At 64.3% G+C, this 92,659-nt stretch carries 91 protein-coding genes and 1 tRNA gene; 46 read left to right on the top strand and 46 right to left on the bottom strand.

What is annotated here, in order from left to right; genetic code table 11:
- Positions 1-168: 168 nt before the first annotated feature.
- From M729_RS0123635 to tsaD, 6 genes are read right to left on the bottom strand one after another with little or no spacing between them, the layout of a single operon-like run.
- Positions 169-585: a DUF1761 domain-containing protein gene (locus M729_RS0123635; RefSeq protein ID WP_024503046.1), complete on the bottom strand. Its 417-nt coding sequence runs from the start codon at positions 583-585 to the stop codon at positions 169-171.
- A gap of 51 nt (positions 586-636) precedes the next feature.
- Positions 637-1,335 carry a methyltransferase gene (locus M729_RS0123630; RefSeq protein WP_174299057.1) on the bottom strand — a complete coding sequence of 233 codons (699 nt, stop codon included), beginning with the start codon at positions 1,333-1,335 and terminating at the stop codon, positions 637-639.
- Positions 1,290-1,715 carry an EVE domain-containing protein gene (locus M729_RS0123625; protein WP_027163062.1) on the bottom strand — a complete coding sequence of 142 codons (426 nt, stop codon included), beginning with the start codon at positions 1,713-1,715 and terminating at the stop codon, positions 1,290-1,292. The genes M729_RS0123630 and M729_RS0123625 overlap by 46 nt, the downstream gene beginning before the upstream one ends.
- A gap of 38 nt (positions 1,716-1,753) precedes the next feature.
- The gene (locus M729_RS0123620) at positions 1,754-2,050 is read right to left on the bottom strand and encodes a YciI-like protein (protein ID WP_013528905.1); all 297 of its coding nucleotides are present in this window, start codon (positions 2,048-2,050) and stop codon (positions 1,754-1,756) included.
- Between the two features lie 31 nt (positions 2,051-2,081).
- Positions 2,082-3,104 (bottom strand): NAD(P)H-dependent glycerol-3-phosphate dehydrogenase, encoded by a 1,023-nt coding sequence (locus M729_RS0123615; protein WP_050596319.1) that lies wholly within the window; start codon positions 3,102-3,104, stop codon positions 2,082-2,084.
- Positions 3,101-4,186, bottom strand: a complete 1,086-nt coding sequence (tsaD, locus tag M729_RS0123610) for a tRNA (adenosine(37)-N6)-threonylcarbamoyltransferase complex transferase subunit TsaD (RefSeq protein ID WP_198032127.1) — start codon at positions 4,184-4,186, stop codon at positions 3,101-3,103. The genes M729_RS0123615 and tsaD overlap by 4 nt, the downstream gene beginning before the upstream one ends.
- A 101-nt stretch (positions 4,187-4,287) precedes the next feature.
- Between tsaD and hemC the strand changes: the two genes are divergently transcribed.
- The 6 genes from hemC to M729_RS0123580 all read left to right on the top strand — a co-directional run bounded on the left by hemC (position 4,288) and on the right by M729_RS0123580 (position 10,374).
- Positions 4,288-5,214, top strand: a complete 927-nt coding sequence (hemC, locus tag M729_RS0123605; protein ID WP_027163059.1) for a hydroxymethylbilane synthase — start codon at positions 4,288-4,290, stop codon at positions 5,212-5,214.
- 1 nt (position 5,215) lies between these two features.
- Positions 5,216-5,932 carry a uroporphyrinogen-III synthase gene (locus M729_RS0123600; protein WP_027163058.1) on the top strand — a complete coding sequence of 239 codons (717 nt, stop codon included), beginning with the start codon at positions 5,216-5,218 and terminating at the stop codon, positions 5,930-5,932.
- Between the two features lie 109 nt (positions 5,933-6,041).
- On the top strand, positions 6,042-7,514 hold the full coding sequence (locus M729_RS0123595; protein ID WP_027163057.1) for a COG4223 family protein: 1,473 nt from the start codon (positions 6,042-6,044) through the stop codon (positions 7,512-7,514).
- Between the two features lie 10 nt (positions 7,515-7,524).
- Positions 7,525-9,129: a heme biosynthesis protein HemY gene (locus M729_RS0123590; RefSeq protein ID WP_027163056.1), complete on the top strand. Its 1,605-nt coding sequence runs from the start codon at positions 7,525-7,527 to the stop codon at positions 9,127-9,129.
- A 36-nt stretch (positions 9,130-9,165) separates the two neighbouring features.
- Positions 9,166-9,645: a TerB family tellurite resistance protein gene (locus M729_RS0123585; protein WP_027163055.1), complete on the top strand. Its 480-nt coding sequence runs from the start codon at positions 9,166-9,168 to the stop codon at positions 9,643-9,645.
- Between the two features lie 15 nt (positions 9,646-9,660).
- Positions 9,661-10,374: a glutamine amidotransferase gene (locus tag M729_RS0123580; RefSeq protein ID WP_027163054.1), complete on the top strand. Its 714-nt coding sequence runs from the start codon at positions 9,661-9,663 to the stop codon at positions 10,372-10,374.
- 100 nt (positions 10,375-10,474) lie between these two features.
- Here M729_RS0123580 and M729_RS0123575 read toward each other — a convergent pair whose 3' ends face one another.
- The 8 genes from M729_RS0123575 to M729_RS0123540 all read right to left on the bottom strand — a co-directional run bounded on the left by M729_RS0123575 (position 10,475) and on the right by M729_RS0123540 (position 19,851).
- Complete coding sequence (locus tag M729_RS0123575) at positions 10,475-10,783, bottom strand: NIPSNAP family protein (RefSeq protein WP_024503037.1); 309 nt, start codon at positions 10,781-10,783, stop codon at positions 10,475-10,477.
- A gap of 51 nt (positions 10,784-10,834) precedes the next feature.
- On the bottom strand, positions 10,835-12,073 hold the full coding sequence (locus M729_RS0123570) for an MFS transporter (protein ID WP_013528915.1): 1,239 nt from the start codon (positions 12,071-12,073) through the stop codon (positions 10,835-10,837).
- A 162-nt stretch (positions 12,074-12,235) separates the two neighbouring features.
- On the bottom strand, positions 12,236-13,336 hold the full coding sequence (locus M729_RS0123565; protein ID WP_024503035.1) for a pyridoxal phosphate-dependent aminotransferase: 1,101 nt from the start codon (positions 13,334-13,336) through the stop codon (positions 12,236-12,238).
- 224 nt (positions 13,337-13,560) lie between these two features.
- Positions 13,561-14,022: a MucR family transcriptional regulator gene (locus M729_RS0123560; protein WP_013528917.1), complete on the bottom strand. Its 462-nt coding sequence runs from the start codon at positions 14,020-14,022 to the stop codon at positions 13,561-13,563.
- Positions 14,023-14,238: 216 nt separating this feature from the next.
- Positions 14,239-14,958, bottom strand: a complete 720-nt coding sequence (locus M729_RS0123555) for an ROK family protein (RefSeq protein ID WP_027163053.1) — start codon at positions 14,956-14,958, stop codon at positions 14,239-14,241.
- 13 nt (positions 14,959-14,971) lie between these two features.
- Positions 14,972-16,348, bottom strand: coding sequence for a glucose-6-phosphate dehydrogenase (zwf, locus tag M729_RS0123550; protein ID WP_027163052.1), 1,377 nt, complete (start codon positions 16,346-16,348; stop codon positions 14,972-14,974).
- Positions 16,349-16,370: 22 nt separating this feature from the next.
- On the bottom strand, positions 16,371-17,384 hold the full coding sequence (gnd, locus tag M729_RS0123545; RefSeq protein WP_013528920.1) for a phosphogluconate dehydrogenase (NAD(+)-dependent, decarboxylating): 1,014 nt from the start codon (positions 17,382-17,384) through the stop codon (positions 16,371-16,373).
- Between the two features lie 34 nt (positions 17,385-17,418).
- Complete coding sequence (locus M729_RS0123540; protein WP_027163051.1) at positions 17,419-19,851, bottom strand: glucan 1,4-alpha-glucosidase; 2,433 nt, start codon at positions 19,849-19,851, stop codon at positions 17,419-17,421.
- Positions 19,852-20,176: 325 nt separating this feature from the next.
- Between M729_RS0123540 and M729_RS0123535 the strand changes: the two genes are divergently transcribed.
- From M729_RS0123535 to M729_RS0123495, 9 genes are all read left to right on the top strand, one after another.
- Positions 20,177-21,457, top strand: coding sequence for a histidine kinase (locus M729_RS0123535; RefSeq protein WP_027163050.1), 1,281 nt, complete (start codon positions 20,177-20,179; stop codon positions 21,455-21,457).
- Positions 21,457-22,179, top strand: a complete 723-nt coding sequence (locus M729_RS0123530) for a response regulator transcription factor (protein WP_027163049.1) — start codon at positions 21,457-21,459, stop codon at positions 22,177-22,179. Before M729_RS0123535 ends, M729_RS0123530 begins: the two co-directional genes overlap by 1 nt.
- Positions 22,180-22,293: 114 nt before the next feature.
- Positions 22,294-23,262: a YihY/virulence factor BrkB family protein gene (locus M729_RS0123525; RefSeq protein ID WP_245267617.1), complete on the top strand. Its 969-nt coding sequence runs from the start codon at positions 22,294-22,296 to the stop codon at positions 23,260-23,262.
- A gap of 195 nt (positions 23,263-23,457) precedes the next feature.
- Positions 23,458-24,348, top strand: coding sequence for an SMP-30/gluconolactonase/LRE family protein (locus tag M729_RS0123520; RefSeq protein ID WP_027163047.1), 891 nt, complete (start codon positions 23,458-23,460; stop codon positions 24,346-24,348).
- Between the two features lie 96 nt (positions 24,349-24,444).
- Positions 24,445-25,458, top strand: a complete 1,014-nt coding sequence (locus M729_RS0123515) for an ABC transporter substrate-binding protein (RefSeq protein WP_013528926.1) — start codon at positions 24,445-24,447, stop codon at positions 25,456-25,458.
- A 49-nt stretch (positions 25,459-25,507) separates the two neighbouring features.
- Positions 25,508-26,977, top strand: a complete 1,470-nt coding sequence (locus tag M729_RS0123510; RefSeq protein ID WP_027163046.1) for a sugar ABC transporter ATP-binding protein — start codon at positions 25,508-25,510, stop codon at positions 26,975-26,977.
- A 1-nt stretch (position 26,978) separates the two neighbouring features.
- The gene (locus M729_RS0123505; protein WP_027163045.1) at positions 26,979-27,959 is read left to right on the top strand and encodes an ABC transporter permease; all 981 of its coding nucleotides are present in this window, start codon (positions 26,979-26,981) and stop codon (positions 27,957-27,959) included.
- 3 nt (positions 27,960-27,962) lie between these two features.
- The gene (locus M729_RS0123500; protein ID WP_027163044.1) at positions 27,963-28,910 is read left to right on the top strand and encodes an ABC transporter permease; all 948 of its coding nucleotides are present in this window, start codon (positions 27,963-27,965) and stop codon (positions 28,908-28,910) included.
- A 137-nt stretch (positions 28,911-29,047) separates the two neighbouring features.
- The gene (locus M729_RS0123495) at positions 29,048-31,114 is read left to right on the top strand and encodes a 3-hydroxyacyl-CoA dehydrogenase NAD-binding domain-containing protein (protein ID WP_027163043.1); all 2,067 of its coding nucleotides are present in this window, start codon (positions 29,048-29,050) and stop codon (positions 31,112-31,114) included.
- Positions 31,115-31,119: 5 nt separating this feature from the next.
- Here M729_RS0123495 and M729_RS01000000135610 read toward each other — a convergent pair whose 3' ends face one another.
- Entirely contained in the window at positions 31,120-31,926 is an 807-nt protein-coding gene (locus tag M729_RS01000000135610) for a LuxR C-terminal-related transcriptional regulator (protein ID WP_024504754.1), read from the bottom strand.
- 114 nt (positions 31,927-32,040) lie between these two features.
- On the opposite strand from M729_RS01000000135610, the gene M729_RS0123485 reads away from it, so the two are divergent.
- The 6 genes from M729_RS0123485 to M729_RS0123460 all read left to right on the top strand — a co-directional run bounded on the left by M729_RS0123485 (position 32,041) and on the right by M729_RS0123460 (position 37,930).
- On the top strand, positions 32,041-33,177 hold the full coding sequence (locus M729_RS0123485) for an ABC transporter ATP-binding protein (RefSeq protein ID WP_013528932.1): 1,137 nt from the start codon (positions 32,041-32,043) through the stop codon (positions 33,175-33,177).
- A complete protein-coding gene (locus M729_RS0123480) occupies positions 33,158-34,321 on the top strand; it encodes a spermidine/putrescine ABC transporter substrate-binding protein (protein ID WP_024504752.1) in 1,164 nt (387 codons plus the stop codon). Before M729_RS0123485 ends, M729_RS0123480 begins: the two co-directional genes overlap by 20 nt.
- A 75-nt stretch (positions 34,322-34,396) precedes the next feature.
- Complete coding sequence (locus M729_RS0123475) at positions 34,397-35,260, top strand: ABC transporter permease (RefSeq protein ID WP_013528934.1); 864 nt, start codon at positions 34,397-34,399, stop codon at positions 35,258-35,260.
- Positions 35,260-36,072, top strand: a complete 813-nt coding sequence (locus M729_RS0123470) for an ABC transporter permease (RefSeq protein ID WP_027163041.1) — start codon at positions 35,260-35,262, stop codon at positions 36,070-36,072. Before M729_RS0123475 ends, M729_RS0123470 begins: the two co-directional genes overlap by 1 nt.
- Positions 36,073-36,082: 10 nt before the next feature.
- Positions 36,083-36,844, top strand: a complete 762-nt coding sequence (locus tag M729_RS0123465) for a glucose 1-dehydrogenase (protein WP_027163040.1) — start codon at positions 36,083-36,085, stop codon at positions 36,842-36,844.
- A gap of 300 nt (positions 36,845-37,144) precedes the next feature.
- Entirely contained in the window at positions 37,145-37,930 is a 786-nt protein-coding gene (locus M729_RS0123460) for a hypothetical protein (RefSeq protein WP_027163039.1), read from the top strand.
- 147 nt (positions 37,931-38,077) lie between these two features.
- On the opposite strand, the gene M729_RS0123455 is transcribed toward M729_RS0123460, so the two are convergent.
- The 9 genes from M729_RS0123455 to M729_RS0123415 form a co-directional block, all read right to left on the bottom strand.
- Positions 38,078-39,586, bottom strand: a complete 1,509-nt coding sequence (locus M729_RS0123455) for an aldehyde dehydrogenase family protein (RefSeq protein WP_027163038.1) — start codon at positions 39,584-39,586, stop codon at positions 38,078-38,080.
- A 160-nt stretch (positions 39,587-39,746) separates the two neighbouring features.
- Positions 39,747-40,091: a cupin domain-containing protein gene (locus tag M729_RS0123450; protein WP_013528939.1), complete on the bottom strand. Its 345-nt coding sequence runs from the start codon at positions 40,089-40,091 to the stop codon at positions 39,747-39,749.
- 23 nt (positions 40,092-40,114) lie between these two features.
- Positions 40,115-40,456 carry a cupin domain-containing protein gene (locus tag M729_RS0123445; RefSeq protein ID WP_027163037.1) on the bottom strand — a complete coding sequence of 114 codons (342 nt, stop codon included), beginning with the start codon at positions 40,454-40,456 and terminating at the stop codon, positions 40,115-40,117.
- Between the two features lie 17 nt (positions 40,457-40,473).
- Positions 40,474-40,824, bottom strand: coding sequence for a cupin domain-containing protein (locus M729_RS0123440; RefSeq protein ID WP_024504745.1), 351 nt, complete (start codon positions 40,822-40,824; stop codon positions 40,474-40,476).
- Positions 40,821-42,095 (bottom strand): glycosyltransferase, encoded by a 1,275-nt coding sequence (locus M729_RS0123435; protein ID WP_027163036.1) that lies wholly within the window; start codon positions 42,093-42,095, stop codon positions 40,821-40,823. Before M729_RS0123435 ends, M729_RS0123440 begins: the two co-directional genes overlap by 4 nt.
- Before the next feature lie 13 nt (positions 42,096-42,108).
- Positions 42,109-43,182 carry an ABC transporter ATP-binding protein gene (locus M729_RS0123430; protein ID WP_027163035.1) on the bottom strand — a complete coding sequence of 358 codons (1,074 nt, stop codon included), beginning with the start codon at positions 43,180-43,182 and terminating at the stop codon, positions 42,109-42,111.
- Positions 43,179-43,973, bottom strand: a complete 795-nt coding sequence (locus M729_RS0123425; protein WP_027163034.1) for an ABC transporter permease — start codon at positions 43,971-43,973, stop codon at positions 43,179-43,181. Before M729_RS0123425 ends, M729_RS0123430 begins: the two co-directional genes overlap by 4 nt.
- Positions 43,966-44,808 (bottom strand): ABC transporter permease, encoded by an 843-nt coding sequence (locus tag M729_RS0123420; protein ID WP_027163033.1) that lies wholly within the window; start codon positions 44,806-44,808, stop codon positions 43,966-43,968. The genes M729_RS0123425 and M729_RS0123420 overlap by 8 nt, the downstream gene beginning before the upstream one ends.
- Before the next feature lie 103 nt (positions 44,809-44,911).
- Complete coding sequence (locus M729_RS0123415) at positions 44,912-45,976, bottom strand: spermidine/putrescine ABC transporter substrate-binding protein (protein WP_027163032.1); 1,065 nt, start codon at positions 45,974-45,976, stop codon at positions 44,912-44,914.
- Between the two features lie 238 nt (positions 45,977-46,214).
- On the opposite strand from M729_RS0123415, the gene M729_RS0123410 reads away from it, so the two are divergent.
- The 4 genes from M729_RS0123410 to M729_RS0123395 are packed head-to-tail and all read left to right on the top strand — an operon-like array spanning position 46,215 to position 51,137.
- Positions 46,215-47,153: a GntR family transcriptional regulator gene (locus M729_RS0123410; RefSeq protein WP_027163031.1), complete on the top strand. Its 939-nt coding sequence runs from the start codon at positions 46,215-46,217 to the stop codon at positions 47,151-47,153.
- Between the two features lie 10 nt (positions 47,154-47,163).
- Positions 47,164-48,447 (top strand): glycosyltransferase, encoded by a 1,284-nt coding sequence (locus M729_RS0123405; protein ID WP_027163030.1) that lies wholly within the window; start codon positions 47,164-47,166, stop codon positions 48,445-48,447.
- A gap of 6 nt (positions 48,448-48,453) precedes the next feature.
- Positions 48,454-49,833 (top strand): glutamine synthetase family protein, encoded by a 1,380-nt coding sequence (locus M729_RS0123400; protein ID WP_027163029.1) that lies wholly within the window; start codon positions 48,454-48,456, stop codon positions 49,831-49,833.
- A 2-nt stretch (positions 49,834-49,835) separates the two neighbouring features.
- Entirely contained in the window at positions 49,836-51,137 is a 1,302-nt protein-coding gene (locus tag M729_RS0123395) for an FAD-binding oxidoreductase (RefSeq protein ID WP_027163028.1), read from the top strand.
- Positions 51,138-51,379: 242 nt separating this feature from the next.
- Here the strand turns inward: M729_RS0123395 and M729_RS0123390 are convergent, their stop codons facing one another.
- Entirely contained in the window at positions 51,380-52,150 is a 771-nt protein-coding gene (locus M729_RS0123390; RefSeq protein ID WP_027163027.1) for an IclR family transcriptional regulator C-terminal domain-containing protein, read from the bottom strand.
- 121 nt (positions 52,151-52,271) lie between these two features.
- On the opposite strand from M729_RS0123390, the gene M729_RS0123385 reads away from it, so the two are divergent.
- The 7 genes from M729_RS0123385 (at position 52,272) to M729_RS0123355 (ending at position 60,051) form a co-directional block, all read left to right on the top strand.
- Positions 52,272-53,129 (top strand): CoA transferase subunit A, encoded by an 858-nt coding sequence (locus M729_RS0123385; RefSeq protein ID WP_013528952.1) that lies wholly within the window; start codon positions 52,272-52,274, stop codon positions 53,127-53,129.
- Positions 53,126-53,926, top strand: a complete 801-nt coding sequence (locus M729_RS0123380; RefSeq protein WP_027163026.1) for a CoA-transferase subunit beta — start codon at positions 53,126-53,128, stop codon at positions 53,924-53,926. The genes M729_RS0123385 and M729_RS0123380 overlap by 4 nt, the downstream gene beginning before the upstream one ends.
- 1 nt (position 53,927) lies before the next feature.
- Positions 53,928-55,133 (top strand): 3-oxoadipyl-CoA thiolase, encoded by a 1,206-nt coding sequence (gene pcaF / locus M729_RS0123375; RefSeq protein WP_027163025.1) that lies wholly within the window; start codon positions 53,928-53,930, stop codon positions 55,131-55,133.
- 143 nt (positions 55,134-55,276) lie between these two features.
- Positions 55,277-56,308: a BMP family protein gene (locus tag M729_RS0123370; protein ID WP_013528955.1), complete on the top strand. Its 1,032-nt coding sequence runs from the start codon at positions 55,277-55,279 to the stop codon at positions 56,306-56,308.
- 235 nt (positions 56,309-56,543) lie between these two features.
- Positions 56,544-58,055, top strand: coding sequence for an ABC transporter ATP-binding protein (locus tag M729_RS0123365; protein WP_027163024.1), 1,512 nt, complete (start codon positions 56,544-56,546; stop codon positions 58,053-58,055).
- Positions 58,055-59,110 carry an ABC transporter permease gene (locus M729_RS0123360; protein ID WP_027163023.1) on the top strand — a complete coding sequence of 352 codons (1,056 nt, stop codon included), beginning with the start codon at positions 58,055-58,057 and terminating at the stop codon, positions 59,108-59,110. Before M729_RS0123365 ends, M729_RS0123360 begins: the two co-directional genes overlap by 1 nt.
- Entirely contained in the window at positions 59,107-60,051 is a 945-nt protein-coding gene (locus M729_RS0123355) for an ABC transporter permease (protein WP_027163022.1), read from the top strand. The genes M729_RS0123360 and M729_RS0123355 overlap by 4 nt, the downstream gene beginning before the upstream one ends.
- Before the next feature lie 68 nt (positions 60,052-60,119).
- On the opposite strand, the gene M729_RS0123350 is transcribed toward M729_RS0123355, so the two are convergent.
- Positions 60,120-60,887 (bottom strand): SDR family oxidoreductase, encoded by a 768-nt coding sequence (locus M729_RS0123350; RefSeq protein WP_027163021.1) that lies wholly within the window; start codon positions 60,885-60,887, stop codon positions 60,120-60,122.
- A 289-nt stretch (positions 60,888-61,176) separates the two neighbouring features.
- Between M729_RS0123350 and M729_RS1000000137555 the strand changes: the two genes are divergently transcribed.
- On the top strand, positions 61,177-61,332 hold the full coding sequence (locus M729_RS1000000137555) for a hypothetical protein (protein ID WP_013528960.1): 156 nt from the start codon (positions 61,177-61,179) through the stop codon (positions 61,330-61,332).
- Between the two features lie 110 nt (positions 61,333-61,442).
- Entirely contained in the window at positions 61,443-62,384 is a 942-nt protein-coding gene (locus M729_RS0123340; protein WP_013528961.1) for an LLM class flavin-dependent oxidoreductase, read from the top strand.
- A 6-nt stretch (positions 62,385-62,390) separates the two neighbouring features.
- On the opposite strand, the gene M729_RS0123335 is transcribed toward M729_RS0123340, so the two are convergent.
- From M729_RS0123335 to M729_RS0123315, 5 genes are all read right to left on the bottom strand, one after another.
- The gene (locus M729_RS0123335) at positions 62,391-63,077 is read right to left on the bottom strand and encodes an isochorismatase family cysteine hydrolase (RefSeq protein WP_027163020.1); all 687 of its coding nucleotides are present in this window, start codon (positions 63,075-63,077) and stop codon (positions 62,391-62,393) included.
- Positions 63,078-63,113: 36 nt separating this feature from the next.
- Positions 63,114-64,838, bottom strand: coding sequence for an ABC transporter ATP-binding protein (locus tag M729_RS0123330; RefSeq protein ID WP_027163019.1), 1,725 nt, complete (start codon positions 64,836-64,838; stop codon positions 63,114-63,116).
- Between the two features lie 109 nt (positions 64,839-64,947).
- Positions 64,948-66,951 (bottom strand): Fe(3+)-hydroxamate ABC transporter permease FhuB, encoded by a 2,004-nt coding sequence (fhuB, locus tag M729_RS0123325; RefSeq protein ID WP_027163018.1) that lies wholly within the window; start codon positions 66,949-66,951, stop codon positions 64,948-64,950.
- Complete coding sequence (locus M729_RS0123320) at positions 66,948-67,808, bottom strand: ABC transporter substrate-binding protein (RefSeq protein WP_027163017.1); 861 nt, start codon at positions 67,806-67,808, stop codon at positions 66,948-66,950. The genes fhuB and M729_RS0123320 overlap by 4 nt, the downstream gene beginning before the upstream one ends.
- Positions 67,809-67,833: 25 nt before the next feature.
- Positions 67,834-70,017: a TonB-dependent siderophore receptor gene (locus M729_RS0123315; RefSeq protein WP_245267616.1), complete on the bottom strand. Its 2,184-nt coding sequence runs from the start codon at positions 70,015-70,017 to the stop codon at positions 67,834-67,836.
- A gap of 212 nt (positions 70,018-70,229) precedes the next feature.
- Between M729_RS0123315 and M729_RS0123310 the strand changes: the two genes are divergently transcribed.
- The 4 genes from M729_RS0123310 (at position 70,230) to M729_RS0123295 (ending at position 73,471) form a co-directional block, all read left to right on the top strand.
- Complete coding sequence (locus M729_RS0123310; protein WP_027163015.1) at positions 70,230-71,021, top strand: ATP-binding cassette domain-containing protein; 792 nt, start codon at positions 70,230-70,232, stop codon at positions 71,019-71,021.
- Between the two features lie 65 nt (positions 71,022-71,086).
- Positions 71,087-72,058: a tonB-system energizer ExbB gene (gene exbB / locus M729_RS0123305; RefSeq protein ID WP_027163014.1), complete on the top strand. Its 972-nt coding sequence runs from the start codon at positions 71,087-71,089 to the stop codon at positions 72,056-72,058.
- A 4-nt stretch (positions 72,059-72,062) separates the two neighbouring features.
- On the top strand, positions 72,063-72,530 hold the full coding sequence (exbD, locus tag M729_RS0123300) for a TonB system transport protein ExbD (RefSeq protein WP_013528969.1): 468 nt from the start codon (positions 72,063-72,065) through the stop codon (positions 72,528-72,530).
- Positions 72,527-73,471 carry an energy transducer TonB gene (locus M729_RS0123295; protein ID WP_027163013.1) on the top strand — a complete coding sequence of 315 codons (945 nt, stop codon included), beginning with the start codon at positions 72,527-72,529 and terminating at the stop codon, positions 73,469-73,471. The genes exbD and M729_RS0123295 overlap by 4 nt, the downstream gene beginning before the upstream one ends.
- A 25-nt stretch (positions 73,472-73,496) precedes the next feature.
- On the opposite strand, the gene M729_RS0123290 is transcribed toward M729_RS0123295, so the two are convergent.
- The 6 genes from M729_RS0123290 to M729_RS0123255 form a co-directional block, all read right to left on the bottom strand.
- Complete coding sequence (locus tag M729_RS0123290; protein WP_027163012.1) at positions 73,497-73,817, bottom strand: hypothetical protein; 321 nt, start codon at positions 73,815-73,817, stop codon at positions 73,497-73,499.
- 121 nt (positions 73,818-73,938) lie between these two features.
- Complete coding sequence (locus tag M729_RS0123285) at positions 73,939-74,199, bottom strand: hypothetical protein (RefSeq protein WP_027163011.1); 261 nt, start codon at positions 74,197-74,199, stop codon at positions 73,939-73,941.
- 4 nt (positions 74,200-74,203) lie between these two features.
- The gene (locus M729_RS0123280; RefSeq protein WP_224700463.1) at positions 74,204-74,380 is read right to left on the bottom strand and encodes a hypothetical protein; all 177 of its coding nucleotides are present in this window, start codon (positions 74,378-74,380) and stop codon (positions 74,204-74,206) included.
- 144 nt (positions 74,381-74,524) lie between these two features.
- On the bottom strand, positions 74,525-75,487 hold the full coding sequence (locus tag M729_RS0123275; protein ID WP_245267615.1) for a SagB/ThcOx family dehydrogenase: 963 nt from the start codon (positions 75,485-75,487) through the stop codon (positions 74,525-74,527).
- 530 nt (positions 75,488-76,017) lie between these two features.
- Positions 76,018-76,767 (bottom strand): helix-turn-helix transcriptional regulator, encoded by a 750-nt coding sequence (locus M729_RS0123260; RefSeq protein WP_013528976.1) that lies wholly within the window; start codon positions 76,765-76,767, stop codon positions 76,018-76,020.
- A gap of 331 nt (positions 76,768-77,098) precedes the next feature.
- A tRNA-Ala gene (locus tag M729_RS0123255) sits at positions 77,099-77,174 on the bottom strand.
- Positions 77,175-77,334: 160 nt separating this feature from the next.
- Here M729_RS0123255 and M729_RS0123250 point away from each other — a divergent pair.
- A complete protein-coding gene (locus M729_RS0123250; RefSeq protein ID WP_013528977.1) occupies positions 77,335-77,625 on the top strand; it encodes a YggT family protein in 291 nt (96 codons plus the stop codon).
- A gap of 13 nt (positions 77,626-77,638) precedes the next feature.
- Positions 77,639-77,956 (top strand): DUF167 family protein, encoded by a 318-nt coding sequence (locus M729_RS0123245; protein WP_027163009.1) that lies wholly within the window; start codon positions 77,639-77,641, stop codon positions 77,954-77,956.
- A gap of 16 nt (positions 77,957-77,972) precedes the next feature.
- Here the strand turns inward: M729_RS0123245 and M729_RS0123240 are convergent, their stop codons facing one another.
- The 3 genes from M729_RS0123240 to M729_RS0123230 are packed head-to-tail and all read right to left on the bottom strand — an operon-like array spanning position 77,973 to position 80,723.
- Positions 77,973-78,854 (bottom strand): MurR/RpiR family transcriptional regulator, encoded by an 882-nt coding sequence (locus M729_RS0123240; protein WP_027163008.1) that lies wholly within the window; start codon positions 78,852-78,854, stop codon positions 77,973-77,975.
- A 10-nt stretch (positions 78,855-78,864) separates the two neighbouring features.
- Positions 78,865-79,932 carry a sn-glycerol-3-phosphate ABC transporter ATP-binding protein UgpC gene (gene ugpC, locus M729_RS0123235; protein WP_013528980.1) on the bottom strand — a complete coding sequence of 356 codons (1,068 nt, stop codon included), beginning with the start codon at positions 79,930-79,932 and terminating at the stop codon, positions 78,865-78,867.
- Between the two features lie 2 nt (positions 79,933-79,934).
- Entirely contained in the window at positions 79,935-80,723 is a 789-nt protein-coding gene (locus M729_RS0123230; protein ID WP_027163007.1) for an SDR family oxidoreductase, read from the bottom strand.
- A 183-nt stretch (positions 80,724-80,906) separates the two neighbouring features.
- Between M729_RS0123230 and M729_RS0123225 the strand changes: the two genes are divergently transcribed.
- From M729_RS0123225 to M729_RS0123205, 4 genes are all read left to right on the top strand, one after another.
- Positions 80,907-82,139 carry a sugar ABC transporter substrate-binding protein gene (locus M729_RS0123225; RefSeq protein WP_013528982.1) on the top strand — a complete coding sequence of 411 codons (1,233 nt, stop codon included), beginning with the start codon at positions 80,907-80,909 and terminating at the stop codon, positions 82,137-82,139.
- A 485-nt stretch (positions 82,140-82,624) separates the two neighbouring features.
- Complete coding sequence (locus M729_RS0123215; RefSeq protein ID WP_027163005.1) at positions 82,625-83,494, top strand: sugar ABC transporter permease; 870 nt, start codon at positions 82,625-82,627, stop codon at positions 83,492-83,494.
- Positions 83,491-84,315, top strand: a complete 825-nt coding sequence (locus M729_RS0123210; protein ID WP_013528984.1) for a carbohydrate ABC transporter permease — start codon at positions 83,491-83,493, stop codon at positions 84,313-84,315. Before M729_RS0123215 ends, M729_RS0123210 begins: the two co-directional genes overlap by 4 nt.
- A 24-nt stretch (positions 84,316-84,339) precedes the next feature.
- The gene (locus M729_RS0123205) at positions 84,340-85,815 is read left to right on the top strand and encodes a M81 family metallopeptidase (RefSeq protein WP_027163004.1); all 1,476 of its coding nucleotides are present in this window, start codon (positions 84,340-84,342) and stop codon (positions 85,813-85,815) included.
- A 160-nt stretch (positions 85,816-85,975) separates the two neighbouring features.
- Here the strand turns inward: M729_RS0123205 and M729_RS0123200 are convergent, their stop codons facing one another.
- The 6 genes from M729_RS0123200 to M729_RS0123175 all read right to left on the bottom strand — a co-directional run bounded on the left by M729_RS0123200 (position 85,976) and on the right by M729_RS0123175 (position 91,267).
- Complete coding sequence (locus M729_RS0123200; RefSeq protein ID WP_027163003.1) at positions 85,976-88,030, bottom strand: M3 family metallopeptidase; 2,055 nt, start codon at positions 88,028-88,030, stop codon at positions 85,976-85,978.
- A gap of 96 nt (positions 88,031-88,126) precedes the next feature.
- Positions 88,127-88,561 (bottom strand): hypothetical protein, encoded by a 435-nt coding sequence (locus tag M729_RS0123195; protein WP_027163002.1) that lies wholly within the window; start codon positions 88,559-88,561, stop codon positions 88,127-88,129.
- Positions 88,558-89,202: a carbonic anhydrase gene (locus tag M729_RS0123190; protein ID WP_027037320.1), complete on the bottom strand. Its 645-nt coding sequence runs from the start codon at positions 89,200-89,202 to the stop codon at positions 88,558-88,560. Before M729_RS0123190 ends, M729_RS0123195 begins: the two co-directional genes overlap by 4 nt.
- A gap of 148 nt (positions 89,203-89,350) precedes the next feature.
- On the bottom strand, positions 89,351-90,121 hold the full coding sequence (locus M729_RS0123185; protein WP_027163001.1) for a DUF429 domain-containing protein: 771 nt from the start codon (positions 90,119-90,121) through the stop codon (positions 89,351-89,353).
- Positions 90,118-91,002 (bottom strand): pyridoxal kinase PdxY, encoded by an 885-nt coding sequence (gene pdxY / locus M729_RS0123180; RefSeq protein WP_027163000.1) that lies wholly within the window; start codon positions 91,000-91,002, stop codon positions 90,118-90,120. The genes M729_RS0123185 and pdxY overlap by 4 nt, the downstream gene beginning before the upstream one ends.
- Positions 91,003-91,015: 13 nt before the next feature.
- Positions 91,016-91,267: a hypothetical protein gene (locus M729_RS0123175; RefSeq protein ID WP_027162999.1), complete on the bottom strand. Its 252-nt coding sequence runs from the start codon at positions 91,265-91,267 to the stop codon at positions 91,016-91,018.
- A 163-nt stretch (positions 91,268-91,430) separates the two neighbouring features.
- Here M729_RS0123175 and M729_RS0123170 point away from each other — a divergent pair, with 163 nt between their 5' ends.
- The gene (locus M729_RS0123170; RefSeq protein WP_024504707.1) at positions 91,431-92,069 is read left to right on the top strand and encodes a LemA family protein; all 639 of its coding nucleotides are present in this window, start codon (positions 91,431-91,433) and stop codon (positions 92,067-92,069) included.
- A 177-nt stretch (positions 92,070-92,246) separates the two neighbouring features.
- On the top strand, positions 92,247-92,659 hold a 413-nt coding region (locus tag M729_RS01000000135605), incomplete at its 3' end, for a TPM domain-containing protein (RefSeq protein WP_032809185.1).

Below are 92,659 nucleotides of genomic sequence, written 5' to 3'. Positions count from 1 at the left end.
AGTAGGGCAGTAGGGCAGTAGGGCAGTAGGGCAGTAGGGCAGTAGGGCAGTAGGGCAGTAGGGCAGTAGGGCAGTAGGGCAGTAGGGCAGTAGGGATAGGCGTCGGTGCCGTCTGCCCCCCTATTCCCCTACTGCCTTACTGCCCTACTGCCCTACTCCCTTCTTGACTCAGCTTGCCACCGCGCCGAACCAGCCGATCACGGCGCCGATGATCAGCAGCACGCCGAGCCAGTGGCCGCCGTCGATGAGGGTCAGGTCCCAGCCGAAATTCTCGTAGCGATGGTTGACCGAGAGCGTCGTGGCGACGAAACCCAGCCAGAGCACGAAGCCGAAGACAAGTCCGGCGAGCCATGTCGGCTCGCCGCCGGTCATCGCGCCGACGACCAGCGCCATTATCGTGGCCATGACCAGTTCGGCGATGAAGCTGACGACGAAGGGCAGCGGCGACTTCTTCATCGTGGCCGGATCGAGCTTGGCGGCCTTCAGCCACGCCTTGCTCAGGCTCATGTACCAGGCGGCGCCGAACAGCCACGCCACGATTGCGGCAGCGACCACCGCCAGCCAGTTCACTGCTGAAAAATCCATGAGCTCCCCCCTCTGATTTGGATATGATGGAACGCCTGTTCGGCGATCGCGTCAAGCGAACCGCCAGACGGTCGTGCGCTTGACCAGCGCATCCTCCAGCGCCCGCGTGACGGCCACTTCATAGACCGCAAGCGGCTCCAGCCCTGTCTTCGGCAGATACGACCGGCCGGGATCGCCGACAAGGATTTCGGCGCCGCGCGCCTTCAGCGTTGCGAACCATGGCACCAGCCGGTCAGCGAAAGATTTGTCATAGAAAACATCACCGGCCAGGACCACGTCCCAACCTGCATCGGTGCCGATGCAATCCGTGCCGAGGAATTCGGTCCCGATACCGTTGATCTCGCTGTTGAGCCGGATCGCGGTGGCGCAGAACGGGTCGATGTCGGAGGCGATCACCTTGGCGGCACCGGCTTTGGCGGCGGCGATGGCGACAAGGCCGGAGCCGGAAGCAAAGTCGAGCACGTGCTTGCCACGCACCGTGCCGGAATTGTCCAGGACATAGCGGGCAAGGCCCTGGCCGCCGGCCCAGGCAAAGGCCCAGAAGGGCGGCGGCAGGCCGATTTCGACCAGCTCTTCCTCGGTCCGCTGCCACAGATCATGCGCTTCGTCGGCAAGATGAAGCAGGATCTCCGGCACGTGCGGCGGCGCCATCAGCGCCGTGTTGTCGAGAATGAACTGTTTGGCGCTGTTGGGCGTGAGCGCCGTCACGGAGCCGGCGTCAAGCCGCCCATGCGGCAGACTTCCTTCCATTCGGCCGGCGTCACCGGCTGCACGGAAAGCCGTCCGAGCCGCACCAGCGCCATGTCGGCAAGCCTGGGATTGGCCTTCACCTGTTCCAGCGTCGGCGGGTTCGGTACATCCCTTACGGCGCGGATGTCGACGCATTCCCAGCGCGGATCGTCCGACGTGGTGTCGGGATGGGCAAGCGCGCAGACTTCAGCGATGCCGACGACGTTCAGCCCCTCGTTGGAGTGGTAGAAGAAGCCGAGATCGCCGATCTGCATCGCCTTCATGTTGTTGCGCGCCGCGTAGTTGCGCACGCCGTCCCATTGCGTGCCGGCCTTGCCCTTGGCCTTCAGCATCTCGAAGGAGAACTTGAATGGCTCGGATTTGAACAGCCAGTAGTTCATGTCTTTCTCCTCCTTGGAGTCGCGCTGGCGACCGGGATTTAACTAGCCGCCGGCTTGTTGAACGTCCAGTTCCACGGGCGGATTTCGACGCTTTCGAACAGCCCGGCCTTGGCGTAGGGGTCGGCGGCCGACAGAGCCTGGGCGCCAGCCAGGTCGGGCGCTTCGACGACCACGAGGCTGCCATTGGACTTGCCTTCAGTGTCAAGGAACGGACCGGCGAATGCCAGCTTCTTGTCGCCGTTCAACCCCTCGAGAAAGGCAACATGCTCGGGCCGCGTGTCGAGGCGCACCTGCAGGCTTCCGGGCTTGTCCTTGCAAATCACAGCAAACAGCATTTTTTCTCCTGATCGTTCAAAGTCGTGGGGATCAATCGTTGGTTTCGGTCTTCAGCGGCCGGGTCATCAACGCCGTCACGGCCTGCCGGACGGTGATGGTGCCATCCAGTATGGCGGCGACGGCGGCAATGATCGGCGCGTCGATGTTGCGCTCGGTCGCAATGCGGGCTGCGATCGCCGCCGTCGGCACGCCTTCTGCCAGCGGCAATCCGGCAAGTGGCTTGCCTTGCCCGAGCGCCAACCCATAGGCGAAATTGCGCGACTGGGTGGACGAGCAGGTCAGCAGCAGGTCGCCAAGGCCGGAAAGCCCCATCAGCGTTTCGGGCCTGGCGCCGAAGGCAGCGCCGATGCGGCGCAATTCGACAAAGCCGCGCGTCACCATGGCGGCCTGGGCGCTGGCGCCGAGACCCGCCCCAGTGACGGCACCTGCGGCAATGGCAAAGACGTTCTTCAAGGCGCCGCCGATCTCGACGCCGATCAGGTCGTCGTTCGAATAGCAGCGCAGATTTTCGGCGGAAAAGCGGGCTGCGAGATCGGCGGCCAATGCCTCGTCGCGGGCGGCGACCACAACGGCCGTCGGCAGGCCGCGGGCGACGTCGTTGGCGAAGCTCGGGCCCGACAAAACGGCAACCGGATTGAGCGGCAGGATTTCTTCGACAATCGCCGATAGCAACGCGCCAGTCTCGCTTTCGATGCCCTTGGCACACAGAACCAGCGGGATACCGGCCGGCATATGGTCCTTCGCGGCCGCCAGCGTCGCCCGCAGCGATTGCGCCGGCGTCACCGCCAGCACGCAATCGGCACCGTCGAGCGTGGCCTGGATGTTGCTCGTCGCCACGATGCCGGGCTGGAGCGTAATGCCCGGCAGGTAGCGTGGATTTTCGCCGCGGTCGATCGCGGCGACGGTCTCCGGATCGCGGGCGTAAAGGCGGACGAAATGGCCGGCGCGCAGCATGGCCAAGGCCAAGGCAGTGCCCCAGGCGCCGCCGCCGAGCACGGCAACGCGCCAGCCGCTTGGCGCGGTGACGTTGCCGCTCATTGCCACCTCGTTCATGCCTTGGCTCCGCGCCGGCCGGAGCCGACCATCGGCGCCGAGATGCTGTCCAGCGGCCAGCGCGAGCGCGGCACGAAATCGAAGCCGTTCTCCTGCGCCATGCCCTCGCGCAGCCGCTCGATGCCGGCCCAGGCGATCATCGCCGCATTGTCGGTGCAAAGTTTCAGTGGCGGCGCAATGAAGGTGAAGCCGGTCTCGGCGCAGAGCCGCTCCAGCATGGTCTTGATCGTGCGGTTGGCGGCGACACCGCCGGCAACGACGAGGGCTGGGTTCCTAGTGCCGGGAAATGTCTCGCGAAAGCGCGTCAGCGCGCGAGAAACGCGGTCGGCCAGAGCATCGGCTACGGCTGCCTGGAACGAGGCGCAGATGTCGGCGACGTCCTGGTCGCTCAGCGGCGCAATGGCGCTCGCCGCCTGGCGCACGGCGGTCTTGAGGCCGGAGAAGGAGAAGTCGGGCTGGGCCGAGCCCTTCATCGGACGCGGAAAGGCAAAGCGCGAGGCGTTGCCGGCCTGTGCCGCCTTTTCGACATTCGGTCCGCCGGGATAGGGCAGGCCAAGCATCTTGGCCGTCTTGTCGAAGGCTTCGCCGAGCGCGTCGTCGATGGTCGTTGCCCAGCGCTGGTAGTCGCCGACACCCCGCACGGCGACGATTTGCGTATGGCCGCCGGAGACCAGCAGCAAGAGATAGGGAAAGTCGAGCCCGTCGGTCAGCCTTGCGGTCAGCGCATGGCCTTCGAGGTGATTGATGGCGATCAGCGGCTTGTTCGCCGCCGCGGCGATTGCCTTGGCGGTCATCAGCCCGACGATCAGCCCGCCGACCAGGCCGGGGCCGGCGGTGGCGGCAATCGCGTCGATATCGGCTAGTGCCGTGCCCGAATCGGCAAGCGCCGCCTCGATGATGCCGTCCAGCGCCTCAACATGGGCGCGCGCGGCGATTTCCGGCACGACACCGCCGAAAGCGGCATGTTCCTCGATCTGGCTGAGCACGATGTTGGACAGGATTTTTGGCGCGGCGTCGCCGTCGATGGCCACCACGCTGGCGGCGGTCTCGTCACAACTCGTCTCTATGCCCAGCACGCGGATCAATTCGTCGCTGTCCCTAAAGATTGTATCATGGGGCTTTCCCCGTTAGGAGAACCCCGGAAAAGCCTCGCTTGCCGGGGGGTTATCACGGACTGCGCGCCATGCAAACAATCTTGAGAATCGGAACACGCGGCAGCCCGCTGGCGCTGGCGCAGGCGCATGAAACGCAGGCGCGGCTGATGGCCGCGCATGGCATGCCGGCGGAGGCGTTCGAGGTGGTCGTCATCTCGACCAGCGGCGACCGCATTCAGGACCGGCCGCTGTCGGAAGCCGGCGGCAAGGGCCTGTTCACCAAGGAGATCGAGGAGGCGCTGCTGGCCGGCCGGATCGACATCGCCGTGCATTCGTCGAAGGACATGCCGACGCAACTGCCCGACGGCCTCGAACTGTCGGCCTTCCTGCCGCGCGAGGACGCACGCGACGCCTTTGTCGGCAAAGCGGCGAAGACGATCGCCGAACTGCCGCGCGGGGCGAAAGTCGGCTCGTCGTCGCTGCGGCGGCAAGCGCTGATCCGCCGGATGCGGCCGGATCTCGACGTGGTGATGTTCCGCGGCAATGTGCAGACGCGGCTGCGCAAGCTCGAGGAAGGCGTCGCCGCCGGCACGATCCTGGCCTATGCCGGGCTGAAGCGGCTTGGGCTCGAGCATGTCGTCACCGACCTGATACCGCTCGATGTCTTCCCGCCGGCGCCGGGGCAAGGCGCGATCGGCATCGAAACCCGTATCGGCGACCGCGATGTCGAAAAGATGCTGGCAGCCGTTCATGATGTGCCGACCGGCCAGGCGCTGGCCTGCGAGCGTGCCTTCCTGGCGGCGCTCGATGGCTCCTGCCGCACGCCGATCGCCGGCTATGCCGCGATCGAGGCCGGAAAACTGTCTTTTGCCGGGCTGATCATCTCACCCGACGGCACACAGTCACACACGGTCGAACTGCAGGGATCGGCGCAAGACGCCGCCCGCATCGGCGGCGAAGCGGCCCGGAGCGTGCGCGCCAGGGCCGGCGAAAAGTTCTTCGACGGCTGGCTCTGAAATGCTTCGCGTCCTGGTGACCAGGCCGGAACCGGGTGCTTCGCGCACAGCGCATCGGCTGGAGGAGGCAGGTTTCCAGCCGGTTCTTTTGCCCCTGACCGAAACAAAGGCGTTGCCCGCCGCTGCCGGACTGATCCCGGACGATGCCGTCGCGGTGGCCGTCACAAGCGCCAATGCCATGCGCCATGCGCCGGAAGAAATCATCGCGACGCTCGCCGCCTTGCCTTGTCATGCCGTCGGTAGGCGGACTGCGGAAGCTGCCCGCAAAGCGGGGTTTTTGTCGGTCAGTGAAGGCCCGGGCGATGCCGAGGCGCTGGCCGACGTTCTCGCTGCCGGTTTTTCTGGAAAGACGATTGTCTACCTGTGTGGGCGCGTGCGGTTTCCGGCGTTCGAACAGAGGCTCGGGACGGTGGGCGTTCGGGTCCACGCCGTCGAGACCTATGACACGCTGACAGTGGGTTATCCGGACGAAGTCATCCTCGAACGCCTGTCGGGGCAACCTGCCGACGCGGTATTGCTCTATTCAGCCAAGGCGGCGGCGGCGATGCAAATCCTGGCAAGACGGCCCGCTCTGCGCGGTCTCTTCGAAAAAACATGGGTTTTTGCGCTTTCCACGCGGATCGCCGCAGCCTTCGACGATGCCGCCAGCGAAAGGATCCGCATTGCCGCGCAACCTGACGAGGAGGCATTGCTGGCGCTTTTGCAGGCGCCGCGCTGAGCCGCGTCATCACACCGCCCCTTTTCACCGCTTGGTGATGTGCTAGACCCTTTCTGAACCATCATGCGCCGCCAGGCGTTGAGACGAAGCGAATGTGCGGAGCCCAGGCATGGTCAAGACGCCGAAGATGCGACACTCGAAAAGCCGCCGCGAGCCGGTGACCATCGATCTCGAGCCGGGCGCCGTCTCACGCATCGCCGACGAGGACGCCGCCACGCAGGAGGCGCAGACAGACGAGGCGAAGGCCGAGGAAGCAGCGAACGCTTCGCAGCCCGAGGTTCCCGAAGAGCCGGTTCATGCCGACCAGACCGATCTCGAGCCGTGGGAACATGCCGATGGCGCCGCAGGTGCGGAAGGGCAAGCGCCGGCGGATGGCGGAGCCAAAGCCGCCGAGCCAGAGCTGCCTTATCCCGGTTCGGATGCGCCGCCCAACCGCGCCAAAACCTTCGACTACAGTTTCGACGACGCGTCGGCAGCGCAGACCGACGGCAACAAGGCAAAAGCCGAGACACGGGACGAGAAAATGGCGCCAGCCCCTGAAAAGCGTGGCGGCCTCAACGGCATCGCCGCCGGCATCATCGGCGGCGTCATCGCGCTGGTCGGCGCCGGCGGGCTGCAATTTGCCGGCCTGCTCGGCGCGCCGGGCTCCGGCGCCAGCGTCTCGCTCGATGGCGTCAATGGCGACATCGCCTCGCTGAAGACCGAAATCGCCGGCTTGAAGGACGCCGGCGGCAACGGCGATGCAGCGGCGAAGATGGTCGGGCTGTCCTCGGGCCTGGAGCAGGTCAAGGCTGATGTCGCGGCGCTGAAATCGGCTGTCGAGAAAGGTGGAGCAGGCGACGCGGCCGGCGTCACCGCACTGGGCGACAAGGTCGCGCAGATCGAGACGGCGGTCGCCGCCCTCGGCAAGGCGGGCAGCTCGGCGCCGGTCGATCTTGGTCCGCTCACCAAAAAACTGGCAGGCCTCGACGCGCAGGTGAAGTCGGCCGGCGAGGCGGCGACCGCGCAGGATGGCCGGCTGAAAGCGCTGGAGCAGTCTGTGTCGCAGCTGTCCGGCAAGGTCGAGGCGGCGGCGGGACAGCCGAAGATCGCGCTTGCCATCGCGGCGTCGGCCTTGAAGGCGGCGCTTGAGCGTGGCGGGCCGTTTTCGGCCGAACTCGAAACCCTCGCCGCGATTTCGCCTGATGCGCCGCAGCTTGCGGCACTGCGCCCCTATGCCGAAAAGGGCGTTCCAACCCGCGCGGAGATCGCATCGCAGGCTGATGCCGCCGCCAATGCCATGGTCACGGCGGCGACGCCTGTCGATGAGAATGCCGGCTTCGTTCAGAGCCTTCTGTCGAGCGCGCAATCGCTGGTCAAGGTCAGGCCGATCGGCGCCGTCGAAGGCGCCGGCGCACCGGAAACCGTCGCGCGCATGGAGGCGGCGGTCAACCAGGGCGACTACGCCAAGGCACTCAGCGAGTATGAAACGCTGCCCGAGGCCGCCAAGGCCGCGGGCGCCGACTTTGCCGGTAAGCTGAAGGCGCGCATCGAGGTCGAAACCCAGGTCGATGCGCTGATCTCGGGCGCGATGAAGGCATGAGGGCAACACAATGATCCGCCTGCTCGCCTTCCTCATCGTCGTTTTCGCGCTCGGGCTGGGCTTTGCCTGGCTGGCCGACCGGCCGGGCGACATGGTCGTCACTTTCAACGGCTATCAATACCAGGTCAGCCTGATGGTGGCGGCGGTGGCTGTCGTTGCCGTGGTCGCTGCGGTGATGATCCTGTGGTGGCTGCTCAAGTCGCTGTGGAACAGCCCCTACACCATCTCGCGCTATTTCCGTGTCCGCCGCCGCGATCGTGGCTATCAGGCGCTGTCGACCGGCATGATTGCCGCCGGCGCCGGTGATGGCGCGCTGGCCCGCAAGAAGACCAAGGAAGCCGCCAAGCTGATCCGTTCCGACCAGGAGCCGCTGATCCACCTGCTCGAAGCGCAGGCGTCGCTGCTCGAAGGCGATCATGAAGGCGCGCGGCAGAAATTCGAGAGCATGCTCGACGATCCCGAAATGCGGCTGCTGGGTTTGCGCGGGCTTTATCTGGAAGCCGAACGGCTCGGCGACCGCAACGCCGCCAGGCATTATGCCGGCCGCGCCGCCGCTGTGGCGCCGCAGCTGGCCTGGGCGGCGGAATCGACGCTGGAAGAGCTGACCGCGCGCGGCGACTGGGACGGCGCCCTGAAACTCGTCGACGCGCAGAAAGCGACACGGCAGATCGAACGCGATGCCGCCAACCGCCGCCGCGCCGTGCTGCTGACCGCCAAGGCGCAGGCGCTTGCCGACAGCGATCCCGCCGCCGCCAGAACGGCCGCGATCGAGGCGAACAAGCTCAGGCCCGATTTCGCGCCTGCCGCCGTGGCCGCCGCGGCCGCACTGTTCAAGCAGAACGATGTGCGCAAGGGCTCGAAGATACTCGAGGCGGCGTGGAAGGCCGAGCCGCATCCGGAGATCGCCGAGCTCTATACCCATGCAAGGCCGGGCGACGCGGTGCTCGACCGCCTCAACCGGGCGAAGAAGCTGCAGGAGATGAAGAAGAACCACGCCGAATCGTCGATGACGGTGGCGCGCGCCGCGCTCGACGCGCAGGATTTCGCGACCGCCCGCCGCGAGGCCGAGGCGGCGATCCGGATGGACCGTCGCGAGGGCGCCTATCTGCTGCTCGCCGACATCGAGGAGGCCGAGACCGGCGATCAGGGCAAGGTTCGGCAGCTGCTGTCCAGGGCGGTGCGGGCGCCGCGCGATCCGGCCTGGGTCGCAGACGGCGTGGTATCGGAACGCTGGGCTCCGGTATCGCCGATCACCGGCCGGCTCGACGCCTTCGAGTGGCGCGCGCCGATGGAGCGTCTTGGCCAGTTGATCGACAGCCATGATGACGCGCCAGCGGGTGCGGCACCGGTTATTGAAGCATTGGCAAAGCCGACGAGCGAAAAAAGGCCGATCGAAGTGATCGACGACGCCGGTGGCGAGACGTCGGCGGGCAAGCAAGCTGAAAGTCGCGAAGAAGATCATGTCAGGCCAATCACGGCAGCGGCCTTCGCCGCGGTGCCGAGCGATGCCGAAGGCGTCGAGCCGGCCGAGGAGCTTGCGCGGCTGCCGGACGATCCCGGCGTCGATCCGGACGAGGAAGCGGAGAAATCGCCGCGCCGGTTTCGGTTGTTTTGAGTTGGGCAGGCCGTCAGGCCGTTGGGGTATGGATCTATGTTTGAACGCGTTCTGTCGTTTCTCGGGGATTTGCCGGCCGGTGCCGGCACGCATGCCAGCACGGACGATCCGCGTGTCGCCGCCTCGGCGCTGCTCTACCATGTGATGAACGCCGATGGCGTGCGCCAGGATGTCGAGTGGGAGCGGTTCAAGGCGGTGCTGGCCGAGAGCTATTCGATCAGTGGCGCGGAACTCGAAGCGTTGGCCGCTGCCGGCGAGCGGGCCGACAATGAGGCGATCGATCTCTACGCCTTCACCAGCGTCTTGAAGCGCCATCTCGATGCCGATGCGCGCAAGGCTTTCATCGGCCTGATGTGGGAAATCGTCTATGCCGACGGCGAGTTGCACGAGCTCGAGGACAACACCGTCTGGCGCGTCGCCGAGCTGATCGGCGTCGAACGCCACGACCGCGTCGAGGCGCGCCGCAAGGCGGCGGCGCACGCGCCCGGCGCCACCGGAACATCGAGCGACGAATAGGATCTTCGCCTTCCCATGCCACGCCAGACGAGTTCGAAGCCAAAGATCCTGATCGTGCTGCATCAGGAGAGTTCGAGCCCGGGACGTGTCGGCCACATGTTGCTGGAAGAAGGTTTCGATCTCGACATCCGCCGGCCGCCGCTTGGCGACGCCTTGCCCGAAACACTGGACGACCACGCCGGCACGGTGGTGTTCGGCGGCCCGATGAGCGCCAATGACGACGACGAGTTCGTTCGTCGCGAGACCAACTGGCTGGAAATACCGCTGAGGGAGAACCGGCCATGTCTCGGCATCTGTCTCGGCGCGCAGATGCTGGTCAACTGTCTCGGCGGCAAGGTCGAGGGTCATGGTGAAGGGCTGGTCGAGGTTGGCTGGTATCCCCTGAAGGCGACCGAAGCCGGCAAGCAACTCATGCACTGGCCGGAGATGGTCTACCAGTTCCACCGCGAGGGTTTTTCGCTGCCCAGGGACGCGACGCTGCTGGCGACGGCCGAAACCTATCCCAACCAGGCCTTCCGCTACGGCGACAATGCCTGGGGCATCCAGTTCCATGGCGAACTGACCAGGGTGATGATGCAGCGCTGGGTGGTGCGCGGCGCGCATCGCTTCGAATTGCCCGGTGCCCAGCCCGGCCGCGATCATCTCGGCGGCCGGCTGATCTGGGACATGCATCTCAAGCGCTGGCTGGACGAGTTTTTGCGGATGGTCTTCGGCAAGCCGAGCAGATAGCTAAACCGTCGTCTGAACGGATTTCAGGCGACCCGCTTTAGGTCTTTGTCTTCATGCATGTCGTTCTCCCAAAACCGGGGCCACTTTTGGGCGACATGCATTAAGGTTCGAGCACCGGCCGCAGGAAGCTGCGCTCGTAGCTGAGAATGCTGCGATTGCGTTTTTCCATTTCGAACACTTCCTGGCATTCCGGGTCGGCAGCCATCCGTTTGCGATAGTCCTCGTAGTCGGCAAGGCTCGGGAAGCTGAACATGGCATAGGCGATGTTGCTCGCCCCTTCGCTTGGAAGGAAATAGCCGTGATGGTTTCCGCCGAGGCGGTTGACCAGAGCTATCCAGCGGCGACCATAATCTTCGAACTCGGCAAGCTTGTAGGGGTCGATGACGTATTTCAGGTAGCAAGTGATCATGAGAGCTCCTGTGGCATGGGCTAGGCATGTCGGCTGTCAACCGTGGGAAGATCAGTTGCGCCCGTTGAGGTGGCGCACCTTGCGCAGTTGCGGGAACAGCACCACCCACAGGCCCGCGACGGCGATGGCGCCGATGCCGCCGATCACCACGGCCGGCACCGTGCCGATCAGCGCGGCCATCGTGCCGGCCCGGAATTCGCCGACCTCGTTGGAGGCGCCGACAAAGACCTGGTTGACGGCGTTCACGCGGCCGCGCACCTCGTCGGGCGTCCACAGCTGGATCAGCGTCTCCCTGATGTAGACGCTGAACATATCGGTGGCGCCAAGGAAGACCAATGCCACGATCGACAGCCAGGTGATGGTCGACAGGCCGAAAACCACGGTGAAGGCGCCGAACGAGGCTGCGGCGGCCAGCATGATCATGCCCGCGTGGTTGCGAAGTGGATGCCCGGCCAGCCAGATGGCGACGCAAATGGCGCCGATGCTTGGCGCCGAGCGCAGCAGGCCGAGGCCCCACGGGCCGAGCTGGAGGATGTCGCGCGCATAGACCGGCAGCAGCGCCGAGGCGCCGGACAGGAGCACGGCGAACAGATCGAGCGAGATGGCGCCGAGCACGATCTTCTCGCTCCAGATATAGCTGAACCCGCCGAGCAGGTGCTGCATCGTCGGCTTGTCCGACTCGGTGCGCTGCGACGGCTTCGGGATGGTGAAGATCAGCAGCCCGGACACAAGCATCAGGACAGCGGCGGTTCCGTAGGCCGCTTCCGGCGACACGCCGTAGAGCAGGCCGCCGGCGACGGGTCCGACGATGGTCGCCGTCTGCCAGGCCGATGAATTCCAGGCGATGGCGTTGGCGAAATCCTGAGGCGGCACCAGATTGGCGAACAATGACGCGGAGGCCGGACCGAAGAAGGCGCGGGCGACGCCGAACATGGCAAGCACGCAGAAGATCGGCAGCGGCCCGCTGATGCCGCGCAGCGCCAGGAACAGCAGCGCCAGCGCGCACATCGCCTCCACCACGACCGCCAGCGCCATGATCAGGCGGCGGCCGAAGCGGTCGGCGACGACACCGGTGACCAGCACCAGAAGCAGCGACGGCAGGAACTGGACGATGCCGACCAGGCCGAGATCGAGCGGGTCGCGGGTCAAATCGTACATCTGCCAGCCGACCGCGACGGACACGATCATGGTGGCGAATGTGGTGAGGAAACGCGCCGCCCAATAACTCAGGAAGGAGCGGTGGCGGAACGCGGCATAGCGCTGGTCCGGTGATATCTGTTCGGCGGTCATGATTTAAGAGGCCCCATTGCAGTGGCGTCAGCTGGCGGGGCACTTCCACGATGGGCGCTGGTCCGGCTGGCGGAACTTTTAGCTCAGTTCGCCGCGGATATGCGTCAAAATCAGTGCTGGATCAAGGAATTTTCAGCCCGTTCCATCGCCGGCACGCGGAAGTTACTGCCGCAGCGCGACGGAGATGGCGTCGAGGCCGCCGCGCAATTCGGCTTCCGTCGGCCAGCCAAAGCCGACGCGGAAGAAGCGTTTTTCCATCTCGAACCAGTGGCCGGGTCCGACATAGGTTCCATGGTTCTCCAGCAGGTTCGCATAGAACCGGTCGAGGTCGAAGCCGGGTTCGACATCGAGGCGCGGGAAGCCGACGACACCGCCTTCGGGCCTGATCCAGTCGATCAGCGGTTCGCGGTCGATCCAGGCCTGGACGATGTCGCGGCGCTTGGCCATTTCGGGCAGCAGTGTCGCCAGGAAGGCGTCCCGGCGCTCGAGCATGCCGCGGGCAATGCCTTCGTCGATGACGCTGCCGCAGATGCCGATCTGCTCCTTTGCGGCGAGGAATTTTTCCTGAAGCACCGCATCCTTGGTGATCAGCCAGCCGATGCGGATGCCGGGAATGCCGAAGGCCTTGGACAATGACGAGACGCTGATCGCCTTCGGGCTGAGCGAGGCAGCCGTCGGCAGCCGCCTGCCGTAGGAGAGGTCGCGATAGGTCTCGTCGACCAGCAGATGGCAGCCGCGAGCCTCGGCAAGCGCCACCAGCGCATCGAGCTCGGCTCGGCTCATCATCGTGCCGGTCGGGTTGTGCGGGCAGGTGACGCTGATCAGCTTCGTGTCCGGCCGAATCGCGGCCTTGACGCGTTCGACATCGATGGCGAAGCCTTCCTCGAATGCCAGGTCGACAAAGCTGATGGCGCAGCCGATCGCCCTTGGGGTTTCGATGTTGGTGGCGTAGTTGGGCCTGATGACGACGAGATGGTCGTTGGCCGACAAAAGCGAGGTCGAGATGATGAACAGTGCGCCGGCGGCACCGGCGGTGACCAGCACATCATCCGGCGAAATGCCCGCATTCTGCGCCGATATCAGTGCACGCAATTGCTTGTCGCCGCGATGCTCGCCATAGAAAAGCGTGAGATCGGGCAGCGACAGGCCGATGTCGGAGAGCTTCTGGTCGGCGATCGAGCTTTCGGAAAGATTGAAGCGGATACGGTCGTAGCCGTATTCTTCCGGCGCCTCTTTCTCGATCACCATCCTGGTGTAGTTCATGGCTCACTCCCCAAGAGCAGTTCACCGTTTCACGGAAACGGCGACCCGCTCTAACTCCTTGTTTTTACGCAATTCCGGACGGAAAACCGTTTCACACTTTTCCTGGAATTGCTCTAGGAACCCGTCCGGTCCATCCAAGCCATAAGAACATGAAGCCTGCCAAGGCGGATTCGCCGGCAGGCTTCTGTTCCAGTCGTCCTAACTGTTGGCTCAGGACTGAATGTTCAGGCCGAGGCCTTGGCCTTCCTGCCCTTGGCGGGCGCCTTGACGGGGGCGGCCTTGCGGCCGAGGCCGATCGACTTCGCCAGCAGCGAACGCGAGGCCGCGTAGTTGGGAGCGACCATCGGATAGTCCGACGGCAAGCCCCATTTGGCGCGATAGGCGTCCGGCGTCAGGCCGAAATGCACACCGATGTGACGCTTCAGCGATTTGAACTTCTTGCCGTCTTCGAGGCAGATGATGAAATCGGGCGTCACCGACTTCTTGGGATTGACCGCCGGGACCAGCGGGGCAGCCACCGGGACCGCAGGCTTGCCGAGCCCGCTTATCGACGCGCTGACGCTGGCGATGAGGTCGGCCAGGCCGGAGGCAGGCAAGCGGTTCTTCTCGACGTAAGCGGACACGATGTGGGCGGTCAGCTCGAGCAGATCGATGTCTTTACGGGCACTGTTGCTATCGTCGGTCACTCTATTTCTCCGTCTACAGCGAATGACCTGAAAATCGGATTCGACTTCCGGAAAGGATCATGCGCGAAATCAAAATGCTATGGCGTCCTTCGTGCGTCCACGGGACGAATTGGCGTTGTTGTAGCGCGGAATTCCTAGTCGGCAAATCTGCGTATTGCAACGACTTGATGGCAGGTCACACGTTATTTTGAACAACTATATTAAACAATAACAGTATCAGACTATCAGCGCCTTGTCGCGCCACAAACGAAAGCCGCCTTCGAAGGCGCGTGTGTTGTCGCCGCGCCTGGAGTCGGCGGGCAATTCATCGAGCTTGTCGACGTTGCCGCCGCCAATGACGACATAGTCAGGCTGCATGGCGGCACGGAGCCGGTCGACGACGTCGAAGACGTATTTGCGCCATTTCTTCTTGCCGCGCTTTTCCAGGCCGCGTTCGCCGACATAATCCTCGAAGCTCTTGCCCTTCTTGTAGGGCAGATGCGCGAGTTCCATCGGTTGGGCGACGTTGTCGGCAATCATCGCCGCACCGAGCCCGGTGCCGAGCCCGAGGAACAGCATGCGCCCGCCCTCGTAGCTGCCGATGGCCTGCATCAGCGCGTCATTGACCACTTTCACCGGTTTGCCGAACGCGCCCGCAAAGTCGAATCCAGCCCAGCCCCTGCCGAGATTGGCGGGGTCGGCGAGCGGCCTGTTGTGGTTGACCGGACCGGGATAGCCCATCGAGACGACGTCGTAGGACAGGCCTTCGGCGAGCTTCTTCACGGTATCGATCATCTGTTGCGGCGTCAGCCCCGGCCCCGAATCGGCGCGGCGCTCCGCGCCGCCGGCGCTGGTGAGGATCTTGACGTGCGAGCCGCCGATGTCGATCGTGAGCACGATCTTTTCAGCATCCGGCGTCTCGGTGCCCGATGCTGGTTGCTTCACTGCCTTGGCCATCGCGTGGTTCCTCTCACTTCACCGGATCGATCCAGCCATTGGGTGGCCCGAACCCGGCCATGACGTCCGCCGGTCCCCATGTCAGCGGCTCGTAGAGGTGCGGCGGCGTGGTGTCGCCAAGCACCGGGCCGACGATGCGCCAGGCCAGTTCGCTGGCGTCCTGGCGGGTGAACAGCTGGCCGTTGCCGTTCATGGCGTCGCCTATCAAGCGCTCATAGGGCGGCATGTCGCCCTTCGAGTCGTCGAGCGCCGTCAGTTCGACCTGCTCGCCGATCATGTCGTCGCCCGGCGCCTTGCGCTGTGCTCCGATGGCGATCACCACCTGTGGGTCGATGCGGAAGCGGACGTAGTTCTGGTCGGCGGGCTTGATCGGATCGAAGACATCGAGCGGCGGCCGCTTCAGCCGCACCACCACTTCGGTGACATGCACCGGCATGTTCTTGCCGGCGCGGATGAAAAACGGCACGTCCTGCCAGCGCCAGGTGTCGACGAAGAAACGCACCGCCGCGAAGGTCTCGACGGGCGAGTTCGGCGCCACGCCGGGTTCAGTGAGATAGCCGGTGAACTGGCCGCGCACGACATCGTCTTTGGTCAGCGTCCTGATCGCGCGCAGCACCTGCACCTTCTCGTCGATCAGATCGTCGGCGGAGCGGCCGACAGGCGGCTCCATGGCAAGCAGCAACAGGATGTTGAGCAGATGGTTCTCGATGACGTCCCTGATGCAGCCGACATCGTCATAGAAGCGGCCACGTCCCTCGACGCCGAAATCCTCGGCCATGGTGATCTGCACGCTCTCGACGTAGTTGCGGTTCCAGATCGGCTCGAGGAAGGAATTGGCGAAGCGGAAATAGAGCAGGTTCTGGATCGCTTCCTTGCCCAGGTAGTGGTCGATGCGGAAGATCGACTGCTCGTCGAACACCAGATGCAGGACCCGGTTCAGCCAGCGCGCCGATTGCAGATCGTGACCGAAGGGCTTTTCCACCATCAGCCGCGCGCCATGCGCCGTGCCCGACTGCTCCAGCCCCTGGACGACGGTCTCGAACATGGTCGGCGGCACCGCCATGTAGTGCAGGGGCCGCTGTGCGGCGCCGAGCGCGCTCTTCAGTTTCTCGAACGTCGCTCCGTCACGGTAGTCGCCGCTGACGTAGCGCAGCAGCGAGGCGAATTTGGCGAACGCTTTTTCGTCGATCTTGCCGAGCGCATTGACGATGCCGTCACGCGCGCGCGCCTGCAATTGCTTGAGGTCCCAGGCATCGAAGGCGACGCCGATCACCGGTTCGGTAAGCGTGCCCTTGGCGACCATCTGGTAAAGGGCTGGAAATATCTTCTTGTGGGCGAGGTCGCCGGTTGCCCCGAAGAGCACCAGCGTATCGGACCGTTCCTGGCTCATGCGCGTGTCTCCCCCGCTGTCCTCATTTGCCGGCCTTCGGCTTCTCGACATGGCCGCCAAAGGCATAGCGCATGGCGGAGAGCAGCTTGTCGGCGAATTCGGATTCGCCCTGCGAGGAGAAGCGGTCGAACAGCGCCGAGGACAGCACCGGAGCCGGTACGCCGGTGTCGATCGCCGCCTTCAGCGTCCAGCGTCCTTCGCCGGAATCCGAAACGCGGCCGCCGAAATTCACCAGGCCCGGATCGCTCTTCAAGGCGCCGGCCGTCAGGTCGAGCAGCCAGGAGCCGATAACGCTGCCATGCCGCCAGACCTCGGCCACCTGGGGGAGGTCGATGTCGAACTGGTAGTATTGCGGGTTTTCCAGCGGGCTGGTCTCGGCGTCCGCCGTCCGTTGCCGCTTGCCGGCATTGGCCGATTTCAGGATGTTCATGCCTTCGGCATAGGCGGCCATGACGCCATATTCGATGCCGTTGTGCACCATCTTGACGAAGTGGCCGGCGCCGCTCGGTCCGCAATGCAGATAGCCGAAGGGCGCGGTCCCGGCATCCCTGGACGGATTGGAGCCGGCATCGGCGCCCGGTGCCAGCGTGGCGAAGATCGAATCGAGGTGCTGCACCGCCACGTCGGGACCGCCGATCATCAGGCAGTAGCCACGCTCCAGGCCCCAGACGCCGCCGCTGGTGCCGACATCGACAAGATGGATGCCCTTGCCGGCCAGTTTCGCGGCCTGGTCGACGGCGTCGTGATAATAGGAATTGCCGCCGTCGATGACGATGTCGCCGGGCTCCATCAGGGCCGCCACCTGGTCGATGATCCTGCCGGTGATCGCCGCCGGCAGCATCAGCCACACACAGCGCGGCTTGGCCAGCTTGCCGATGAATTCTTCCATCGAGGCCGCCCCTGCCGCGCCGTCGGTCACCAGAGCCGCGACGCTGGCCGGGTTGATGTCGTAGACGACGCATTCGTGGCCGTCGCGCATCAGGCGCCGGACCATGTTGGCGCCCATCCGGCCCAGTCCCATCATTCCGATCTGCATGGTTTCGTCCCTGTTTTCTAGGAGATTTGCGGGGTTATCGAGGGAAGGTCTGCTGGCTGTCCTGGTCGCCTGAGATGACGGAGAAGTCGACATTCTCCCAATCGCCGGCCCCGGGCCAGAAAAAAGTGAAGGTCAGCGTGCTTCCCTTGGGAAGGCTTGCCACGGGCAGATCGGCAAGATGGATGCCGAAATCGTTCTCCACCGTCTGGCTGTCGTGGGCGGTCGCCCAGTTGTCGGTGCTCCAATGGACTGTAGCCGGGGCCAACAGTTCGACGCGCAACGTCTTGCCGGCCGGGACCGTGCGGATCTTGTTGTTGAACCGCCATGTTCTGAACGGCGATACGGTCTTGTCCTCGATATAGCGCTTGACGCCTTGCGGCGGCATGTCGAAGACCGCGCCGTCGCGCAGCGAGCGCAACAGCTTGATATGCTCCGAATGCGCCCAGACCAGCGGCATGGCGCTGCCCGAGGGGCGGCCGTGCAGCAGTTCGCGCTCCGGCATATCGGCGCCGTCCCAGACCTGCTCCGGCAACAGGCCGCCCGGTCCGGCCGAGCCTTCCAGCGCTGTCAGCAGGCTGGCTGCCTTTTCCCTACGCCCGGCCGCCAGCTCATAGTGGGCGCGTTCGCCGGCCAGCAGCGGCCAGGGGCGACCCTGGCCGGTGCCGTCGAAAGGTGCGCCATCTTCATGCTCGCCATAGCCGTCGCCGTTGTAGCGGTACCAGAGCGGCCCTTGCGGCAGATCGCAGCGCAATTGCGCGTCGATGACCTTGACCGTGTCTGTCATGCGCGGGTCGTCGGCCGCCCGCAGGCCGAAGCGGACAAGTGCAAGCGCATCCGGACTGACGATTTGCTCGGCCGGCCGGTCGGTGTCGCCGGGCGGCCGGTTCTTGATCGGAACATAGCCGTCCTTCGGCGAACCGGCCTCGGCGCCGTCGGGTGGTGCTATGCGGACATAGTAGCCGTCGACGCCGACTTGACCGCAGATCGCCGTGCCGGTGACGTAGGTCCAGCGCTCAACCTGGTCGTTCCAGACGTCTGATGTCTCGCGCAGATAGGTCGCCGCGTCCGGCTTGCCACAGGCGTCGAGCAGGTCGGCTGCGGCAAGCAGTGCGGCGATTTCGACGGCGAGCGTGAACGGGCTGTAGCCGGCATCCTCTTCCCAGCGGTCCTCGCCGGTGACCGGCCCGTTGCGCACGACGAACCCGGCGGCGCGCTCGATCATCGGCAGAAGGACTGCGAGCCTGGCGTGCGGCAAATGGCCGGCGCGGTGCAAAGCTTCGGCCAGCAGCAGCGGAAAGGCGCATTCGTCCATCTGGATGCCGGGCCAATAGGCCGATCCGTCGAGCCAGGCGTTCTGCGGCCAGTGGCCATCCGGCTGCTGGATGGAGCCGAGATAGTCGAGGATTTGCAACGCCGAGGCGGCGTCGCCGGCAGCAAGAAAGCCGCCGGCCGTCTCGACCAGATCGCGCGGCCAGACCAGATGGTAGCCGCCGAGGTCGTCGTCGCCCTTGTCGAAGCCCCACGGGATCGACAGGCTGGCGACCGCGGCGCCCGGTGTGGCGATCGACCGGTGCGTCGCCAGTACCGCCGTCGAGACGCGATAGAAGTTGGTCCCGGGCACCGCGTGCCGGTCGAGCGGCAGCAGGCCCTTTTGCCAGTTGCGCCAGTTCTGGAGGTAGGAGTTCGCCGCGGGTTCAAAACCCTGCTTCAGGCTGGCGAAAGCATGTTCCGCAGCCTCCTCGGGCGTCGCGCCAAATCCCAGCGCCAGCAAAGCCTTGGTCCTGGCCGCGGAAAAGCCGATCTCGCCGGTCAGCGCGACATTGCCGTCCTCGGCCCGCTGGTACGCAGCATCGAGCTCACCTGTGTTGTGCAGTTGCTGCCAACCGTCGGAAAAACCGACATAGCCGGCCGAACCGGTCCGCCAGGGCAGCGACGAGGCCAGCGCCAGGCAGGAGCCGCGCCCCGAGGCGAACAGCACGGGCTTTCCCTCGTGTTCGCCGACCCAGGCGGTGTTGTCCATGCCGGCATTGACCAGATGCGGCGCCAGAAGCGCGTAGACGCGATAATCGTCAGCGACGCCCCTCAGCGCCGTGAAGGTGATTTCCTGCAGCAGCGCCGGGCGCGCCGGATCGGCGAGGATGCGCTTTTCGATCCGCCAGGCGCCGTCGTTCGCCGTGTTGACCAGCCGGTAGGCGGGTACGCCGTCCTCGAACGGTTCGATGCTGTGCGTGGCAGCGCGCTTCTCTTCCGAGAAATAGCCGGCGGCGGCGGTGACGATCAGGCCGAGGTCGCGGGTGCAGGCACTGTCGACGCGCGAATAGTAGATTTCGTTGAGGATGCCGTGGCTGATCGTGAACCAGATCCGGCCGGCCGGCGAAAGCGACGTTCCGACGCCGCTCTTGGCGCTTGACGTCCAGCGCGCCGGAATTCCCGGGGCGCCCGGAGCAACGTTTTGCGTCACTGGCATTCTGTTTCAGTCTCCTGGCCTCCTCCCTAGACCATGACGCGAACCCTTTACAATCATTGCACCGCAAGTTGATCGGCGGGCCGACGGCAGGGCAACGAACTAGGGCTAACGGGTTTCTTCGGAGCTTTCGCCTGCGCTGACGGAGCAGCAAATGAAAAACCCGCCAGTGCGGCGGGTCACCGGCGCAAATCAGCACCATAGACGAAAATGTACCATAGCTGAGGTCACCGAGTCAAGAAAAAATTCCTATGACCAAAGGCACCGTCGTTGACAGCGGCGGCGGCATGCGTCCACTATTTCCCGGCACGGGAGGATCGTGAAAGCAATGGCGGAAGTGTCCCTGGTCCTGATCGACCGGCTGCTGGCGATATCGCGGGCGCTTGCCGGCCATATCGATCCCGGCACGGCGTTCCGCGCGACAGCCATCGAGATCGGCTCGCTCATCCCGCACGACCACATGGATCTGGCGGTGCTGTCGCATGATGGGCGCCGGCACGCCTGTTACGAAGCCGGCTTCCACACCAGCTGGAGCGAGCTTGCCCAGCATCCGCTGCCGACCGAAGTCAGCCCGATCCGCTCGGTGCTGTGGGGCGAAGTCCCCTATCTGCTCGCCGACGACGCGCTGAGCGACGAGCGTTTCCATTTCGCCACCGCTATCGATGGTCCGATCTTCGCCGCCAGGCTGCGCAGCCGCATCGTCGTGCCGCTCAGGGCGCGCGGCGGCATCATCGGCGCGCTCAACATCAGCCGGCACGAGGTCGACTGCTACACGCTTGCCGACGTCGCGGTCGCCCAACAATGCGCCGACCTGATCGCGCCCTACATCTTCGCGCTGATCCAGACCGAGGAGGCGCGCCGCGCCATGCTGGCCGAGAGCGAGGCGCGAAACCGCGTCGAGCTGCTGCGCGTCGGCGCCTCGCAATTGACCGAAGGCATGGAGCGCGAACGCCGGCGCATGGCCATGGACCTGCACGACCAGACGCTTGCCGATCTCGCCCGCATCGCGCGCCAGCTCTCGGCCCTTCGCGGCCAGGGCGTGGCGCGGGCAGCACAGCTTGCCGATCTCGAAAAGGAGGTCGCCGGCTGCCTGACGGAACTGCGCCACATCGTCGACGACATGCGGCCGAGCGTGCTCGAACTGTTCGGCCTGCGCGATGCGGTCGAGGCGCATCTCAACCGCAGCGTCGCCAGGGCCAAGCCGCCGATCGCCGTGCGCATCGCCGACACCAGCGACGGCGGCGCCGACAGCCTGTCGGAGCCAGTACGGACGGCGCTCTACCGGATCGTGCAGGAAGCGATCAACAATGCCGTTCGCCATGCCGCGCCGCACCGCATCGACGTGCTGCTGGCGTCGACCGCGAGCGTGCTGCGGGTGATCGTGACGGATGACGGCCAGGGCTGCGGCGCCGTTGACCCTGCCGCGTATGGCGGCATCGGCCATATGCACACGCGGGCAGCCCTTATCGGGGCGCGGCTGCGCATCGGCCAGGCCGGCCGCAAGAACGGCGGCACCCGTGTCGTCGTCGAGATCGAGCGCCAGCCATTACGGGAACTGGCGGCGGCTGCAACAATGCCTGGCGAACTCGCCGTATCGGAGGCCATGTGATGCTTGTGATGATCGCCGAGAATGACGGGCTGCACCGTAGCTTCGCGCGGCGAACGGTGGAGCAATTGTGGCCCGGTGACGTCGAGGTGATCGAAGCGAGCGACGGCGAGGACGCCATCAACCTGGCGACTGAGCGCGAGCCACTGCATGTCGTGCTCGATTTGCAGATGCCGAAGGCGACGGGAATCGAAGTTGCCAGGGCGATCTGGAACCGCCGCGCCGGCACGCACATCCTGTTCTGGTCGAATTTCGCCGACGAAGCCTATGTGCGCGGCGTGGCGCGCATCGTCCCGCCCGGCTCTGTCTACGGTTATGTGCTGAAATCGGCAACGGAGGAAGGCATGCGGTCCGCCCTGCGCGGGGTTTTCCGCGAAGGCCACTGCATCATCGACCGCGAGATCCGCGGCATCCAGCATCGCGTTCAGGACAAGTTCGAGGGCATCACCGACGGCGAATATGAAAGCCTGATCGACATCGCGCTCGGCCTGACCGACCGGGCGATCGCGGCACGTCGCGGCCTGTCGATCCGTGGTGCGCAGAGCCGCATCAAGCACTGCTACGACAAGCTCGGCATCGTGCCGGCGGAGGACGGCACCGGCGATGCTTCCGTGTTCAACTCGCGGACGCGGGCGATCTATCTCGCCATGGCGCGTGGCCTGATCAACATCGACGCACTGCGCCGCGAACAGGACCGGCTCGACGCCTGGCTGGCGGAGCACTGAAACAGCGGCGGCCACAAGCCGGAACATCGGAAGGTCCGGCGCATTGCTAGTGAACGCCAACTCAACGCCTGCGGATCCGAAGTGCGACCCTCATTTGCAGATTCATGGCACCTGGTGCGTGAAAGCGTCGTCGGTTTCATCGACGACAATGCGCTCAGCCATGGTGCGGCGATGGCCTTTTATGCCGCCACCTCGCTGGCGCCGATCTTGCTGATCGTGGTTGCGATTGCTGGTCTCGTCTTCGGCCACGATGCCGCACAATTGGCCTTGTCCGCGCAGATATCAGGGCTGATGGGACCGGAAAGCGCCGATCTCCTCAAGACTGCGCTGGAAAGTGCATCCGGCAGGCTGTACGGCACCTGGGCCGCGATCATAGGGCTGGTCACTTTGCTGGTGGCCGCGTCTGGCGTCTTCGGCGAAATGCAGCAGTCGTTGAACACAATCTGGAAGATCGAACCGCAAGGCAATTCCCTGTCGCGTCTGGTGAGGGCACGGGCCGCCAGTCTGGGGTTGGTGGCCGCACTCGGGTTCCTGTTGCTGGTCTCTCTCATCGCAAGCGCTGCGATTTCGGCACTGGGCGCTTTCATCAACGCCCATCTGCCGTTTGGAACGATCATACTCAGCGGGATCAACGGCGTCGTTTCGTTTGCGCTTATCGCCGTGATGTTTGCCGCCATTTACAAGGTTTTGCCCGATCGAACCCTGGAATGGCGCGATGTGGCAATCGGCGCTGTCGGAACCGCGGCCCTGTTCACATTGGGAAAATCGCTTATCGGCTGGTATATCGGCACCAGCGCGATTGCGTCGTCGTATGGCGCCGCCGGCGGACTGCTCGTGATTTTGCTCTGGGTTTACTACTCGTCGGAGATTTTCCTCCTCGGCGCCGAGTTCACGCGCGCCTATTCCGTTCGCCACGGCAGCCGGTCCGATCTGAAAACCTTGGTTCACAGCCCTCTGCCCGCGCAGCACGACTCATTTCGCGCAGGGCAAAAATCCAACTCTGCCGGCGTTGTCGTGCTCGTGGCGGTGGCGTGCGCGAGCGCAACCTTGACCGCGCTTTTGCGAAGTGTTCGCCGGCCCTGATCTGACGTCGCCGGTATTCTACGCTCGATAGGCACGGGCGACTGTGCAAATGCACAGTCGCCCGTGCGCTTTGACCCGTATCGGCTCGTCGGTACCGCGCCTACGCTCTGCCCCAACAAGAAGATTGTATCGGGAAGCGCTCATGCCATTCGTCACCATGCGGAGTAGCACGGCTGTTCGCGCCGGGAGCCGATGATGTCGGTGCCGGCGCGTGCGCGTCATTCCGGTTTCGACGATGTCGTCGGCGATGCGCCGATCGAAACGCTGGCGAGCGGCTTCGGCTTCCTCGAAGGGCCGGTCTGGCATCCCTATGAGAAATGGCTGGTCTTCTCCGACATTCCGGAAAGCCGGATGTATCGCCGCAGTGCCGAGGGCGAGATCGAGCTGTTCCGCGAGCCGAGCCACAAGGCCAATGGCAACACGCTGGACCGCCAGGGGCGGCTGGTCACCTGCGAGCACGCAACAAGCCGCGTGACCCGCGCCGAGCCCAACGGCAGCGTGACCGTGATGGCCACGCATCATCAGGGCAAGCAGCTCAACAGCCCGAACGATATCGTCGTTGCCACCGGCGGATCGATCTACTTCACCGATCCGGGCTATGGCCGGAGGGAGTTCTATGGCGTGCCACGCCCGCAGGAGCTGCCGTTCCAGGGCGTCTACCGCATCGATGGCGACGGCGCCCGGCTGACATTGCTGGTCGACGATTTCGGGCAGCCGAACGGGCTGTGCTTTTCGCTGGACGAGTCGCGGCTGTTCATCAACGACACCGAACGCGGGCACATCAGGGTGTTCGGCGTCGAAGCCAATGGCGACCTCAATGGCGGCGCGGTGTGGGCAGCAACCGAGGGCGAGGGGCCGGGAGCGCCCGACGGCATGAAGATCGACAGCCGCGGCAACCTTTACTGTACCGGACCCGGCGGCATCCACATTTTCGACGCGTCGGGCACCATTCTTGGCGTCATCCGGACGCCTGAAGATTGCGCGAATTTCACCTTCGGCGACGACGATTTGCAAAGCCTCTACATTACCGCGTCGACGTCGCTGTACCGGCTCAGGGTGCGCGTGCCGGGATTGAGACTGTTTTGAGCTCGCGACAATCCGTGCTCAAATCAGAGTTGGGAGTGAGGCCGGGGTCAAAGCCGGTGGGAATGCAGCAGTCAACACATCTGGGAGGATAACGACATGAAGAAACTGTTCGTTCTGGGCGCTCTGGCGGCAATGCTCGCTTCGGGCACGGCGCTGGCCGACACCAGTGGCAAGAAGATTGCTTTTTCCAACAATTATGCCGGCAATTCCTGGCGACAGGCGATGCTCGACAGCTATGGCATCGTCACCAAGAAGGCGGTCGCCGACAAAGTGGTCGGCGCGGCCGACATCTTCACCACCGCCGACAAGGAGGTGCCGACGCAAGCGGCGCAGGTGCAGAACCTGATCCTGCAGGGCTATGACGCGATCGTCATCAACGCTGCCTCGCCGGATGCGCTCAACGGCGCCATCAAGCAGGCCTGCGATGCCGGCATCACCGTCGTCTCCTTCGATGGCACCGTGACCGAGCCTTGCGCCTACCGCGTCGTCGTCGACTTCAAGGACATGGGCAAGCAGGAAGTCGAGCAGATGGCCAAGTTCCAGCCCAAGGGCGGCAATCTGCTTGAAATCCGCGGCCTTGCCGGCACCTCGATCGATGATGCCATCCATGCCGGCATCCTCGAAGGCGTCGCCGCCCATCCCGAGTTCAAGATCGTCGGTTCGGTGACCGGCGACTGGGACCAGACGACGGCGCAAAAGGCGGTGGCGACCATCCTGCCGTCGCTGCCCGACATCGTCGGCGTCGTCGACCAGGGCGGCGACGGTTACGGCGCCGCACAGGCCTTCGCCGCCGCTGGCAAGCCGCGCCCGACCATCATCATGGGCAACCGCCAGGACGAGTTGCAGTGGTGGAAGGAGCAGAAGGACAAGGACGGCTATCAGACCTGGTCGGCGTCGATCGCGCCCGGCGTGTCATCGCTCGCCTTCTGGGTGGCGCAGCAGGTGCTCGACGGCCGCACCGACATCCCGCATGACCTGCTGGTGCCGTATCTGGCCTTCACCCAGGACGATTTCGAGGCCGAGCTGCCAAAGATCCCCAAGGGCGGCGTCGCCAGCCACGAATACACGCAGGAAGACGCGATCGCGGCCATCAAAGCCAACATCAAGTGAATGTCGGCCAAGCGTTGCCGTCCGTATCGCCAAGCGAGTATCGTTGAGCATGCCCAGGGGTAACGCTGACATCATCAGACTGAACGGCGCCGAAAAGCATTTCGGCGCCGTTCGCGCGCTGGGTGGCGTGGATTTTCACGTCGGACCCGGCGAATGCGTCGGGCTCGTCGGCCACAATGGCGCCGGCAAATCGACGCTGATGCACATGGTGGCGGGCACGCTGGTGCCCGACAGCGGGCAGATCGGCGTGCATGGCGACATCGAGGACAACTACTCGGTGTCGCGCGCGCAGCAGCTTGGCATACGCTGCGTCTTCCAGGAGCTGTCGCTGTGCCCCAATCTCAGCGTCGCCGAGAACACACGCATCAACCACGCTTCGCTGCGTGGCTTCGGCTGGCGGCGCAAGGCGGCCGAGCTGATCGCCGCCAAGCTCGACGAGATCTTTCCGGGTCATAGCATCTCGGCGTCGGACATTGTCGGCGACCTGTCGATCGGCCGTCGCCAGATGGTCGAAGTGGCGCGCGCCTTCACCGTCACCCAGGATCGTCTCGACCTCGTCATCCTCGACGAGCCGACATCGTCGCTCGACGCGCATACGGCGGGCCAGTTGCTGGCCTTCGTGCGCCGCTTCGTTGCCGGCGGCAAAAGCTGCATCCTGATCTCGCATGTGCTGGGGGAGGTGCTGCGCAACGCCGACCGCATCGTGGTGATGCGCGACGGCAAGGTGGTTGTCGCCGATGCGGCGGATGCATTCGACCGCGACCGGCTGGTGACGGCGATGGGCGGAGCGGAGGCGCGCCAGAAGATCGCCGCTGAAATCGCTTCCGCCAAGCCCGCCGCCAGTCCGCTGCGGGTCCGGGCGCGGCCCGCCGCGCAGAAGGACGGCACCGACCTCGTCGCCTGCGCCGGTGAGATTATCGGCCTTGCCGGGCTTGCGGGACATGGACAGACCGACCTGCTGCTGGCGATCTTTAGCGGGGCATCGCGCGCCCGGGCCAGCATCGAGGTGACCGCACCGGTGGCGCTGGTCGCCGGCGACCGCCAGTCGGACGGTATCTTTCCGGAATGGTCGATTGCTGAGAACATCGGCATCCGCTCGCTGGCGCGGCTGCGCAGCGGGCTGCTGATCTCGCCGCAGCGTGAGGCCGAGCTTGCTGCATTTTGGCAGAAGAAGATCGGCATCCGTACGCCTGACATGAACAACAACATTTTCTCGCTATCGGGCGGCAACCAGCAGAAGGCGCTGTTTGCGCGTGCGCTCGGCTCGGATGCACAGATCGTGCTGATGGACGACCCGATGCGCGGCGTCGACATCGGCACCAAGCTGGAGGTCTACGACCTCGTGCGCGAGGAGGCTGCCCGAGGCCGTACCTTCCTCTGGTACACCACGGAAACCGAAGAGCTCGACAATTGCGACCACATCTATGTCTTCAAGAACGGCCGCATCGTCGCCAATCTGCGTCGCGACGAGTTGACCGAAGAGAAGATCATCCAGTCCTCCTTCGGCGATGCGGCCTGAGATGACGGCCGCCAGCCTCGACACCGCTGCCAGGACTTCCGCCGAACGTGGCGCGCTGGCCCGTGCGCGCTTGCTGCGCGGGCTGCTGCCGGCGCTGTCGCTGGCGCTGGTGCTGCTCGCCATCGCTTGGCTCAACCCGCGCGCCATCAGCTATTTCGGCTTCAGCCTGATGCTGAACCTGGCGATCCCGATCGCGCTGGCGACGATCGCGCAGATGTTCGTCATTGCCGGAAACGAGCTCGACCTGTCGATCGGCACTTTCGTCGGCTTCGTCGGCTGTGTCACCGCGACCTGGCTGAAGGACGCGCCGCTGCTCGGCGCCGCCATCCTGCTCGGATCGATCGGCGTCTATGCGCTGCTCGGCGCACTGATCCATCTGCGCAACCTGCCGTCCATCGTGGTGACGCTCGGCATGAGCTTCGTCTGGCAGGGGCTCGCGATTCTCGTTCTGCCCAAACCGGGCGGCAAGGCGCCGGACTGGCTGCTCGGGCTGATGGCGTTCAAGCCGCCTTTTGTGCCGTTCCCGATCATTGCGGCGCTGCTGATCGGCCTCATCGTCCATTTCGGCCTGATGCGCACCTCCTACGGCGTGATCTTGCGCGGCTCGGGCGGCAATCCGGCGGCGCTCGGTCGCGCCGGCTGGTCGCTGCTCCGAACCAAGATTGTGCTGTTTGCGCTCGCCGGCCTGTTCGGCGTGCTGTCCGGCATGGCGCTGATCGGCATCACCACCTCGGCTGATGCCAATATCGGCAATGGCTACACGCTGCTGGCGATCGCCGGCGTCATCCTCGGCGGCGGCGAATTCGTCGGCGGCCGGGTGTCGCCGATCGGTGCGGTGATCGGCGCGCTGACGCTGGCGCTCGCCGCCTCGCCGCTGCTCACCTTCATGCACATTCCGCCCGACTGGCAGGTTGCCGCCAACGGCGCCATCCTCATCATAGTGCTGGCGGCGCGGGTGCTGATCAGCCGCCGGGAGAGGTGAGCGATGATTTTCGTGAAATCGCTGGCCGGCAAACCCTGGATCTGGTCGTTCGTCGGCGCGCTTCTGGTGTGGCTGGCAACGATCGCCTTCACCGGCGGCTACGGCGGCGGCGGCATGGTCACGGCGGCGCTGTCGCTCGCCGTGTTCACCGTCATCGTCGGCGTCGGCCAGATGTTCGTCATCACGCTCGGCCCCGGCAATGTCGACCTGTCGCTGCCGGCCAATATCGGCCTTGCCAGCGCCGTCGCGATGAAGGTGATGGACGGCAACGATTCCATGATCGCGGTCGGGCTTTTGGCGGCACTTGCCTGCGGGGCGGCGATCGGCGCCGCCAACTACCTGCTGATCTGGGCGCTGCGCATCCCGCCGATCATCGCCACGCTATCGGCCAGCTTCATCATCCAGTCGATCGACATCAGCTATGGCCGCGGGCTGCAGATCAAGCCGCCGCCGGGCTTCGCCGATTTCGCCAACTGGCAGGTGCTGGGCATTCCGGTGCTGGCGATCCTCACGGTATTGTTCACCGTCGGCGCGGCCATCGCGCTGCAGCGTATGATCTATGGCCGCTCGGTGCTGGCGATCGGCCAGAACATTCGCGCGGCGTGGCTGGCCGGCGTCAATGTCGGCCGCATCCGCTTCCTCACCTACACGCTGTCGGGCGCGCTCGGCGGCATCGACGGCGCGCTGCTCGCCGGCTATTTCCGCGGCGCCAATGTCGACATCGGCAACGAATACCTGCTGGCCTCGATCGCCGTCGTCGTCATCGGCGGCACGTCGGTCGCCGGCGGCAAGGCCAATGTCCCCGGCGTCTGGGGCGCGGCTTTGTTCCTGGTGCTGCTTTTGACCATGCTCAACACGTTTGGGGTGAGCGCCGGGGTGCGGTTGCTGCTGACGGGGCTGATCATTGTCGGGGTGATCACGGCGGCGGGCGGGCAGAAGGCGCTGCGGTAGCCTCCGCCTTCGTCCTCCCAGACACCTTCAAGGCCTGTAATCATTGTGCCAGGCCGACATCCGGTTCCCTTCGACGTTATGGCGCTGTAAATCCCGTTCGCGTGGCCGCGGCCGCTGAATAATGCTGGGAGGTTTGCGTGTCCGATTTTGTGAAGGTCAGCCGCGACGGCGACGTTGCCGTCGTCACCATCGACAATCCGCCGGTCAACGCGCTGAGCTTCCATGTCCGCGAACCGCTGATGCAGGCGCTGGTCGAATTGCGCGACGATGCGTCGGTTGCCGCCATCGTCATGGCATGCGCCGGCCGGACCTTTGTCGCCGGCGCCGACATCACCGAGTTCGGCAAGCCGATGCAGCAGCCCGAACTGCGCGCCATCGTGGCGACGCTGGAAACCATCGCCAAGCCGACGGTCGCAGCCATCCACGGCACCGCGCTCGGCGGCGGGCTGGAGCTGGCGCTGGGCTGCCATTTCCGTGTTGCCGATGCCGGCGCCAAGCTCGGCCTGCCGGAAGTCAAACTCGGCCTGCTGCCGGGTGGCGGTGGCACGGTACGGCTGCCGCGCCTTGTCGGCGCGGTGAAGGCGTTGAAGATGATCGTCTCAGGTGCGCCGATCGGCGCGACCGAGGCGCACGCCGCCGGTCTCGTCGATGCCGTCTTCGAAGGCGATCTGACCACGCATGCCGTGAACTTCGCTGGGGAAATCGCCCGCAAGGGCGGTCCCTTCACGCCGGTGCGCGATCGCAATGATGGTCTCAAGCAGACTGATCTCGCGGCGTTCGACGCCGGGGCTGCGGATCTTGCCAGGAAAGCGCGCGGCCTCGAGGCGCCGATCGCTTGCGCGCAGTCGGTGCGCAATGCCGTCACGCTGCCGTTCGATGCGGCACTGGCGGCAGAGCGTGCGCTGTTCGTCAAGCTGGTCGCCAGCGACCAATCGCGGGCGCAGCGCCATCTGTTCTTCGCCGAACGTGAGGCGGCAAAGCTTCCAGGAAAAGACGTCGTCAAGCGCAGGATCGCCCGCGTCGGCGTCATCGGCGCCGGTACGATGGGCGGCGGCATCGCCATGGCCTTCGCCAATGGCGGCTATTCCGTGATTTTGCTGGAAACCAGCCACGAGGCCCTGCAACGCGGCTTGGCGACCATCGACAGGAACTACTCGGTGTCCGTCACGCGCGGTTCGCTCAGCGAAGACGCCAAGCGGCAACGGCTCGCCCAGTTCAAGGGCTCCACCGACTATGCCGATCTCGCCGATTGCGACCTGATCGTCGAGGCGGTGTTCGAGGATATGGCGGTCAAGAAGGAGGTGTTCGGCAAGCTCGAAGCCGTGGCCAAGCCCGGCGCGATCCTGGCCACCAACACCTCCTATCTCGATATCAACGAAATCGCCGGCTCGACCTCGCGGCCGCAGGATGTGCTCGGCCTGCATTTCTTTTCGCCGGCCAATGTCATGAAGCTCTTGGAGATCGTGCGCGCCGAGAAGACCGCGCCCGATGCGCTGGCGACATCAGTCGACCTGGCGAGGCGGATCGGCAAGGTGGCCGTCGTGGTCGGCGTCTGCCACGGCTTCGTCGGCAACCGCATGCTTGCCGCGCGGGGCTCGGAATCGGAAGCGCTTCTTCTGGAAGGCGCAACGCCCAGCCAGCTCGACCAGGTGTTCACCGATTTCGGCTGGCCGATGGGGCCGTTCCAAATGGGCGATCTCGCCGGTCTCGACATTGGCTGGCGCAACCGCAAGGCACGCGGCCAGAAAGCCGTGATCGCCGACACGCTGTGCGAACAAGGACGCTTCGGCCAGAAGACCGGTCGGGGTTTTTATCTCTATGAGGCTGGCGCGCGCACGCCAGTGCCGGATCCCGAGGTTGAAGCGCTGATCCGCGACAAGGCCGCCGAGAACGGTATCGCACCGCGTGTGATCAGTGCGGAGGAAATCGTAGAGCGCACGCTTTACCCCCTGATCAACGAGGGCGCCAAGATCCTGGAGGAAGGCATAGCGGCCCGTGCGTCCGACATCGATGTCGTCTGGGTCAATGGCTACGGCTTTCCCATCGGCAAGGGCGGACCGATGTTCTGGGTTGGCCTTGAAGGTCCGGCCAGGATCATCGAGCGGCTCGAATACTGGCATCAACGGACGGGCAAGGATGTGTTCAAGCCGGCGCCGTTGCTGAAGCGGATGGCCGAGACCGGGTCGTGGGAAGCCGGCGGTTAGAGAGCCTACCGGATCCGTGCATCGATGATCTCGACGAAGCGCGCGAACAGGCCGGCCTGCGACTTGATCTTGAGTTTGCGGTAGATGTTGCGGCGATGGACCTTCACGGTTCCCGGCACGATGCGCATGGCGCGGGCGATCGACTCCGTCGAATGCCCCTGCAACACCAGGTCGACGACATGCTTTTCGCGCGGCGTCAGCGACAGGCTCTGCCAGATATGGGCGCGGTCGAACTCGTTGACCATAGCGGCCGTCTCGTCCTGCTTCGCTTCCGCCGTTTCGTCGGCCGGAAGAGCAGGCCAGCGCAACCTGATGAAGCTGATCACCGCCGGCGCCATATCGCGCAGCAATCTGGCATCGGCGGTGCCGAACGGGCCTGAAGCGCGCAGCCGCATCAGCGACAGAACCAGCGCATCCTTGCCCGGCAGCGGCACGAAGAAGCCGACCTCCTCGGCCAGCCTGGTCTGGCTGTAATAGGAGCGGAAATACTCGCTGGCATAGAAACGGTCCGGCGCCAGCTCGCGCATGCGCCAGAACCCTTCCTTACGCTCGACCGCAGCGTGATGGAACGGATCGAGCAGATACGGCCCTTCCTGATAGAGCGCGACGAACACATGGCTCTCGGTGGGCGAGAAGGTCTCGAACAGCAGCGGCGGGCGCGAGGCGCCGCGATAGCCGAAGATCACGCAGTGGTCGAATCTAACGTGCTGCCGCAGCCACTCGACCAGCGCCTGGCCAAAGAGGTCGCCGCTGGTCTCCCGCGTCGTCGCGACGAGCGTGGCGAGCCGGCTGTATTCGTCGCTGCGGGACAATGCATACCCCCTTAAACGAGAAAATAGACCAGATATACCACCTGAGAGGTATATACTAGCCGCCATTGGCTCTGGTAGCGTTCCGATATTGCCCTGTTGCTGGAGCCATCAGCCTTGACCGCAGTGCCCGACATCGAGTTTCGCGGCGTCACCAAGCGCTATGGCGCGGTGACCGCGGTCAGCGGCATCGATCTCGCTGTCCCGCCCTCCGCCTTTGTCGCGCTGCTCGGTCCCTCCGGCTGCGGCAAGACCACCTGCCTGCGCATGATCGGCGGCTTCGAACAGCCGAGCGAAGGCCAGGTGTTCATTCGCGGCCAGGACATGGCCGGCACGCCGCCCTACCGGCGGCCGGTCAACATGGTGTTCCAGCAATACGCGCTGTTTCCGCATCTCGATGTCGAGGACAATGTCGCCTACGGGCTGCGCCAGGCGCGGCCAAGGCTGTCTTCGCGCGAGATCGCCTCAAGAGCGGGCGAGGCGCTCGAAATGGTGCGGCTCGCCGGCTATGGCCGCCGCAAGATCCACGAACTGTCGGGCGGCCAGCAGCAGCGTGTGGCGCTTGCCCGCGCCCTGGTCAACAAGCCGGCGGTGCTCTTGCTCGATGAGCCGCTGGCGGCGCTCGACAAGAAGCTGCGCACCGACATGCAGATCGAGCTGCAGAACCTGCAGCGCGAGATCGGCATCACCTTCGTGCTGGTCACGCACGACCAGGAGGAAGCGCTGTCGATGAGCGATTTCGTCTGCGTCATGAATGGCGGCCGCATCGTCCAGCTCGGGCAGCCGAGCGAGATCTATGACGAACCGGCCGACCTGTTTGTTGCCGATTTCGTCGGCAAGACCAATCTCTTGAGCGGTACTGTCGCCGGGCATTCGGGCGATCTGGTGGAGGTGGCGCTTGCCGACGGCACCGTCATTGCGGCGCGCAAACGGACCGCCTTGCAGCAGGGCGAGGTCGTTTCGGTCAGCCTGCGTCCTGAATCGCTCAGTCTCGGCGCCCAGGCAAGCGGCCCATTCAAGGGCATCGTCCGCAACCGGATATTCCTGGGCTCGACGGCGGAATACGCGATCGAGGTCAAGGGCATCGGAACGCTGCTGGCCAAAGCCGATCACCTGATCGGTCACGGCAATCTCTTCAAGCCGGGTGAACCCGTCGCCATCGGCTTTGCCTCCGGAACGCCGCTGGCGTTTGCGGAGACCAAGAACAACGGGGCCAACCAGAGGGTAGATAAACATGTCGAAATCATATCGTGACGGACTGCCGATAAGCCCCGAGAATTTCGTCGACCAGCTGATGCGTTTGAAGCGCGGCTCGATCGGCCGCCGCGACTTTCTCGGTCTCACCGGCCTTGGCATTGCCACTGCGGTGATGGCGCGCGAGATCGGCATCATGCCGACACCGGCCTTTGCCGCGGAAAGCCTTGGCGATCGCATGTCGATCGCCACCTGGCCGAACTATCATGACCCGGCGACCTTCGAGAACTTCAAGAAGGACACCGGCGTCGCCGTCGAGGTCAACGTGTTCGGCTCCAATGAGGAGATGCTGGCCAAGCTGCAGGCCGGGGCCTCGGGCTGGAGCCTGTTCGTGCCGACCAATTACACGATCTCGACCTACAAGAAGCTCGGCATCATCGAGCCGCTGGAGATGGCGAAGCTGCCGAATTTCGACGGCTCGCAAGAGGATCCGCGCTTCACCTCGGAGGGCACGATCGATGGGACGATCTACGCCGTGCCGAAGAACTGGGGCACCACCGGCTTTGCCGTCAACACCAAGAAGCTGACCAAGCCGATGACCAGCTGGAAGGAGTTCTGGGACACCGCCATGGCGGAAGGCGACAGCCGCACCATGGTGCATGACTACCAGCTGACCACGATCGGCAATGCGCTGAAATATTACGGCTACTCGTTCAATTCGCTCAAGCAGGACGAACTGGCCAAGGCGGAGGAGCTGCTGCTGAAGGTCAAGCCGCATCTGTTCGCGGTCTCCTCCGACTACCAGCCGGGGATGCGCGCCGGCGACGCGTGGATGACCATGTGCTGGACGAATGACGGCGCGCAGCTGCATCGCGACATTCCCGAGATCGCCTATGTGCTGGGCAAGGAAGGCGGCGAGATCTGGACCGATTTCTATGCCATTCCGAAAGACGCGCCGAACAAGCCCGCCGGTTACGCGCTGCTCAACTACCTGATGAATCCGCAGGTGGCGGTGAAGGAGCATTTGGCCAATGGTGCGCCGTCGACCGATGCGCGCGTCAACAAGCTGCTGCCCAAGGAGGTGCTCGACAACCCGATCCTCTATCCGGCAGCCGACCTGTTGACGCCGCTGGAATTCGGCGCGGCGGCAACGTTGACCGACCCCGGCCGTGCCGAACTGATGGCGCGCTTCAAGTCGGCCTGAGCCAGGCGGCCTCAAATTCGACTCAGATAATTTGACCGGCGGGTTTATGCCCGCCGGCACCGGGGCAATCTTTCCATGCACGGCAGCCGTCTTCGTAGGAATTTTCTGACCGCCATGCTGCTCGGTCCGGCGACCGCGTGGCTGGTGGTGTTCCTGGTGCTGCCGTTCATCGCCATCGCCGTGTTCAGCGTCGGCGAACGCGCACCGGAAGGCGGCTATCAGGCCGCCTTTACGCTGGCGCAATATGCCAATCTTCCGGCGCGGGCGACCGCCTTCTGGAACACCATGGTGCTGGCGCCGGTGGGAGCGCTCGCCTGCCTGCTCGTCGCTTATCCCGTTGCCTACTATCTCGCCTTGCGCGCGCCGCAGCGCTGGCGGCTGATCCTGCTGGCGCTGGTCGTCATTCCGTTCTGGACCAGCCTGCTGATGCGGACCTATGCCTGGATGTACATTCTGGGCGGGCGCGGCATTCCGGCGCTGCTCGCCTTTGTCGGCATCGAGGATGTCAGGCTGATCAACACGCCGGGCGCGGTGCTGCTCGGCATCGTCTATGGCTACCTGCCGCTGATGATCCTGCCGATCTATGTCAGCCTCGAACGGCTTGACCGCAGGCTGCTGGAAGCCTCCGCCGATCTCGGCGCCACGCCATTATCGACTTTCCTGGGCGTGACCCTGAAACTGTCGTTGCCGGGCGTGATGACCGGCTTCTCGCTGGTCATGATCCTGCTGCTCGGCGAATATCTGATCCCGACGCTGCTTGGCGGCGGCAAGGTGTTCTTCATCGGCAATGCGCTGGTCGACCTGTTCCTGCAATCGCGCAACTGGCCGTTCGGATCGGCCATCGCCATCACACTGGTGCTGGTATCGGTGGTGGTGCTGATTGCCGCAAACCGCATTTCGACCCGGGTTTCGGGCGCGCGCCGGGTGGATCTGATCTGATGCGGGCTTTCGTCATTGCGGTGTTCGCTTTCCTCTATCTGCCGATCGCGCTGGTGGTGCTGTTTTCTTTCAACGCCGGCCACCATGCCAGCGAGTTCACCGGCTTTTCGGTGCAATGGTACGGCAAGGCATTGGCGAACCCGTTCCTGGTCGAAGCGCTGAAGAACAGCCTGTTCATCGCCACCACCAGCGCCTTGCTGGCGGCGCTGTGCGGCACCGCGGCGGCACTCGGCCTGGCGCGCGTCGGCGTGCGGACCCGCGCGGTCTTCGACGCACTTCTGGGCGCCGCGATCGTCGTTCCGGGCGTCGTGATCGGCATTTCGACTCTGGTCGCGCTCGTCCAATTGTTCACTGTCGTCAATCCGTTCCTCGCCTCGATCTGGCCGGACGATCAGCCGCCGCGGCTGGCGCTCGGCTATGGTTCGATCATCGCGGCGCACGGGCTGTTCTCGATGGCGCTGGTGACGATGATCGTCGGCACTCGGCTCGGCAGCCTCGACCGCAATCTGGTCGAGGCGTCGAGCGATCTCTACGCGACGCCGTTGACGACGTTCCGCTCGATCGTGCTGCCGCAGATCATGCCGGCGGTCGTTGCCGGCTTCCTGCTCGCCTTCACCTTTTCCTTCGACGATTTCATCATCGCCTTCTTCGTCGCCGGCGCGCAGACGACGCTGCCGATCTATGTCTTCGCGTCGATCCGGCGCGGCGTGACGCCGGAGATCAACGCCATCGCGACGATCGTGCTCGTCGCTTCCGTGCTGCTCGTGGTGCTTGCCCAATGGCAGTTGCGCCATCGCAAGCCGTCGAACTGAAAGCCGCATCATGATCCTCAAAGACCGCATCGCCGTGGTGACAGGCGCCGGCTCCGGCATCGGGCGCGCCGGCGCCATGATCATGGGCAGGGAAGGCGCGATGGTCGTCATCGCCGACAGGGATCAGGCTGCCGGCGAAGCAACGGCTTCGGACATTCGGGCAGCGGGTGGACGGGCCGAGGCGATCAAGACCGATGTCGCTGATGATGCGGCGGTCGAACAGCTCATTGCCGGCACGCTCGACAGGCATGGGCGCATCGACATCCTGCACAATCACGCCGGCATCCAGGTCGGCGGCACGCTGACCGAAGTGGAGGTCGGCGGCATGGATGCCTCGTGGCGGGTCAATGTGCGGGCGCAGTTCCTGGCGGCCAGGATCGTCATGCCATCGATGATCGCACGAGGCGGCGGCGTCATCCTCAACACCGCCTCCAATTCGGGCGTGTTCTACGACCGCGAGATGATCGCCTACGCAACCTCCAAACATGCGGTGGTGGCGATGACACGGCAGATGTCGCTCGACTATGCCCGTCATAATGTCCGCATCAACGCGCTCTGTCCGGGCTGGGTCGACACGCCGTTCAACGAACCGTTCATCGCCCAGATGGGCGGGCGCGGGGCGATCGAAACCTATGTCCGCACCAAGATCCCGATGGGCCGCTGGGCCAGCGCCGATGAGATCGCCGAAGCGATCCTGTTCCTTGTCTCCGACCGTTCATCCTTCATGACCGGCCAGGCGCTGGTAATCGACGGCGGTGAAAGTATCGGCTGAGCCTTTTGCTTTCGCTATCAACTCCCTGTTTTCAAAGCTTGTCCGATATACCACGCAAAGACTTTCACCCATGCCGCTGCTTGCCGGCAGGACTATAGTCCTGCCGGCATGGGACTTCAGTGCCATGGCCGTCCAAGAGCGTGAATTTGTGTTTGATATCAGTAGGTTAAGTTTCTGGCCGGGTGCCAGATCGCGTATTGAGACAGCATTTGTCTAAAGTTTACTCTGCACTATTAGCAATTCCTCATAGGACGGTCGCTTAGCGGTCGGGCCAGGGCGACGATTCCCGAGGAGATTACCATGACAAACCGGAAAACTCTGCTGGCGGCGCTTGCCGCATTGGCGCTCCTGGCATCTCCGGCGCTCGCCGGCAATGGGCACGGCGGTGGCGGTGGCAATGCCGGAGGCAACGGGCATGGCAACGGCGGTAGCAATGCTGGCGGCAATGGCAATGGGGGCGGCAACGGCCACAACGGCAGCAATGGCAAGAGCGGCGCTTCGCACGGCAAATCTTCGTCGGCCCCGGGCCGGGCCAAGGCCAAAGCGGACGACACCACGGTCGACACAACCACAAAGGTTTCGTCGGTTCCCAAGGAGAAGAACATCCACGCCAAGCTTGGCCGGCTGAACTCACTGCAGCGCAACATCAACGCCTATATGAATTCGAAGAGCAAGAAGTTCGCCGGCATCCAGGCGTTCGTGACGCAGTCGGCCAAAGCCAAGGTCGCTCAGGCAGCCGCTGAAGCGGCCCAGGAGAAGCTGGATGCGCTGAATTCGCAGTTGAGCGCGCTGACATCGCTGACGCCCGAGCAGGTTGCGGCCATGACTCCCGAAGATCAGGCAGCCTTGCCTGGAAAGATAACGGATCTGCAGGCCGAAATCGCTGCTCAGCAGACTGAGGTCACCGCCGCCAATGAGGCGGCTGCCGCGGCAGACGTCGGCACCGATGATGCTTCGCTCGACGCGGCATTGACGGATATGGCCAACAAGCCCGTCGACGCCGCGGTCACGTCCTGGGCTCAGGGCGTCCTTGCCGACAAGATCGACCAGACGGCTGCCGCGATGCAGACGGAAACGACGCCGTAACGAACCGCTGCCGAAACGGTAGTGGTCAGTCAAAGGCAATGCCGCCGGGTTTCACTCGGCGGCATTGCCTTTTCCCGCTCATGGTCGGGCTGGCTATCCAGGGATAGCCACCGAGCTGGCGTCCAGGGATAGCCAGGCTCGAAACACTCAGACGTGCTTGCGGCCGCCGGTCTCGCGGAACCAGCTGTCGGGATAGGGATACCACCATTCCTGGATTGTCGGCTTGTGGTCAATGATCACCATCTTGGAGCGGCGGAAAGCGTCGAGGCCCTGGCGTCCGAGTTCGCGGCCGAGGCCGGAGGCCTTCCAGCCGCCGAACGGCAGGGCATCATTGTCGATCAGCGGGTTGTTGACCCAGACCATGCCGGCTTCGAGCCGTTCAGCCGCCTCGTGGGCTTCGGCCAGATCCGATGTGAACACCGAAGCGCCGAGCCCGAACGGGCTGTCATTGGCAAGCCGGATCGCCTCGTCGAAATCCCTGACCCGGCAGATGGCGGCGACGGGTCCAAAACACTCTTCGCGCACGATCGCCATATCAGGGGTGACGCCGGTCAGGATCGTCGGTTCGTAGAACCAGCCGACATTGTACGCAGGCGGGATACGCCCGCCGGTGACTGCGACGGCGCCATGAGCGATCGCATCGTCGACAAGGCGCATGACTTTGGTCCGCGCGCTTTCGCTGACCAGCGGGCCGATCTCGGTCTTGTCCATGCCGTTGCCGATGCGCAGCGCCCGCGTCCTTTCGGCGAACAGCGCGACGAAGCGGTCATGCACGGAATCGACGACGAAGAAGCGCTCGGCCGAAGTGCAGACCTGGCCGGTGAGGTGGAAGGCGGCGGTGACGCTGCCGGCCGCCGCGATCTCGAGCGGCGCGTGCTCGCTGATGATCAGCGGGTCACTGCCGCCGGCCTCGATCACGCACGGCTTCATGCGTTCGGCGCAGGCCACCGCCACCGCCTTGCCTGCGGCGACCGAGCCGGTGAAGGCAACCGCATGGGTGCGGTCGGAGGCGATCAGCGCCTGCGCTGTGGCCGCTCCGCCGGGCAGGCAGGAGACCAGCCCCTCTGGCAGCGAGCGGAACACGGTCATGTAGTCCAGCGTCGACAGCGTCGTCGCCTCGGCCGGCTTGATGATGCAGGCATTGCCGGCGGCGAGCGATGCGGCGACCGTCCAGCACATCAGCAGGATCGGGAAATTGTAGGGCATGATGTGTACGGAGACGCCGTAAGGTTCGTAGCGCGCATACTGGAACGAACCGGCCTGCGTCGTGCCGGCGATCTTGCCGGCATCGTCGCGCGCCATCTCGGCATAGTAGCGGAAGATCGGCGCGCAATTGGCGATCTCGCCGATCGCTTCGGGGTAGGGTTTGCCCATCTCGCGCACCATCAGCTCGGCGCAACGCGTGAAGTCCGCCGCCTCGATGGCGTTGGCGACGGCATGCAGATGCTTGGCCCGGCTCTTGGCATCGAGCTTTTTCCAGGCGGCCTGCGCCCTGGTTGCCGCCGTGAGCACAGCGTCGATCTCGCCGTCGCTGGCGGCGGCAATGGCGCCGACGGTTTCCAGCGTCGCCGGATCGATCACCGGTTTTGCCGCGCCGGCCATCGACCGGTAGTCCGGGTTGACGAAGAAGGTTGGCCGGTCAGGAGAGAAATCCATTTTGTCCTTCTCCATTTATGGAGCCTTTTTGAGAATTCGTCCTGCCGAGGCAGATGGCGTGGCTTTCGAGAACCGGAGCGCAGCGGACATTTAGTCCGTGAGCACCGGAAGCGCAGAAAGCCGCGTCAGGTGTCCGGCAGGGCAGAATTATCGAGAAGGCTCAGCGGATCATGTAGACCTTCTTGATTGTCTCATGGACGGTGCAGACGCCCTTCCAGTCCTGCGGGAAGAACGCTGCCGTATCCGGCTCGATCTCGATGACCTCGCCGGATTCATGCACATAGGTGCAGCGCCCTTCGAGGAAATGGCAGAACTCGTCGCGGGTGACATGGCAGTGCCATTTGCCCGGAGTGCAGACCCAAAGCCCGCATTCGGAGCGGCCTTCCGGCCCCTTGTACAGCAGCTTGCCCGAGGTATGGGATTGGCCCTCGATCATGGTCGGGATGACGCCCCAGTCGACGAGGTCGGTAATGGTAAGCGGGGATTTCATGATGGGGGTTGTCATATCGATTCCTTGGAAATGGGTGCTCAGCGGCACATGAAGGCCTTGGTCAGCGTTTGCGTGATGATGGAGATGCCGGTCCAGCCGGCGGGGAAGAATACCAGCGTGCCGGCCTCGACCGCGATCTCCTCGCCGTCGTCATGGACATAGCTGCCGCGTCCCGACAGGAAGTGGCAGAATTCGGCGGCGCCAAAGGTGACCTTGCGCGTGCCCGGCGTGCACGCCCACAGGCCGCATTCGCTCGATCCGTCCGGGTTCTGCGCCAGGATCTTGCCCGAAGCGCGCGGCGAACCGGCGAGCGTGTTGCTGCCCGCGCCCCAGTCTTCCAATTCCACGGCCGAAGCCTTCGGCCAGTGCGGTGTCGACATGTCATTAAGCTCCGTGGTCACGCCAGCATGTAGACGTTGCGCATCGTCTCATGCACGGTGCATTCGCCTCTCCAGCCGGCAGGGAACATGACCACGGTGCCGGTGGAGACTTCTATCACCTCACCGACATCCGACCGGTAGGTCGCGCGGCCGGCGACGAAATGGCACAATTCGTCGCGCGGGATCGAGAGCCGCCAGCGGCCTGGCGTGCACACCCAGATGCCGGATTCCGGCTGGTTGTTCGGGCCTTTGTGCACGAGCCTGCCGGTCGAGTGCGAAGTGCCGCCGAGCGCATCCGGCTGGACGCCCCAGTCGACGAGATCGGTGCGGGTGGAGGCCTGGTGGAGGTGTGGGGCGGAGGAGGTCACAGCAACCCCTCCAGCAATCCTGCCGCCTTCTCCGGGCCATTCTGCGCGTGCATCTGCGCCGATGTCTTCGCCAGCTTGGCTTTCATCGCCGGGTCGGTCAGGCAGGTCTCGATCTTGGCAACCAGCTCGGCATCGGTCCAGTCGTAGCGCGGCATGCCGAAGCCGTGGCCGGTTTCCTCGACGCGGGTGGCGTTGTCGTGGCCGTCCCAGACATAGGGCATGATGATGGCCGGTTTGCCGAAATAGAGGCACTCGGTGAACGAGTTGTTGCCGCCATGGTGGATGACGGCATCGACCTGCGGGATGACCGAGGGCTGCGGAAACCAGCTGTCGACAATGACGTTACTGGGCACGTCCGTGTACTGGTCCTTGTAGCCGCCGACATTGACCAGAGCCCTGTAGCGCGTCTTGCCCAATGTCGCGATGATGCGCTTCAGCAGCTCGACATCGCCGGCGCCGAGGCTGCCGAAGGAGACGTAGAGCAGCGGCCCATCATTGTTTTTGGCGAAGGTCGGCACCGCATAGGGCTTTTCCTGCCGCACGCAGCCTTCGAGATACTGGAATTTTGCCGGGTCGAGCGGATGGCGGCGCTTGAATTTTGCCGCTTCCGGGTAGAGCAGCAGGTTCAAATAGGGCGAGGCTTCGAAGAACTGGCCGATCGGATAGGGCGCCTCGTGGTTGGCGGTGAGGAAGGCGTTGAAGTCGTCATGGATCGGCTTGATCACCGCATTGAAGTGGTCGCGGTAGCGCTGGTGGCCGGCATGGTCGTTCTCGCCGCAGCCGGAGAGATGGGGCGGGATGTCCTCGTCCTCGATCTCGTTTTCCGAACACGAGATGACGCGCACCCACGGCTTGCCGTACTGCTTGATGGCCGGGAACAGGATGACGTTGTCGACGCAGATCACATCCGGCTTGATGGCTGAGAGAACGCGCGGCAGATCTTTCTGCGCCCATTTGGCGCTGTCGACGATCGCCGTCCAGCAATCCTTGACGTAGTTGTCGACCTGGTCGTAGGGCGATTTGCGGAAGTTCGGGATATGGCCGTTGATGAAATCCTCCCAGAATTTCGCCATCTGCTCGGGCGGCATCGGCTCCGACAGGTTCACCGGATGCGCCTCGAAGCCGTAGCCCTTGTAGACATCGACGAAGCCTGGGTCGGACAGGAACACCGCCTTGTGGCCGCGCGCTTCGACTGCCTGGGCGATGCCGACGGAATTGAGCGCCGGGCCGTAGGCGGCTTCTGGAAAAAACGCGATCGTCTTCTGCGCCATCAGGCTTCTCCTGTCATTCTGCGAAAATTCTGACATCGGCGGCATCCCAGCCGAGTTCGACCTGGTCGCCCGACGAGACCGGCCGGCGGTCGGCGGCATCTGCGGTGACGCGCACCAGGAACGGCTTTGGCGACAGGGGCGTGCGGACATGCAGCTGCAGGTCAAGCCCCTGATAGGCCAGCGCCTCGACCGTGCCGGTGATGCGGTTGGCGGTTTCCGCCGATGGGAATAGCCGGATGCGCTCAGGGCGCACCGAAGCGACAGCGGATGTGCCGGGCGAGAGCGTCGCCGGAACCTTGCCTGATATGCGTGCGCCATTCGTGGCCACAACGCCATCGGCGGCGGCTTGGCCCGGCACGAAATTCATCACGCCGATGAAGTCGGCGACGAAGCGATCGGCGGGGTGTTCGTAGATCGCGTGCGGCGTGTCGCATTGCAGCAATCTGCCGTCTTTCAGCACCGCCATGCGGTCGGCCATGACGAGCGATTCCTCCTGGTCATGGGTGACGATGACGAAGGTGATGCCGACCTCGTGCTGCAGGCGCTTCAATTCCAGCTGCATGGCGCCGCGCAGTTTCTTGTCGAGCGCGCCGAGCGGCTCGTCGAGCAGCAGCAGCCGGGGCCGCTTGACCAGCGCGCGGGCGAGCGCGACGCGCTGCTTCTGGCCGCCCGACAATTGCTCCGGCTTGCGGTCGGCGAAGGGGACGAGCTCGGTCGTCGCCAGGATGGCATCGACGCGGGAGCGGATTTCAGCTGTTGGCAAACGTTCCATCTCCAGGCCGTAGGAGACATTGGCGCGAACGCTCATATGCGGAAACAGCGCATAGGATTGGAACATCAGATTGACCGGCCGCTTGTTGGGCGGGGTTTTGGCGATGTCACGTCCGTCGAGCAGGATGCGCCCGTCATTGGGCGTCTCGAAACCGGCCAGCATGCGCAAGAGCGTGGTCTTGCCGCAGCCGGACGGGCCGAGCAAAGCGAAGAACTCGTTCTCGCGGATGTCGAGCGAGATGCCGTCGACAGCCGTCACCCTGCCGAAATTCTTCGACACATGATCGATGGCCAGCAGAGTGCGGGGTTCGCTCATTGGCCGATGATCCCACGGTTGAGCCGCTGCGACAGGGTCAGCGCGGTGATCGAGACCGCCATGACGATGGTCGCCAGCGCGTTGATCTCCGGCGTGATGCCGAAGCGGATCATGGCGTAGATCTGCATCGGCAGCGTCGTCGAGGCGCGACCGGCACCAGCGGTGAAGAAGGCGATGATGAACTCGTCGACCGAGAGCGTGAAGGCGAGCAGCGCCCCTGCAATCACCGCCGGCGCGATGACCGGCAATGTCACCCGCCGGAAGGTGGTGAGCGCGGAGGCGCCGAGATCGGCGGAGGCCTCGACGATCGACCAGTCGAAACTCTTCAGCCGCGCGCGCACCACCGAGCAGACGAAGGCGAGGTTGAAGACGACATGGGCGAGGATGATGGTGTGCAGGCCCATTGTCAGGTTGAGCATGGAGAAGAACGAGAGCAGCGCGATCGCCAGCACGATGTCGGGAATGATCATCGGTGCGAAAATCAGCGCTTCGAGGGCCTTGCCGTATTGCCGGCGCATCTCGATGCCGATCGCCAGCAGCGTGCCGAGCAGAGTGGCGATCGCGGTCGAGACCAGCGCCACGATCAGCGTGTTGAGGGCCGCGGACAGGATGGCGCTGTTCGAGGCCAGCGAGACATACCATTTCAGGGAGAAGCCCGACCACGCCGTCGGCAACCCGCCTTCGTTGAAGGACAGCGCCACCAGCACGGCGATCGGGATGTAGAGGAAAGCGAAGACCAGGCTGAGCACGAGCCAGAGCGTGCGCGGCGTGGCAGGGGAGCGCTCAGCCATCGGTGTCTCCGCCGGCTTGCGTGACGTGACCCGAGGCGCGATTGGCGGCCAGCGCTTGCGCCATCAGTACCAGAAGCATGATGGCAATCAGCGCCATCGCCAGTGCCGCCCCGAAAGGCCAGTCGTTGGCGGTCAGGAACTGGTCGTAGACGAGGTTGCCGATCATCTGGAAGCGGCCGCCGCCGAGCAGCGCGGGCGTGACGAAATTACCGATCGACAGCACGAAGACGAAGACCGCGCCGGCGGCGATGCCCGGTACGGTCAGCGGCAGGATGACACGACGGAACGTGGTGGCTGCCGAAGCGCCGAGATCACGCGAGGCCTCGGCGAGTTCCGGGTTGAGCCGCGACAGCGGCGCGTAGCAGGCGAGGATGACGAAGGGCAGGTAGTTATAGACCAGGCCGGCGATGACGGCGCCTTCGGTGTAGAGCATCGACGGCGGCTCGCCGGTGTAGCCGAACCAGCGCAGCAGCTGGGTAATCAGGCCTTCGCGGTTGAGCAGCACGATCCAGGCATAGGTGCGGATCAGATAGTTGGACCAGAACGGCAGCACGGCGAAGAACAGGAACACTGGCTGCCACCGGCGCGGTGCCGCCGATATCGCGTAGGCGGCGGCATAGCCGATCACCACAGCGATCAGGGTCGCGGTGCCGGCGATGCGCGCCGAATTGAGGAAGATGCCGGCATAGAGCGGGTCGAAGACCAGGCCGAAATTCTCCAGCGTGAAGGTGTATTCGATGCCGCCATAGATGCCACGCCGGAAGAAGGCGAGCGCCAGTACCAGCGCGCACGGCACCACCATCAAGGCCGCGAGCCAGGCCAGCGCCGGGGCCATCAGCAAGGAGGAACGAAGTCTGGTTGAGGACACGATTGGGTACCGCATTCAGCGGCCGACGGCGGAAACCCGCCGTCGGCCGTGGTCTCTGATGTGCCGCCGCTTACTGCGCAGCCTTGATCTCGCTGACGATCTTCGAATAGTCGCGCTGGGCGTCGCCGACGTCACGCAACTGCTCGAACTTGACGAGATCGGCCACCGGCATCGCCATGTTGGGGAATTTTGCCAGGAAATCGGCCGGCAGGCTTTCCATGGCCGGCTTGTTCGGCACCTTGTAGTCGATGTTCTGCGCCGCCCAGGCGTGGTTCTTGGCGTCGAGCATGAAGTTGATGAACTGGAAGGCGGCGTCCTTGTTGGCGGAGGCCTTCATCACCACCATCGTGTCGACCCAGAGGTCCGAACCTTCCTTGGGAATGACGTATTTGATCTCCGGCTTTTCGGCGATGCCGTAATTGCACCAGCCGTCCCAGGCCTGCACCATCAGTGCCTCGCCGGACACCAGCTTGGAATAGAAGGTGGTGTCGTCATAGGCGAGCAGGGTCTTCTTGGCCGAGATCAGCAGATCCTTGACCTTGGCCATCTTGGCCGGATCGGTTTCGTTGACCGAATAGCCCTTGTCGAGCTGGCCGGCGGCCAGCAGCCAGCGGTCGGTCGCCAGCATGGTGGTCTTGCCCTTCAATTCGTCGGAGGGCGCGAGCAGGTCGCTCCAGCTGGCCGGCGCGACCTTCATCAGATCCGAGCGATAGCAGAGGCCGGTGGTGCCCCAGGTGTAGGGCACCGAGAAGGCATTGCCGACATCGTGCGGCAGCTTGGCTGCTTCCGGATAGAGGTTGGCGAGGTTGGGGATCTTGGCGTGGTCGATCGGCTCGGTGAGGCCGAGCTTGTTCAGCACCTCGGCGAAGGGTGAGGAGACAAAAACCACGTCATAGCCCTTGCCGCCGGCGGCGATCAGCTTGCCCATGATCTCTTCATTGGTGGCATGCACCACCACTTCGCCCGAAACGCCGGTTGCGGTCTTGAAGGCGGCCATGGCGTCGGGCGCCATGTAGCCGTCCCAGTTGGAAATGACGAGGTCGGCAGCCATCGCCGGCGCGGACAGCGCCAAGGCCAGGCCAAGTGCGATCGAAGATGTTTTCAGCGCACGGCGCCGCAGGCTGGTAGCGGTCATGACAGGCTCCCATTCGGTTGATCGTCGAATTTCATTCGCCGGACCAACGCTTGCGACCCTTGCCGCTGCCTCGATCCTGTTCCCTCGGTCTTTTTCTCGCCGATTGTGTTGACAGTACTATTGCAGAAAAAAGTACGTCAATCCATAATTTGCCAAACGACCGAGGAAACTGGCCGATTGCGTCCGTTCGGGCGATCGGTCAAAGCAATGCGGTCATCCGTTTTCCGCTGGACCAGCCATGCAAGCCGCAGCCAGACGACCCCGCACCAACCATCTTGATCTGGCGCAGCGCATCCTGGATGTCGCGCGCCAGCGCGGCTTCGAGCCCGGTGCACGCTTGCCCGAGCAGCAGATCGCGTCGCTGTGCAATGTCTCGCGCACGCCGGTGCGGGCGGCACTCGGCCTGCTCGCGGAACGGGGCGTCGTGCGTTGGGAGGCTGACACCGGTTATCATCTGGCCATCGACCTCACCGCGCAGGCTTCGGTCGCCACGGAATTGCCCGCTGCCGAGGAGGACGAGTTGGCCGAGGCGATCCTGCGCGACCGCTCGGCGCGGCGACTGGACCAGACGGTGACCGTCGCGGGATTGATGCGGCGCTACAGTGCCGAGCGCAAGACGGTATTAAAAGCGTTGAACAAACTGACCGAAGAGAATCTGCTGGATCGTGCGCCTGGCCAGTCCTGGCTGTTTCGGCGCACGCCCGACGATCCGGAAGCGCAAGGCGACAGCTACGAGTTCCGCTTGCTGCTCGAGCCCGCGGCCATCCTGACGCCCGGCTTCAGGCTGGACGGCGCGCGGGCGGCGACGTTGCGCCAGGCTATGGAAGCGCTGGTGACGCTGCCGGACGCCGCCTTCGACACACGCGAGTTCCAGCGGCTGGACATCGATTTTCACGGCATGCTCGCCGAGGGCAGCGCCAACCGCTTCATCGCCGACGCGCTCGCCGATCACCTCAGGCTGCGCCGGCTGCCGGGCATCTATGCCGGCGTCAACGTCTTCCGATTGCGGCAATCGCTGCGCGAACACCTTGTCATACTCGACCATCTTGAAAGCCTGCAGTATGAGGTGGCTGCCGATCTGCTTCGCATTCATCTGCGGCTCTCCCGCAACCAGCGACCGCAAGCGGCCAGCCGCGGGGCTCCCGCGCTGTTCGGCACGATCAGCCGGCCGGAATGACGAGGATTAATTGACGCTTAAAGCCAGCCCGACCATCGCGCTGTTTCCCGAAGCAAGCTTCGGCGCGGCGTTGAATTGCGTCGGCATCGCGCAGGCGCTGCGTGCGAAAGGCGCCCGGCCCGTCTTCATCTGCCATGCCGGTTTCTCCGGCGTCTTTGCCGATTATGGTTTCCAGGAATACCAGCTGCCAACCGACGAGCCGCTGAGCGAGAGCCAACGCCAGAGCTACTGGCAGGCTTTCGTGCGCCGGCACCTGCCGCATTTCAGGCTGAGCCCGATCGACCAGCTTGAGACCTATGTCGCTCCGACCTGGCAGGCCATCGTCGACACCGCGGTCAATGCCGAGGCGCCGCTGCGCCAATTGCTGGCACGGCTCAAGCCGGATGCCGTGGTGCTCGACAATGTCATCATGTTCCCGGCGATCGCCGCCGCCGGCTGTCCGTGGGTGCGCGTCGTCTCCTGCGCCGAGACCGAGCTGCCGGACGCCAATGTGCCGCCCTATCTGTCGGGGCTTGGCGTGGACGACCCGCAACGCGCGGCGTTCGAGGCCAGGTATCTGGCGGCTTGCGCGCCGGCGCATGACCGCTTCAACCGCTTCCGGGCGGATGCCGGACTGGGGCCGCTGCCGAAGGGTCAGTTCCTCGAGACGTCGCCCGATCTCAACCTGCTGCTGACGCCGACGATCGTGCGCCGCGAGCGTGCCGAGCCGCTCGACCCCGCGCGCTTCGTCTATCTCGAGGGCTGCGTGCGTTCGGAAGGGCCGTTCGAGGTGCCGGTGTTCCCGCGCAATGGCGGGCCGCTGGTCTATGTCAGCTTCGGCAGCCTGGGTGCCATGGATGTCGGCCTGATCGAGCGCATGCTGGTGGTGTTCGACAGGCTGCCGGCGCGCTTCATCGTCAATGCCGGCGGCCTGCGCGACGCTTACCGCGCGGTGCCGGACAATGTCTATCTCGACGCCTGGTTTCCGCAGCCCTCGGTGGTGGCGAAGTCGGATCTGTTCATCCATCACGGCGGCAACAACAGTTTTTGCGAAGCGCTGCGCTTCGGCGTGCCGTCGCTGATCATGCCCTATTGCTGGGATGGACACGACAACGCGCAACGCGCCGAAGAGACCGGCACCGGCGACCATATCGGCCGTGACGGCTGGACCGAAGGAGTGTTGGAGAAAGCCATTCTCGGCCTGCTGGCCGACGATGCCATGCGCGCCCGCCTCAAGGACAATGCAGCCCAAATGGCGCTGAAACCCGGAACGGATGCGGCCGCGCAAGCCATACTCTCTCTGATACGGATTTGAACGAAAATGCCTGACAACAACACGAACATCTCGCTCTCCAGCGGCAACGATGCCAAGGCCTGGCTGGCCCGGCACGGCATCAACGAAGTCGAGTGCCTGGTGCCCGACATGAACGGCGTCCTGCGCGGCAAGGCCTTGCCGACGGCCAAATTCCTCCAGGCGCTTGAAGACCGCGCGCTCTACCTGCCGAGCAGCGCTTTCCTGGTCAGCATCGACGGCCGCTATTCCGGCTCGATCGACGAGGGTTTTGCCTATTCGGATCCGGACATGCGCATGGTGCCTGATGTATCGACGCTCTGCCTGGCGCCCGGTGCCGCTCCCGGCAAGGCCTATGTCTTTGCCGATGCCTTCCATATGGACGACCGGCCCTGGATGGCCTCGCCGCGCCATGTGCTGCGCGCCGTGCTCGATCTCTACGCCAAGCGCGGCTGGCGGGCGGTGGTGGCGCCCGAGGTGGAATTCTATCTCACCGCGCCCAATCCGGATCCGGACCGGCCGCTGACCGCCCCGGTCGGCGCCAATGGCCGCGCCGAGACCGTGCAGCATCCCTACGATATGGCCGGGCTCGAGGAGTTCGAGCCGGTGATCCGCCGCATTTACGATTATGCGGCGGCGGCCGGCCTGCCGCTCGACACGCTGATCCATGAGTCGGGAACCGCGCAGTTGGAGATCAACTTCCTGCATGGCGATGCGCTGCCGCTGGCCGACAAGGTGCTGCTGTTCAAGCGGCTGACGCGCCAGGCCGCGCAGCAAAGCGGCATGCACGCCACCTTCATGGCCAAGCCGATCGCCGCACAGGCCGGCAGCTCGATGCATCTGCACATGTCGGTCATCGACGAGGCCGGCAGGACTTTGTTTGCCGGCAGCGACGATGCCGACACCGCAATGTTCGGCCACTTCATCGGCGGTCTGCAGAAATATGTCCCCGAAATCATGCCGCTGTTCGCGCCCAACGTGAACTCGTTCCGCCGCATCAGGCCGAACCACAGCGCGCCGGCCAACATCGAATGGTCGCACGACAACCGCTCCTGCGGCCTGCGCGTGCCGGCCGGCGGCCGCGCGGCGCGGCGGGTGGAGAACCGGCTTCCGGGTGCGGATTCCAATCCTTACCTGGCGATCGCCGGCTCGCTGCTTGCCGGCTATCTCGGCGTCGAGCAGAAACTGGCGCGCTCGCCCGAGGCGTCGGGCAATGCCTACAAGATCAAGAGCACGCTGCCGAAGACGATGGAGGAGGCGCTCGATCGTTTCGAGGCTTGCGGCCCGGTGCGGGAACTGCTCGGCGAGGATTTCTTCCAGACTTATCTGCGCGTAAAGAGCGTCGAGCTCGACCTGTTCCAGGGCGTGGTGACGAGCTGGGAACGCGACCACCTTCTGCTGAAGGTGTGATCATGGCTTCCAGTTCAACGGGCTTCAATTCGGGCCTCGATATCGCAAAATCCTATTATGTCGCCACCGCCAATCCGGCGCCGGACCATCCGGCGCTGGTCGGCGACGTCGACACCGACCTGGTTGTCGTCGGCGGCGGCTGCACCGGCCTGTCGGCCGCCCTTCACGCCGCCGAGCGCGGGCTGAAGGTGGTGCTGCTCGAAGGCGGCAAGATCGGCTGGGGCGCGTCGGGCCGCAATGGCGGCCAGATGATCCCCGGCCTGCGCAAGGGCGCCAAGGGACTGGTCAAGCTCTATGGGCCTGAGCGGGCAAAGGTGCTGTTCGATCTTGCGTTCGAGGCGCGCGGGCTGGTGCTCGATATCATCGAGCGCCATGCCATCGATTGCGATCTCAGGCTGACCGGCCATCTGGTCGGCGCGGTCAACGGTTCCGACCTCAAGGATCTCGAGGAAGAGGTCGAGTGCCTGGCTACGGTGATGAAGTTCCCGCACGCCGAAATCCTGTCGGCGGCGGAAGCCCGAGCCAAGGTCGACACACCCTATCATGGCGCGATGTATGAGCCGCTCGGCGGCCACATGCATCCGCTGAACTACACGCTCGGCCTTGCCCGCGCGGCGATTGCTGCCGGCGTCGTCATCCATGAGAATTCGGTGGCGGTGAAGCTGGAGCGTGAGCCTTCGATCCGGATCTCGACGGCAAAGGGATCGGTGCATGCAAAACATGTCGTGCTGGCCGGTGACGCTCTGCTCGATGGGCTGGAGCCGCGCGTCAACAGCCGCATCATGCCGGTCGGCAACTACATCGTCGCCACCGAGCCGCTGGAGGGCAAGCGCAATGTCATCCCGGCCAATGTCGCGGTGTCCGACACACGCTTCGTCGTCAACTATTACCGGATGTCGGCGGACGGCCGGCTGCTGTTCGGCGGCGGCGAGCGCTACACGCCGTCACCGCCGGCCGATATCGCCGGCTTCGTGCGGCCGCATATGGAAGCCACCTTCCCGCAACTTCAGGGCTGCCGCATCGATCACGCCTGGGGCGGGCTGGTGTCGGTGACGACATCCAGGCTGCCGCATGTCGGGCACTATGGCGAGGTCTATTTCGCGCATGGCTATTCCGGCAAGGGCGTCATCCTGTCGACGCTGTCGGGCAAGCTCCTGGCCGAAGCGATCACAGGCGACGCCTCGCGGCTCGATTTGTTCTCGACGCTGACCCCGATGCCATTCCCCGGCGGCACGGCGCTGCGCGGTCCGCTCTATGTGCTGGGCATGCTGTGGTATGCCATGCGGGATCGCATCAAGCATTGAGGGTCGGCGGGGCGGCGGCGAATTGCAAAACGCCGCGATCCTTCGCGCCCCCCTCAGTCCTGCCGGACATCTCCCCCCTCGAGGGGGGAGATTGGCAGATTGGTGGCTTCGCCCATTCCTGCGTCGTTGGAGATTGGCGAAAGCCGGCGTGACGTCCGATCTCCCCCCAAGAGGGGGAGATGCCCGGCAGGGCAGAGGGGGGCGCTGTCCCGCCGACGGTGAAGGTTGTTGGAGAAGGCCTCTTAAACCACAAAAAAATCTTCAATCCGCTGCCTGGCCTCCAGCAGCGCCGGCAGAATCTCCCGCTCCATCTCCGCGACGGAGAACCGCGCCGATTGCGTCGAGACGTTGATGGCCGCGACCGTGCGTTCTGCGCGGTCGCGGATCGGCACGGCGATCGAGCGCAGGCCGAGTTCCAGTTCCTCGTCGACGATGGCAAAGCCGTCCGCTTTCGCCTTGCCGATGGCGTTGGCTAACAAACACCTGTCGGTGATCGTCTTCGGCGTCCGTCTCTCGATCGTCGCCTGGCCGAGGAATGCGTCCAATTCCTGAGGCGTCAGACCGGCAAGCAGGATGCGTCCCATCGAGGTGCAATAGGCCGGCAGCCTGGTGCCGACATCGAGCGACACGCTGAGGATGCGGCGGCCGGGAATACGGGCGACATAGACGACATCGGCACCCGACAGGATCGCCGCCGAACAGGCCTCGTTCAGCTGTGCGGCGACCGCGCGCATGATGGGTGCGGCGAAGGCCCAGAGCGAGGCGCCGCCGAGCCAGGTGCGGGCGATCGTCAGCAAGCGTGGCGACAGCGAGAACACGCGGCCGGCTTGCGTTGCATAGCCGGTGGCGGTGAGCGTCAGCAGAAAGCGGCGGGCGCCGGCGCGGGTCAGGCCCGCTTCCTCGGCCATTTCGGTCAGCGTCATGCCCGAGGGATGCCGAGCCAGGATCTCCATGACGGCAAGGCCGCGCTCGAGCGAGCCGACATGATCACGGGAAGCGGCTTCTTCGTCCATCTCAACTCCGCGGGAACGGCATCGACGCCAGGATTGACTCCTCGCCCTCCCCCAGCGTAGAAAGTATCGCATATAAAACATATGTTCGCAATACGAACTTTTTGAACCCGGAGCCGATGCGATGGTCAAGTTCCTGCCGCTCAAACAGGCTGTTGCGGAGAATTTGAACGATGATGACACGGTCGCCTTCGAGGGTTTCACCCATCTGATCCCGACGGCGGCGGCGCATGAGGCGATCCGTCAGGGTTTTCGCGACCTGACCCTGGTCCGCATGACGCCGGACCTGATCTACGACCAGATGATCGGTATGGGCATGGCGAAGAAAATTGTCTTCTCCTATGTCGGCAATCCCGGCGTCGGCCTGCTGCGGCGCGCCCGCGACGCCATCGAGAACGGTTTCCCCAGATCGATCGAGATCGAGGAGCACAGCCATGCCGGCATGGCAAATGCCTATGAGGCGGGCGCGGCCGGTCTGCCCTGCGCGGTGTTTCGCGGCTATCGCGGTGCTGGCCTCGCGGCGGTCAATCCGAACATCAAGTCTGTCACCTGTCCGTTCACCGGCGAGGTGCTGGCGGCTGTTCCTTCGATCAGGCCTGACGTCACCTTCATCCATGCGCAGAAGGCCGACAGACAAGGCAATGTGCTGGTCGAAGGCATCATCGGCATCCAGAAGGAAGCGGTGCTGGCGGCCAAGCGAGCGGTGGTGACGGTGGAGGAAGTGGTCGACAATTTCGACGATCTGCACCCCAATCTGACCGTGCTGCCGCGCTGGACGATCGCGGCGATATCCGTCGTGCCAGGCGGCTCGCATCCGTCCTATGCGCATGGCTATTATGCACGTGACAATGCGGCCTATCTGGAATGGGACGAGATCGCTGCCGACCGTGAAAAATTCCAGGCGTGGATGCAGGCCAATGTCTTGGAGAAGAGCGCCGGCGATTTCGCGGCCCGGGTCGAGCATTTGAGGAAAGCGGCATGAGCGACAATCCATTGGGTTTCACCCCCAACGAGATGATGACGATCGCCGCCAGCAGGGCGCTCAGGAATGACGATGTCTGCTTCGTCGGCATCGGCGCACCGTCCGCGGCCTGCAATGTGGCGCGGCTGACACATGCGCCTGACATCACGCTGATCTACGAGAGCGGCACGATCGGCACCGCGCCCGATGTGCTGCCGCTGTCGATCGGCGACGGCGAATTGTGCGAGACCGCCGTCACCACCGTCGCGGTGCCGGAGATGTTCCGCTACTGGCTGCAGGGCGGCCGCATCTCGATCGGCTTTTTGGGGGCGGCGCAGCTCGACAAGTTCGGCAACATCAACACCACGGTCATCGGCGACTATCTCCATCCCAAGACCAGGCTGCCTGGCGGCGGCGGTGCGCCGGAGATCGCGACCTCGTCGAAGCAGATCTACATCACAATGGCGCAGACCAAGCGCGGCATGGTCGAGAAGATCGACTTCTTCACCTCCTTCGGCCATGGCGAGGGTGGCGATCATCGCAAGCGGCTTGNNNTCGACACATCAGGTCCGACCTTGCTGATCACCGATCTCGCCATCTGGAAGCCGGATCCGGTGACCAAGGAATTCACCGTCGTGTCGCTGCATCCAGGCGTCACCCGCCAGCAGGTGCAGGAGAGCTGTGGCTGGGTCGTTAAGTTCGCGGAGGCGCTTGACGAAACACCGGCGCCAAGCGAACTCGAATTGAAGACATTGCGCGACCTGCAGGCCCGCACCAAGGCGGCGCATGAGGGAACCGGAAAAGCAAAGGCTGCATGACATGGCCGAGGCCTATATCTGCGACTACATCCGCACGCCGATCGGCCGCTTCGGCGGTTCGCTGTCTTCGGTACGATCGGACGATCTAGGCGCCATCCCGCTGAGGGCACTGGTTGAGCGCAATGCCGGCATCGACTGGCAGGCGATCGACGATGTCGTCTATGGCTGCGCCAACCAGGCCGGCGAGGACAATCGCAACGTAGCGCGCATGGCGCTGCTGCTGGCCGGGCTGCCAAAGGAGGTCCCGGGCTCGACCGTCAATCGCCTGTGCGGCTCCGGCATGGATGCGCTGACCATTGCCGCCCGAGCCATCAAGGCCGGCGAGGCGGAGCTGATGATCGCGGGCGGCGTCGAATCGATGAGCCGGGCACCCTTCGTCATGCCCAAGGCCGACACGGCGTTCTCGCGCAATGCCGAGATTTACGACACCACCATCGGCTGGCGCTTCGTCAACCCGCTGATGAAGAAGCAGTATGGCGTCGATTCCATGCCGGAAACCGGCGAGAACGTCGCCGAGGATTTTTCGGTGTCGCGGGCCGACCAGGACGCCTTCGCAGTGCGCAGCCAGAACAAGGCCGTCGCCGCACAAGCCAATGGAAGATTGGCGAAGGAGATCACCCCAGTGACCATCCTGCAGCGCAAGGGCGATGCGCTCATTGTCAGCAAGGATGAACACCCCCGCGCGGGCTCAACGGTCGAGGCGCTGGCCAAGCTGCCGACGCCGTTCCGGCAGGGCGGCACGGTGACGGCCGGCAACGCCTCCGGCGTCAATGACGGCGCGGCGGCGCTGATCGTTGCCTCCGAGGCGGCGGTGAAAAAGTATGGGCTGACGCCGATCGCCCGCATCCTCGGCGGGGCTGTCGCCGGCGTGGCGCCGCGCATCATGGGCATCGGCCCGCTGCCGGCGACGCAAAAACTCTGCGCGCGGCTTAGCCTGACGCCAAAACAGTTCGACGTCATCGAGCTCAACGAGGCCTTTGCCTCGCAAGGCATCGCCGTGCTGCGCCAGCTCGGCATTGCCGAGGACGCCGAACACGTCAACCCGAATGGCGGCGCCATCGCGCTCGGCCATCCCCTGGGCATGTCGGGCGCCCGCATATCCGGCACGGCGGCGCTGGAGCTTCGCGAGCGCGGCGGCCGGTATGCGCTTGCCACCATGTGCATCGGCGTCGGCCAGGGCATCGCGATCGCACTGGAACGGGTCTGATCGGCAAGTCTCTCCGGCTAACTTCGAGAATCCGGTGCGGTCAAATTTGACCACGTGGACAAAAGTCCGGACCCGTTCCATAGTTCCTCGTCTGATTTTTAGAACAGCCGGCTCGACACGGCTGTCGAACAGAGGGGAATACAATGGAAAACCGAAAGAACAGATTTCAATCCGCACGCGAAGGGCTTTCGCGACGCAATGTGCTGGAGTTGGGCGCGCTTGGCCTGGCTGCGGCAATGCTGCCGGGCGCTGCCTTCGGCAAGGACAAGAAACTAAAGGTGGCGGCGATCTTCGCCACGCCGATCGAGGAGCCATGGGACAACCAGATCCATGTCGCCCTGCAGAAAGCCGAGAAGGAACTCGGCATCGAATACAAATGGTCGGAGAAGGTGCAGACCGCCGATTTCAGCCGCGTCATGCGCGAATACGCGCAAGGCGGCTACCAGCTGGTGCTGGGTGATGCCTTCGCCGCCGAACGTGAATCGCGCCGCACCGCCAAGCAGTTCCCGAAGACCGCCTGGCTGTTCGGCTCCGGTGCTGGGCCCGCAGAACCGAATTTTGGCGTGTTCGACAACTGGATCCACGAGCCCGCCTATCTCTCCGGTATGATCGCCGGCAAGATGTCGAAGTCGGGCACGATCGGCGCTGTCGCGGCGATGGGCATTCCGGAAGTGAACCGGCTGGTCAACGCCTTCTTCGCCGGTGCCAAGGAGGTCAACCCGAACATCAAGAAGAAGGTCGCCTTCATCGGCTCTTTCTTCGATCCGCCCAAGGCCAAGGAAGCGGCGGTCGCGCAGATCGACGCCGGTGTCGACGTCATCTATGCCGAGCGCTTCGGTGTCATCGAAGCGGCGGTCGACAAGAAGATCCTTGCCATCTCCAACATGTCCGACCAATCGAGTCTCGGCCCGGATACGGTCATCACCGGCCCGGTCTGGGACATGTATCCGACGGTCGAACAGGCGATCAAGCTGGTCAAGGCCGGCGTCTTCACCGCGCAGGACTATGGCGACTTCTCGCGCATGGCCAAGGGCGGCTCGCATCTGGCGCCTTACCACAAGTTCGACAAGACGCTGCCGGCGGACGTGAAGGAGCTGGTCGAAAAGAAGAAAGCCGAGATACTCGAAGGCAATTTCCGCGTCGACGTGGACGAGAACACGCCGGTTTCGGATTGAGTTCTGGTTTGAGGGGCTGGCGCTAGGCGCCCCCCTCTGCCCTGCCGGACATCTCCCCTCAAGGGGGGAGATTAGCAGTTTCGGCGACGCGCTGTTCTTTCAAGAAAATTGGCGAAAGCCGATATGACATCCAATCTCCCCCTTGAGGGGGAGATGGCCGGCAGGCCAGAGGGGGGTGCAGCGCATTCCTCTCAATCAAAGCTGAATCGCAAAGCCCGTACGTTCAGGAGCCCCCTTGTCCGCCCCCCTCATCGAAATGCGCGGCATCACCAAGAGCTTCGGCGCCGTCAAGGCGAACGAGGCCGTTGATCTCAGCGTCGCGCCCGGCGAAATCCTCGGGTTGCTGGGCGAGAACGGCGCCGGCAAGACGACGCTGATGAATGTGCTGTTCGGCGCCTATGCGCCCGACGCCGGCGAGATTCTCATCCAGGGCAGGCCGGTGCGGATCACAAGTTCCGCCGATGCGCTAGCCGCCGGCATCGGCATGGTGCACCAGCATTTTCATCTGGCGCCAAGGCTGACGGTGCTGGAGAACCTGCTGATAGGGATTCCCGGCAAGACAGGGCGGATCGACCGCGCCGGCGGGCTGGCGCGGCTGGCCGAGATCGGCCGCCAGCATGGGCTGACGCTTGATCCCGATCTTCCGGTCTCGGCGCTGTCGGTCGGCGAGCAGCAGCGGCTCGAAATCGTCAAGGCACTGTTTCGCGGCGCCAGGCTCTTGATCCTCGACGAGCCGACGGCGGTGCTGGCGCCGAGCGAGGTCGACGGGCTGTTTTCGGCGTTGCGGTCGATGGCGGCGCAAGGGCTCGGCATCATCTTCATCTCGCACAAGCTCAACGAGGTGCGGGCACTGACGCATCGCTGCACCGTGCTGCGGCATGGGCGCGTCGCCGGCCGCGTCGACGATCCCACCAACACGACATCGTCCGCAATGGCGCAACTGATGTGCGGCCATGAGATCGTGCCGCCGGCGCGGGGACCATCGACGCCGGGTGCCGCTGTGCTCACCCTCAATGGCATTTCCACCTCGCGTCATTCGGGTACGGCGCTGCGCGACGTGTCGCTTGCCGTGCGTGCAGGCGAAATCCTCGGCATTGCCGGCGTGTCGGGCAATGGCCAGCGCGCGCTGGCGGAGGTCATCTCCGGCGTGCGCGTACCTGACGCCGGCCGGATGACGATCGCCGGCCAGAAAGTCTCACGCTTTTCGCCCCGCGAGGTGCAGGCGCTCGGTCTCGGCCGTATCCCGGAAGACCGTATGACGACGGGGCTGGTTACCAACCTGCCGCTCGCGGATTCGATGGTGTTGCCGCGCATCGGCACCGCCGCGTTCAGCAGCAGAGGCCTGCTCAAGCCGGATGCGATCCGCGCCTTCGCGGAAGAGCAGATCAAGGCCTATGATATCAGGTGCCCTGGGCCGATGACCCGCGCGGGAGCGCTGTCCGGCGGCAATCTGCAGAAGGCCCTTCTGGCGCGCGAACTCGCTTTCGACCCGAAGGTTCTGATCGTCTCGCAACCGACGCGCGGGCTCGATATCGGCGCGGCGCGTTTCATCCACGAAAAGTTCCTCGACATGCGGGCCAAGGGCTGCGGCATCATCGTCATCGGCGAGGATCTGGAAGAGCTGCTGGTGCTCTGCGATCGCATCGCGGTGATGTATGAGGGCCGCATTGTCGGCACGCTCGACAGCGCCGATGCAACGATCGCACAGCTCGGCCTGATGATGACCGGGGCGGAGGGGCACAGCTGATGTTTCGCCTGGAAGTCCGCACCTCTACGCCGGCCTGGTTCAACCTCGCTTTGCCGCTGCTGGCTATCGGCGCGACGCTTGTCCTGTGCAGTGGCCTGATCGCGCTGGCCGGCGCCGGCGTGCTCGATGCGTATGGCGTGATGTTCACGGCCTCGCTGGGCGACAGCTATGCGATCACCGAAACGATGGTGCGCGCCGCGCCGATGATCTTCACCGGACTGGCGGTGGCGGTCGCCTTCCGGGCAAAATTCTGGAACATCGGCGCCGAGGGTCAATTGCTGGCCGGCGCGGTGGCCAGCTGCTTTGTCGGCGCCATCCCGATGCCGGGACCGCTCGCCATGGTGTTGATGGCGGTCGCAGGCGCTGCGGCCGGGGCCGCGGTCGCGCTGGTGCCGGCGACCCTCAGGGTAAAATTCAAGGTCGACGATGTCGTCAGTTCGCTGCTGCTCAACTCGGTCATCTACTACGCGCTGATGGCGCTGATCGAAGGACCGTGGAAGGACTCCTTCAGCGGCTATCCGATCTCGCCGCCGATAGAGGATTCGGCCAATTTCCCTGTGCTGATGGAAGGTACAAGGCTGCATCTCGGCGTTATCGTGGCGCTGCTGGCGGCACCGCTGATCTGGTTCCTGATCGTGCGCACCACGCTCGGCTTCAGGATAAGGGTCACCGGCGAAAACCCGGAAGCGGCCAGATATGGCGGCATCCATGTCGAGCGCGTGCTGATCTCGACAGCGCTGCTGTCCGGCGCGCTGGCCGGACTGGCCGGCGTCGGCGAGGTCGGCGGCGTGCATTTCCAAGTGATGAGCGACATCTCGCCGGGCTACGGCTATTCCGGCATCGTCGTTGCCATGCTGGCGCGGCTCAACCCGCTTGGCGTCGTGCCGGCGGCGATCTTCCTTGCCGCCGTGATGACCGGCGCCGAGGCGATGTCGCGGGCGACCGGCGTGCCGGCCTTCCTCAGCGATGTCATCCAGGGCACTGCACTGCTCGCCATGCTGGTGGCGCTGCTGTTCACCGCCTATCGCATCCGCCGCGTCGGGGTTGCCCGATGAGCGCGGTGTTCGAACAGATCTTCCAGGTCGGTTTTCTGGCCGCGATCATTCGTATCGCCACGCCGCTGGCTTTTGCAACGCTGGGCGAAATGTTCTCGGAACGGGCCGGCGTGCTCAATCTCGGCATCGAAGGCATCATGCTTTTGTCGGCGATGACAGGCTTCACCGCTGCCAGCCTCAGCGGCAGCCTGTGGCTCGGCGTGCTGGCGGCGGTGCTGACCGGCATGCTGATGGGCGCGCTGCATGCGTTGTTCACGGTGGTGCTCGGCCTCAGCCAGCATGTCTGCGGCATCGGCGTGACGCTGTTCTCGTCGGGCCTTGCCTATTTCCTCTACCGGCTGATCTTCGGCCAGCAGTCTGTGCCGCCCAACATCAATGGTTTTCAGACGCTGCCGATCCCGATCCTGTCCGACATTCCGGTGCTCGGGCCGGCGGTGTTCAACCAGTTCGCGCTGGTCTACATGGCGATCCTGGCCATTCCGTTGGCCGCTTTCATACTCTACCGCACGCCATGGGGCCTGTCGGTGCGCATGATCGGTGAAAATCCGCGTGCCGCGGATTCGGCCGGTGTCAGTGTCATCGCCACACGCTTCCAGGCGGTTGTCCTCGGCGGCGCGCTGATGGGGCTGGCCGGCGCCTTCCTGTCGATGGCGCAGTTCAACGCCTTCACCTTCGGCGTGGTGTCGGGGCGCGGCTGGGTGGCCATCGCGCTGGTCGTCTTCGGCCGCTGGGATCCATGGCGCTCGGCGGGTGCGGCACTTCTGTTCGCCTTCGTCGATGCCTTGCAGCTGCGCATGCAGGCGAGCGGGCTCGGACACATCCCCTACGAGGCGTTCCTGATGCTGCCGTTCATCTTCACCATCGTCGCCATGGCTGTGATGTCGCGCAACGCGGTGGCACCGTCGGCGCTGCTCAAGCCATTTCGCAGGGAGGAGCGTTAGCAAGCAGGGCTTGGTGCCATTTCCTCTCCCCCGATCGACGGGGGAGAGGAAGGGCGCCAGGCGTCGCCTCACATCGCGGTAAAACCGTTGTCGACGAACAGATGCGTGCCGTTGACGAAGCTCGACTCGTCGCTGGCGAGGTAAAGCACCGCCCTCGCCACCTCTTCCGGCTCGCCGATGCGGCCCTGCTGCGCGGCCAGCGCTGCGTCCGAGACATCGACGCCGAGCCTGCCGAGGTCGGCAACCTCGCGCAGGCCGTGCGGCGTGCGGATGAAGCCCGGGCAGACGGCGTTGCAGCGGATGTTGCGGTCGCGGAACTCGACGGCGATGGCGCGGGCGAACATGTGGCAAGCGCCCTTGGTGGTGTCATAGAGCACTTCGTTGGGAGTAGCCGCCACCGCCGAGATCGACGAGGTGCAGACGATCGAGCCGCCGCCCGCCGCAATCATGCCGGGCAAAACGGCGCGCGTCATCAGGAACATCGAGCGCACATTGACGGCATGCAGCCAATCCCATTCCTGCACCGTGGTCTCCAGGAAGGGCTTTATCACGATGGTGCCGGCGTGGTTGAACAGCACGGTGATGGGCCCGAGTTTTTCGCTAGCACCCTTCACGGCGGCTTCGACCTGTGCCTCGTCGGAGACGTCGGCGACAAAATGCTCGGCGACATGGCCGCGTGCCCTGATTGTCGCTGCGGTTGCGGCGGCCGCCTCGCCGTTGCGGTCGATGATCGCCACCTTGGCGCCTTCGGCGGCGAACAGCTCCGAGGCTGCTCCACCCATTCCCGTCGCGCCGCCCGAAATGATGGCGACCTTGCCGGCCAGTCTTGTGCCCATTTTTTTTGCCCCTATGTGACGATTTCGCTTTGCTGGTTGGGCGATGCTACCGCGCCGGCGCCGGGCGGCCAATCCACGAATTGAGTGCCGCGAGGCCAAGGTCATAGGTCCATTCGGACGCAGACCCGAAAACGGACGCGCCATACGGATCGGCCGCCCGAGTGCCCCTGTAAGCAAGTGGCTACCAACTTCCCGTCACCTAAGAGAAAATTATTCTAGATTTGACCGAAAAATAGCAATCGACAAAGTCTACAAGTTTTATAGATTAACCGACGAGACGGAGGTCGATATGTCCTATATCCAGAACGCCCAGACGGATCGCAGTGGTCAGCGGGCGGCCAATGCCCAGACCTTCCGCCCGGCCTATGCCGGGGCTTTCGCCTATCTCGTCTTTGCCCTTGCGTTCGTGTTCACCGGGGCCGTTGTTCTGGGTCTTATTCCCTGAGTCGTCAGATCGACCGGGGTTAGCTGCCCCACCACTTACAGGCAATTGGAGTTGAATGAACCGAATCCTCGGCGTGCTTTCGCGCGCCCGACACCACGGAGGACATGGCAATGCCGATCGAGTTCACGCATATTCCCGGCAAGACCGCCGATGCCGCGGTTCCCTTTTTCTACGACTTTGCCGAGACCGCGACCAAGCTCGGGCTGATTGAGGACGGCGGCTTCCGCAAGATCGTCGTCGACGATTCGGCCGGACTGCTGACCAACATGGATCTTGCGGCCCAGGTGCTCGATCGCACCTCGTCGCTGGAAGTCGTGCTCACCCATTGGGCGGGCGTGGTCGAACCGACTGTGGCGGCCCGCCAACTGGCGTCGATCGACAGGCAAAGCGGCGGACGCCTGGCGCTGAGAATGATCAGCGAGCCGCTGAGCGATGCCGACGCCGAAACACGGCCGGTCGGGCACACCGTCATCTGGCAGCGAATAGACGAATATCTGGTGCTGCTGAAGCGGCTGTGGTCGAACGACCGGCCCTTCGACCACGAAGGAACGTTCTACAGCATCAAGGGCGGCTACGTGCCGCGCAAGGGACCGCACGGCGCCGACCTGGTCATCCGCATGGGCGGGCAGTCCGGAACGGCGCTCAAGGTGGCCGGCCGACATGCCGATGTCTTTGAACTGGCGCCGGGCTCGATCGACGAGATCCGGCAATTGATGGAGCGGGTGCGCCGCTCCGCCGCCGAACATGGCCGGGCCGGCAAGCTGCGCTTCGCGCTTCCGGTCGGGATTCACCAGGGTGCTTCCGCCTCCGGTCACAAGGCGGTCGATGTTGCCGGGCCGCCAGCCCAGGCCGCCCTGTCGCTGCTTGCCTATGCAGCCCTCGGGATCGATGAATTCATGATTGTCGGTGTCGACACGCCACGCGAGATCGCAACGCTCGGCCGGGAAACGATCGCCCTGCTGCGCAATTCGCTGGCGCGTCGCGAACACGAGGCATTCCAGCCTGGGGCATATGCGTCTCGTGCAGGATTGGAGACGCGCGCAACGGGCTGAACTCCTTCAGCCTTTTGTTGCCTCTGGCCTGTCGCCAAGCCGCGACAGGCCTTCAATGACAGCGCCCGAATCCGCCAGCGCGCCGAAGACGCCATCTTCGACCGTCACCATATGAAGCGCGGCCTCGTGGGCTTGTTTGTCGCCGCTGGCGCAGGCGTCGGAAATCGTCAGGCATTGAAAGTTGCGGTCGCAGGCTTCGCGCAGCGTGGTGTGGACGCAGACATCCGTCGTGCATCCGGAAAACATGAGATGCGTGATGCCTTGCGCGCGGAGCACAAGCTCGAAATCCGTATAAATGAAGGCGCTGTTGCAGGTCTTGTCGACGATGATGTCCCGCGGTGCCACGTCGATCTCCGGAACGATCTGGAACCCCGTGCCCGAGCGCAGCAGGATATCGGTGCCGTCGAGACCGGAGCGCTTGCGGCGCCATTTTTCGTAAGGCGTCATATCGGCCATGTCGGCCCTATAGCCCTGCCTGGTATGGATGACCCTGACGCCGGCCTTGCGCGCGGCCGCGATCAGCCGGCTCACCGTCGGCAGGATCGCCCTCAGAGGCGACGGGTCATAGCCCTGCCTGGCGAAGTAGCCCGTCGTCGACAGGAAATCCTGCTGCAGGTCGATGACGATCAGCGCGGTGTTTTCGGCCACCAGCCTGCCGTCAAAGGGAAAGTCGAAGGGCGTTGCCTTGATCATCCGGGCGCTCCCTGCTTTGGCCGCTACCATAGTGGATCAACGCGATGACACCAGATGCTGGGCGTCGTGCAGGCGTCGATAGATTCCGCCGGCACGGATCAGTTCGCTGTGCGACCCCTGCTCGACGACGCCCGACTCCGAGACGACGACGATGCGGTCGGCGCCGCGGATCGTTGCCAGCCGGTGTGCGATGACCAGCGTGGTTCGGCCCTCGGCAAGTTCGGCCAGCGACTTCTGGATTTCGCGCTCGGTCTCGGTGTCGAGCGCCGACGTCGCCTCGTCGAGGATCAGGATCGGCGGGTTCTTCAAGAACATACGGGCAATCGCCAGCCGCTGCTTCTGGCCGCCGGACAGTTTTACGCCGCGCTCGCCGATGATCGTGTCGTAACCGGCCGGCAGGCCTGATATCATGCCGTCGAGCTGCGCCCGCCGCGCGGCATCGGCGATGGCGCCGTCGGAGGCGCCGAGACGGCCATAGGCAATGTTTTCGCGGATCGAGCCGCCGAACAGGAAGACATCCTGTTGGACGATGCCGATCTGGCCGCGCAGCGAAGCGAGCGTCATGTCCCTGATATCGATGCCGTCGATGCTGATCCGCCCGGCGCTGACTTCGTAGAACCGCGGCAGCAGCGAGCATATGGTGGTCTTGCCGGCACCTGACGGCCCGACGAAGGCGATGGTTTCGCCGGCGCGGATGGTGAGATCGATATCCTTCAGCACCGGCTTGCCGTCGCCGTAGCCGAAGCTCACACCGCGATATTCGATGGAGCCCTTGAGGCCGCTGGCGGTAACGGCACCGGGCCGGTCGGCGATGTCGGGTTCGGTGTCGAGCAACTCTGTGTAGCGGCGGAAGCCGGCAATGCCTTTTGGATAGGTCTCGATCACCGAATTGATCTTCTCGATCGGCCGCACGAAGACGCCGACCAAAAGCAGGAAGCCGACGAAGCCGCCATTGCTCAGGCCTCCCGTGATGACGAGGTAGCTGCCGGCAATCATGACCACGAGCTGGATCAGCCTTATGCCCATGTAGTTCAGCGAATTGCTGGCCGACATGATGCGGTAGGCGTCGAGCTTGGTCTGGCGGTAGCGCTGGTTGTCATGCGCGAACAGCGTGCGCTCATGCTCCTCGTTGGCGAAGGCCTGGACGACGCGCATGCCGCCGACATTCTCCTCGATGCGGACGTTGAAATCGCCGACACGCCGGTAGAGCGCCTGCCAGTTGCGCTCCATGCGGTCGCCGTAGCGCATCGTCACCCAGGCGATCAGAGGCACGATCACCGCCGTGATCAGCGCCAGATGCATGTTGACCGTGAACATCAGCACGAAGGCGCCGGCGAACGTCATGATGGCGATGAACAGGTCCTCGGGGCCATGATGCGCGATCTCGCCGATCTCCTCGAGATCCTTGGTGACGCGACCGACGAGATGGCCGGTCTTGTGGTTGTCGTAGAAGCGGAACGACAGTTTCTGCAGATGATCGAAGCTCTTGCGCCGCATCTCGGTCTCGATGTTGATGCCAAGCATGTGGCCCCAATAGGTGACGACCGCCATCAGCACCGTGTTGAGCAGATAGATTACCAGCAGCCCGGCCGAGGCGATGATGATCAGCGTCCAGTCCTGCCGTGGCAGGAGCTGGTCGACGAAGGTGCGGACCGCCATGGGAAAGCCGAGTTCGAGCAGGCCGGCCAGCACCGCGCAGGAGAAGTCGAGCGCGAACAGCCCCTTCCAGGGCGCGTAATAGGACAGGAAACGTCTGATCATCGAGGTGAACCGCAAGCTGTCTTGATGGACGCGGCGAGGGCACCGGTCGCCATCGATGGGCGCTGCTTACAATCGGCAGGGCAGGGTCGGCAATATGCCAGGGCCGACTTCATTGCCTGCCTTTCCACATCAGCGCCATGAAATAGGGGCCGCCGACGAAGGCGGCGATGAGCCCGGCCGGCACCTGCCAGGGAAAGATCAGCGTCCGGCCTGCCCAGTCGGCGGCAACGAGGATCAGCCCGCCTGTCATGGCCGAGGCCAGAAGCTGCGGCACGGCACGGCGGAAGCCGAGCATGCGCGCGAGATGCGGCGCCATCAGGCCGACGAAGCTCAGCGGGCCGATGACCAATGTCGCGGTTGCGGTGGCCAGCGCGGTAAGTGCCAGCAGAATGGCGCGAACCCGTCCAAGCCGCAGGCCAAGGCCACGCGCGGCAGTTTCGCCGAGCGGCACTATATCGAGCCAGCGCGCCGTCAGCGGCGCCAGCGCGAGGACGGCGACCGCGACCGCAGCGGCAGTGAAGGCATCATTGGGCGTTGCGCGATAGGTCGATCCCGATAGCCAGGCGAGCAGGAAGCCCGTGCGCGGATCGCCGCTGGCCAGAAGCAGCGCGGCGAAGGCCGACGCGACCGTCGCCACGGCGACGCCGGCAAGCAGCAGCCGCGCCGGCGACAGTGCATTGCGCCGCCCGACCAGCACGACGATCGTCAGCGCCAGCAAGGCGCCCGCGAGTGCGGCGCCGAGCATTGCCGCGCGGTCGAAGCCGTCGCTGAGCAACAGCAGCGCCAGCACGCCGAAAGAGGCGCCGCCGGAAATGCCGAGCACTTCGGGTGCTGCCATCGGGTTGCCGGTCATGCGCTGCATCAGCGTGCCGGCGACCGCGAGCAGGACGCCCGCCGACAGGGCGACGACGACGCGAGGCGCGCGCAGGGCAAGCAGCTCGGTCAAATCCTCGGATGCGATCCAGTGCCAACCGCCTGCGCCACGGCCAAAGCTCATTGCGACGACAACCGCGAGGATGAGCGCCAGCAGGCCGGCGATCAACGGCAGGCCGTTTGTCGGCAGGCGTACGGACGACATCATATCGGCCTGCCTTTCGGGGGTGGTTCGCATTTGCGGCAACAGGAACAGCAGCAGCGGCGCGCCGAGCAAAGCGGTCGCGGTGCCGGCGGGGATTTCGCCGGCGAACGGCAGATGCTGCACCAGACGGTCGGTGAGCCAGAGCAGGGCGCCGCCGACCAGCGGCGACCAGACCAGGCGGCGGCCAAGCGTGCGCGCTCCGGCCAGCCGCGCCAGCGCCGGGGCAGCGAGCGCCACGAACCCGATGACGCCGACCTCGGCGACGACCAACGCGCCAAGCGAGACGGCGACAGCCATGCCGGCAAGGCGGATGACGGCCGGGCGGGTGCCGAGCGATGCCGCGCCGTCGTCGCTGAGATCGAGCAGGCGTAGCGGTCGCCAGAGCAGGAACGCGGCGCAGATGCCGGCCAGCAGCCACGGCGCCAGAGCAACGACGGCCGCATCGCCATTCTGCACCAGCGAGCCGCTCTGCCAGATGAACAGCTCCTCGGTGTATTCGCGGTTGAGCGCCATCAGCAGCGCGCCGGCCGAACCGAAAGTGAGGCTGACGACGAGGCCGGCGATGATGATCGACACTGGCGAAAAGCTGCGCCCGCGCGCCAGTGCGAAAACGGCTGATGTGGCGAGAGCGCCGCCAGCCAGCGCCACCCCTTCACGGCCGCCTTCCAGCAGCCATGGTGCGTAGAGGGTGGCGGCCGCCAAAGCGAGGCTTGCTCCGGCATTGGTGCCGATCGTGGTCGGCTCGGCCAGCGGGTTGCGCAGCACATGCTGAATGACGACACCGGCGAGACCGAGCGCCGCGCCGGCCAGCACGCTGGCGGCGACACGTGGCAGGAAAGCATAGCGATACAGCAACTGCACTGGATCGGATGTGTCGGGGGCGGTGAGCGCCTGCCACCACAGGTGCGCCGGCAGAAGGTGGATGAGATCGATGACGCTCAGCACCAGCGCCAGACCTGCGGGCACGGCAACCAGCAGGATGAGCGCGCCGATGCCGTCGCGCTGTCGCGGCAGGGACATTGCCTGAGCGATCATGCCGCTGCCACGAATTCGGCGAAACGCGCGGCGGCAGTGAGACCGCCGAACGGCCAGACCGGCGGAATGGTCCGCACCTGGCCGTTCCGGACGCAGGGCAGATTGGCCCAGAGCGAGTTGCGGGCGATCCTGATCCTGACGTGCGGCGGGATCGGATCGAGCGAGATCAGTTGCGCCTCGCCGACGGCGACCAGTTCCTCGATGCCGACCGTCGAAAAACCCCATTCATTGGTGGCGCCGGTCCAGGCATTGACGAGGCCGAGCCGGTCGAGGACGTCCTGCAGCAGGCTGCCGGCGCCGTAGACGCGGACATGGCGATCGTCGAACATGCTGACGACGCAGACCGGTTTTTGCACCGCCCGCTCCAGCCTGGCACGCGCTTGGGCGATCGAGGCTTCGGTGCGCCCGACAAGGTTTTCTGCTTCCGTCCCACGGCCAAGCATGTTGCCAAGCTGCAGCGTCACCTGCTGCGCCTGCGCGTAAGGTGGAGCCTTGCCGCTGTAGAACGGCACATTGAAGGTCGGCGCCAATCTGGTGAAGCTGTTCTCGTCCAAGCCATAGCCATAGGCGCCGACGATCAGGTCGGGCCGCAATTCCCGAAGCAGTTCGAGATTGGGCTCGCTGCGCGACCCCAGGTCGATGGTGGCCTGCGGCAGCGCCGGGCCCTGGACCCAGTCGCCATAACCCCTGGTGTCGCCGACGGCGAGCGGCGACACGCCGAGCGAGACCACCATTTCGGCCGATGTCCATTCCAGGCAGACGACGCGGGCAGGTGCCGCGCGTGCCGTGCCGCCCGGCAAAGCGAGACCGGTCGCGGCGAGGCCGGCAAGATACTGGCGCCGTGTCAGCGCTGCCATTTTGGGCCGGCCCGCCACATTGCTTCTACCATGTGTATTTCACCGAACCGTTGATCCTGCGGCCCTCGCCGTAGAAGCAGCCGAAGCCCGAGGAGAAGCAGGAGGCGACGTAGCGTTTGTCGAACAGATTGCTGGCATTGAGGCTGAGCGTGGCGTTCTGCCAGGCGTAATGCACCGCCGCGTCGGCGAGCACGACCGACGGAACCTTGAAGCTGTTGGCGTCGTCGCCATAGGTCGAGCCGACATAGCGGACACCGGCGCCCAGGCCGAGACCTTCGAGCTTGCCGCTCATGAAGGTGTAATTGGCCCAAAGCGATGCGGAATGGGCCGGCACGCCGAAGGGCGTGTTGCCCTCGTTGCTGACCCAGACGCCGTTGACGTCTTCGACAGCGGTCGCCCTGGTGATCTTCGTGTCGAGGTAGGTGTAGGCCGCTCTCAGGTCGAAGCCGGAATCGAGGCTGGCAACGGCCTCGAGTTCCACGCCGCGCGAACGGATCTCACCGGTCTGGAACAGATCGTTGGGCGAGCCCTCATTACCGGAACGCACGACATTCTGTCGGGTCAGGTCGAAAACCGATGCCGTAATGAAGGAATTCCAGCCGGTCGGCTGGTACTTCAGCCCGATCTCGTACTGCCTGCCGGTCTCGGGCACGAACAGATTGCCGTCGCTATCGGCGCCGGCCACCGGCTGGAACGATTCGGAATAGCTGACATAGGGTGCCAGGCCGTTGTCTGCGAGATAGACCAGGCCGGCGCGGCTGGTGAAGGCGTTGTCCTTCTGCTCGGGAATGTAGCCGCCGGCCAGATTGTCGTAGACCTTGGCGTCCGACCAATCCTGGCGGCCGCCAAGGGTCAGCCGCCAGTTGCCGAACTTGACCTGGTCCTGGGCATAGAGACCGACCTGCTGCTGGGTGGTGTCGGTATCGGTGTAGGGCGTCAGATCGGTGATCGGGTACCCGTAAACCGGATCGAAGATGTTGAAACCGTCCTCGACGGTCCCTTCCGAGGCATAGTCGCGGTAAGTGTAGCGTTTGTAGTCGAGGCCGACGAGCAGCGTGTGGGCAAGCGGCCCGGTGTCGAAATCGGCTTGTGCCTGGTTGTCGATGGTGACGCCGCTGAGTTTGGTGCCGCCGGCATCTGCATAACGGTAGTAGTCGCCGCTTGAAGGTTCCAGGCCGTTCGAGTCCGTCAGTCCGCCACCAAAGACGCCCTCCTCGGTGTGGGTGAGGTGGACGTAGCGGGCATGCTGTCGCACCTGCCAGGTTTCGTTGAAACGGTGATCGAATTCGTAGCCGATCGAGGCCTGGTCGTTGTTGTAGGAGTCGAAGCCGGGTTCGCCGACGAACATGCTGTTCGGCAGGTACTTGCCGTCCTTGCCCGGTACGACCGTGCCGTAGGCAGGCAGGTACTGCATCGCCCATCCCGAGCGATCGCGCTGATAGTTGGCGAGGATGGTCAGGCTGGTGTCGGCATCGGGCTGCCAGGTGATCGCCGGCGCGATGAAGATGCGATCGTCCTTGACGAAATCGGTCTGCGTGTCGCCCATATGAGCGGCACCGGTGAGGCGAAACAGCAGCGACTTGTCGGCGTTCACGGCACCGCTGAAATCGAACTTGCCTTCATAGCGATTGAAGCTGCCGCCACCGAGTTCGATCTCGCGCAGGTTTTCCTCGGTCGGCCGCTTGCTGACATAGTTGATGATGCCGCCGGGGCTAGCCTGGCCGTAGAGCACCGACGCTGGTCCGCGCAGCACCTCGTAGCGTTCCGCCCCATAGGAATCGAGTGCGGTGAACAGGGTGAAATTGCTCTCCTTGAGCTGCAGCCCGTCCCTGTAGAAGACGCCGTTGGCGTTCGAAATGCCGCGCAACTGCAGGCCGAGGCCGCGATTGTCGGTGCCGTAGAGATCGCCGGTGGCGCCGGGCGTGTAGCGCAGAACGCCGCCGAGGTTGTCGATCGCCTGTGCTTCCATCTGGTCCTTGGTGATCACCGATATCGACTGGGGCGTCTCGATCAGCGGCGTGTCGGTCTTGGTGCCGGTGGAGCCCTTGGTGGCCACGTAGCCCTTGACCGGCCCGAAGGCGCTTTCGACACGTTCCTGGACGTTGATCGGGTCCAGGGTGGTGGTGACCGTCTCCTGGGCCAGGGCATGGCCGCAGCCAAGCAGGGCCGGCACCGACACCGCTGCCATCAGCAGGCGCTTTCGCGCCATCCGGTCCTGCCAAATCAGTCCACGTCCCGAGATCATCCTGCGCCCCCTTTTCCAAATTTCATGTCGATATTGCCGGTCGCGACGATTTGTTGATCGTTGCAGTCATCTTCAATGTTGACTAGTAAGGTCATGTTTCATAGTCAACCGGGCATGAGCCGTTGAAAGCCGGAATCTGGAAATGCGGGCGGCCGCACTGGAGAAAAGCCATGAGCATGGCTGGAATTGATGCCCAGACTGCCTTCCATATCGACGCGGTGCGCTTTGCCGTCGGCGAGCGGACGCTGCTCGGTCCGGTCTCGCTCGAACTGCAGCGCTCGCGGGTCTATGGGCTGATCGGCCACAATGGTTCGGGCAAGTCGACGCTGATCAAGCTCATGGCGCGCCAGCAGCCGGCGAGTTCAGGCGCCATCACTTTCGCCAAGCGTCCGCTGCCGCAATGGGGCGCCCGCGAATTTGCCCGCGCGCTTGCCTATCTGCCGCAGACGACACCGGCGGCGACCGGCCTGACCGTGCGCGAACTGGCGACGTTGGGACGCTATCCCTGGCACGGCGCGCTTGGCCGTTTCCGCGCGCAGGACAGGCAGCATGTCGAGGAGGCGCTGGCCCTGACCGACATGGAAGGTTTTGCCGACCGGCTGGTGGACGAATTGTCGGGCGGCGAGCGCCAGCGCGCCTGGCTCGCCATGCTGGTGGCGCAGAACGCCGGCGTCATGCTGCTCGACGAGCCGATCTCGGCACTCGACATCGCCCATCAGGTCGAGGTGCTCGGGCTGGTCAAGGAGCTCAGCCGCAAACGCGACCTGTGCGTCGTCGTCGTGCTGCACGATCCCAACATGGCGGCGCGCTACTGCGACGAGCTGATCGCGCTCAAGGACGGCAAGCTGCTGACGCGCGGCACACCAGGCGAGATCATGCGCAGCGATGTGCTGAAAGGCATTTTCGGCGTGGAGATGGGCGTGTTCGCGCACCCCGTCACCGGCCAGCCTGTCGGCTATGTGCAGTGACGAGATCTGGTGCGGCGGCGGGAAATAGAAGGCGGCTGGCCGCTGTGAGAACAAGGAAGAAGCTGTTGTCGAGAACTGGTTTGTTGGCGGCGTTGGTCGCATCCGTCATCCTGTCGGCCGGCAGCGCGATGGCCCAGGAGCAACCGGCCGGTGCCGCGCCGGCGATTGATGCCCCCACCCCGGCTGCTCCCACGGCCCCAGCGCCGATTGCGCCGGCGCCCGCCGCACCGGCAGTCGCTCCGCCGGCCACGATGGCGCCTTCGCAGCCGGGCACCCAGCCGAACACGGCTGCGCCAGCCGAGGCCGGACCTTCGACGGCGATGGAATTGACCTTGCCGCATGACCTGTCGCCATGGGGCATGTTCATGGCGGCCGATATCGTCGTCAAGGCGGTGATGATCGGGCTGGCCTTTGCCTCCCTCGTCACCTGGACGATATGGCTGGCCAAGTCGCTGGAGCTTTTCGGCGGCAAGCTGCGCATCCGTCGCGCCGTGCGGGCGATCGGCAAGGCCGCCACGCTGAAGCAGGCCAGCAGTACCCTCGACCGCAGCGGCGGCCCGGGCGCGCTGCTGGTGCGGGCGGCCGAGGAGGAGACCGCACTCTCAGCCGGCGCCCTCGATCATGTCTCAGGCGATGGCCTCAAGGAACGGGTTACGTCGCGCCTGTCGCGCATCGAGGCGGCGGCGGCGCGGCGCATGTCACGCGGCACCGGCGTGCTGGCGACGATCGGCTCGACCGCGCCCTTCGTCGGCCTGTTCGGCACGGTCTGGGGCATCATGAACGCCTTCATCGGCATCTCGCAGGCGCAGACCACCAATCTCGCCGTGGTCGCGCCGGGCATCGCCGAAGCGCTGCTGGCCACCGCGATGGGCCTGGTCGCGGCCATACCGGCCGTCGTCATCTACAACGTCTTCGCCCGCTCGATAGCCGGCTATCGGCAGATCCTCGCCGATGCCTCGGCAGGGGTCGAACGACTGGTCAGCCGCGACCTCGACTTCCGCACCGTCGCGCCGGCCGCGCCACTGGCGGCGGAGTAGCGCCATGGGAAGCAGAATCCGACAGACCATGGATGACGATCTCGAGGAAAGCCACGAGATCAACGTCACCCCGTTCATCGATGTCATCCTGGTGCTGTTGATCATCTTCATGGTCGCGGCACCGCTGGCCACGGTGGATGTCAATGTCGACCTGCCGGGTTCGACCGCAACGCCCGCGCCGAGGCCCGAGACACCGCTGTTCCTGACGCTGAAGGACGATCTGACGTTGGCGATCGGCAATGACGGCGTGCCACGCCCGGCTTTCGCCGCGACGCTGGACGCCAAGACCAAGGGTGACAAGCAGACGCGCATCTTCCTGCGCGCCGACAAGGCGGTCGCCTATGGCGACCTGATGGAGGCGATGAACCTGTTGCGCGGCGCCGGCTATCTGAAGATCGCGCTGGTCGGCCTGGAGACGGCTCCCGCGTCCAATGCCCCCGCGCCCACAGCCACCGGTGCGGCGGCGCCATGACGCAAGCGGTCGCCGTGCCCTCGGTCCAGATGTCGCGCTTCGGCTGGCGCGACCTTGGCTTGTGGGCCGGTGCTGCCGCGCTGGTCCTCGGAGCCCATGTCGCGGTCGCCTATGCAGTGCAGGATCTCACCATGGTCACCGAAGCGGACGGCGGTCCGCCACCGGCCCAGGTGATCGAGATGGCGCCGATGGTGGTGATGCCGGCCGTACAAGAACAGGTGGCCGCGCTGGACGCGGTGACGCCAGATCAGACCGAACCGACACCGACGACCGAGCCGACACCTGAAGAACCGGTCGAAAAGGCGGAGCCGGTTCTCGAGCCGCCGGAAGCGGTCGCGCCCGACGAGGCCGAACCCAACCGGACCGAAACGGCTGAACAGGCCGATCAGCCGCCGCCGGATGAGGTCATCCCGGATGTTGTCGAGGCTGTCACGCCAGACGTCGTCATTCCCTTGCCGCAGCCAAAACCGGTCGAAATTGTCAAAGACAAGAAACCGGTCGAGGCCAAGGCGAAAAAACCTGTCGAAAAGCCCAAGCCGCGGCTTAAGAAGGAGAAGGCGGCTCCGCCGAAGACGGCAACCGTCGCCAGCGCCGACGCACGGCCCGCGGCCAGGACCGCCGCGCCGAAGGCAGCGGAATCGACGTCGCGCTCCGGCGACTCCAGCAAATGGGACTCCCGCCTGGGTGCCTGGATCAAGCGGCACACGCGCTATCCCAGTTCTGCCAAGGCCCGAGGCGTGGAAGGCAGGCCGTATGTCGCCTTCACGGTCGACTCGTCCGGCCGGGTCCTGTCTGCCAGGCTCTCTCGTTCCTCCGGGGATGCGGATCTGGACCGTGCGGCGCTCGCCGTGCTGCAAGGCGCCACGGTGCCGGCACCGCCGCCGGAACTCGGTTCGCGTCTGAGCCGTACAGCGCCGTTCGTGTTCAGCCTGCGCAACTAGGATCGAATTTGATCGAAGCGGCCTGTCAGTAGGCCAGCGACAGGCTCAGGGCCTCGACCTGTTCGAGATAGAAACGGCATTTCGTGCGCAACAGCCCGAGGCCCGGGGCATCGGCGCCGTTGATTTCGATGGTCTGCATCATGAAGTCGAAATGGGCGTGGAAGGCGTCCACTGTACCCCAGAGACTGTCGGCCTGGCAGCTGTCGGCAATCGCCATCGAGACGAGTTGGCGGGCCTCGATTCGCGCGGCGTCAGGCGATGGCGGCCGCCTGACGATCAAGACGTCGAGCCGGCTGAAAATGCTTTCCCTGGCATCGACGCTTCTGATGTTGGCTATCATGTTCATGTGCAGGTCCCCCTTGGCATTCCAGACGCGCAATAGGTTCCGGTCTGAAATTGAAAAACTGGTGAGCAGAGCATTTTCAGCGGCGCCAATGAGCGCGTGGCGTTTTGGCGGGCGACATGCATCAAGCTAGCGCGACCGGATGCCGGTCCTGCGGGCAGGATGCAATCAGGGCCGGGATTGCGGTTGCATCGGAGGGGTGGCCCCTGATGATGTTGGCGACCTCGGCATCTGCCTGCTCGAACCAGTAGACCATGTCGGCGCGGCGCAGGTCCGTCGCGGCTTTCTTCAGCAGCGGCAGCAGGCTTTGCAATGCGCACAGCGTCTCCCAGCGGTTTGGCCGCGAGGTCGAGCCGGCCACCGCGCATGCGGCTGACGATTGCATCTCGTTAGGCTCTCCGTGGCTGGGCGGCGCGATTGTCTTTTGCCTGCGCCTTGGGGTGCAGCGGGTTGCCGCTGAGCTGCGCGTGTCTGGCTGGCCGTGCGCCGCGAAGAACGTCGAAGGCCTCTGCATAGGCCATGCCCAGCAGATAGGAGATCATCGGAAAACGGCTTGCTTCGGCCATTTGCACGAGCTCATTGGTCATCGACGAAATATATTGAAGACTATCGATTTCCGACTGGCGTAAGGATTGATTTGGCACGTGCTGCTCCTGTCTCTGGTTATACCCTGGGAACGCGTTACTGGCCGAATACACATTGTTGGTCGACTAATTGATGGATTGGCCCGCGGTGGAGGGATCTCTTTCCGGGGTCGAGAGGGTCAAGGCATAGATCGGTGCGTCGGTGAGGCTGTCGAGACCAAGCAGCCGCTTGATCGCGGAATGACTGAGCGCGGCTGTCGGGCACGCCGACAGGCCATGATTGGTCGCCGCCAGCATGATGTTCTGGCCGATATGGCCGGCCTCGATCAGCACCACACGATAGGCGTTGGCGTCCTCATATTTCCACATCGTGCGGTCGAGCCTGGCGCAAAGCAGGATCAGGCACGGCATGGCGTCAGCCCACTCCTGTCCGCCGACCAGTTCGGAGATCTTCGGCAGATGGTTCGCGGAAATCCTGCCAAGGTCGTGGTCGGCGGCGGAATAGTGATAGACACCGGGTTCGAGGCCATCGACGCCGAGTGCGACCACATAGGCCTCATAGGGATTTCGCGCGCCGCCGGAAGGGGTCATGCCAAGCGGCAGGGTGCCGACGCAATTGGCGGTCTCACCGATGATGCCGAGCCCTGCGAACAGGCAATCGGAAAGCTGTTTGGCCGTGATGGTGGGCTGAGCCGCCGTGCGGTTGGTGCGGCGCCGCGCCATCAAGCCAAGAAGTTCGTTGTCTTCCAGTGCATTCGGCAGCTGGATGGCGCCGGCGGAATTCTTGAGCAGGAGGTCCGGCTGCGGCGTATGGCCGGCGCGTTCTATCTGCCGCTCTTCCGCTTGCTCGATGGTCATGTATTCGCTGTCCTGGACGCAGAAATGCATCAGCGCCGTCGGAAGCCCCCAACTCCATTGTCCCGAAAACTGTTCCTCCTGCTCGGCGAGAGGCGATCCGGCGGTGACCAGGGCGGAAAAATCGAGCAACCGGGGAACGACAGCTTTCAGCTCGGACTTCGACCAGCCATGGGCGCGGGCAATGTCCGCCGTCGATGCCCATTTGTCCCACGATGCGAGAAGGCCGACCATATCAGGGCTGCATTCAAATACGCTTCTGGTCAGGAAGTTGCATGCCGTGACCTTGTTCGGTCCAGGGTAGAAAACAAGCGTTTTCGAAGAGCGCATTTTCATGAAGCTGGATGCCATCTGCGGAGCCGAGGCGCCGACAAGCGAACCGCTCGTCGGCGCAGAACGGCTTCAGCGCTTGTTGTAGTGCATGCCCTGCGAAAAGAAGACGGTCTGCGTGCCGGCGGCAATCGTCAGCTTCGGAGTATTGGTCACTTTCTTGGCCATTTTTATCCTTTTCCTGACCCCAATCTGGGATCCGTTGAAGGACCCCCGGAACGGGATCCGCGCGAAGAAAGGTAAGGTCGGAAGAGTTAATGGTTTGTTAAAATTATAGTAAAACCACGAGTCGAAGGCGGATGCGTGGATTATCTTTCTTGGTACCAAAGTGTAAAATATCGATTTTATTCAGATACAGAGTAGACAATCGTTGGCGTACGCTTTATCGGCGTACGCTTATTCTTAATTGGCGTAAGACATGGCGATCCGAGGGATTAGCCCAACCCGTCCCGGGTGAGGCTGACAACCAGTTGGTCGACGCCCGGATCGTCGAGACTGATGACATGCGCCATGCTGATGGCATCCCTTGCGTGGATGTTGGCAATGTCGCGCCGCATGATGACGGACACGAATGCCGGGCCGGCCTCCGTCAGAAGCATGGCCTTGCCCATCAGCACCGGTTCGGAGATGGGAGCCCATTGCACGGAGATCAGTGACGGCTCTCCGGTCTGGCGGCGATTGATGCCGCTGAAATAAATCCAGTTCAGCCGCGAGATCGCCACGCCATAGTGATTGCCGCGCGCTCGTGCCCAGGTCGATCCCCGGCGCTCCGACCACCCGGTGACCCGTCGAAAGGTGACCAGTTCGGCTTCGCGCCGCACGAAGGTCACCGAGCGCACCAGGAGGTCGAGGCGGCCCGGGATCGAGAAATAGGTGAAATAGGTGCCGCCCGCGATCGAAGGGCTGGGAGGGCGGATCATCTGGTTGAACAGGCTCTCGGATACCGGCGGCAGGCCGCGCATCACTGGCTCGGGTGTGCCGGGATCCTGGTACAGTTCCGCCTCGTCGATGCGAAAGTAGTCGCATATCAGCTTGGCTGTGGCCTTGTTGGGAACGGTCTGCCCTTGCAGGTAGCGTTCGAACTGGGTGCGATTGATGTGCAGCTCACGGCATACCGCGCTTACGGAGGCATGGTCCTTGCACAGCCGTCTAAGGTTTGCAGCGAGATTCTCGCGAATTGACACGTCTTTGCTTCCGCAGGCGGATTTTTCATTTCGACTCGAGATCCATATAGCGTCTCCGGTCGCCCCCGCCGAAACGCCTTGGCCACAACGCACAGAAAAAACTGATTTGGTAACGTCAATTTAGTGGGGCGGTTTGCAAAAAAAACGGAAACAATCGACGAGCGCTTCCGCCATAAGTCCAATTGACAAAAGTCTTGCCGGAGATTGCGAAAACAGGCGGCGCGGCGCGCGGCCTTTTAGGCGCGCCGGCACGGCAAATGCCAGCCGTGGAGGCAAGCCCGGACGAGCGTCGCGGACTGCATATGGCGCGGAGAGCAAGGAATTAATCCGCTGGTGGAGCTGAGGAGGATCGAACTCCTGACCTCGTCATTGCGAACGACGCGCTCTCCCAGCTGAGCTACAGCCCCGTCCAGCGGATGGGCGCATTTATCGGGCGCCGCGGTTTCCTGTCAAGGCGGAGGTTTGCCGAAATCCAGTGGCCTGGCAGCCGTACCGGCGCACCGTGGCAGGCGGCCCTTGCCGGTTTCGCGTGCAATGGCTACATGTCGGCAACAATTGGAGACCGGCATGCTCGCCCTCATTCAGACAATCGTCATGGCGCTCGACCTCTACTGGTGGATCATCATCGCATCGGCGATCTTTTCCTGGCTTTACGCCTTCAACGTCGTCAACTCGCGCAATCAGTTCGTCGGTTCCATCGGCAACATGCTCTATCGGCTGACCGAACCGGCGTTGCGGCCGATCCGCCGTTTCATGCCGGACCTTGGCGGCATCGACATCTCGCCGATCATCCTGCTTCTGATCCTGTTCTTCCTGCGGCAGTTCATATTGACCAGTGTGGCGCCTCTGGTCCTGTGAGGCCGATGATCGTATGAGCGCGCCGTTTCGCCTGCGCGATGATGGCGTCGAGCTGTTTGTCCGGCTGACGCCGAAGGCTGCGCTGGACAGGCTCGAAGGCATCGAGACCACGGCGGACGAGCGAAGCCATCTGAAAGCGCGCGTCCGCGCCGTGCCGGAAAACGGCGCCGCCAATCATGCGCTCGAAAAGCTGATTGCCAACGCGATTGGCGTGCCGGGGTCCGCCGTCTCGGTTGTCGCCGGCGGCACGGCGCGGCTGAAGACCGTGCGCATTGAAGGCGATCCGGAGACGTTGGCGAAAAGCATCGAGGCGCTCGGCCATCAGGCCTGATGTCCTTGCCGGAGGGTCAATCCCCCAGCGGCAAACGCGGATCGTCAACTTTCAACGTGTTGACGCTCTGCTTGATGCGGCGCAGATTTTCCAGAACCCTTGGTCCGCGCGTCTCGGCGACCGAGGTGACGATCATGTCGACGATCGACAGCAGCGCATAGCGCGAAGATGTCGGCTTGTAGATATTGCCGTCTTCCAGCGACTGGAAATGGATGACCGTGTCGGCGACCTTGGCGAGCGCGGAGTCCGGCGGGGTGATGGCGATCGTCGTGGCGCCATATTGCTGGGCGACCTGCACCGCATCGATGACCGATCGTGCATAGCCGGAGACGGAGAAGGCGATCAGCGTGGTGTCGGGGGTGGCGACGGCGGCGTACATGCGCTGCAACTGTCCGTCGATCTGCGCCAGCACCGACACGCCAAGCCTGAATAGCCGGTTCTGCATTTCGGTCGCCATCATCGACGAAATGCCACCGGAGCCGATGCACAGCACATTGCCGGAAACCGCGATGCGTGCGGCGACGGCGACCAGCGTCGTCATGTCGAGGTTTTCGCTGGCGCGCTGGATGGCCGATATCGCCGCTTCGGTGATGGCGGAAGCGATGCGCTGTTCGCGGGCATCGCGGCTCAACGGCTCCGGCGACAGATACTGGCCGCCGATGGCGATGGCTTGCGCCAGATAGAATTTGAAGTCGCGCAGGCCCTCGCAGCCGAGGTTGCGGCAGAACCGCGTCACCGTCGGCTCGCTGATACCGACGCGCGCGGCAATTTCCGAAATCGCCGCCTTGGAAACGAAGTCGAGGTCTGCCAGCACGAAGCCGGCCAGCTTGCGATCCGACTTCGTTCCGTCCTGCGACATCAGCTGCAGGCGCGTGATGATGTCGGCCGGCGTCTTCATGCTGATATTTTCATAGAGGCAGGCCCGTCGCCTTGTCGAACAGATGGATGTTGCCGGGATCGACCGAGACCGGCAGCAGGTCTCCCGGCCTGACCGGCACCCTGTCACGGAACACGGCGCGTACCGTATCAGCACCGATAGCGCCATAGACATGTGTTTCGGAGCCGGTGGGCTCAACGACATCCACCCTGATCGCCATCGCGTCGACAGCCTCGCCGATGACAAAATGCTCGGGCCGGATGCCGGCCTCCACCGCGCTGTCCGCCGGCACCTGTTTGCCGGCAAGCGCCAGCCGCCCGCCACCGGCCGATTCGAACCAGGTTTTCTCAAGCGTCGTCTTGAGCGAACCAGAGACGAAACTCATCGACGGCGAGCCGAGGAAGGAGGCGACGAACTTGTTGGCCGGCCTGTCATAGAGCTCCAGCGGCGCCCCGACCTGCTGGATCCTGCCGCGATCCATCACGACGATGCGGTCGGCCATGGTCATAGCCTCGATCTGGTCGTGGGTGACGTAGACGATCGTCGACTTCAGCCGCTGGTGCAGCGCCTTGATCTCGACGCGCATCTGCACGCGCAATTGTGCGTCGAGATTGGACAGCGGTTCGTCAAACAGGAACACAGACGGTTCGCGCACGATGGCGCGGCCCATGGCGACGCGCTGGCGCTGGCCGCCCGACAGCTGGCGGGGATAGCGGTCGAGATAGGAGAAGAGATTGAGGACCCCGGACGCCTTCTTGACCTTCTCATCGATTACCGTGCGCGTCTCGCCGCGTATCTTCGGGCCGAAACCGATATTGTCTGATGCCTTCAGATGCGGAAACAGCGCATAGGACTGGAACACCATGGCGATGTTGCGCTGCTGCGGCGGCAGCGCGTTGGCGCGCACGCCGCCGATCAACAGATCGCCGGAAGTGATCGTCTCCAGGCCGGCGAGCATGCGCAACAAGGTCGACTTGCCGCAGCCGGACGGCCCGACCAGGACGACGAACTCGCCGCTCTTGATATCGAGGCTGATGTTCTCGAGGATCTTGTGCTGCCCGAAGGATTTCGACAGGTCGCGGAACTCGACGTCGGTCATGCTCACGCTCCCAATATGTCGTCGATGAAGGGCAGGCAACCGGCGGTCAGTCCCGCGTCCACGGGCATCACCACGCCTGTTACTCCCGATGCGCGATCGGACGCAAGGAAAGCGACGGCTTCCGCCACTTCCGCAGCGTTGACGATGCGACCGAGCGGATAGAGCCGCTGCAATTTGCCGAGGATTTCGGGATCCTTGGCAAGGCGGTGGTCCCAGGCGGCGGTGCGGATCGATCCGGGGCAGACGACATTGGCGCGCAGGCCGCTGCGGCCGAGCTCGACGGCGATCGCCTTGGCATAGGCGTTGATGCCGGCCTTGGCCGCGGCATAGGCGGGATTGCCGAAATGCGCGATGGCGTTGACCGAGGAGATGAAGACGACGCTGCCGGAGCCACGGCTGGCCATCGCCTTGACCAGCGGATCGGCGAAATTCATCACGCCGGTCAGGTTGAGGTCGAGTTCCTGCTCAATCCTGTCGGGGTTGAGCGCGGGGAGCGTCTCGGCGCGCGTCCAGCCGGCATTGTTGATGAGAATGTCGGGCACACCGTCCCGGTCGAGGATGGCGGCGATCGCCGTTGCTATCGACGCCTTGTCGAGAAGATCGAAGACGTGGCGGGCGGCAAAATACGGGCTCTTCAACGCCTCGCTCGACTGGTCGCAGCCTACGACCCTGGCGCCCCTTTGCGCCATCAGCGCCACGATGGCCGTGCCGAGGCCGCCGCCCGCACCCGTCACAACGACAGTCTTGCCCTCGAATTCGGCCCTGCCTTCGAGTTCCGTTTGCGAAACCACCGTGCGTCATCCTCCGGGATCTTCGACAGGTCGGATCAGGCCTAGTCCACAAAATGTAATTAAGCAACAGAATAATCTGCTTGCAAGCCTTCAAATCCTCGATAATGTAGGAAATTCACATAAATCTTCTGCTTGGGTAACGAAGAGGCGCGCAGGCGCAAAAATCAAAATGGGAGAGTTCAAATGAGTCTTGCAAAATGGACTGTCGGCCTGATGGCCGGAATGAGCATGCTGGCAATTGCGGCGCAGGCGGATGCGGGCGAGGTGCGGGTCACCGTGGCCGAGTACAGCGCCAAGACTGGCCCATATTTCGACAGCGTCAAGAAGGAATTCGAGGCGGCGAACCCCGGCATCACGGTCAAGTTCGAAGTGGTGCCGTGGGATGTGCTGCTGCAGAAGCTGACCACCGACATCACCGCCGGCACCAATGCCGATCTGTCGATCATCGGCACGCGCTGGCTGATCGACTTCGTCCAGCAGGATGTCGCCGAGCCGCTCGACGGCTACATCAAGCCCGACTTCAAGGACCGCTTCATCGACACCTTCCTGTCGCCCTCGATCATGGATGGCAAGACCTACGGCCTGCCGATCGCTGCCTCGGCGCGCGCCATGTACTACAACAAGGAGCTGTTCGAGAAGGCCGGCATCGCCAAGCCACCGGCAAACTGGACCGAGTTGCAGGAAGATGCGCGCAAGATCAAGGCTCTGGGGTCGGGCACGTTCGGCTTCGGCCTGCAGGGCAAGGAGATCGAGACCGACGTCTATTACTATTATGCGATGTGGTCCTACGGCACGGAAATCCTCAACAAGGACGGCACTTCGGGCCTGAGCACGCCCGGCGCGCTTGAAGCCGCCAAGCTCTACAAGTCGATGATCGACGAAGGCCTGACCGAACCCGGCGTCACCTCCAACAACCGCGAGGACGTGCAGAACCTGTTCAAGCAGGGCAAGGTCGGCATGATGATCACCGCACCCTTCCTGTCCAACCAGATCAAGGACGAGGCGCCGAACCTGAAATACGGCGTTGCGGCCATTCCCGCCGGACCGACCGGCGCGCGCGGCACCTATGGCGTCACCGATTCCATCATCATGTTCAAGAACTCCAAGAACAAGGACGAGGCCTGGAAGCTGCTCGATTTCCTGTTTACCACGGAGCAGCGTGCCAAGTTCACACAGGGCGAAGGCTTCCTGCCGGTGAACAAGGAAGAGGCCAAGATGGACTACTACGTCAACAATGCCGATTTGGCCGCGTTCACCGCTCTGCTGCCCGACGCCCGCTTCGCGCCGGTCATCCCGGGCTGGGAAGAGGTCGCCCAGATCACGTCGGACGCCATGCAGAAGATCTATCTCGGCGGCGACCCCGAGGCAGGCCTGAAGGACGCGGCGGCCAAGGCCAATGCGGTGCTGAAGAAGTAGGGGCAGTGCTGAAGGAATAGGGCGTATCTCCCTGCGCCCGTGGCGCGCCCCAGATTCAGGCGGGGCGCGCCACATCTTGCAGCCTCGAGCAGAAAGATAGTTCGTCGATGTCAACGCCGCCCAGCCAGGCTCCTTTCCTCTCCCGCCGGAGGGGGGAGAGGTGGCTCGGCGAAGCCGAGACTGAGTGGGGGAACCACCTGTACTCCGTCACGGACATAGGAAGGGCATCAGGCGCAGGCATCGTCTTGCGCCCAAGGGTCGACCCCCACTCCGTCGAGCTTCGCTCGACACCTCTCCCCCGGTTGACGGGGGAGAGGAAAGGGGCCCTTCCGCAACTGCTGCGGAGAACGGACGAGCAGGTGAGGGCAGCGCCGACGGTTGCAAGGAATCCTGAAGCGGTGCCCTGAGAAGAACGAGGCCGGACCAAGTCAATCTGTTAAGCCAGCGAAATCCAATCTCCCCGCAACGCGGTACAAAGCCAGCCGATGCAAAATCGTTTCTTGCCCTATCTCCTGACCTTGCCCAGCCTGTTTCTGGCGGCGGTGGTCATCTTCTGGCCGGTCTGGGACCTGATCCAGATCTCGACGCATGACGTCAGCCGCTTCGGCCAGCTTCGTGACTTCAACGACTTCGCCAATTTCGCGGCACTCGCTGCCGATCCCGATTTCACGGCCGCGCTTTGGCGCACCGGCCAATGGACGGTGATGGTGGTCGGCGGCGCGCTTCTCTTGTCGATCCCGGTGGCGATGATCCTCAACACCGATTTCTATGGCCGCGGCATTGCCCGCGTCATCATCATGCTGCCCTGGGCGGTGTCGCTGACCATGACTGCGGTGGTCTGGCGCTGGGCGCTGAGCGGCGAAAGCGGCATGCTCAATTCGGCGCTGATCGGCCTCGGCCTCATCGATCACAACATCCAGTGGCTAGCGAGTGCCGAAACCGCCTTTCCGATGCAAGTGCTGATCGGCATCCTGGTGACGGTGCCGTTCACGACGACGATCTTCCTCGGCGGGCTGTCGTCGATCCCGGACGATCTCTACGAGGCGGCGGCGCTTGAAGGGGCGACGCCGCTGCAGCAGTTCCGCGAAATCACCTTTCCGCTCCTGAAACCGTTCATCAACATCGCCATCGTGCTCAACACCATCTACGTCTTCAATTCGTTCCCGATCATCTGGGTGATGACGCAGGGCGGTCCGGCCAACTCGACCGATATCCTGGTCACCCATCTCTACAAGCTGGCCTTCCGCATCGGCAAGCTGGGCGAAGCATCGGCGGTGTCGCTGGTGATGTTCGCCATCTTGCTGATCTTCACCATGATCTATGTGCGGCTGGCGATGCGGGAGCAACGCGCATGACGAGCAAGCTCAAGCGTTCGATCATCGCCTGGCTGCTGCTGGCGCCGCTGATTGTGGTGACGCTCTTTCCCTTCGCGGTGATGTTCCTGACCGCAGTCAAGCCGAGACAGGAAGTGCTGTCGCCGACCTGGTGGCCGAGCGAATTCCGCTGGTCGAATTTTTCCGACATGTGGGTGGCGACCGGCTTCGGCCAGGCGTTGCTCAATTCGCTCTACGTGTCTGTGATCGCCACCGTCGGCGCCATCCTGATCTCGGTTCCGGCGGCCTATGCGATGTCGCGCTTCCGCTTTGCCGGCTACGGCGCCTTGCGCCAGTTCCTGCTGATTTCGCAGATGATCTCGCCGATCGTGCTGGTGCTCGGCCTGTTCCGGCTGATGGCGGCCTGGGGCCTGGTCGAGAGCACGACGGCGCTCGGCTTCATCTACATGGCCTTCAACGTCGCCTTCACGGTGTGGATGCTGCAGAGCTATTTCGACACCATCCCGCGCGATCTCGAGGAAGCCGCCTGGATGGAGGGCGCCGGCCGCTGGCTGACCTTGCGCAAGGTGTTCCTGCCGCTCTGCCTGCCGGCGATCGCGGTGACGGCGATCTTCACCTTCATCAACGCCTGGAACGAGTTCGTCGTGGCGCTCACCATGCTGCGCAGCCAGGAAAGCTACACGCTGCCGATCCAGGTGTTTTCGCTGGTCGCCGGCCGCTACACCATCGAATGGCATCACGTCATGGCCGCGACGCTGCTGGCGACCTTGCCGGTGGCCATCCTGTTCATCTGGCTGCAACGCTACCTCGTCAGAGGTCTGGCGCTCGGGGCGGTCAAATAGCGCCTATTCACGGACGGAGCTTTCATGCGCATTTTCACCGCCTCGCTGGCGACGGAAACCAACACCTTCTCGCCGGTGCCGACCGATAGGGCTTCGTTCGAGATGGCCTTCTATGCCGGGCCCGGCAAGCATCCGGAAACGCCGACGCTGTGCTCCTCGCCGATGGTGGCGCTACGCCGGCGTGCGGTGGCCGAAGGCCTCGACGTCATCGAAGGCACCGCCACCTGGGCGGAGCCGGGCGGCCTGGTGCAGCGGCAGACCTATGAGGCATTGCGCGACGAGATTCTGGGCCAGCTCAAGGCGGCGCTGCCGGTCGATGCTGTCATCCTCGGCCTGCATGGCGCCATGGTGGCGCAAGGCTATGACGATTGCGAAGGCGATCTGCTCGAACGGGTTCGCGCGATGGTCGGGCCGGAGGTGGTGATCGCCGTGGAACTCGATCCGCACAGCCATCTGACACCGAAGCGCGTCGCGGCCTCCGACATCCTCGCCTATTTCCTCGAATTTCCGCACACCGATTTCTACGAGCGCGGCGAACATGTCGTCGAGCTTGGCCTGGCAGCAGTGCGTGGTGAGATCAGCCCTGTCATTTCGACCTTCGACTGCCGCATGATCCAGGTGCTGCCGACCAGCCGCGAGCCGATGCGGTCCTTCGTCGATCGCATCAAGGCGCTGCACGGCAAGGACGGCGTGCTGTCGGTCTCCGTCATCCACGGCTTCATGGCGGCCGATGTGCCCGAGATGGGCACGCGCATCCTGGTCGTCACCGACAATGACAAGGCCAAGGGCGACGCGCTGGCGGAACGGCTCGGGCGGGAACTCTACGCGCTGCGCGAAAAGACGGCGATGACGATGCTGAGTGCTGCCGACGGCATCGATCGGGCGCTGGCCGTGCGCACAGAAAATCCGGGCAAGCCGGTGGTCATCGCCGATATTTGGGACAATCCCGGCGGCGGTGTGCCCGGCGACGGCACCTTCGTGCTGCGCCAGATGCTGGCGCGTGGCCTGGACAGGTTCGCCGTCGCGACCATCTGGGATCCGATCGCGGTCACCTTCTGCCTGGCGGCGGGCGAGGGCGCAGTCATCGACCTGCGCTTCGGCGGCAAGGCCGGGCCGCAAGCCGGCGAGCCGATCGATGCGCGCGTGCGCGTGCTGAAGGCGGTTGCGGAGGGCTGGCAGAGTTTCGGGCCAAGCCGGGTGACGCTTGGGCCGACGGCGCTGGTCCGCCTCGAAGGCACCGAGGTCGACATCATCCTCAACACCAACCGCACGCAGACCTTCGAGCCGGATATCTTTTCCAACATCGGCGTCGATCCGCTAGCCAAGGACATGCTGCTGATCAAGTCGACCAATCATTTCTACGCCGGCTTCGAGCCGATCGCCGCCGAGATCATCTATGTCTCGGCGCCGAGTTCGTATCCCAGCAATCCGGCGGTGACCGATTACAAGAAGCTGACAAGGCCGGTGTGGCCGAGGGTGACGGATCCTTGGAAGGTGTAGGGTTCTCCCTTCTCCCCTTGTGGGAGGAGGTGTCGCCGAAAGCGACGGATGAGGGGTGTTCCAGCGGAGTGAGGCGTTGGCATTTCCTGGAACACCCCTCATCCGTCTCGGCGCTACGCGCCGATCCACCTTCCCCCACAAGGGGGGAAGGGAAAGCCAATCACGCCAGCCCGCGCTTGGCCATCATCGCTTCCGGCGACGGCATCTTGCCGCGAAATGCGGTGTAGAGTTCTTCCGGATCCTTCGACCCGCCGGCCGCGTAGATGTTCTTGCGCAACCGCTCGGCGAGTGCCGGGTTGAAGGGGTCGCCGGTTTCCTCGAAGGCGGCAAAAGCATCGGCATCGAGCACTTCCGACCACATGTAGGAATAGTAGCCGGCCGAATAGCCTTCGCCGGAAAAGACATGGCCGAAATGCGGCGTGCGGTGACGCATGGCTATGGTGTCCGGCATATGCAGTTCTGCAAGCGTTTCGGCTTCGAAACGAAGCGGCGCTTCAGGCGCCTCCGCCCGCGCGTGATAGGCCATGTCCATCAAGGCGGAGGCGGTGAATTCGACCGTGGCGAAGCCGGCGCCGAAGGTGCGCGCGGCCAGCATCTTGTCGAGCAGCGCCTTGGGCATCGGCTTGCCGGTCTTGACGTGCAGCGCGTGCTTCTCCAGCACTGCCGGCACGGTCAGCCAGTGCTCGTAGAGCTGCGAGGGCAATTCGACGAAATCACGGCTGACCGAAGTGCCCGAAACCGAGGGCCAGGTGACGTCGGTCAGCATGCCGTGCAGCGCATGGCCGAACTCGTGGAACAGCGTCTTCGCCTCGTCGACCGACAGCAGAGCCGGCTCGCCCACCGGCGGCTTGGCGAAGTTCATGATGTTGTAGATGACCGGGCTTGCACCGTGGCCGAGCCTATAGCCGGATTGCAACGCGCTCATCCAGGCGCCGGAGCGCTTTGACGGCCGGGCGAAATAGTCGGCCAGGAACAGGCCGCGCTCGCTGCCGTCGGCATTCTTCACCACGAAGACGCGGGCGTCCGGATGCCAGGCCGCGATGCCCTTTTTCTCTTCGAAGGTGATGCCGAACAGCCGTGTCGCCACGTCGAAGCAAGCGTCGATGATCCGGTCGAGCTGTAAATAAGGTTTCAGTTCCGCCTCGTCGAAGGCGAATTTCTCCGCGCGCAGCTTCTCCTGGTAGAAGCGCCAGTCCCAGGCAGCGAATTTTTCGTTGCTGCCGGCTGCGGTGGCCAGGCGCTGCAATTCGATCTGGTCGCTTGCTGCCTTCTCAAGCGCCTTTTCCCACACCGGATCGAGCAGCGCGTGCACGGCCTTCGGCGTCTTGGCCATGGTGTCGTCGAGCTTCAGCGCGGCGAAAGAGGCATAGCCGAGCAGCTTTGCCTTTTCGGCCCGCAGGCGCAGCATGTCGCGCACCACGTTCGTGTTGTCGGTGGCGCCGCCATTCTGGCCGCGCATGGTGAAGGCGCGGAAGGCGATCTCGCGCAGATCGCGGCGTTCGGAGAAGGTCGAGAACGGCTCATAGATCGAGCGCGACAAGGTGACGGCATAGCGGCCCTTCTGGCCACGCATTTCGGCGGCCTCGGCCATGGAACTTTTCACGAAGTCCGGCAGGCCGGCAAGGTCGGCTTCATCGAGGAACAGCGCCCAGTCGCGCTCGTCGGCCAGTACATTCTGGCCGAAAGCCGTGCCGAGCGAGGACAATTCCTCGCTGATGCTTGCCAGCCGTTTCTTGCCATCGGTGTCGAGCTTGGCGCCGGAACGGACGAAGCCCTTCCAGGTCTTTTCCAGCACCCGCAGGGTCTCGGCGTCGAGCTTCAGGCTCTCACGGTGCTGGTAGAGATCGTCGATGCGGGCAAACAGCCGCTCATTCATTGAAATCGCCGAGAAATGCCTGGACATTTTCGGCGAGATGTCGCGCTCCAGCGCCTGGATCGTCTCGTTGGTGTAGGCGCCGGCGCGGCACCAGAAGATCGACGAGACACGATCGAGCGCTTCGCCGCCGAGTTCCAGCGCGGCAAGCGTGTTCTCGACGGTCGGCGCATCCTTGTTGCCGGCGATCGCCTCGATCTCGGCCTCGTGCGCCTTCAGCGCCGCGTCGAAGACCGGGGAGAAGTCGCCGTCGCCAATGCGCGTGAAATCGGGCAGGCCGAGCGGCCCCTGCCACGCGGTCAGCGGATGGGCGGCGAGGTCGACGGCTTTCGTGGAAGGCATGGACAGTCTTTCGTTGGTGGAGCAGGCAGGTGGGTCGTACCCGATGTAGGGCGCGGCCGGCGGACCCGCAATATGCGGATTTGGCCGATATCGCCCTCAAAAGCCGTCGCAGTTTTCGGCGATCGCCGCTTGTGAACTGGCGGTGATGCGGTTGTCGGTGACCGCGAAAGTTTCCTGCATCAGCATGTCGTTGTTGGGGAAATCGTAGCAGGCGACCACCGTGGTGACGCCGCCTTCGCTTTTCTCGATCCGGTGCCGGATCGCAGCACCGGCAACGGCACCTTTCCATTCGTCGATCGAAGCGATGAATTCCTGCTTGCTTTGCACGATGCCGAGGTCGTCCAGCTTGATGCGGACATCGTCGGCGAGCAGGTCGGCCAGTTCCGTGCGGTCGGCGACCAGCAGCGCCGAATACCAGCGGCTGATGAGGGCACGATCATCGGCGCGGGCGGCAATAATCGCCAGCAGCAGTGCGGCCGCCGCAAAAGCGACCGACCTGATGTTCACCAGCTTGCGCGCCGCCGCGTTCATCCCAGTTCCGGCCGTTCGAAATCGCCAGTCTCCTTGTTCATCGTCCAGAGTTCGCCGGTCGAGATATCGAACCAGGCCCCATGCAGCGACAGCCGTCCCTTGCCTTCGAGAATCGAGACGCAGGGAAAGGTTCTGAGGTTGGCGATGGAATAGCGGATCGAGATGCGCTCCAGCGCGGTCTGGCGCTCCGAGGCGGTCATGAAGGTGCTGGAGGAGACGGTTTCGGCCGCCGGCGCGATCAGGCTCATCCACTTGCCGATGAAGTCGCCCGGCGACAGCGGCGCGGAATTGCTGTCGAGCGCCGCCCGGATGCCGCCGCAGCGGCCATGGCCCATGACGACGATGTTCTTGACCTTGAGGCTCTGTACGGCGAATTCAAGCGCCGCCGAGGTCGAATGGAACTCGCCGTCGGGTGCATAGGGCGGCACCAGATTGCCGACATTGCGCAGAACGAAGAGTTCGCCCGGCCCAGCGTCGAAGATCGCCTCGGGCGCCGAACGCGAATCGCAGCAGGCGACGATCATCGTCTCCGGCGCCTGGCCTTCGCGAGCGAGATCGCGATAGCGCCCGCTCTCGGTGAGATAGCGGCCATTCATGAAATTGCGATAGCCGGCGAGAAGATGTTCAGGGAGATGGGACATGGGCGGCGTCTGGAGCCTTTCCGGGTTGGATGCGGCAGCTCGTTGCGGTCTAGAGAGGCTCTAGCGGCAAAAGCCGGTCGCGAGCAATGCAGAATTATGAGGGCTGGCTAGAAATGCCATGCATCGAGCGCAACCGTGGCCAACAGCGTCACGCCCAGATGGCGACGGGAATGCCAAAGCTGTCGCGGCCCGGCGGGTCGGGAAACGGCCGCGCCTCGCCGCCGACGATGCGACCGGCGATCAGCGTCATCGCGGCTGCGTCGAGGAAGTCATCAGCGGCGGCACCGCGGGGCGGCGGCTGGTCGAGAAAGCCCTTATCATAGCCGTGCCGGCAGAGCAGCGCCTTGCGTTCCGCCATGCCGGCCGGATTGATGCTGCCCTTGATCTTCTTCGGCAGTTGCATGGCTTGATCGCCGTTCAAGCGGCAGAAAGCGACTTCCGGGTGCGATTCAAACACGCGGCTGCGCAAATCGGGCCGCGCGATCAGCACGGCGTCGATCTCGCGGATCTTGGCAAAAATGCCGAACGCCTGGATCGAGACGCCGCGCGGCGGATCGGATGTGGTCAGGGCCACCGCGCTTGCCCTGACGTGCGCGGCATACCAGGCTTCGATGGTGGTGAAGCCGTTGGTGTCGGCATAGAGCGCGGCACGGGACGGGATCGAGAAGACACTGGACTGGCGTGCCCCGAGCAGCGGCCGCACCAGGGCTTCGGGGCCGCGCCCGCCCTTGCCCGAAAAGCCGGGCAGGCCGATCGGCATGTCGACGGCGATGACAGCGTCTACGGGAAGGGATGCGAGCAGGGCAGTGAAGGTTGCAAAGACACCGACCGACGGTGCCATGCCAAAAGTTCGTCGGACGGCGATCCAGCCGGCCTTGCAGCCATCGACGCCGACAAGTACGGCCTCAGTCGATGTCACGCCCGGCGGCCCCGCCCTGGATGTGTGAGGTGGCGAAGCTGGACCATCGCCATCGGATGCGACAGGCTCTGCGCATCGGTTTCGAGCTGCAGTTCGTCGCCGCCGCGCTTGGCGGTGCGTGCCAGGATCTCGTAGACCGCCGCCGTCGTCGATTGCAGCGCCTTGATCGGTGGCTGGCCGGACAGGATGCGTGCCAGGTAAACGGCCGCCGTCAGATCGCCCAGGCCATTCGGCGGCTTGTCGATCAGGCGATGTTCGGCGAGCAGCGCCTGGCTGTTATCGAGCAGGAGGTTGCCGGTGCCGCCCGTCATCATCGACGGCGCCGAGGTGACCAGCATGGTCGATGGTCCGGCGTGCAGCGCCGCCGCGATCACCGATTTCATGTCTGGCAACGCGGCGCCGGCCATCCATTCCAGTTCGTAGCGGTTAGGGGTGGCTATGTCGGCGATCGGCATCAGCCGATCGCGCATGGCGATGGCGGTCGGTTCGGGCACATAGAGGCCGCCCGAATCACCCATCACCGGATCGCAGATATAGACGGCGCCGGGCGTCCTTGCCTTGACCGCGGCGACCAGCGAGGCGACGGCCTCGGCCTGGCCCGCCTCGCCGAGATAGCCGGACAGCACGGCGCCGACCTCACCCAGCCATGGCGCCCGCTCGAGATCGGCCATCAACGCCTTGAACTCGCCGAGCGGCGGCACGATGCGCGTCGCGCGCCCATGGCCGGGATGCCAGGGCAAGATGACGGTCGGCACCGCCCAGACCGGGAACCCCAGGGTCTCCAGCGCAAAGACGGCGGCACGGTTGCCGACCGAGCCACGCGCGACATGGCTGGAAATGACGATGACCGCACGCGGCGCGTCGGTTTGTTCGGCGCTCATTGTCGTTTGATTCCTAACTGCCCCGGATGACGTAAAGCACGAGCCAGGCCATCAGGCCCAGCGCCAGCAGCAGCCCCAGCGTGCGGCCAAAGCGGGTGCCCCAGACTTCGATCGGATCGGCACGATCGGCATCGGCCGCGGTGACGTGATCGTGCATACCTTTCGCTGCCCGCGCTACAAACGAGTTGCCGGCCGGATCCGTCTCGCGCGCAATGCGCTCGATGATACGGCGCGATTCCTTATCGCTGTCCTGGCGTTCCGCCATGATGATGTCCCGTTTTGCCGGACCTTATCGCGTTCGCACGGCCAATCACAGAGCCTTGCAGCGGCACCGGGCGTGCCAGGCGAGGGGCTGCCGGCGCGGGCGGTTTTCTTGCGCGCTGATTGTGGTAATGCTTCGCGTGCAACTTCTACCGAGGGACCCCATCATGTTTGCCCAGCGCCTTGCCTTGCCGTCCACGTTCCGCACGCTGCCCGCCTTCCTGATGATGGCGATCGTGCTGCCGCTGCTTGCAGGCTGCGGCTATAACACCATCCCGACGGCGGAAGAAAATGCCAGGGCGGCATGGAGCGAGGTGCTGAACCAGTATCAGCGCCGCGCCGACCTCATCCCCAACCTGGTCGAGACGGTCAAGGGCTATGCCTCGCATGAAAAGGATACGCTCGACGCGGTGGTCGAGGCGCGCGCCAAGGCAACGCAGATCACGGTAACACCGGAAACGCTGAAGGATCCCGAAGCCCTCAAGAAGTTCCAGGATGCCCAGGCGGGGCTGACCAGCGCGCTGTCGCGGCTGATCGCGGTCTCGGAGGCCTATCCCGACCTCAAGGCCAACCAGAACTTCCTGGCGCTGCAGGCGCAGCTCGAAGGCACCGAGAACCGCATCGCGGTGTCGCGGCGCGATTACATCCAGGCGGTCAGGGACTACAATCTGACGCTGAGGACGTTCCCCTCGGTGCTGTGGGCGACCTTCTGGTTCCGCGGCAACGAGCCCTTCGCCAATTTCACCGTCGCCGAAGACAAGATGCAGCCGCCGAAGGTCGATTTCGGCACGAAGCAGGGCGGGTGAACGTCCACTGTCATCGGAATAAATCCCGCGAAATGACGGGCTGCTGGCGTGCAAACACCCCCCTCTGTCCTACCGGACATCTCCCCCTCAAGGGGGGAGATTGGCAGCTTCGGCGCTGACGCCCATCTTGCGACGTTGAAAATTGGTGAAAGTGGAGATGGCGGCCAATCTCCCCACTTGAGGGGGAGATGCCCGGCAGGGCAGAGGGGGGCGCTCCGGAACGCAAGCCTAGGGTTCCTTTTCGCTCTTCTAAGCCTCCTCTTCCTCCCGTTCTCGGCCCTCGCGGCCGATCTCCCGGCGCTGACCGGCCGTGTCGTCGACAATGCCGGCATCATCGACGCCGCGACCAGGGCGGCGCTGACCCAAAAACTCGCCGATTTCGAGACAAAAGGCTCCGACCAGATCGTCGTCGCGACGATTCCCAGCCTCGATGGCGAGGAGATCGAGCCTTACGCCAACCGGCTGTTCCGCTTCTGGAAGCTCGGCCAGGCGAAGGAAAACAATGGCGTCCTGCTGCTGGTGGCCCCGAACGACCGCAAGATGCGCATCGAGGTCGGCTATGGGCTGGAAGGCACGCTGACCGACCTGCA

The sequence above is a fragment of the Mesorhizobium sp. WSM1293 genome (genome assembly GCF_000513875.1).
Classification (GTDB): Bacteria; Pseudomonadota; Alphaproteobacteria; order Rhizobiales; family Rhizobiaceae; genus Mesorhizobium; species Mesorhizobium ciceri.
This window is presented reverse-complemented; position numbering and strand designations above follow the sequence as displayed.

Bases quoted from the DNA above. Each gene is read 5' to 3' on its own strand.
- M729_RS0123635 (WP_024503046.1), bottom strand. From the start codon at position 585: ATGGATTTTTCAGCAGTGAACTGGCTGGCGGTGGTCGCTGCCGCAATC.
- M729_RS0123630 (WP_174299057.1), bottom strand. From the start codon at position 1,335: ATGGAAGGAAGTCTGCCGCATGGGCGGCTTGACGCCGGCTCCGTGACG.
- M729_RS0123625 (WP_027163062.1), bottom strand. From the start codon at position 1,715: ATGAACTACTGGCTGTTCAAATCCGAGCCATTCAAGTTCTCCTTCGAG.
- M729_RS0123620 (WP_013528905.1), bottom strand. From the start codon at position 2,050: ATGCTGTTTGCTGTGATTTGCAAGGACAAGCCCGGAAGCCTGCAGGTG.
- M729_RS0123615 (WP_050596319.1), bottom strand. From the start codon at position 3,104: ATGAACGAGGTGGCAATGAGCGGCAACGTCACCGCGCCAAGCGGCTGG.
- hemC (WP_027163059.1), top strand. From the start codon at position 4,288: ATGCAAACAATCTTGAGAATCGGAACACGCGGCAGCCCGCTGGCGCTG.
- M729_RS0123600 (WP_027163058.1), top strand. From the start codon at position 5,216: ATGCTTCGCGTCCTGGTGACCAGGCCGGAACCGGGTGCTTCGCGCACA.
- M729_RS0123595 (WP_027163057.1), top strand. From the start codon at position 6,042: ATGGTCAAGACGCCGAAGATGCGACACTCGAAAAGCCGCCGCGAGCCG.
- M729_RS0123590 (WP_027163056.1), top strand. From the start codon at position 7,525: ATGATCCGCCTGCTCGCCTTCCTCATCGTCGTTTTCGCGCTCGGGCTG.
- M729_RS0123585 (WP_027163055.1), top strand. From the start codon at position 9,166: ATGTTTGAACGCGTTCTGTCGTTTCTCGGGGATTTGCCGGCCGGTGCC.
- M729_RS0123580 (WP_027163054.1), top strand. From the start codon at position 9,661: ATGCCACGCCAGACGAGTTCGAAGCCAAAGATCCTGATCGTGCTGCAT.
- M729_RS0123575 (WP_024503037.1), bottom strand. From the start codon at position 10,783: ATGATCACTTGCTACCTGAAATACGTCATCGACCCCTACAAGCTTGCC.
- M729_RS0123570 (WP_013528915.1), bottom strand. From the start codon at position 12,073: ATGACCGCCGAACAGATATCACCGGACCAGCGCTATGCCGCGTTCCGC.
- M729_RS0123565 (WP_024503035.1), bottom strand. From the start codon at position 13,336: ATGAACTACACCAGGATGGTGATCGAGAAAGAGGCGCCGGAAGAATAC.
- M729_RS0123555 (WP_027163053.1), bottom strand. From the start codon at position 14,958: ATGGCCAAGGCAGTGAAGCAACCAGCATCGGGCACCGAGACGCCGGAT.
- zwf (WP_027163052.1), bottom strand. From the start codon at position 16,348: ATGAGCCAGGAACGGTCCGATACGCTGGTGCTCTTCGGGGCAACCGGC.
- gnd (WP_013528920.1), bottom strand. From the start codon at position 17,384: ATGCAGATCGGAATGATGGGACTGGGCCGGATGGGCGCCAACATGGTC.
- M729_RS0123540 (WP_027163051.1), bottom strand. From the start codon at position 19,851: ATGCCAGTGACGCAAAACGTTGCTCCGGGCGCCCCGGGAATTCCGGCG.
- M729_RS0123535 (WP_027163050.1), top strand. From the start codon at position 20,177: ATGGCGGAAGTGTCCCTGGTCCTGATCGACCGGCTGCTGGCGATATCG.
- M729_RS0123530 (WP_027163049.1), top strand. From the start codon at position 21,457: ATGCTTGTGATGATCGCCGAGAATGACGGGCTGCACCGTAGCTTCGCG.
- M729_RS0123520 (WP_027163047.1), top strand. From the start codon at position 23,458: ATGTCGGTGCCGGCGCGTGCGCGTCATTCCGGTTTCGACGATGTCGTC.
- M729_RS0123515 (WP_013528926.1), top strand. From the start codon at position 24,445: ATGAAGAAACTGTTCGTTCTGGGCGCTCTGGCGGCAATGCTCGCTTCG.
- M729_RS0123510 (WP_027163046.1), top strand. From the start codon at position 25,508: ATGCCCAGGGGTAACGCTGACATCATCAGACTGAACGGCGCCGAAAAG.
- M729_RS0123505 (WP_027163045.1), top strand. From the start codon at position 26,979: ATGACGGCCGCCAGCCTCGACACCGCTGCCAGGACTTCCGCCGAACGT.
- M729_RS0123500 (WP_027163044.1), top strand. From the start codon at position 27,963: ATGATTTTCGTGAAATCGCTGGCCGGCAAACCCTGGATCTGGTCGTTC.
- M729_RS0123480 (WP_024504752.1), top strand. From the start codon at position 33,158: ATGTCGAAATCATATCGTGACGGACTGCCGATAAGCCCCGAGAATTTC.
- M729_RS0123475 (WP_013528934.1), top strand. From the start codon at position 34,397: ATGCACGGCAGCCGTCTTCGTAGGAATTTTCTGACCGCCATGCTGCTC.
- M729_RS0123470 (WP_027163041.1), top strand. From the start codon at position 35,260: ATGCGGGCTTTCGTCATTGCGGTGTTCGCTTTCCTCTATCTGCCGATC.
- M729_RS0123465 (WP_027163040.1), top strand. From the start codon at position 36,083: ATGATCCTCAAAGACCGCATCGCCGTGGTGACAGGCGCCGGCTCCGGC.
- M729_RS0123460 (WP_027163039.1), top strand. From the start codon at position 37,145: ATGACAAACCGGAAAACTCTGCTGGCGGCGCTTGCCGCATTGGCGCTC.
- M729_RS0123455 (WP_027163038.1), bottom strand. From the start codon at position 39,586: ATGGATTTCTCTCCTGACCGGCCAACCTTCTTCGTCAACCCGGACTAC.
- M729_RS0123450 (WP_013528939.1), bottom strand. From the start codon at position 40,091: ATGACAACCCCCATCATGAAATCCCCGCTTACCATTACCGACCTCGTC.
- M729_RS0123445 (WP_027163037.1), bottom strand. From the start codon at position 40,456: ATGTCGACACCGCACTGGCCGAAGGCTTCGGCCGTGGAATTGGAAGAC.
- M729_RS0123435 (WP_027163036.1), bottom strand. From the start codon at position 42,095: ATGGCGCAGAAGACGATCGCGTTTTTTCCAGAAGCCGCCTACGGCCCG.
- M729_RS0123430 (WP_027163035.1), bottom strand. From the start codon at position 43,182: ATGAGCGAACCCCGCACTCTGCTGGCCATCGATCATGTGTCGAAGAAT.
- M729_RS0123425 (WP_027163034.1), bottom strand. From the start codon at position 43,973: ATGGCTGAGCGCTCCCCTGCCACGCCGCGCACGCTCTGGCTCGTGCTC.
- M729_RS0123420 (WP_027163033.1), bottom strand. From the start codon at position 44,808: ATGGCCCCGGCGCTGGCCTGGCTCGCGGCCTTGATGGTGGTGCCGTGC.
- M729_RS0123415 (WP_027163032.1), bottom strand. From the start codon at position 45,976: ATGACCGCTACCAGCCTGCGGCGCCGTGCGCTGAAAACATCTTCGATC.
- M729_RS0123410 (WP_027163031.1), top strand. From the start codon at position 46,215: ATGCAAGCCGCAGCCAGACGACCCCGCACCAACCATCTTGATCTGGCG.
- M729_RS0123400 (WP_027163029.1), top strand. From the start codon at position 48,454: ATGCCTGACAACAACACGAACATCTCGCTCTCCAGCGGCAACGATGCC.
- M729_RS0123395 (WP_027163028.1), top strand. From the start codon at position 49,836: ATGGCTTCCAGTTCAACGGGCTTCAATTCGGGCCTCGATATCGCAAAA.
- M729_RS0123390 (WP_027163027.1), bottom strand. From the start codon at position 52,150: ATGGACGAAGAAGCCGCTTCCCGTGATCATGTCGGCTCGCTCGAGCGC.
- M729_RS0123385 (WP_013528952.1), top strand. From the start codon at position 52,272: ATGGTCAAGTTCCTGCCGCTCAAACAGGCTGTTGCGGAGAATTTGAAC.
- pcaF (WP_027163025.1), top strand. From the start codon at position 53,928: ATGGCCGAGGCCTATATCTGCGACTACATCCGCACGCCGATCGGCCGC.
- M729_RS0123370 (WP_013528955.1), top strand. From the start codon at position 55,277: ATGGAAAACCGAAAGAACAGATTTCAATCCGCACGCGAAGGGCTTTCG.
- M729_RS0123360 (WP_027163023.1), top strand. From the start codon at position 58,055: ATGTTTCGCCTGGAAGTCCGCACCTCTACGCCGGCCTGGTTCAACCTC.
- M729_RS0123355 (WP_027163022.1), top strand. From the start codon at position 59,107: ATGAGCGCGGTGTTCGAACAGATCTTCCAGGTCGGTTTTCTGGCCGCG.
- M729_RS0123350 (WP_027163021.1), bottom strand. From the start codon at position 60,887: ATGGGCACAAGACTGGCCGGCAAGGTCGCCATCATTTCGGGCGGCGCG.
- M729_RS1000000137555 (WP_013528960.1), top strand. From the start codon at position 61,177: ATGTCCTATATCCAGAACGCCCAGACGGATCGCAGTGGTCAGCGGGCG.
- M729_RS0123340 (WP_013528961.1), top strand. From the start codon at position 61,443: ATGCCGATCGAGTTCACGCATATTCCCGGCAAGACCGCCGATGCCGCG.
- M729_RS0123335 (WP_027163020.1), bottom strand. From the start codon at position 63,077: ATGATCAAGGCAACGCCCTTCGACTTTCCCTTTGACGGCAGGCTGGTG.
- M729_RS0123330 (WP_027163019.1), bottom strand. From the start codon at position 64,838: ATGATCAGACGTTTCCTGTCCTATTACGCGCCCTGGAAGGGGCTGTTC.
- fhuB (WP_027163018.1), bottom strand. From the start codon at position 66,951: ATGATCGCTCAGGCAATGTCCCTGCCGCGACAGCGCGACGGCATCGGC.
- M729_RS0123320 (WP_027163017.1), bottom strand. From the start codon at position 67,808: ATGGCAGCGCTGACACGGCGCCAGTATCTTGCCGGCCTCGCCGCGACC.
- M729_RS0123315 (WP_245267616.1), bottom strand. From the start codon at position 70,017: ATGGCGCGAAAGCGCCTGCTGATGGCAGCGGTGTCGGTGCCGGCCCTG.
- M729_RS0123310 (WP_027163015.1), top strand. From the start codon at position 70,230: ATGGCTGGAATTGATGCCCAGACTGCCTTCCATATCGACGCGGTGCGC.
- exbD (WP_013528969.1), top strand. From the start codon at position 72,063: ATGGGAAGCAGAATCCGACAGACCATGGATGACGATCTCGAGGAAAGC.
- M729_RS0123295 (WP_027163013.1), top strand. From the start codon at position 72,527: ATGACGCAAGCGGTCGCCGTGCCCTCGGTCCAGATGTCGCGCTTCGGC.
- M729_RS0123290 (WP_027163012.1), bottom strand. From the start codon at position 73,817: ATGAACATGATAGCCAACATCAGAAGCGTCGATGCCAGGGAAAGCATT.
- M729_RS0123285 (WP_027163011.1), bottom strand. From the start codon at position 74,199: ATGCAATCGTCAGCCGCATGCGCGGTGGCCGGCTCGACCTCGCGGCCA.
- M729_RS0123280 (WP_224700463.1), bottom strand. From the start codon at position 74,380: ATGGCCGAAGCAAGCCGTTTTCCGATGATCTCCTATCTGCTGGGCATG.
- M729_RS0123275 (WP_245267615.1), bottom strand. From the start codon at position 75,487: ATGGTCGGCCTTCTCGCATCGTGGGACAAATGGGCATCGACGGCGGAC.
- M729_RS0123250 (WP_013528977.1), top strand. From the start codon at position 77,335: ATGCTCGCCCTCATTCAGACAATCGTCATGGCGCTCGACCTCTACTGG.
- M729_RS0123245 (WP_027163009.1), top strand. From the start codon at position 77,639: ATGAGCGCGCCGTTTCGCCTGCGCGATGATGGCGTCGAGCTGTTTGTC.
- M729_RS0123240 (WP_027163008.1), bottom strand. From the start codon at position 78,854: ATGAAGACGCCGGCCGACATCATCACGCGCCTGCAGCTGATGTCGCAG.
- ugpC (WP_013528980.1), bottom strand. From the start codon at position 79,932: ATGACCGACGTCGAGTTCCGCGACCTGTCGAAATCCTTCGGGCAGCAC.
- M729_RS0123225 (WP_013528982.1), top strand. From the start codon at position 80,907: ATGAGTCTTGCAAAATGGACTGTCGGCCTGATGGCCGGAATGAGCATG.
- M729_RS0123215 (WP_027163005.1), top strand. From the start codon at position 82,625: ATGCAAAATCGTTTCTTGCCCTATCTCCTGACCTTGCCCAGCCTGTTT.
- M729_RS0123210 (WP_013528984.1), top strand. From the start codon at position 83,491: ATGACGAGCAAGCTCAAGCGTTCGATCATCGCCTGGCTGCTGCTGGCG.
- M729_RS0123205 (WP_027163004.1), top strand. From the start codon at position 84,340: ATGCGCATTTTCACCGCCTCGCTGGCGACGGAAACCAACACCTTCTCG.
- M729_RS0123200 (WP_027163003.1), bottom strand. From the start codon at position 88,030: ATGCCTTCCACGAAAGCCGTCGACCTCGCCGCCCATCCGCTGACCGCG.
- M729_RS0123195 (WP_027163002.1), bottom strand. From the start codon at position 88,561: ATGAACGCGGCGGCGCGCAAGCTGGTGAACATCAGGTCGGTCGCTTTT.
- M729_RS0123190 (WP_027037320.1), bottom strand. From the start codon at position 89,202: ATGTCCCATCTCCCTGAACATCTTCTCGCCGGCTATCGCAATTTCATG.
- pdxY (WP_027163000.1), bottom strand. From the start codon at position 91,002: ATGAGCGCCGAACAAACCGACGCGCCGCGTGCGGTCATCGTCATTTCC.
- M729_RS0123175 (WP_027162999.1), bottom strand. From the start codon at position 91,267: ATGGCGGAACGCCAGGACAGCGATAAGGAATCGCGCCGTATCATCGAG.
- M729_RS0123170 (WP_024504707.1), top strand. From the start codon at position 91,431: ATGTTTGCCCAGCGCCTTGCCTTGCCGTCCACGTTCCGCACGCTGCCC.